We start from the raw sequence: 113,039 nt of genomic DNA, 5'->3' as shown, positions 1-113,039 counted from the left end.
CGACCAGGGCGAGGCCGCGGCGGCGGATTCGGACGCCTTCGGCCACTAGGGGATCGGGGGTCCGGCCCCCCCGGGTCGCGTCCGGCCCCCGGGGTCGGGTGTGTCGGCGCAGAGCGCCCCCCGATGCAACTATCGCGCACGGGTACGACATTCGCGCGGCTCGGCCGCCACCCGGGGTCGGGTGTGTTGCGGTGCTGGGCCCCCGATATCAAGGGTGGCTGAGGGGTACGACATTTCGTGCCGCTCACACGAAGCGAAAGCGCGGGCCGCGATCCGTTCGGATCGCGGCCCGCGCTTTCGCTTGCGTCCCTTAGGCGTCGAGGAGCGTCAGGTCCATGCCCCTGACCCGGTCGGGGTTGGTGACGCCTTCCATGGCGATGATCTTGTCGCCTTCGACGGTGAACACGAGCACGCGCGTCGGAAGGTTCGGAAGCGACGAGATGACGCCGATCTTGCCGTCGGCGAGCACGAGCTGGGCGCTGCTGGCCATGGCCGCGAAGGTCATCGCGCCGCCCGCGATCTGGGCCGCGCCGCGGATGATCTGGCCGACCTCCGCCGCATCCGTGCGCAGCGTGATCTCGGGGTCGAGCACCGACACCAGCGCCTCGAAGTCGCCACCGCGCGCCGCCGCGAGGAACGCCTCGACGACCGTGCGCTGCTTCGATACCTCTTTGCGCTGCGGCACGTCGGTCCCCCGCACGCGCGCCCGGGCGCGGCTCGCGAGCTTGCGCGCGGCGGTCGGGGTCCGGTCGACGATCTGGCCGATGTCGTCGAAGGGCACGCCGAACATGTCGTGCAGGACGAACGCGAGCCGCTCGGCGGGTTCAAGCGTCTCCAGGACCACCAGCAGCGCGAGGCTCACCGAGTCGGCGATGACCGCCGCCGACTCCGGGTCGGCCTCGACATCGGCCGGCCCCGGCAGCGCGGTCGGCTCAATCTCGACCGTGCCGTCAAAAGATGTAGGCATGGGCTGTTCGGCCCGCGATTTGCGCCGCCGCAGCTGGTCGAGGCAGACCCGGCCGACGACCGTGGTCAGCCAACCGCTGAGGTTGTCGATGCGCTCGGTGTCGCTGGCGGCCAAGCGGAACCAGGCCTCCTGGACCGCGTCCTCGGCTTCGCCGGAGGAGCCGAGCATCCGGAACGCGACGGCCTCCAGCCGGGGCCGGTCGGTCTCGAATCGCTGTGCCAGCCACTGGTCGTCGTTCATGCTCGCTCCTCCTTCGACGGGGTTGTCGACTCTATGACGCGTGCGCGGGGCGAAATGTGACCGTCCCGCCGCCCGCGACATCGCTGCCGTGATCCACGCCACTCTCCGACCGCTGCCGGTCACATGTCCGGGCCGGGTTCCGTCATGCCGGTGTATCGAACGAATCCTGAAGGAGCCCGCCGTGGAACCCCGCATCGACTTCTACTCCAACCCCAACATCGCCAAGTTCGCGAAGTACATCAACTCCGCGGGCCGGGCCCTCGAGAACACCGGCCTCCCGGCCGAGATCCCGAACCTGGTCCTGCTGCGCGCCAGCCAGATCAACGGATGCGGCGTGTGCACCGACATGCACGCCAAGGACGCCGCCCACGCCGGTGAGACCACCGTCCGCCTCACCATGGTCGCCGCCTGGCGCGACTCCGTGGTCTTCACCGAGGCCGAGCGCGCGGCCCTCGCCCTCACCGAGGCGGGCACGCGCCTCGCCGACAGCGCGGGCGTCCCCGACGACGTGTGGGACGACGCCCGCAAGCACTTCGACGACGACCAGCTCACCGGCCTGATCGGCCTCATCGCGCTCATCAACGCCTACAACCGGATGAACGCCATCCCGCGCATCCCCGGCGGCAACTACACCCCCGGCGCCTGGGGCTAAAGCAAAGGAACGCAAGGAAACCCGAAGGGGCGCGGCCATAAGGCCGCGCCCCTGAGCCGGGTTCCAAGTCGATCCGCCGCCAGCGCTAGAAGTCCACGGGGTCGCGGATGATCGGGCAGGTCATGCAGTGCCCGCCGCCCCGGCCGCGCCCGAGTTCGGCGCCGACGATCGGGATGACCTCGATCCCGGCGTCGCGCAGGAGCGTGTTCGTCTGCGTGTTCCGGTCGTACGTCATGACCACGCCCGGCTCCAGCGCGACCGCGTTGTTCCCCGAGTCCCACTGCTGCCGTTCGGAGGCGTACACGTCGCCGCCCGTGGCGATGACCCGCAGCCGCCGCAGCCCCAGCGCCTCGGCCACGACCTCGGTGAACGCCGCCGAGCCGTGGTCCTCCAGCTCCAGGCCCGGCGCTTTGTCGCTGGGCCGCAGCGAGAACGTGTGCACGGCGTCCATGATCTTCGGGTACAGCGTCACCACGTCCCGGTCGGCGAACGTGAACACCGTGTCCAGGTGCATGGCCGCGCGCAGCTTCGGCATGCCCGCCACGACCACCCGCTCGGCCGCGCCCTGGTCGAACAGGGCCTTCGCGACCTGCGTGATGGCCTGCCGCGACGTGCGCTCGCTCATCCCCATGAGGACCACGCCGTTCCCGACGGGCATGATGTCGCCGCCTTCGAACGTCGCCTGCCCCCACGACTCGTCGGGGTCGCCCCACCACACTCTCGATCCCTTGAACTCGGGATGGAACGTGTAGATCGCCTTCATCAGCAGCGTCTCGTCGTGGCGCGCGGGCCAGTACAGCGGGTTGAGCGTGAGCCCGCCGTACAGCCAGCACGTGGTGTCCCTGGTGTACAAGGTGTTCGGCAGCGGCGGCATGAGGTATTCGCGCGCGCCCGTCGACTCCCGCGCCAGCGCGACGTACGCGGGCCGCAGGTCGTTCGGGAGGTCGTGTGTGGACATGCCGCCGATGAGGTGCTCGGCGAGTTCGGCCGGGCCGAGCGCTTCCAGGAACTCCCGGGTCGGCTCCATGAGCCCGATGCCGACCTCGTTCGGGGTGATCTTCCGGTCGAGGAGCCAGCCGCGGGCCTCCTTGTCCGCCATGGTCTGCGAGAGGAGGTCGTGCAGTTCGACGACCTCGACGCCGCGGTCGCGCATGTGCTCGACGAACTCGGCGTGGTCGCGCTGCGCGTTCTCGACCCACATGACGTCGTCGAACAGCAGTCCGTCGGCGTTCGTGGGCGTCAGGCGCCGGTGCGCGAGCCCGGGCGCGCACACCAGGACCTTCCGGAGCCTGCCGACTTCGGAATGGACGCCGTAGGACTGGACATCGGACATGACTGCACCCCTTTACCTCTGCGTTCTCAAATGTCGATCCATCCCAGTGCGAGCGCGACGACGCCCGCGACGGCGCCCGCGACCGAGACCGCCAGCAGGACGGCCTCGCCGGGGCTGAACACGCGGCGGCCCTGCTCGCGGCGGGCCATGACGAACAGGATCGTCGCGGGGGCGTAGACGATGAACGACATGAGCAGGAACTCCAGACCGGCCGCGAACAGCAGGAACGCCGTGTAGACGACGGCGAGGGCGGCGACGGTCATCTCCTTCGAGGTGCCGCGTTCGCCCCTGCCGTCGCGTCCGAACGCGACTTTGACCGCGAAGAGGGCCGCGAGGAGGAACGGGATGAGGGTGAGGGCGCTGGTGAGGTCGAGCGCGAAGTTGAACGCGTCGTCGGAGAAGTAGGTGATGGCGAGGACGATCTGGCTGAGCGCGGTGCTCAGGACCAGGGCCGGGACGGGGACGTCGGCTTTCGTGGCGCGGGCGAGGAACTTCGGCATGTCCTTGTCCTGCGCGGCCACGTACAGCACTTCGGCGGCCATGAGCGTCCAGGCGAGGTACGCGCCGAGGACGGAGATGATGAGGCCGACCGAGACGAACACCATGCCCCAGGTACCGACGGCGGCCTCCAGGACTCCGGCCATGGACGGCTGCCGCAGCTCTGCGATCTGGTCCATCGGCAGGATCCCGTAGGACACGATCGTGACCGACGCGAAGACCGCGAACACGGAGAGGAAACCGGTGACGGTCGCGCGCCCGACATCCTCGCGGCGCTTGGCGTGCCGCGAGTACACGGAGGCGCCCTCGACGCCGAGGAACACGAACACCGTCGCGAGCATCGTGCCCCTGACCTGGCTGAACAAGGACCCGGCGTAGTCGGCGCCCGCGAAGTTCTCGGCGAACACCGACGGCTTGAAGAAGAACAGCGCGAGGATGACGAACACGATGATGGGCACGAGCTTGGCGACCGTGACGATCCGGTTGATCGCGGCCGCTTCCTTCACGCCCTGCTTGATGAGCAGGAAGAACCCCCACAGGCCCGCCGAGGAGAGCACGATCGCCAGGACCGTGTCGCCCTCGCCGAGCGCGGGGATGAGCGCGCCCGCTGTCGACATGATGAGCACCCAGTACGTCACGTTGCCGACGCAGGCGCTCGCCCAGTAGCCGAACGCGGAGAAGAAGCCGGGGTACTCGCCGAACCCGGCCTTCGCGTACGCGTAGACACCGGCGTCGAGGTCGGGGCGGCGGATCGCGAGGTTCTGGAACACGAACGCGAGCATGAGCATGCCCGTGCCCGCGACGGCCCACGAGATGAGCGCGCCCGCGACGCCGGTCTCCTGCGCGAACCGGGCCGGGAGGGAGAACACGCCCGCGCCGACCATGGAGCCGACGACCATGGAGGTCAGCGTCCAGAACGCGAGTTTCGCGGTGCGCGGGGTCTCGATAGCGTTCGCGGATTGGGCCATGGAGTCCTCGCAGGTCGGGCCGTCGAGGCCCGTGAGGGCACTGGAGTCCTGAATATATCGCCGCAAAGCGGACGCAGACTCGGATTCTCGGAAGCGGCCCGTGAGGCGGGCGGGTCGGGTTCGCGGAAGCCGCCACAGGAGTCGGGCGGGAGGCGGGCGGCGCGGGAGGCGGGCGGCGCGGGAGGCGGGCGGCGCGGTGTGTCGCCCGCCTCCCGCTGGTCGCGGTCAGCCCTCAGTCCTCGATTCGCGAATCGCCCCTTGGCCGCTGGCCGATGGCCGCTGGCCGCTGGCCGCTGGCCGCTGGCCGCTAACCGAGTGTCGCTTGGTGGCAGGCCCGGTCAGCGACGTGGATCGCGACCTTCACGTCGAGGAGCTGGTTGACGCAGTGCGGGTGGCCGTCCCAGGGCACGCCCGCCTCGCACGCGGCCTGGACCCTCGGCCCGACCGGATAGCCGTTCGCTTTGACGTGGTCCGTGCAGGCCAGCACGTCGGCCTGAGCGGGCGCGGAGAGCGCCAGCACGGCTCCCGCCGCGAGCGCGAGCGCCGCGAGGCCTTGCGCGATCCTGTGTTTCCGAGTCGCCATACCGCTCGTTTCCCTTCTTCCAGCTTCGTTGCCGCAGGTGAGCGTATGGAGTTTCGGGTCCGGGCCGCGGATCATCGCGCCGATCGGGTGGATCGGCTTCCCGACAGTCAGTCCGCGACCGGGCCTTCGCGGAACAAGCCCCGCCGGGGAAGGTCCGCACGCGGCCCGTGCCCCCGGCGAGCCTGAGTCCCCGGATGTGGTCTGCCTCCACCCGTGCGATCATCGGCGTACGCGCACGTGACCTCGGAGGATGCCGTGAAGACCCCAGGCGAAGACCAGAACCGGCGGCTCCTGCGCGCCCGCGACGCCATGGACCGCGACTTCGCCAGGCCGCTCGACGTGCCCGCGCTCGCGCGCGTCGCCCTTATGTCGCCCGCGCACTTCAGCCGCCAGTTCAGGGCCACGTTCGGCGAGACCCCGCACCGCTACCTGCAGCGGCGCAGGATCGAACGCGCCTGCGCGATGCTCCGCGACTCCGACGCGACGGTCACCGAGATCGGGCTGGCGGTCGGCTTCGACTCGCTCGGCACGTTCTCCCGCACGTTCAGCGCGCTCATCGGCCGCTCCCCCACCGTGTACCGGGCGCAGGCGGTCCCCTTGCAGGCCCCGGTCTGCTTCGTCAAGAGCTGGACGCGACCGGCCGGCGCCGCCGGTTCCCGCGACTGAGCATTTTCGGATAAGCCCGGCGGGCCCGCGGGCCCATAGGCTGGTCGCATGTTCACAGGAATCAGCATTCACACCGTGTTCGTCCTCGACCAGGAAGAGGCGATCGACTTCTATGTAGGCAAGCTCGGCTTCGAGATCGTCGAGGACGCCGACCTCGGGTTCATGCGCTGGCTGACCGTGTCGACGCCCGGTCATCCCGAGCGGCGCATCCACCTCGAGGTGCCCGGCCCGCCCTCGCAGAGCGACGAGACGGCCGCCGCGGTGCGTGACCTGCTCACGAAGGGCGCGCTCGGCGCGACCATCCTCACGACGGACGACTGCCGCGGCACTTACAAGCGGCTCAAGGACCTCGGCGTCGAGTTCACGGAGGAACCGGTCGAGCAGCCGTACGGGATCGACTGCGCCCTGCGCGACCCGTTCGGCAACCACATCCGCATCACCCAGCCCGTCGAAGCCGCCTGAATCCGGCACTGACCTCGTGAAACGCCCGGTCCCGGCCGGGCGTTTCGCGTTTCCCGGGAGGGTTCGGCGGGCGTGCGGGAGGGTATTCCAGGAGTCCGGACCGGCTCCGAGGAGGGGACATGGACGAGCAGATGGAGCAGCGTCAGGAGCGCATCGTCGTCGGCGTCGACGGCTCCGCGCCCTCGATCAAGGCCCTCGAATGGGCCGTCGAGCAGGCGCGGCGCACGGGCGCGAAGGTCGAGGCCGTGCAGGCGTGGGAAGTGCCGACGATGTACGGCAGCGGCATGATGGTCCTGCCCGGCGGCGAGGAGTTCGACAAGTCCGCCAAGCAGTCGCTCGAAGCCGCGGTCAACGGGGTTCTCGGCGCGAGCCGGGACGTGGAGGTCGAGCACCACACCGTGGGCGGCCACCCGGCCAAGTCGCTCATCGACATGGCCGAGGGCGCCGACCTGCTGGTGGTGGGCAGTCGCGGGCACGGCGGTTTCGTGGGGACGCTGATCGGCTCGGTGAGCCACTACTGCGTCAGCCACGCGAGCTGCCCGGTCGTCATCGTCCGCGCGTCGGACTGAACGTCACTCGCCTGATGTGGTTGGCGTGTAACGGAACTCGCGGGCCCGCGAGTCGCCGCCCGCCGCGCCGACGCCGATCATCCTGCCGGTGAACCCGGTCGCGACCTCGGTGGAGAGGTAGCGGCCGTCGAGCCTGCCCAGTTCCGTGAAAGCGTCACCGGTCTTGACGGAGAGCACGATGTCGTCGGGGCCGTAGCCGGTCATGTCCTCGGCCTGCGGTTCGACCGCTTCGAGGCGCAGCACGACCGGGCCTTCCGGCGCGGGGGCCGAACCCAGCTCGGCGGTGACGCCGCCGATGCGCGCCTGCGCCCGGACCACGCCGTTCTCGCAGGTCAGACCGTACCAGTGGCGCTTGTCGAGCCAGAGGACGAAGCGTCCGGTGTCGTCGAACTCGGCTTCGGCGCTCCAGCGGAGGTCCTTGGCGCGCACGCAGAGCAGGCCGGGGGAGCCGTCGCCCGGGTCGCGCAGGTCAAGGCCCTTGCCTGTGGCTGCGGCGATCGCGTCGGGTTCGCTCGAAGGCGCGACCCAGCGCAGATCCAAAGTCTCCGAAGCGAAGTCGTCGACGAAGGTGGAGTCGTCGGGGACGAATTCGTACCGGTGCTCGTCGAAGACGGGCCAGCCGTCGACCCAGTCGATCCCGGCCAGGAACGTCTCGCGGCCGAGCACGTGGAAGTGCGGGGTGAACCCGCCGGGGCGGACGCCCAGGTAGACGGCGGCCCATGAGCCGTCGGCGGTTTCGATCAGATCGGCGTGGCCGGTGTTCTGGACCGGCAGGTACATCGAGCGGTGCGTGAAGACCGGGTTCGCGGGGCAGGCCTCGTAGGGTCCTTCGGGGCGGTCGGCGCGGGCGATGGTGACGGAGTGGCCGCGTTCGGTGCCGCCTTCGGCGAGCATCAGGTACCAGCGGTCGCCAATGCGGTAGAGGTGCGGCGCTTCGGGGGCGTGGAGGCCGATGCCCTGCCAGACCAGGTAGGGCGGTTCCTTGAAGCGGCCGGTGGCGAGGTCGAGGCGGCCCTGGAAGATGCCGTCGCCTTCGCCGCTGAAGACGGTGCCCTTCCAGGTGAGGTAGCACTCGCCGTCCTCGTCCCAGCAGAGGTCGGGGTCGATGCCGACGGCTTCGGGGACGAAGACGGGGTCGCTCCAGTCGCCGGCGGGGTCGTCGGCGGAGACGATGAGCTGGCCGCGCGAGTCGTAGACGTTGGTGGTGACGTAGTAGAAGCGGCCGTCGTGGTGGCGGAGGGTGGGGCCGTAGATGCCGCCGGAGGCGGTGCCGCCGCCGGGGACGAACTGTGAGCGGCGGTCGAGGATGTTGCCGATCTGCTTCCAGTGCACGAGGTCGCGGCTGTGGAAGATCGGCGCGCCCGGGAAGTACTCGAAGCTCGAGTGGGCGAGGTAGTAGTCCTCGCCCACGCGGCAGATCGACGGGTCCGGGTGGAACCCGGAGACGATCGGGTACTCGGCCCCGGACACGGTTTTGCGGCTCACAGCGCTCCCTCGATCGGCACGGAAGCCCAAGACTAAGTTGTGTCTCCCAACTTTGTCAACCGACATTCACACCCCAGCGTGCTGCGCCCCCCACGACCTTGCATACCGGCCCGAACGCTCAAGCAGCTCTTCGTGAGTGCCCTGCTCGGCGATCCGGCCGTGCTCCATCACCACGATGAGGTCCGCGCTGCGGATCGTGCTCAGCCGGTGCGCGACCACCAGCGTGGTCCGCCCGCGCATCAGCGTCTCCAGCGCGCCCTGGATGTGCCGCTCCGACTCCGAGTCCAGAGCGCTCGTCGCCTCGTCCAGGAACAGGATCCGCGGATCGCGGATGAGCGCCCGCGCGATCGAGAGCCGCTGGCGCTGCCCGCCCGAAAGCCGCGCGCCCCGCTCCCCGACCACGGTGTCCCAGCCGTCCGACAGCGCCTCCACGAAATCGAGCGCGTTCGCGTCGCGCAGCGCCTGCCGCACCTGCTCGTCGCTGATCGACCCGAGCCCGTACGTGATGTTCGCGCGCACCGACCCCTCGAACAGCACCGAATCCTGCGGCACCACCGACACATGCCGCCGCACCGACCGCATGTCCAGCTCCTCCATGTCGGCCCCGTCGAGCAGCACCGCCCCACCAGCGGGCCTGATCAGCCCCAGCACGGTGTTCATCAGCGTCGACTTCCCCGACCCCGAAGGCCCCACGAGCGCAACGGTCTTCCCCGCCTCGATCGCGAGATCCACCGAGTCCAGCGCGGGCGCGCCGCCGTCGGGGTACCGCACCGTCACCTCGCGCAGCTCGATCCGGCCCTCCACTGATTCCACAGTGGGCTTTCCTTCGTTCCACTCGACGTCCGGGTCCTCGAGCACCTCGGCGATCGAACGCACCGACTCGGTCCCCCGCGCCGTGATCGGCACCAGGTTGAGCACCGACCCGACAGAACCGGTCAGCATCGAGAAGTACGTGCCCAGCACCACGACCTGCCCGGCCGTGATCGGCGCCCAGTCCATCACCGCCACGGTCGCGGCCAGCAGCAGGCACCCGACGCTCAACAGCTGCATGGTCACCCAGCTCGCCGCGCCGAACCGCCCGTTCACCACGTCGAGCCGCAGCCCCCGGTGCCGCACTTCCTCGGCCACCTGCGAGACCCGTTCGGCCGCAACGTGCTCCAGCCCGTGCGCGCGCGTGATCGGCATGAGCGCCGCCATCTCGCCCACCCGCGAGGAGAACACCTCCATCTCCTTGCGGAACTCCTGGTTGCGCTCCTGCGTCCGCCGCCGCGTGAACCACCACACGCCGAATCCGCACGGCAGTGACAACGCGAACACCGGCAGGAACTGCGGCACCGTGAACGCGGTCATCGTGACCGCCCCGGCGAACACGAACACGGCCGAGAGCAGCGGACCGCCCGACTGCGCGAACATCATCTCGATGTTCTCGACGTCGCGCACGACCTTGCTCTGGATGATCGAGGCGTTCGACCGCGAGTGGAACCCGATGGACAGCAACTGGAGCCGCGCCGCGAGCGCGTTCCGGAAGTCCGCCCCGAGCGAGCGCACCGCGCCCATGTAGAGCCGCGTGAACCACACGTGCGTGAACGCGTTCTGGACGACGAGCACGGCCGCGCCGATGGCCAGCCATCCGAGGGTCGAGACGGGCCCGCCGCGCACCACGGCGTCGACGGCCGCGCCCGTGATCACGGGCATCAGCCACATGGGGCTGTCTTTGAGAATGAAGAGCAGCGTGGCGGCGACGAGCCTGCCACGGTGGGGTTTGAGGGATCGGGCGACCGACTTGAGCGGGTGTCGTCCGTCGAGGGTGGGAGTCTCCATGCGGCAGGGCCCCGTGTTCGATTGGAGGGTTCTGGTTGGGCGGCAACGGCACTCCGGTGTGCCGTCTCCGCAGGTCGCCCCGCGTCGCGCCGTCCGCGCGAGACACCGCTCTCGACCATAACTCCGCTGCGGGGAAACCGCCTCCGCTTTTAGTGGTATGCCACAAAGCCGCCGCCACGGCGAGTGGCGGCGGCTTTCCCCCGTTCTACCAGGTCACCGGCAGTTCGTACACGCCGTAGACCGACGCGTCGTGCTTGAACGGCACGTCCGCGATGTCGCCCGCGAGCGCGAGCGTCGGGATCCGCTTGTACAGCGTCCCGTACACGACCTGCAGTTCCATCCGCGCGAGCGGCTGCCCGAGGCACTGGTGCACCCCGAACCCGAACGCGACGTGGTTGCGCCCCTCACGTGTGAGGTCGAGCCGGTCGGGATCGGCGAACACGCGCGGGTCGCGGTTCCCGATGTCGTTGGCCATGATCAGGCCCTCTCCGGCCCGCACCACCTGACCGCCGATCTCGATGTCCTCCAAAGCAACGCGCCGCCGACCGCTGTGGGTGATGTGCAGGAACCGAAGCAGCTCTTCGGAAGCGCTCGCGATGAGCTTCGGGTCGTCGGTCTCCTGGAGCAGTTTGAGCTGGTCCGGGTGTTCGAGGAGCGCGAGCGTGCCGAGCGCGATCATGTTCGCGGTTGTCTCGTGCCCAGCGATGAGCAGGAGCATCCCGATCTGCGCGGCGTCGACGACGCTGATCTCGCCGCCTTCGATGCGAGGCACGAGCCCCGACAGGAGGTCGTCCCCGGGCGCTTGCATCTTCTCGCCCATGAGCTTCGCGAGGTACCCGACGAGCGCGCCCATCGCGCCCCGCCGGTCGGCCTCGCTCGTGAAGCGGTTGATGATGAGCTTGCTCTGCTCCTGGAAGAACTCGTGGTCGCCGTATGGCACGCCCAGCAGCTCGGAGATCACGAGCGACGGGACGGGCAGCGCGAACGCCTCCACGAGGTCGACGGGTTTCGGCCCGGCCAGCATCTCGTCGAGCAGGTCGTCGACGATCCGCTGGACGGCCGGGCTCATCGCCTCGATGCGCTTGACCATGAACGGCGCGGTCACCATGCGCCGCAGGCGGGCGTGCTCGGGGTCGTCCATGAGGATGAACCCGATGCTCGGGCCCTTGTCCTCCTCGGCGGGCGGCTCGGCGGTCTCGTATTTCATCCCGGTCGGGTAGCCGGGCCGGTTGGCGTCGGAGGAGACGCGCGGGTCGGAGAGCGCCTTCTTCTGGTCGGCGTACCCGGTGACCAGCCAGGGCGTGGCCCCGTCGGCGAGCTGCACTCGCGTGATCGGCGTTTCCGCCTGCAGCGCTTGGAGCTGCGGCGGCGGGTCGAACGGGCATTTCGCGGCCCGGTCCATCGGGTAGGCGGGAAGTTCGGTATCGGTCATTTCGCTTGCCTCTCTTGGGTGTTGCGGGCAAGGACGGGCGGAATCCGGGGGCACCTGGAGCGCGCGAGCCCTACAGGAGTTCGGCGCGGCGCAGGCGCGTCTGCTTCGGCATGTTCCAGCCGATCACCGCGCTCACGCGTCCGTTCTCGCTGCAGCGCGCCACGAACCGCCCGTCGGCCGGGTCGCCTTCGACCACCTCGGTCTCGGCGTGGAGGCTCGGCAGGCCGTAGACCTGGATCTTCACGTTGAACTGGTCGGTCCAGAAGTACGGCACCGGCGCGTACGGGACGCCCTCGCCGAGGATGTTCGCCGCGACGACCCCGGCCTGCTCGGTCGCGTTCGTGCGGTTCTCGAGCCGCAGTGAGCGTCCGAGCCCGACGTGGTCCCACCGGGCCACGTCGCCCACGGCCCAGATGCCTTCGGCCGCAAGGCACTGCGCGTCGCAGACGACGCCGTTCTCGATGCGCAGACCGGACCCGGCAAGCCATTCGGTCACCGGCACCGACCCGATCGAGACGACCACGGCGTCAGCGGGAAGCACCTCGCCGGTCTCGAGCCGGACGCCGCTCACGCGCCCGTCCGCCTCGACCAGGCTGTCGACGCCCACGCCGGGACGCAGGTCGACGCCCTGCTCGATGTGCAGTGCCGCAAGCGCTTTGGCCATGTCGCCGCCGAGCTGCATCTCCATGGGAGCGGCCTGCGGACCGACGAGCGTCACGCTGCCGCCGCGATCGGGGAGGCACAGCTTCGTCGCGGTCGCCGCGATCTCGGCCCCGAGCACCCCGTCGCCGACGACGACGAGCCGAGACGAGGCGGAAAGCTCGGCGCGCAGCAGCGCCGCGTCCTCCAAGGTGCGCAGCAGGTGCACGCCCGCGAGCCCGGTGCTCCCGGGAAAGGCCCGAGGCCGGATCCCCGTGGCGATGACGATGGCGTCGGCGCTGAGGTCACGCCCGCGCTCGGTCTTGACCAGGCGCTTCGCCGCGTCGAGTCCAACTGCCGCCTCACCGAGCGCCAGCTCGATGTCGAGATCCGAGAGCATGGATTCGGGGCGCAGCCGCGCCCGCTCCGGCTCCCAGTCGCCGCTGAGGACCTGCTTCGAGAGCGGCGGACGGTCGTACGGCAGGTGCGGCTCGGCTCCGAGGAGGGTCACGCGCCCCTCGAAGCCCTTGCGGCGCAGCGCTTCGGCGGTGGCGAGGCCAGCGGCCGAAGCGCCGACCACGAGCACGCTGCTCACTGCGCCTCGCTCAGTTCGATCGCGAGCGCCGGGCAGATGCTGGCGGCCTCGCGGACCGCCTCGAACTGGTCCTCACCGGGCGTCTCGTCGAGCAGGACCACGATCCCGTCCTCGTCGCGCTGGTCGAAGACGTCCGGCGCGGCCATGACGCAAGAGCCCGCGCCGCAGCATTTGTCCTCGTAAACCGTGACCTTCATGGTGTTTCTCCTTGCTCATTCCCGTGCTGTTTCCTGGGTGTTGTGCGGGGCCTGGAGCAGGCCGACGATCGCGTCGACCAGCGCGCCCCCGGCTTCGCGCCAGGAGGAGCCGTACACGGGCTCCCCCTTGGCCATCGACGCCTCTCGTGAGGCGGGGGTGAGCACCATGAGCATCTGCATCATCCGGAACCGTTCGGCCGCAACGTCTTCTGGCAGCTCCGGCATGTACCGGCTGAGCCCTTCGACCGTGCGGTCCAGCGACTCGGCCCGCAGGGCCTCGTCCTCGACGATGGACCGCAGCTGCGGGTCGAACTGGACCTGCGCGGCGAACCGCGCGAACCAGGACGGCTCCCCGAGCGTGTCGTAGTGCTCGAAGACCGGGACGACCAGGCATTCGACCCAGTCCCGCAGGTCTTTCGAGCCCTTGATCGACTCGTACATGCGTTCCCGCAGCGGTTCCATCCGCTCCACGTGCCTGCGCACGATCTCGCGGATCAGGTCGGCCTTCCCGCCGAAGTGGTAGCCGACGGCGGCGTTGTTGCCCTGACCGGCGGCTTCACTGATCTGACGGTTCGAGACGGCCTGCACGCCCTGCTCGGCGAACAGCCGCTCGGCGGTGGTGATGATGGCGTCGCGGGTGGCCGCGACGCGGTCGGTGCGCTTGGTGCTCGATGCGTTCATGTCACCATCTAACCGGGACTGCGACCAATCCGCCGACGAGCAGGCCTTCGACCTTCTTCAGGTCTCCTTCCGGCACGGCGAGCTCCAGCGTGGGGAGCTTCCGCAGCAGCACTTCGAGCGTGACCTGCAGTTCGGTGCGCGCAAGCGCCTGCCCGAGGCAGGAGTGCAGCCCGGCCCCGAACGCCAAGTGCGGGTTGGGGGTCCGCGACAGGTCCATCTGGTCGGCGCCCTCGAACGCGCTCTCGTCGCGGTTGGCGGCGGCCATCGAACACACGACCGTGGTTCCGGGCGCGATCGTCTCACCTGCGATCGCGATCTCCTGGTCGATGTAGCGGATCATGCCGAACCCGGCGTTGACGTCGAGGCGCAGCGACTCCTCGACGGCGGACCGGATCAGCTTCGGGTCGGCCAGCAGGGCCTCCCAGCGGCTGCGGTCGGCGAGCAGCATCGCCACCATCTTGCCGATCATGTTCGCGGTGGTCTCGTGCCCGGCGACCAGGAGGCCCTGGCCCGTGGCGATGAGCGTCGCATCGGACATTGTGGACTCGGGGTCGTTCGCGAGCTCCGACAGCAGGTCTTCGCCGGGGTTGGCGCGCTTGGCAGCCACGTGCCCGGCGAGGTACATGTAGAACTCGGTCTGCGCGGCGCGGATCTCCTCGCCGTCGTAGCGGGTCATGTTGAGCAGGGTGTCGGACCAGTACGAGAACTTGTCGCGGTCCTCCTCCGGGACGCCGAGGATCTCGCAGATCACCCACACCGGGAGCGGGAACCCCAAGTCCCCCTTGATGTCTGCGGGAGCGCCCTTGGCGATCATCTCGTCGATGAGGCGTTCGGCGACCTCGGCGATGCGCGGACGCAGCCGCGCCATCTGCTTCGCGGTGAACCACTTGTTGAGCTGGCGGCGCCACGCGAGGTGGCCTTCGCCTTCCTGCGGGATGGCCATGGCCATCTCGGAGTTGTTGAGCGGGTCGTGCTCGCCTTCGGTGACGCTCGCGGCGTCCTGCCCGGTGCCGCGCGTGAAGCGCGTGTCGGCGAGCAGTTCCTTGACGTCTTCGTAGCGGGTGAGCAGGCGGGCCGCGTCTCCGCTGGGGAAGGTCACGTGGGCGACGGGGCACTTGCCCCGCAGCTCGGACCATTCGGCCGGCGGCTCAAGGACGCCGTCGTTGGGAATCGGGTATTTCAGCACCTCTGTGCTCTCGTGAACCATTGCGCTGCCTCCTCGGCTTCGGCGACGATTTCGCCCTAATTGAAGCGCGGAAACCTCTCTAAGTCAAGCGTTTGACTTAAAATTTATGAAGAGTCAGTCCGCGCCAGCCCGTTCGGTTTCGTTCGGAAATCACCGCCCTCGCCCGATTTGGACCAAGCTCTTGTTGCCCGGCGGCACGCCGGGCGGCGCTTCAACAAGGAGGACATGCAGTGAACCCGTTTGCCCGCAGGCTCGCAGGACTCGCCGGGACCGCGCTGATGGTCGTCGCCGCCGTCGGCTTCACCACGACGCAGGCCAGCGCCCAGGAGGCCACGCCGTCTGAAGCGATCGGCATCCAGAGCAGCTGCGACCACGCGTGGTCCAACAAGTCCGGCATCACCGGGGCGACCAACGCGAACGGCGTGAACATCCGCTCGGGCCCGCACCACTACAGCCCTTCCTGCACGATCGTCGGACAGGCGCAGGCGTCCCAGGCGCTTCGATACGACTGTTGGACTTGGGGAACCGACGGCTACTGGACCCACGTCTACAACTACTCGACCGGGGTCCAGGGCTGGATCAAGGACGACTACCTGACCAACACCTCGAACGTCCTCTTCTGCTAGTCGGACAGTGACGTACGAAACCCCCTGGTTCGACTACCAGGGGGTTTCGCTTTGCAAGGCAATGGATTCGGGAAAAGGGGGATTTCGCGTCTAGACGCTGTGGTTGACAATTCGCACGATTGTCCCTCATCATGCAAGGACCGCAATTCGCGGTTCAGCTAGTGCGACAAGGGCTTACGTTGTCACCCGAATGGGTTACGTCGGAGCCCGCTCAGAACGCGACAACTCCATAGTGCAGAATTTCCAGCAGTCGCCCGGTGGCTCCTCCGCTACCAACGTCGAGTCCACCGGGCGACCTAACCACGAAGGAAGTACCTATCGTGTCGTTGACGACGATACGCCATTCCGGCGTACCTGAAAACACCCATTCGGCCGCATCGACGGCCGCGACCGCTGCCTGGCGGGTCGGCGAGAAACCGCACGACCCGCTCGACCCGGGTCCGTACGGCACGCCCGGCTGGCAGCCCGACCCGCGCAGAGGCCGCAGGCGCAGAGGCGAACTGCCGGATCCGCTTCCCGAGGCTCCGGCCGACTTCTCGCCGCTGCGCGAAGCCGCCTACCGCGATTTCCTGCGCGATTCGGAGGAGCTCCACCTCGCGCACCTCGAACCGCCGCAGCCGAACCGCGTGCTCGTCTACCTGACCTGGTACCTGCGGGTCGTGATCGCGGTCCTGTACTGGCGGGTGATCCCGTTCCCGGAACGTCCGTCGCGGTGTCGGCAGGCGAGAGCGGTTTGCGAAGCGCGCCAAGCAACCAGGTACGTCGGCCGCGCGGCGGTCGTCCCGCCCCCGATTCCGGTCGAGTGGCGCACAGTGTCCCGCCCGGCGGCCGCTCGACCTGCGGTGCGACCAGGCGATCGGGCCCGCACCCGCCCGCAACTGCGTCCGCATGCGGTGATGGCCCCGCGCAACCGGGCCCTGAGCCGCCGCCGCGCGGAGACCCGCGCCATCTTCCACCAGGTCTACGGCTTCACCTGCGACCAGAACTTCCGCAACGTTTACTGGCCCAAGGGAAGCGCGGGAGGGTACACCGCCACGTACCCGTCCAACCCCCGCCGGGGCGCGATCCGGCGCCGCAACAACCGCCGACCACGCAACCTCGCCCTCGCGCGTTCCTTCCCGCCCTCGACCCCGGTGGTCCCAGTCGGCATGACCAGTCGTCCGGCCCCGGTCGGGCCGACCGTCCGCCTGCTGCCGGTCCCCGCACCGGAGCTCCCCAACGAAGCGTTCGCGCGCCAGCTGCGGGACTCCGCGATTCGGAGTGCGATCAGAGCGTCGAACCGCAGGTCCGCAGCCGCCGCATCGCCGCCTTCGCGTAGCGGGACCGGCTACGCGCCGTCGCGTCCGCGCGGCGGGACCAGCTATGCGACCCCGCACCCGCAGGGAGACCGCCGATGAGCCGGATCCGTAACGCGCCCTTGGAAGTCCGACGGGCCTACCAACGCGCGCTCGCTGCGCTCCCCGTCCAGTCCAGCGTCGTCTTCCCGCCGGACCTCGACTCGCTCACCACGGTGGGCGCGGCCGTCGTCGACGGTCGGACGCTCGCCTTCGGCATCCTCCGCAACCACCCGCGAATCTGGATCACCAGCGACGCCCCGGAGGGTCCGACGCTGCTCGGGCATCTGAGCGGGATCGTCAACGAAGTCCCTGATCTGTGGATCTGCGACCACGAGTCCTGGCCGTGGATCCTGAGCGGCGACATCGCCGCCCAGATCGAGGAGGCCGCCGTGCGCGTCTGGCAGGAATGCCTCCGCGACTGCAACGGCTGACCGACCCGCCCACCAGCGCGTTCACCAGTGCCGTCACCAGTGCGTTCACGGCCGCGACCCCCGGGTATCCGAGCCCGGGGGTCGATGCTTGCCCCGATCGTGCGCTGTCGCGTGCCTCACGTCTCGGTCCCAGGCTTGACATGTATACCCCCGGGGGGTAAAAATACGAGCTATGCAGATACCCTAAGGGGGTATCATCGGACCGGGAGGATCCTCATGAACACCGGAACACGGCTCGGCCTCTACGGCGGCGGACTCGCGGTGCTGTTCGCCGCTGCGTTCGGCACGGCCGCGCTCGTCGCCCCCGACGACGCGGCCGACGACTGGAACGACCAGGCAGGCGACCACGACGGCGGCGGCCACGGAGACGATTCGAGCGGCGGTCACAGCGAGGCCCAGCCCGTTCGCGGGCTCGCGATCGAGCAGGACGGCTACCTGCTCAGCGAGGTCGCCGCGCCTGCCGAGGTCGGCGCTTCCGGAGACCTGGCGTTCCAGATCACCGGGGCCGACGGGCAGCCGCTCACCGACTACACCGTCTCGCATGAGAAGGAACTGCACCTCATCGTCGTGCGGGCGGACGGCACCCACTTCCGCCACGTCCACCCCGAGCTTGGAGCAGACGGCACTTGGTCGATCCCTTGGAGCTGGGACGCGGCCGGTTCGTACCGCGTGTACGCCGACTTCGTCCCTGAAGGCGGCGAGGACCTGACGCTGACCCGCACCGTCGAGGTCGCGGGCGACTACGGGCCCGAGATCGCGACCGAACCCAGCCTGGTCTCGGAGGTCGACGGGTTCACCGTGACCCTCGAAGGCGACCTGAGCGCGGGCGCTTCGGCCGAGGTCACGGCGTCGGTCTCGCGCGACGGCGAGCCGGTGACCGAGCTTGAGCCGTATCTCGGCGCGTTCGGTCACCTTGTGGCCCTTCGCGAAGGCGACCTCGCGTACCTCCACGTGCACCCTGAGGGCGAGGAGCCGAAGGCGGGCGACTTGAGCGGTCCTGAGGTCGCGTTCGCGACCGAGGTGCCCACTGCGGGCCGGTACTTCCTGTACTTCGACTTCCAGGTCGCGGGGCAGGTGCACAGCGCGGCCTTCGTGGTCGACGCGACCGAGGGCACTAGCGAGGAAGCCGCCGAACGCGGCACCGAGCACGAAACCGAGACCACCCCGGACGCCGAAACCTCCACGGAACCCGGCGCTGCGTCCGAATCCGAAGACCACGGCCACTAGGCCCCCGCTGCGAGAGAGAGGAATGACCAAGATGACCACGTCGCTGCCGGCCGGTCCGGTCGACCGCATCGAACTCGAAATCGGCGGGATGACCTGCGCTTCCTGCGCCAACCGCATCGAGAAGAAGCTCAACAAGGTCGAGGGCGTCACCGCCACCGTCAACTACGCGACCGAGAAGGCGCGGATCGAGGCCCCCGAGGGCACCGACCCGGCTTCGCTGATCGCGGTCGTCGAGGCGACCGGGTACACGGCGGTCCTTCCGGCTCCGCCTGAGCCTGAGGTGGTCGAGGACGAGGAGAAGCCGGATCCGGAGCTGACGAGCCTGCGTCAGCGGCTCATCGGGTCGGTGGTGCTGTCGGTTCCGGTCATCGCGATGTCGATGATCCCGGCGCTGCAGTTCGAATACTGGCAGTGGGCTTCGCTGGCGCTCGCCGCGCCGGTCGTGCTGTGGGCGGCCTGGCCGTTCCACAAGGCGGCCTGGGTGAACCTGCGCCATGGTGCCGCCACTATGGACACTCTGGTTTCGGTGGGCACGCTGGCGGCGTTCGTGTGGTCGTTGTACGCCCTGTTCCTGGGCACGGCCGGGACGCCGGGGATGACGCACCCGTTCACGCTGAGCGTCGCGCCGACCGACGGGGCGGGCAACATCTACCTCGAGGTCGCGGCCGGTGTCACGATGTTCATCCTGGCCGGGCGGTACTTCGAGAAGCGGTCGAAGCGGCAGGCGGGCGCGGCGCTGCGGGCGCTGCTGCACATGGGCGCCAAGGACGTCGCGGTGCTGCGCGGCGGAGTCGAGACCCGGATTCCGGTGGCGCAGTTGGCTGTCGGCGACGAGTTCGTGGTCCGGCCGGGCGAGAAGATCGCCACTGACGGCGTGATCGTCTCCGGCACTTCGGCTGTGGACGCCTCGATGCTCACGGGCGAGTCCGTGCCGGTCGAGGTCGGCGCGGGAGACGCCGTCACCGGCGCGACCGTGAACGCTGGAGGCCGACTCGTCGTGCGCGCCACGGCGATCGGCAGTGACACGCAGCTCGCGCAGATGGCGAAGCTGGTCGAGGACGCGCAGTCGGGGAAGGCCGAGGTGCAGCGCCTGGCTGACCGCGTCTCGGGTATCTTCGTCCCGATCGTGATCGCGATTTCGGTTGCGACCCTTGGGTTCTGGCTCGGTGCCGGTTACCCGGCGACGGCTGCTTTCACTGCGGCCGTGGCGGTGCTCATCATCGCTTGCCCTTGCGCTCTCGGCCTGGCGACGCCTACCGCGCTGCTGGTCGGGACCGGGCGGGGCGCGCAGATGGGCGTCCTCATCAAGGGGCCTGAGGTGCTGGAATCGACCCGGCGCGTCGACACCATCGTGCTCGACAAGACCGGGACCGTGACCACGGGCAAGATGACCCTCGTTGAGGCCGTCCCGGCGGACGGGATCGGGCGCGGCGAGCTGCTGCGGATCTCGGGCGCGCTGGAGCACGCTTCGGAACACCCTGTGGCGCAGGCGATCGCGAAGGCCGCGGCGGCTGAGGGCGCACTGCCCGAGGTCGAGGACTTCAAGAACATCGAGGGCAAGGGCGTCCAGGGGATCGTGGAAGGCCACCTCGCGGTGGTCGGCCGGGAGTCGCTGCTCGCCGACTGGTCGCTGGAGCTGAGTCCTGAACTGGCCGAAGCGAAGGCGTCGGCTGAGGACGAGGGCAAGACCGCTGTCGCGGTCGGCTGGGACGGCGAGGCGCGCGGTGTGCTCATCGTGGCGGACACGGTGAAGCCGACGAGCGCCGAGGCGATCGAGCAGTTCAAGGCCCTGGGGCTGACGCCAGTGCTGCTGACCGGCGACAACCGGGTGGTGGCCGAGCGGATCGCGGCGGAGGTCGGGATCGGCGAGGTCATCGCCGAGGTCATGCCGGAGGACAAGGTCGCGCAGGTCGCGCGGCTGCAGTCCGAGGGCAGGGTCGTGGCGATGGTCGGCGACGGCGTGAACGACGCGGCGGCGCTTGCGAAGGCGGATCTCGGGCTGGCGATGGGCACGGGCACGGATGTCGCGATCGAGGCCGCCGACCTGACACTGGTGCGCGGCGACCTGCGGTCGGCTGCGGACGCGATCCGGTTGTCGCGCAAGACGCTCGGCACGATCAAGGGGAACCTGTTCTGGGCTTTCGCTTACAACGTGGCGGCGATTCCGCTGGCGGCGCTCGGGCTGCTGAACCCGATGCTCGCGGGGGCAGCGATGGCGTTCTCGAGCGTGTTCGTGGTGGGGAACAGTTTGCGGTTGCGGTCTTTCAAGAGCGGCGCCCGCGACAGCTGACCCGCACTCCCCACCCACTAACCCCCCACCCACCACTAGAGGGGAAAAAACTGTAGGCCCGAGCATCCCGCCCGGGTCCGACAAAAAACGGCGAAGAACGGCCCCGGCGGCCCGCATGTCACCCGAAAGCGTGAACAGCGGGCCGCCGGGGCCGTCCCGAAACAAGGCGGATCGCGGGCGCGCGCTGCAAAGGGCCGAGACCCGGGGCGGGCCGAGGACTCGGTGTCGCATCGCGGCAGAGGCCGAGGCGGGGTTGCGGAGTCGGCCCCGGCGGGCCCGCCGGGGCCGTGCCGAAGCGGGGCCTCATTACGAAGCCAGGGCCTCGTCCAGGCTCGAAGCCTTCAGGCCGAAGGTGTCGCGGATCGCGGAGTCGTCGACGGTGAACGGCTCGTCGACCATGTACGCCATCTCCGGGAACTCGCCGAACATCGGCGCGAGCACCGCAAGGAGCGCGAAGTCCCGCTCGGTCACCTGCGACAGGCGCGGCGCAGGCGCACCATGCAACTCAGCGAGCCTGGCCGCCGCCTCGCGCACCGTCGTCGTGATGACCGGGGCGTTCCAGGCGCGGCCGTATGACCGTTCGTTGCGGGCGAGGGCGATGAGCGCGTCGGCGACATCACCGATGTACGAGAGCGAGTGCGGCGCATCCGGGTCGCCGTCCACCAGAGCCAGCTCCCCGGCCACGACCTTGGGCGCGGTGAGCCAGGCGAAAGCGGCGACCGCGCCCGCCCCGAGGAACTGCCCGGCCCGGAGCTCGGTCGCGCGCACGCGCCCGGCGTCGTGCGCCGCCTTTGCCTCGTGCCACATCGCGGCGCGCACCCTCCCCTTCCGGGTGGTCGGCTCGAACGCGGTCGACTCGCTGATGGGCCCCGAAGTGTCGCTGTAGCCGTAAAGATTGTTGAGCAGGACGTAGTCCGCCCCGCTGCACTCGGCCGCAGTGAGGATCGACGAATACAACTGCGGCATGGTCTCCGGCCACAGGTGGTACGGCGTCATCGCGGTGCCGAACACGGTTGCGGCGCCTTCGGCGGCGGCCGTGAGCGCGTCAGTGTCATTGGCGTCCAACGCGATCCGCTCGACTGCGGGATGCTCGGGGCCTTTGCCGGAGGGGCTGACGATGCGGACGGTGTCGCCCGCTTCCGCGAGCTTGAGGGCCGTGAGCGAGCCGACCGGTCCGGACCCGACGATCAAGTGCTGCGACATGGTGATGCTCCAAAGGTGTTGTGCCAGTGCGAGGTTTCTTGGTCGGGCCCGACCGCTGGCTCTACTCTGCCCCGGTCGGAGCGGGTAGCCTAGTGGCCTGAATGCCAGTCTTCCCAAGGATTCCGCCATGCATCGTGTCGCCGTTCTCGCCGTCCCTCCGGTCAAGGCCTTCGACCTGGCGATGCCGTTCACGTTCCTCGGTTCGGCGATGGTCGACGGGAAGCCCGGCTACGAGGTCCAGCTGTGCGCGGCCGAGCCGGGCACCGCGCCTTCCATGGGCGAGTTCGAGGTCGTGATCAGGCACGGGATCGAAGCGATCGAGCGGGCGGACACGGTGATCGTGCCGTCGAGCGGACGCAGGCACGACGCGGACGAGGCCACGTTGGAGGTCCTGCGCCGGGCGTTCAGGGCGGGCAAGCGGATCGCTTCGATCTGCACGGGCGCGTTCATCCTCGCGCAGGCCGGGCTGCTCGACGGGCGTCCGGCCACGACGCATTGGGGTCTCGCCGCGGAGCTTCGTGAGGCGCATCCGTCGATCGCGGTCGACCCTGACGTGCTGTTCGTGGACGACGGGCAGCTCCTCACCGGGGCGGGTTCGGCCGCCGGGATCGACCTCTGCCTGCACCTCATCCGCCGCGACTACGGTGCGGCCGTGGCGAACGCGACCGCCCGCGCGGCCGTCGTGACCCCCGTGCGGCAGGGCGGCCAGGCGCAGTTCGTCGACACGCCGCTGCCAGAGGCGACCGGGCCCGCGCTGGAGGAGGCGCGCGTCTGGGCGCTGCAGCACCTCGACCGTCCGATCGCGTTGCAGGACTTGGCAAGGGAGGCGAACGTGAGCGTGCGGACCCTGGCCCGCCGGTTCACCGCCGAGACCGGCCTGACACCGTTCCAGTGGCTGCTGCAGCAACGCCTGCACCGAGCCCGGGAGCTCCTGGAGACCACCGATCTCGCGGTCGACCAGGTGGCGCGGCGCAGCGGGTTCGGGACAGCGGAGTCGTTGCGGCAGCACCTGACCCGCCACGTGGGGCTGAGCCCGAGCGCCTACCGGAACTCGTTCACGCGAGGTCGCGTCTGAGCGCGGCCGGGAGGTCGTCGAGGGTGGTGACGACGCGGATGCCGGGTTCGGTCACGGTGCCCGTGGCGGCGCGGTCGAGCCAGTAGCCGTGGAGTCCGGCCGCCTGCGCGCCAAGGGCGTCGACGGTGTACTTGTCGCCGACATAGGCCACCTCGTCGGGCGTGAGACCGAGCGCGTCGCAGCCCGCCAGGAAGATGCTGGCGATGGGTTTGGCCGCGCCGTGCGGGTCGGAGCAGACGATCGCGTCCCCGAAGTAGGGAAGGAGCCCGAAGGAGTCGAGCTTGCGGCGCTGGTGACTGATCGAGGAGTTGGAGACGATCCCGAGCCGGTAGTCGGGGGCGAGCTTGCGCAGGGCGGGCTCGGCGTCGGGGAAGGCCCGGCGGTGGGTGTCGCGGTGGGCCTTGTAGCGGGCGTACCAGGCCTGCTGGTCGTCCGGTTCCGGCTCGCCGATGTGGGCGAAGAACCGGCGGGTGCGCTCGCGCTGCTGCCCGGCGAAAGTGAGCTCGCCGGCGAGGAAGCGCGCGTACTCGATGTCCATGATCTCGCGCCAGAGCGTGAGTGCCGCTGCGGGCGTGGGGAAATGGTGAAGGAGCCCTTCGTCGCGCATGTGCGCGACGACACCGATCTCGTCGGAGCCGGAGTAGTCGATGAGAGTGTCGTCGATGTCGAACAGGACGCCGCGGATCATCAGGCTTCCTCCCCAGGGGCCTTCGTCGACTCGACCACCCAGGCCCGGTAGTCCGGGTTGGCGTGGTCGATGAGGGTGGCGAGGACGCACGGCACGTCGTACGGGTGCTCCGCGCGGACGACCCGGATGATCTCCGGGACCAGCGACTGACGCGTGTGCAGCATGACCCGGGCCTCCGGCTCGTCGTGCACCCGGCCCTCCCAACGGTAGACCGAGCGGATCGCCTCGATGTGCTGGCCGCACGCGACCAGCCGCTCCTCGACGAGCCGCCGCGTGAACTCGCGGAGCCAGCCCGCGTCGGGACCGGTGATCGATACTTCGCAGATCGCGTCCACAGACCGCATCCTCTCACGTTCGCCCTGCATGTCGTACCTCGGCGATACGGTGGTCCCATGAACGATCCGGCGCCCGCACTGCCGCTCTTCGGCGAGGACCCGCCCAGGCCTCTCGCCGACCGGCTGCGTCCGCGCACGCTCGCCGAGGTCGTCGGCCAGGACCACCTGCTGGCCTCGGACGCGCCGCTCGGGCGCATGGTCGCTCGCGGCAAGCCCGTGTCCACGATCCTGTGGGGCCCGCCCGGATGCGGCAAGACCACGATCGCGAGGCTCCTCGCCGAGGAGACCGACCTCGCGTTCGAGCCCCTGTCGGCCGTGTTCTCCGGCGTCGCCGACCTGCGGAAGGTCTTCGCGGCCGCGCAGCAGCGCCGCGAGATCGGCCAGGGCACCATGCTGTTCGTCGACGAGATCCACCGCTTCAACCGCGCCCAGCAGGACTCGTTCCTGCCGTACGTGGAGGACGGCACGATCACGCTCGTCGGCGCGACCACCGAGAACCCGAGCTTCGAACTCAACGGGGCGCTGCTCTCCCGCTGCCAGGTGTTCGTCCTCCACCGGCTCGACACGGCCGCGCTGGAGACGCTGCTCGCCCGCGCCGAGAAGGAGGTGCGGCCCGTCCCGCTCGACGAGCAGGCGCGCGGGTCGCTCGTCGCCATGGCCGACGGCGACGGGCGGTACCTCCTGAACATGGTCGAGCAGCTGCAGGAGCTGCCCGAAGGGACGCCGCCACTGGATACGGCGGCACTCGCGGAGACCATCCAGAAGCGCGCGCCGCTGTACGACAAGACCCAGGAGTCCCACTACAACCTCATCTCGGCCCTGCACAAGTCGATGCGCGGCTCGGACCCCGACGCGGCCCTGTACTGGCTCGCGCGGATGCTCGACGGCGGCGAGGACCCGCTGTTCATCGCGCGGCGGATCACGCGGTTCGCCAACGAGGACATAGGGATCGCCGACCCGCAGGCCGTGCAGCAGGCGCTGGCCGCGTGGGACGTGTACGAGCGGCTGGGTTCGCCGGAAGGGGAGCTGGCGATCGCGCAGGCGGTCGTCTACCTCGCGACCGCGCCGAAGTCGATCGCGGTCTACCGCGGGTTCGGGGAGGCGCAGCGCGCCGCGAAGCAGACCGGGTCGCTCGCGCCGCCGCACCACATCCTCAACGCGCCGACGCGGCTGATGAAGGACATCGGGTACGGCAAGGGCTACCAGTACGACCCCGACGCGGCGGACGGGTTCTCGGGCGCTGACTACTTCCCCGAGGGGATGGAGCGCGAGCGCTTCTACCGCCCGACGCGCAACGGTTTCGAGGCGCGGGTGAGCGAGCGGCTCGAGCATTGGGAGGAGTTGCGCGCTAAGCGGCGTTCGCAGGAGGGCGAGGGCTAGCGCGGCTCGGCGCCCGAAGAAACGCGCGGGCTAGCGCGGACCGGCGCTCGAACGTGAGTGAGGTCGAGGGCGAGGACTAATGCGGACCGGCGCTCGCACGATCGCGAGCGCCGAGCTGCGCGCGAAGCGGCAGGGCTGCGTCCCATTGCGGTACTTCGCTTCAGGACTCGCCCTGCCCGGCCGCGCGGTCGGAGCGGAGCGGAGAACGCCTCGGTCAGAGCGACGCGGAGAACGCCTCGGTCAGACCGACGCGGGGAACGCCTCGGTCAGAGCGAGGCGAGAAGCTCCTCGTCAGACCGACGCGAGGAACGCCTTCACCCGCTCCGTGAGCAGCGCGGCCGCCTCCGGGTCGTAGGCGTCGAGCGACGAGTCCGCGAAGAGGTGCTGGTCGCCGGGGTAGAGGAACAGCTCGGCCTCGTCGGCGGCGGCGAGCTCACGTGCGGCGGGAAGGTCCTCGTCGAAGAACTCGTCGCCCTCCTTGCCGTGGATCTGCACCGGAACCCCTTGGGGCCAAGCGGTTCCGAACTCCGCGACCGGGAGGCAGGAGTACAGGAACAATGCTCCGCGGGCTCCCGGCCGGGTCTGCGCGAGGCGTTGGGCGATCGTGACGCCGAAGGAGCAGCCGGCGTAGACGAGTCCGGGGCCGAGCCCGTCCGCGACGGCGGCGCCGCGCTTGCGGACCTCGTCGAACCCGGTGTCGCGAGCGAAGGCGAACCCGGCTTCGATGCTGTCGAACGTGCGGCCCTCGAACAGGTCGGGGGTGTGCACGGTGTGGCCCTCGCGCCGCAGGTCGTCGGCGAAGGAGCGGACGCCGTCGGTCAGTCCTTGGATGTGGTGGTACAGCAGGATCTCGGCCACGTCAGCGACTGCCCTCTCCGATTGATCGGCATTTCTGGATCATTCCACGATGCTAGTCTGTTCTGTCATGACGGACAACCCCCCGGGTTACGAGCTCGCCGACCGGATGGCCCTGACCGACCCGGCGCAGGTGAAGGCCGTGGGCCACCCCGTCCGCACCGCCATCCTCCAACTCCTCCACGAGCGGGCCGCGACCGTCACCGAGCTCGCGGCCGCGATCGGGCGGCCCAAGAGCACGGTCGCGCACCACGTGGACGTGCTGTACCGCAACGGCCTGCTCCAAGTGGTGCGCACCAGGAAGGTGCGGGCGATCGAGGAGCGCTTCTACGGCCGGACCGCGCGCATGTTCTACGTCGCGGCCGAGGCCGCGGCGGACGCGGCCGCGTCAGGGGACTTCAACGACTTCGAAGTGGCCGCACGCGAATCGGCGGCGGCGTTCGGGGAGGGGAAGCTCTGGGGCTTCATCCGGCACGCGCGCCTCTCCGAAGAGCAGGCCTCCGCGTTCTGGGAGCGCATGGCCGCGCTGGTCGACGAGTTCGACCGGCTGCCGAGGTCCGGTTCGACGACGTACGGGTTCGCGATCGGCGTCTACCCGACCGACCAGCCCGCCCTGCCCGAGGAGGGCCCGCCCGCGCCGGAGCGCGCCGCGACCGGGCGCGGCGGGCGCTGACACGGCACGTTACGTCTCTTCGCCCAGGTGGATCGCCTTCTCGTGCATCATGTGGGCGTGCTCGGGGTGGCGTTCGAGCCATCCGGCGATGAACGGGTCGACGGGCTCGATCCGCTTCCCGGCCTCGCGCGCGGCCGCGAGCGCGTAGCGCGCCAGCGCGGCCCCGATGCCCTTGTTCTGCAGCTCTTCGGGCACTTCGGTGATGGCCAGCATGATGGTGTCGTCGTGGTGCCGGTATTCGGTGTAGCCGACCAGCTCGCCGTCGACGTAGGCCTCGTAGCGGCTCTTCTCGGGCGCGTCGGTGACCTGGACGACGAGGCGCTCCTTCACGGCCATGGATCCTCCCTTTGGCGGGCGGGCGCCCGCGAGGGCGCCCGCTTCGAGTGGGAGGAGTACCCCGCCGGGGCGGGGTTCTCACCTGGTCAGTTGATCACGAACGTCCGGATCGAGCTGGCGGGCAGCTGCGCGCCGAACTGGCCGTTCGTCATCGTGGGGGAGGCGGAGGCCGCGAGGGTCTGGCTGGCGGTGGTCACCCAGGTGGCGACGGTGGCGTTGCCGCCGCCCACGACGGTGAACGGGAAGTACACGGCTGAGGTGTTCTTGTTGATGGCGACGATGACGATGCGCGATCCGCTCTTGAAGGCCGTGATGTAGACGTTGGCCTGGGGGTTCGCGGTGGCGGTGATCCGCTGGTAGCCAGGGCGGACCCATTTGGAGAAGTGGGCCATGTTGGCGCCGCGCTTGGAGATCTGGCCGTCCTCGCGCATGGGGCCGTAGCTGCGGCGGATGTACCACCAGACGTAGGTCTGGAAGCGGCCGTAGACGAGTGCGCGGTGGATGTGCTCGCCGGTGTCGAGGGCGCCGGGCCACAGGTCGGCGGAGTCGGAGCTGTTGGGGTGGTATACCTCGGTCATCCACAGGCCCTTGCCGCCGCCCTTCTGCTGGAAGAGCGGGTAGGGGAAGTCGGCGTTCTGGGTGCCGTAGAGGTGGGCGCCGATGATGTCGACGTTGGCGAGGGCGGTGGGGTCGTTGAGGATCGGGTCGGACATGTTCTTGCGGTACTGGAACGACTCGGGGGCGATGACGCGGGTGCCGATGGCTCCGGCGTTGTTGCGGCAGAAGTTGAGCATCTCGGTCGGGGTCCAGGCGGTCCAGTCGTGCGCGTAGTCGGGTTCGTTCTGGACGGAGATGCCGTAGAGGTCGACGCCGTTGTTCGCCATGAACTGGTCGAAGTCGTTGAGGTGCTGGACGTAGTCGTCGTACATGTCGTAGCGCAGGCGCTTGCCGCCGGAGAAGGTCTCGGTCATGGACGCGGGCGGGTTCCACGGGGAGGCGAAGACCTTCGCGCCGAGTGCTTGGGCGCGTTGGGCGGTGGCGACTTCGCGGCTCCAGTTGGCGCGGTCCTCGTGGACGGGGATGCGGAGGATGGAGAAGCCGAGTTGGCCGTTGCCGTTGCCGAACGCGGTGTCGCGCTGGGCGGCGGTGAGGTCGGCGATCCAGACGCTGTGGTTCATGCCGCCGAAGCCGTCGATGGTCTGCTGGACGGTGTTCGGTTCGACGGTGATGGTGGTCTGGGCGGCGGCGGGGGTGGCGGCGGCGAGTACCGGGAGGGCCGCGCCCGCGGTGATGAGGGACCTGCGTTTCAGTCGGGCGGTGGCGGTCCGGGGTTCGTCCGGGTGGGGCTGCATTGCTCCTCCTAGGTACGGGAGTTTCCGAAACTTTCATGCGATACCGTTTGCCAAAATCAGGATAAATTTGAGTAGAAGTCATGTCAATCCCTGTTCAAGAGCTAATTTTCATAGATGTACTTCGATGATGAGTTCCGGAAGTTTCAGCCGCGTCGGCGGCGTTTGCTAATGTCGGGCGCGACGAAAGGGGCGGCAGTGGAACGCATCGGGTTCATCGGCGTGGGAGAGATCAGCGGCGCGATGGTCGAAGGGTTGAGCGGGGGCGTCGCGACGCCGCCGCAGATCAGCCTCTCGCCGCGCGGCGCGGCCACCGGCGCCGCGCTCGCCGCGAAGTACCCGAACGTCCGCGTCCGGGCGAGCAACCAGGAGGTCGTCGACCACGCCGACCTCGTCGTCATCGCCGTCCGCCACGCCGACCGGCACGAGGCCCTCGCCGGAATCGAGATCGCCCCCGAGAAGACGATCGTCAACGTCATCCCCGGCGTCGCCGCCGCGGAGCTGCGCGACCTCCTCGGCACCGAAGCGGACATCGTGGCCGCCATCCCCCTCCCCACGGTGCGTGAGCGGGCATCCGTCACCGTCGTGTACCCCGAGCACCCCGTGGCCGAGGCGTTCTTCGACCGGCTCGGCGGGGCCCAGCCCGTCGCCGACCAGACCGCCTACAACGTCGCCTCCGCGCTCTCCAGCACCGTGAGCACCTACCTCGCCTACCTTGGGGCCCTTGCCGACTGGGCCGCGCGCAACGGCGTCCCGCAAGAGGCCGCCGACCGGTACGTGCGCAGCCTCTTTCAAGGCGTCAACAACTCCCTCGGCGACGAGTCCAAGCCGCTCCAGGCCATCGCCTCCGAGCACGAGACGCCCGGCGGCAGCAACGAGCGCGTCCGCACCACATGGCTCGACGCCGCCAACGTCGCAAGGCTCGACGCGGCCCTCGACGGGCTCCTCGCCCACCTCGAGAAACCCCAGTGACCAGGGGCCTGACACCCGACAGGGGCCGTGTCAGGCAAAAGCAAGCCCGGTGACAGCGCGTCGGGGGATCGTTATGGCATCAAGCCAGCGAGCCACGAAAGAGGCACCGACATGCAGACCTTCAGCACCCCCGCGCCGATCACCGCCGTCGTCGACATCGTCCTCGGGGACATCCGCTTCACCGCCGCCGACCGCACCGACACCACCGTCGAGGTCCACCCGATCGACCCCGGCCGCAAGCTCGACGTCGACGCCGCCGCCCAGGTCAACGTCGAACTCGAACACGGCCGCCTGCGCGTCTGGCAGCCGAAGCTGCGCACCGCGTTCGCCCGCAAGTTCGGGGCCGTGCGGATCAACGTGCAGCTCCCGACCGGGTCGGACGTGCAGGGCGACACCGCCGAAGGCGAGTACGTCGTCCAGGGCGCGGTCGGCAACTGCCGCCTCAAGAACGCCATCGGCGACATCAAGGTCGCCCACGCCGCCGAAGTCCGCGTCAAGACCACCGCCGGGCGCGTCGTCGTCGACCAGGTCGACGGCAAGGCCGACGTCTACGGCAGCGGCGACATCCGCGTCGGCCGCGTCGGCGGCGAGGCCGCGGTCAAGAACATCGGCGGCGACACCCGCATCGGCGAAGTCACCGGCGACCTGCGCGTCAACTCCTCCCAGGGCCCCATCACCGTGGACTACGCGCACGCCGCCGTCGACGCCAAGACCACCGTCGGCGACGTCCGCGTCGCCCGCATCGGCACCGGGCCCGTCGAACTCCACGCCGCCGCGGGCAAGCTCGAAGTCGGCGTCCCCGAAGGCACCGCCGTCGAACTCGACGCCAAATCCGCCACCGGCCGCGTCCACAACCACGTGAACGTCCCGGGCGTGCCCGAGCGCACCGCGAAGGTCCGCGCCCGCACCTCCGGCGGCCACATCACCGTCAAAACCGCTTCCGCCGCATAGGGACCCGAACCTGTAGGGTCGACTCACCCGCAGCAGGAGGTTTCCATGCAAACCGCACGACCGCGCTTCATCGCCTTCGCCGGCCTGCCCGGCACGGGGAAGTCCACCATGGCCGAGGCGCTCGCGAACGACCTGCGGGCGCCGGTGTTCGCGGGCGACTGGCTCATGGGCGCGCTCAAACCGCACCGCGTGCTCGACGGCCTCGACTGGGAGGCCTACGACGCGCTCTACAACGGCCTGATCGAATCCCTGGTCACCCGGCAGCTGCTGCTGGGCCAGTCCGCGATCTCCGACAACGTCATCGACGACGCGACCGCCGAGCGCTGGGCCCGGCTCGCCGCCGAGCACGACGCCGACTTCCACGTCGTCGAATGCGTCTGCGGCGACACCGACCTGCACCGGCGGCGCGTCGAGGGACGCAAGCGGAACATCCCCAACTGGCACGAGATCGACTGGGCGCACGTCGAACGCATGCGCGCCGAGTTCCCGCCGCTCACGGTCGACCGGCTCACCGTCGACGCCGTCGAACCGGTCGAAGCCAACCTCGGCGCGATCCTCCGGTACCTGTCACCGGCCCCGGCCGCGTACTGAACCGGCGGGACTTCACGAAGCGAGGACGGCCTCCGCCAGCGCGTTCCAGTCCGCTTCCCGGCCCGCGTCCTTCGCCTCGGCGAACTTCGCTGCACCGAGCCGGTCCTGGGCGTCCTCGGCGAGCCGCACCGCCTCCCACAGGGTCAGGTCGACCGACCCGCGCACCACCTCGGCCGCCGCGAGCAGCTTGACGGCGTCCTCGTCCTTCCCCTGGCGCACAGCGAGATCGGCGATGCCGATCAGCGCCTCCGCGATCATCGGCGGGTACGACATCCCCACCGCTGTCGCCAGCGCCTCCGACCGCAGCGTGCGGGCCTCGTCCAAGTCGTCGACGAGGTAGCCGCTCATGTCCTTCTGCGAGAACGCGATGCCGTTCCCGTCCGCGCCCAGGTCGGTCCGCACGGTCGCCAGCAGCGCCCGCGCCTCGTCCCGGTCGCCGCGCCAGCGCGCCAGGTGCGCCTTCGCGAACGTCAGCTCCGCGACGATCGCGGGCCAGGCGATCCCGGCCGCGAACCGCTCGGCCAGCTGCAGCGCCGCCGCACTGGCGCGCTCGTCGCCGCTCAGCCAGTACAGCTGCGCCTGCCGCGCGCGCACGCTCACGACCTCCTCGGTGGAGCCGAGCTCGGCGAGTGCCGTGGCCGTCTCGTCGAACAGCTTGCAGGCCTTGACGAACTCGCCGCGCGCCGCCAGGCGCTGCGCCACGAAGTTGAGCACGGACGAGACGCCCCAGCGGTCGCCGATCTGGCGGAACTCGGCGAGCGACTGCTCCATGTCGCTGTCCACATCGGTCTCGTCGCTGCCGATCATGAGCCGCAGCCGCCCGCGCGCCAGGCGCGCCTGCGCGCGCACCCACGCGTCCTCGTCCTCCACGAGCGGGTCGAACGCGGAGAGGAAGTCGGCCGGGGCCTCGAGCATCCGGGCGAGCGGCTTGATGAACCCGATGATCTGGTGGCGCACGCCGCTGCGCTCGGCGGCCGCGTTGGCCGACTGGATCCACTCCTGCGCCTGGTACTGGTCGCCGCCGTACCCGGAGGTCAGGAACATCGCGATCATGGTGCCGCTCAGGGCCCGGACGTCGTCGGGCACGTCGCCTTCGAGGGACCCGGCGGCGACCGCGAGCTCGGTGCCCTCGGCGCGGTGGCCGCTGAGGAACCAGAACCAGCTGATGGCGGCGACCAGGCGCATCGCCTCGGGCGCCCAGCCGTCGTTGATCGCGCCGCGCAGCGCCGCGATGATGTTGTCGTACTCGGTCTCCAGGGCCTTGAGCCAGACCAGCTGCTCGGGGCCGCGCAGGTGCGGGTCGGCGGTCTCGGCGAGCTCGGTGACGTAGGCGAGGTGGTCGCGGCGGGCGGCGACCGGGTCGCCGTCCTCGGCCAGGCGCTGGGCGGCGTACTCGCGGATGGTGTTGAGCATCCGGTAGCGGGGCTCGCCTTCGCCGTCGGTGCGCAGCAGCGATTTCTCGGTGAGGGTGGTGAGGAGGTCCAGCGCGTACTCGCCGTCGGGGCAGACCCGTTCGGCCGCTTCGATGCTGACGCCGCCGGTGAACACGGAGAGGCGGCGCAGGAGTTCGCGCTCGGCCTCGCTGAGGAGGTCCCAGCTCCAGTCGACGACGGCGCGGAGGGTGCGGTGGTGGGCCATCGCGGTGCGCGAGCCGCCGGTGAGCAGCTGGAACCGGTCGTCGATGCGGTCGGCGAGCTGGTCGACGGACATGGTGCGCAGGCGCGCGGCCGCGAGTTCGATCGCGAGCGGCATGCCGTCCAGGGCCCGGCAGATGCGGGCCATGGTGGCGAGGGTCTCGTCGTCGCCGCCGATGTTGCGGCGCACCGCTTCTGCGCGGTCGCGCAGGAGCTTCACGGCCGGGGACGCGGCCGCCTCCTGCGGGGTGGCGTCCTCCGCCGGGAGCGCCAGTGGCTCGACCTGCCAGAGCGCTTCGCCGGTGATGCCGAGGGGTTCGCGGCTCGTGGCGATGATGCGCAGGGAGCGGCACTCGCCGAGGAGCCGGTCGGTGAACTGCGAGACCTCCTCGATGACGTGCTCGCAGTTGTCGAGGACGAGGAGCATGACGCGGTCGCGGATCGCGGCCGTGAGCCGGTCCGTCGCGTCGCCGCCCGCCGCGCCCTGCTGGTCGCGCAGGCCGATCGCGGTCAGGACCGCTTGCGCCAGTTCGTCACCCGATTGCAGGGCCGCGAGCTCGACGAGCCACGCGCCGTCCGGGAGGTCGCCGAGCATCGTGCGCGCGGTCTCGACCGCGAGGCGGGTCTTGCCCGCGCCGCCGGGGCCGTTCAGGGTGACGAGGCGGTGCCGGGACGCCAGGTCGGCGACGGCCGCCACGTCGTCCTCCTTGCCGACGAACGCGGTCAGCTCGGAGCGGAGGTTCGTGCGGCGGTTCTCGGTGCGGCCGCCGATCTCGCCGCGCAGCAGGGCGATGTTCAGCGCCGACAGCTCAGCGGACGGGTCCACGCCGAGCTCGTCGCCGAGGCGCTCCGCGAGCTGCTGGTAGACCGTGAGCGCTTCGGCGCTGCGGCCCGCCTCGGCGAGCGCGCGCATCAGGGCTGCGACGAAGCCCTCCCGCATCGGGTACCTCGCGACGAGGTCGTGGAGCTCGGTGACGAGGTCGGCGCCGCGTCCGAGCCGGATCTCCGCGTCCACCCGGTCGCCGAGGACTTGCACGTACCGCTCGTTCAGACCAACGACGACCGCGTCGAACGCCTTGCTGCCCAAGAGGGAGATGCCCTCCATGGCGGTGCCGCGCCACAGGTTCAGGGCCTCGCGCAGCAGGTCCGCCTTCTCGGCGTCGTCGGCGTTGCGGGCTCGGCCGACCAGGGCCTCGAAGCGGCTCACGTCCACCGCGTCGGGCTCGACGGCGAGCACGTACCCGCCCGCCTTCGACTCGACCACGCCCTTCGGCAGGCCCTTGCGCAGGCGGGATACCAAGACCTGCAAGGCGTTGGCCTCGTCCGAGGGCGGTTCCTCGCCCCACACCCAGTCGACCAGCCTCGTCTTCTGGACGATCCGCCCAGGCTCGAGGGCCAATGCCGCGAGCAGCGCCCGCGACCGCGCTCCGGGAACGTTCACGGGGGCCCCGTCGACCTGGACCTCAAATGCGCCGAGCAATCCGATTCTCACCGGCCCATCTTGCCGCATCCGCGCACCAGGTATCAACGCCGCAGCGGCCCGCGAGAAAATCGGTCACGGCGCGAATCCTTCGCGCCGCAGCGCGCCTCTCTTATGCGACCGGTCGAACGGGCCGGCGGATACGGAGGTCGTCATGGTCATCGGCATCGCAGCCGGGGTTCTGGTGCTGCTCATGGGCGTGTGCAGCGTCGTCGTACTGCGCAGGAGGGTGCGTTCGCGTGGCTGAAGGCTGGCCCGACGGGGCCCTGATCACCGCCGCCCGGGAGGGCGACGCGCGGGCGATCACCGCGCTCGTCTCGGGCTCGCACCCGCACGTGCGCCGGTTCGCCCACTCCCTCTGCACCACACCGCAGGACGCGGAGGACGCGGCGCAGGAGGCGCTCATCATCCTGTACCGCAAGATCGGGATGCTGCGCGCCACCGGCGCGCTCGCGGCGTGGATGTTCCGGATCGTGCGCAACGAATGCATCAGGCGCGCGAAGCTGGCACTGCGCCACCGCGACACGGTCCCGGAACGGACCGGGCCCTCCGCCGAAGAGGAAGCGTTGCAGCTCTTGGAGGCCGGGATCGTCGCCGACGTGATCGCCTCGCTCCCTTCGGACCAGCGGCGGGTGCTCATCATGCGCGACGTGCAGGGCTACAGCGGCCGCATGACCGCCGACGCGCTCGGCATCAGCACGGCCGCGATGAAGTCGCGGCTGCACCGCGCCAGGGAGGCCCTGCAGCGCGGGCTGCACTCGGAGGGGGACGGCCGTGAACGGTAACGGGAGCTTCGCCAGCAAGTCGGTGCCGCGCCATGTCGCGCGCGGCGTGATCGGGTTCGGCCTCATCGTCGGCGCGTTCGCGCTCCTGCCCCTGGTCGGGCTGTGGAGCCTGGCACTCGCGCCGGTCGGGCTGCTCGCGCTGCGCGGCTGCCCGGTGTGCTGGATCCTCGGCCTCATCGAGACCGTCTCGCGCGGCCGCTTGCAGCGCGAATGCGTGGACGGCGTCTGCCAGCTGCGCACCTAGGCGGGGCCTGTGCGGACAGGTGGCGGCGGCCTTCGTGTCGCCGCCGCCCGTCGCCGCTCGTCACTGCCAGCCCTCACTGCCCGGCGAAGGTCCGCCGGTACGCGCTCGGCGAAACGCCAAGCAGCGCTTGGAAATGCAGCCGCATCGCCGACGCCGAGCCGAACCCGGCGTCGGCCGCGACCTGGTCCACCGTGCGGTCGGTGCGCTCCAGCAGATGCCGGGCGCGCTCGACGCGCTGATGCAGGAGCCACCGCTGCGGCGAGGTGCCGACCTCCTCGCGGAAGCGGCGCGTGAACGTGCGGACGCTCATCTGCTCGCACCCGGCCAGCTCCCGCAGCGTCAGCGGCTCGTGGAGGCGTTCGAGCGCCCACTCGCGGGCCGTCCCGGTCGAACTCGTGCGCGGCTCGGGGACGGGCCGCTCGATGTACTGGGCCTGCCCGCCGTCCCTGAACGGCGGCACGACCGCCCGCCGCGCCACCGCGTTCGCCACGGCCGCACCGAAATCGAGGCGGGTCAGGTGCAGGCACAGGTCGAAGCCCGAGGCGACGCCCGCCGAGGTGAACACGTTCCCGTCCTCGGTATAGAGCACATCCGGTTCGAGCCTCACCTGCGGGAAGAGCCGCCGGAAGCGTTCGGCCGCATCCCAATGCGTCGTCGCCCGCCGCCCGTCGAGCATCCCGGCCGCCGCGATCGCGAAGGCGCCCGTGCAGATCGACGCGACCCGCGCGTCAGGCCGGATGAGCGCCAAGGCCTCGGCGAGCGGGCCGGGCAGGCTGCCGGTCTCGTGCCCGTCGCGGTGCTCGTGCTGCGAAGGGACCACGACCGTGTCGGCCTCGGCCAGCGCCTCGGGCCCGTGCGGCACGTTGACGGTGACGTCGGTGTCGGTCCGGACCACTCCGGGTTCCACCGCGCAGGTCGCCACCTCGTACAGCCGCTCGCCCGATGCGTCTCTGGCGGTACCGAACACGCGGTGCGGGATGCCGAGCTCCACAGGCAGGTGGCCGTGGCGGACCAGCACGGCGACGCGGTGCCGCCCTTGTTCGCGGAAGACGCTCATGGCCCGATCCTCGCACATATTGGCCTGCGAGCCAATTGCCGCCGATCCGCCGCGGCCCCATGCTTGAACCCATGTCCGTCACCGCCCAACAGGCCCCCGAAAAAGCCGCCCCGCGACGCGTCCACCGCGCGTGGTGGGTCGCCGCCGTCGCGTTCGTCGCCCTCGTCGGCGCGGCCGCCTTCCGCGCCACCCCGAGCGTGTTCATCGAGCCGCTCCACGACGAGTTCGGCTGGTCCCACGGCACGATCTCGGCCGCGATCTCGCTGAACATCCTGCTGTACGGCCTGTTCTCGCCGTTCGCCTCCGCGCTGCAGGAGCGGTACGGGATCCGCCGGGTCGTCTCGGTCGCGCTCGCGCTCATCGCCGCCGGGAGCGGCCTCACCGTGTTCATGACCGCGTCCTGGCAGCTGGTGCTGTGCTGGGGCTTCATCGTCGGGATCGGCACCGGGTCGATGGCGATGGCGTTCGTCGCCACGATCACCAACCGCTGGTTCATCGCCCGGCGCGGCCTCGTCTCGGGCATCCTCACCGCGGGCGGCGCGGCCGGGCAGCTGGTGTTCCTGCCGCTCGTAGGCCTCCTCGTCGAAGGGCCTGGCTGGAGGGCCGCCTCGATCCTCGTGGCCCTCACGGCCCTCGCCATGGTCCCGTTGGTGCTCTTCGTGATCCGCGACCGCCCCGAGGACGCGGGCCTGAAGCCGTTCGGGGCGGGGGAGGACTACACGACGCCGGAGCCGCCCACGGCCGGCGCGGTGCGCCGCACCCTCGGCCTGCTCGCGAAGGCGTCCCGCACCCGCGCGTTCTGGCTCCTCGCCGGGACGTTCGCGATCTGCGGGGCCTCGACGAACGGCCTCGTCGGCGCGCATTTCGTGCCCGCCGCCCACGACCACGGGATGCCGCTGACCGCCGCCGCGTCGCTCCTGGCCGTCATCGGCATCGTCGACCTGGTCGGCACGATCTTCTCCGGCTGGCTCACCGACCGGTTCAACCCGCGGCACCTGCTGTTCGTCTACTACGCGCTGCGCGGCGTCTCGCTCCTGGCGCTGCCGTACCTGTTCGCGGACAGCGTGCACCCGCCGATGCTGTTCTTCATCATCTTCTACGGCCTCGACTGGGTCGCCACGGTGCCGCCCACGATCGCGCTGTGCCGCGAGCACTTCGGCGACGACGGCGCGGTCGTCTTCGGCTGGGTCCTCGCCTCCCACCAGGTCGGCGCGGCCCTCATCGCCTCAGCGGCGGGCCTCACCCGCGACCTCACCGGCGCGTACGACCTCGCCTGGTTCACCTCAGGGGCCCTGTGCGCCCTCGCCGCGGCGATGTCCCTGGCGATCAAGCGCCCGGCCTGAGCGCACGAGAAAGGCGGCCGTCGAAATCGACGGCCGCCTTCGGGCTGTGGAGCCTAGGAGAATCGAACTCCTAACCCCCTGCTTGCAAAGCAGGTGCTCTGCCAATTGAGCTAAGGCCCCTCGGTCAGTCGCGCGTACGAGACTGGACCTCTACAAGTATCACCGCTGGGCTCACCGCAACAGCGAGGATACCCGGAGCGCAGTGAGCTGGCTAACGCGATTCGCTAGCGGACGTCCTCGGCGGACGTGGTGGCCTCGTGCCACAGGGTGCGGTCGTCGTTGATCGACTTGACCTTCTTGGCCACTACGAACGCGACCGTGGCCACCCCGGCGACGATCAGAATCTTCTTCCACATGGACCCAGGCCCCTTATATCAGAGATTGCCGCGTACAGCAACGCCGTGTTCGGCATTGCACGATGCGCCTCAGCATAGCGAACCGCGACCCGCCCGGCCGCCGGGCGTACCTGTCAGTAGAGCACGCCCGGGGTCTCCGCCTCGGGATTGAAGAACGTCTTCGCGGCCCGGTGGGCCCGGTCGTCGCGCTCGACGTCCCCGGGGCGGGAGCCGTAGCCGAGGAGCACGCCCTGCCACTCCATCTTCAAGTACTCGCCGCTGAGGCGCAGCGTCCCGGCGAGCGGGTCGGCCACGCCCGGGGCGTCGTCGGCGTACGCGGTGACGGCCCACAGGCGCCGCCCGGCCATGCGGGCCTTGAAGTCCAGGCCGGGCACGCGCAGCCAGCCCGACCAGTAGTCGAGGTAGTTCTTCACCGAGCCGCTCACCGAGTACCAGTACAGGGGCGAGGCGATCACGATGTCCGTGGCGGCGAGGGTCGCGTCCTGGAGGACCTGCTCGGCGCCCTCGGCGAACGGCGTCGTGCCGTCCCCGGTGTGGCGGCGGTCCGTGAAGGGCGGCAGGCCCAGCTCGCCCAGGTGGATCCAGCGCTGCGCGGCCCCCGGTTCGAGGTGCTCGGCGGCGGCGCGCGCGAGGGCCTCGGTGTTGCCGCCGGTGCGGGCGCTGCCGAGGAGGAACAGGAACGAGCGTGGCGCGTCGGGCATGGTCGTGCTGCTTTCTGGAGGGAGCGGGTCCAGAAGGTGCAAGGCGCGGAGGCGGCCGGGCTATTCCGGGGGCGGCGCAGACCACAGGGCATGAAAAAACCCGCCGGTTCACGGCGGGTTGTTGGTGGGCGTACCAAGACTCGAACTTGGGACCTTCGAGTTATCAGCTCGACGCTCTAACCACCTGAGCTATACGCCCTTAATAGCTGCGGCCTTATCGGCAGCGCTGAGAAAGATTACCTCATGCCCCGCCGATTCCGCGAACAGGCCCCCTGCCCTTAGGGACGGCCGTCACTGGGAACGCGGATGCCCGCGGCCGGGAAGGCCGCGGGCATCCGTTTCAGCAGCGCTTAGTCGCGTTCGGCGAGCGTCACTTCCACGCCGCCCACGAGGTCGGCGCACACGTTGTAGATGAACGAGCCGAGCGTCGCCAGCGCCGTGAACAGCACCATGTTCACCACGCCGAGCAGGGCCGCGGCTCCGATGACGCCCTTCGCGGTGATCCGGAAGGCCTCCGTGCCGCCGGCGGCGGTGTCGGCGTTCGTGCCCATGAGCATCTGCAGCATGTCGTTGACGGTGTCGAACACGCCCATCGCGTCGAGCGCGATGTACAGGACCGTGGTCGCCACGACCATGACGATGAACAGCACGATCGAGACGGCGAACGAGAACTTCATCACCGACCACGGGTCGATCCGCTTGAGCCGCAGGCGGGCCCGGCGCGGTCCGCGAGCGGCCGCCTGGCTCACCGCGGCGCGCGCGGCGCGGACCGCGTCGGCGACGCGGGCCGAGGAGGCCACGCCCGCGGCCTGGTTGGCCGCGGTATTGCCCGTGGGCGAGGACGGCACCGAAGCCGGAGTGACCGGCGGCGGCGTCATGCCCGGCGGGCGGCGCAGCGTCAGCGTCTGGTCCTGGGCGGGAGCGGGCGGGGACGAGACCGAGGACGCGGAGTCGTCGGTTGTCGCCTGCCCGGCCGGCTCGGACGCCGCGGAGTCGAACTCCGGGACGTCGTCTTCGCGCTCGGTCTCCGCAGCGGTGGCCTTCGCGTCGGTCATCTACTCGTCCTGCCCCTCATCGGGTTCCGGTTCCTCGGCGCTCTGGGTGATCGCGAGCAGCGAGACTTCTTCGGGCAGGTCGATCAGCTTGACGCCCATAGTGTTGCGGTCCGAAGTCTGACGGACCGGCTGCACCGGAGTCCTGATGACGCCTCCCTCCGAGGTGATCGCGAACAGCTCGTCGTCCGGCGTCACCGACAGCGCCCCAACCAAGTCGCCGCGCCGTTCCGTGATCTTCGCGGTCAGGACGCCCTTGCCGCCGCGGCCCTGCTGCGGATACGCGTCGACCGGAGTCCGCTTCGCGTAGCCGCGGCTGGTGGCCACGAGGATGTCCATATTATCGCGCAGAACGATCATGGTGAGCAGTTCGTCGTCCCCGACGAACCGCATGCCGATCACGCCGCTGGTCGCGCGGCCCATGGGCCGCAGCGCCTCGTCGGTCGCCTGGAAGCGGATCGACTGCGCCTTGCGCGAGACCAGCAGCAGGTCGTCCTCCTGCTGGATGAGCGCCGCGCCCACGAGCTCGTCGCCGTCGCGCAGGTTGATGCCGATGAGGCCGCCCGTGCGCGGGGAGTCGAAGTCGGTGAGCTTGGACTTCTTGACCAGGCCGTTGCGGGTCGCGAGGACCAGGTACGGCGTGACCTCGTAGTGGGCCAGCTGGATGACCTGCGCGATGTGCTCGTCCGGGCCGAAGGCCAGGATGTTCGCCACGTGCTGGCCGCGCGCGGTGCGCGAGGCCTCGGGCAGCTCGTACGCCTTCGCGCGGTACACGCGGCCCTTGTTCGTGAAGAACAGGATCCAGTCGTGCGTGGTGCACACGAAGAAGTGGCTGACGATGTCGTCCTGCTTGAGCTGCGCGCCCTGGACGCCCTTGCCGCCGCGCTTCTGCGAGCGGAACGCGTCGGTCTTGGTGCGCTTGACGTAACCGCCGCGGGTGATCGTGACCACGATGTCCTCGCGGGCGATCAGGTCCTCCATGGACACCTCGCCGGCGTCCGGCATGATCACCGTGCGCCGCTCGTCGCCCCAGCGGGCCACGACCGCGCCGAGCTCCTCGCGGAGGATCAGGCGCTGCCGCTCGGGCTTGGCCAGGATGTCGGCCAGGTCGGCGATCTTCGCCTCGATCTCGGCCAGCTCGTCGATGATCCGCTGCCGCTCCAACGCCGCGAGGCGGCGCAGCTGCATGTCGAGGATCGCGACGGCCTGGATCTCGTCGACGTCGAGCAGGGTCATCAGGCCCTGCTTCGACTCCTCGGCCGAGGGCGAGCGCCGGATGAGCGCGATCGTCTCGTCGAGCAGGTCGAGGGCCTTGGCCAGACCGCGCAGGATGTGGGCGCGCTCCTCGGCCTTGCGCATCCGGTACTGGGTGCGGCGCACGATCACTTCGATCTGGTGCGCCACGTAGTAGCGGACCATCTGCGCGATGTTCAGCGTGCGCGGGACGCCGTCGACCAGCGCGAGCATGTTCGCGCCGAACGTGTCCTGCAGCTGCGTGTGCTTGTACAGGTTGTTGAGCACGACCTTCGGCACCGCGTCGCGCTTGAGCACGACCACGATGCGCATGCCGGTGCGGCCCGAGGACTCGTCGCGGATGTCGGCGATGCCGCCGAGCTTGCCCTCCTTGACGAGGTCGGCGATGCGCTCGGCCAGGTTGTCGGGGTTGACCTGGTACGGCAGCTCGGTGACGACGAGGCAGGGGCGGCCCTTGGAGTCCTCTTCGACCTCGATGACGGCGCGCATGCGGATCGAGCCGCGGCCCGTGCGGTACGCGTCCTCGATCGCGGCGCGGCCGAGGATCGTGGCGCCCGTGGGGAAGTCGGGCCCGGTGATGATCCCGAGGATCGCCTCCAGGGCCTCCTCCTCGGTGGCCTCCGGGTTGTCCAGGCACCAGTCGACGGCCGCGGCGACCTCGCGCAGGTTGTGCGGCGGGATCTTCGTGGCCATGCCGACCGCGATGCCCTCGGAGCCGTTCACCAGCAGGTTCGGGATGCGCGAGGGCAGGATCGTGGGCTCGGTGGTCTTGCCGTCGTAGTTCGGCTCGAAGTCGACCGACTCCTCGTCGATGTCGCGCAGCATCTCCATCGCGAGCGGCTCGAGGCGCGACTCGGTGTACCGGTGCGCGGCCGCCGGGTCGTTGCCGGGGGAGCCGAAGTTCCCCTGGCCGTCGATGAGCGGGTACCGCAGGCTCCAGGGCTGCGCCATGCGTACGAGCGAGTCGTAGATCGCGGAGTCGCCGTGCGGGTGGAACTGGCCCATCACGTCGCCGATGACGCGCGAGCACTTGACGTACCCGCGGTCGGGGCGGTAGCCGCCGTCGTACATCGCGTACAGGATCTTGCGGTGGACCGGCTTGAGGCCGTCGCGCACGTCGGGCAGCGCGCGCCCGACGATGACGCTCATGGCGTAGTCGAGGTAGGAGCGCGACATCTCCACCTCGATGCCGACCGGCTCGATGCGGCCGTGGCCCTCCGGGATCTCAAGCTGGTCTTGGTTGTTCTCAGGCACCAGTGCTTCCTTGCTTGTCAGTCGGAACGTGGTCGGCGGGCCGCTTAAATGTCCAGGAACCGGACGTCCTTGGCGTTCTCCTGGATGAAGCGGCGGCGGCTCTCCACGTCCTCACCCATCAGGACGCTGAAGAGCTCGTCGGCGGTTGCCGCATCGTCGAGCTGAACCTGGAGGAGATTGCGCTGCGCGGGGTCCATGGTCGTCTCCCACAGCTCGGTGTAGTTCATCTCACCGAGACCCTTGTAGCGCTGGACGCCGTCAGAGCGGCGCGGGTCGGCCTTGCCCGAGGCGACGCCCGCCTCGATGATCCGGTCGCGCTCGGCGTCGGAGTAGGCGTAGTCGACCAGGTCGCCCTTCTTGTTCCACTTGATCTTGTAGAGCGGCGGCTGGCTCATGTACACGTGCCCCAGCTCCACGAGCGGGCGCATGAAGCGGAACAGGAGCGTCAGCAGCAGCGTGTTGATGTGGTGGCCGTCGACGTCGGCGTCCGACATCAGGATGACCTTGTGGTAGCGGAGCTTCTCGGCTTCGAACTCCTCGTGGATGCCGGTGCCCAGGGCCGTGATCATGCCCTGGACCTCGTTGTTCTTGAGGATCTTGTCGAGGCGGGCCTTCTCCACGTTCAGGATCTTGCCGCGGATGGGCATGATCGCCTGGGTGCGCGGGTTGCGGCCCTGCTTCGCGGAGCCGCCGGCCGAGTCGCCCTCGACCACGAAGATCTCGCACTCCTCCGGGTTCGTGGACTGGCAGTCGGCCAGCTTGCCCGGCATCGACGAGGACTCGAGGAGGCTCTTGCGGCGGGCCAGCTTGCGGGCCTGCTGCGCGGCCTTGCGGGCGTTCGCCGCGCTCGAGGCCTTCTGGATGATGATCCGCGCCTCTTTGGGGTGGCGGTCGAGCCAGTCGGGGAGGTGCTCGTTGCACACCTTCTGCACGAAGCTCTTCACCTCGGTGTTGCCGAGCTTCGCCTTGGTCTGGCCCTCGAACTGCGGCTCGCGCAGCTTCACCGAGATGATCGCGGCCAGGCCCTCGCGGATGTCCTCGCCCGAGAGGCGGTCCTTCTCGGACTTGATGATCTTCTTCTCGAGGCCGTACTTGTTGATCGTGTTCGTGAGCGCCGAGCGGAAGCCCTCTTCGTGGGTGCCGCCGTCGTGCGTGTTGATGCCGTTCGCGAACGTGTAGACCGACTCGCCGTACGACTCGTTCCACTGCATCGCGATCTCGAGGGTCTGCTCGGCCTCTTCGGCGTTGAACGCGACCACCGACTGGTGGACCGGCGACTTCGCGGCGTTGAGGTGGCGCACGAAGTCGGCGATGCCCTCGTCGTACTTGAACACGACGTGGCGGACGTTGCCGTCGGCGTCGTAGTGGTCGGGGCGCTCGTCCCGCAGCGTGATCGACAGGCCGCCGTTGAGGAACGCCATCTCCTGGAGGCGGCGGTAGACGGTGTTGTAGTCGAACTCGAGGGTCTCGAAGATGTCGCCGTCGGGCCAGAAGGTGAGGATCGTGCCGGTGGTGTCGGCCGTCTCGCCCTTCTCCAGCGGGCCCGGCTGGGCGTGCTTGTAGTCCTGGCGCCACACGTAGCCGTCGCGGCGGATCTCGATCGAGACGCGGTTCGAGAGCGCGTTCACCACCGAGACGCCGACGCCGTGCAGACCGCCGGAGACCGCGTAGGTCTGGGAGTCGAACTTGCCGCCCGCGTGGAGGACCGTGAGGGCCACCTCGACACCGGGCTTCTTCAGCTTGGGGTGGAGGTCGACCGGGAAGCCGCGGCCGTTGTCCTGGACGCGGACCCCGCCGTCGTCGGTGAGGGTCACGACGATGTCGGTGCAGAACCCCGCCAGGGCCTCGTCGACCGAGTTGTCGACGACTTCCCAGATGAGGTGGTGCAGGCCGCGCTCGCCGGTCGAGCCGATGTACATGCCCGGGCGCTTCCTGACGGCCTCGAGGCCTTCGAGGACTTGTAGCGAGCCAGCGCTGTACTCGTCCTGCTGCTTCGCCGCCACCGGCAACTCCTTCTGTCGTCGTTCACGGTCAGTAGTGAAAAGTTAGTCCATGGCTGTGACACTTTTCAGCCATCTGGCCTCGGACCTGCCTGAATGTCTGGTCCAAAGGGGCCCGTAGGCGGGCCGACCATGGCGACGGCCGGACGCTGCGAGCGCCGGCCGGACCGCATCGGTCAAGTCTACTTGGCCCGGGCTTCTGTAACCGCTTCCGTGCGCCTCGTTGTCGTCACAGTCGCATCGAGGGGCGGGGACATGAACCCCCCTACGGACTTAGGGGTGTGCGGCTTCAGAACGTGTCACGGGAGCCATTAAACCGTACGCGGCGCGGCCCGAAGGAACGAGTCGGCTGTTGCGGGCCCACGATCTTCAGGCGCTTCACGACGCTCGGGCCGAGCGCGGCGGCGAGCTTACTGTGGATCTGGCGCGAGAACAACCGCAGCTGCGTCGCCCACGCCGTCGACTCGGCGACGACCACGAGCTCGCCGTGCTCCAGGCTCTTGGGCGCGCAGTGGCTCGCGATCTCGGGGCCGACGATGGCCTCCCAGCGGCCGAACACCGAGGCGTCGGCGACCTTCCGGGTCCAGCCGTTCTTGCGCACGACCTGCGGGAGGAGGCTGCCGAGCGTCTCGGGGTCGCGCTTGTCGGGCCCGGGACCGGACCACTCCTTGCGGAAGCGCGGGTCGTCGGACTTGCCGCGCCGACGCGGGCGGGGCCGGTAGTCGAAACCGTTAGAGGACACGTTTGACCTCGCCTTCCCACACGTCGTAGCGCGCGCCCGTGAGCCGTTCGGGGACGTCCCCGGCGACGGCGCACGTGATGAGCGTCTGCGGGGCGGCCTCGGCGTACTCGGCCAGGCGCTCGCGCCGCGTGGCGTCGAGCTCGGCGAACACGTCGTCGAGGATGAGGATCGGGGCGGTGCCGTCCGAACGCAGGAGTTCGAAGGCGCCCAAGCGGAGCGAGAGGGCGACCGACCAGGTCTCGCCGTGCGAGGCGTAGCCCTTGACCGGGAGCGAGCCGAGCTGGAGGTCGAGGTCGTCGCGGTGGGGGCCGACGAGGGTGGTGCCCCGCTCGACCTCCTTGGATCGGGCGGCGGCGAGCGCGGCGCCGATGCGGGCGGTGAGGACGTCCTGGTCGGCGGTGAGGTCGTCGCCGAGTTCGGACTCGTAGGCGAGGTGCACTTCGGCGCGACCGTCGGCGATCTTGGAGTGTGCCTTGGAGATCGGCTCGGTGAGGTCCTCCAGGAGGGCGAGCCGCCCGGCCGTGAGCTCGGCGCCGTGGCGCGCGAGGTGCGCGTCCCACGCGTCGAGGGTGGCCATCTCGGCGCCGCCGGGGCCGCGGCCGCCGGTCTTCTTCGCGAGGTACGCCGTGCGCAGGAGGGTGTTGCGCTGCTTGAGGACCCGCTCGTAGTCGGCGCGGACCCCGGCGTAGCGCGGGAAGCGCGCGCACAGCAGCTCGTCGAGGTAGCGGCGGCGGGCGGACGGCTCGCCGCGCACGAGCGACAGGTCCTCGGGGGCGAACGCGATGGCCTTGAGCGCCCCGATGATCTCGCGGGGGCGGGAGAGGGCGGTCTTGTTCAGGCGGGCCTTGTTCGACTTGCCGGGGACGATCGCCAGCTCGGCGAGGAGGCGGCGGGAGTCGTGGAGGATCTCGGCGCGGACGACGGCCTGCTCGCAGCCCTGGCGGACCAGGGGGGCGTCGGAGGAGACGCGGTGGGAGCGGAGGTTGGCCAGGTAGACCAGGGACTCGACGAGGTTCGTCTTGCCGTGTCCGTTGGGGCCCACCAGGATCGAGATGCCCTCGTCGAACAGCACTTGGGCGTGCGCGTAGGACCTGAAGTCCGTCAATTGCAGCTGTCGTACACGCACGCCTCTATGATGCCCGCTGGCCGGGGCCGGACTGCACGGAGTGCCGAGACTGCGTCCCGGCACTCACCGCAGATCGTCTACTCGGACTTGACGGCGTGGCCGCCGAACTGATTCCGCAGGGCCGCGACGGCCTTCATCGCGGGGGAGTCCTCCTGGCGGGAGGTGAAGCGCGCGAACAGCGACTCGGTGATCGCCGGGAGCGGGACGCGCAGGCGGATGCCCTCGTCCACGGTCCAGCGGCCCTCGCCGGAGTCCTCGACGTAGCCCTTGACCTTGTCGAGCTCGGGGTCGGCGGTGAGCGCGCGGTCCATGAGGTCGAGCAGCCAGGAGCGGATCACGGTGCCCGAGCGCCAGGACTTGAAGACCTCCGGCACGTTGTCGACGTACTCGGAGGCCTCGAGCAGCTCGTAGCCCTCGGCGTAGGCCTGCATCATCGCGTACTCGATGCCGTTGTGCACCATCTTGGCGTAGTGGCCGGCGCCGACGCCGCCCGCGTGCACGAAGCCGAACTCGCCTTCGGGCTTGAGCGCGTCGAAGATCGGCATGAGCCGCTGCACGTCCGCCTCGGCGCCACCGACCATGAGCGCGTAGCCCTCGGTGATGCCCCAGACGCCGCCGGAGACGCCCGCGTCGACGTAGCCGATGCCGCGCTCGGCCAGGAGCGCGGCGTTCACGGCGTCGTCGGTGAAGCGGGAGTTGCCGCCGTCGACGACGATGTCGCCTTCGGACAGGAGCTCGGCCAGTTCCTTCACGGTGGAGGTGGTGGGGTCCCCGGCGGGGACCATGACCCAGACGGCCCGCGGGCCCTCGAGGGCGGCCACGAGGTCGGCGAGCGAGCCGACGTCGGCGACGTCGGGGTTGCGGTCGTAGCCGACGACCTGGTGTCCAGCCTTTTCGAGCCGCAACTTCATGTTGCCGCCCATCTTGCCGAGCCCGATCATGCCGAGTTGCATGTCGCGCCCCCTTTCAGGTGTTCCGCGGTTGAGCGAAGTACGCGCCAGGGTCAGTCACGTCGTTGTGCGGTCAGGCGTCCCAACGCAATGGTTGCAGCATGTACAGGTACACGTCGTGGTTTGTGTCAGATTCCTCATCTTCGGGCGCGGGCTGCCCGGTCATCACGACCGGCTTGCCGAGCTCGTTCATCTTGAACGCCGTGTACGGGGCGTCCACTGCGGACAGACCGTCGAGGAGGTAGGTCGGGTTGAAAGCGATCTTGCCCGGCTCGCCCTCCAGCGTGCAGTCCATGGCCTCGGAGGCCTTCGCGTCCTCGGCGCCGCCCGCCTCGACCACGAGGCCGTCCTCGTCGAAGGAAAGGCGGATCGGCGAGTTGCGGTCGCCGACGAGGGCGACGCGGCGCGCGACCTCGATCAGCTCGGAGGTCTTGACCCGCAGGGTGGTCGCGTACGAGGTCGCCAGAAGGCTGCGCAGCGGCGGCAGCTGGCCGTCGAGGACGCGCGAGGTGGTCTGGCGGCCGCCCGCGATGAAACCGATCATGCCGGGGGCGCCTTCGGTGCCGGTGGGCACGGCGATCGTCACGGGGCCGGAGAAGGTCCCGAAGGTGCGGGCGGTGTCCGCGAGGGCCTTGGCGGGCACGAGGACGGTGACGGCCACGTCAGAGGCCCCGGGCTCCCACGAGGAGTCGCGGATGGCCATGCGGTAGCGGTCGGTGGCGAGCATGCCGATGCCGCCGCCGGTCATCTCGACCTGGACGCCGGTCATCGTCGGCAGGGTCTCGTCCTTGCCCGCGGCGACGGCGGTCTGCGCGACGGCCTTCGCGAACTCGTCCGCGTCGATGGTGCCGATGGCCTCGGGCATCTGCGGGAGGCTCGGGTAGTCCTCGAGCGGCATGGTCGGCAGGGTGAAGCGCGCCGAGCCGCACGTGAGCTCCGCGTGGGGGCCGTCGACGACGAAGTCGACGGGCTTGTGCGGGAGGGCCTTGACGATCTCGGCGAGCAGCTTGCCGGAGACCAGGGCGGTGCCGGCGGACTCGCCGGTGACCTCCACGGTGACGCGGGTGGAGATCTCGTAGTCGAAACCGGAGATGGTCAGCTGGCCCTCGTCCACGGAGAGGCGGGCGCCCGCGAGGACCGGCACCGACGGGCGGGCCGGGAGGCTCTTCGCGGTCCAAGAGACCGCGTCGGCGAAGGTGTCTCGGTCAACTTGGAACTTCATGGTTCGCTCCTTCTTGCTGAAGCTCGGTTGTTCACAGCGCTATTACTAATGAACTCTCTATAGATATAATTGTCGTCGTCGTAGTCGGTGCTGTGGAAACTGTGGAAAACCCGCCTTTTCGCAGGTCCTCCCGGTTGCGGGGCTGTGGACGGACTGTGCATAACCTGTGGATGAATCAGGAGCTTATCCACAGGCACCGACAATCGCCGAGTTTTCCACATCTCATCCACAGGTCTGTCCACAGCTTATCCACAGGTTATGCACAGGGTTACCCACAGGAAAATCGCGAATCAGAATCGCACTCCCGCGTGTTTTCCACACTCTGTCCACAGGCTTTCCACAGAAATTCGCGGTTATGCACAGCTTTTCCACAGAGTTATCCACAGGCCCGCTCATTCGTCGGTGTGTTTCAAACGGTTCGTCAATTCGGCGATCTGCGTGTAGAGCGCCCGGCGCTCCGCCATCTGCTTGCGGATCTTCTTGTTCGCATGCATGACTGTGGTGTGGTCGCGGCCCCCGAACGCCTGGCCGATGCGCGGCAGCGACAGGTCCGTCAGCTCCCGGCACAGGTACATCGCGACCTGGCGGGCGTTCACGAGCGCCCGCGAGCGCGAGTTGCCCTTGAGGTCGGCCGCCTGCACGCCGAAGTAGTCGGCCGTGGCCTGCATGACCTGGTCGACCGTGACCTCGGTGGACTTGCCGCTCTCGGGGATGATGTCGTGCAGGACCTCCTCGGCCAGGCCGAGGTCCACCGGCTTGCGGTTCAGGCTCGCGTACGCGGTGACGCGGATGAGCGCGCCCTCGAGCTCGCGGATCGAGTGGTGGATCTGGGTCGCGATGAACTCCACCGCGTCCGTGGGGATGTTCAGGTCGTCCTGCACGGCCTTCTTGCGCAGGATCGCGATGCGGGTCTCCAGGTCCGGCGGCTGGATGTCCGCGAGCAGGCCCCACTCGAAGCGGGTGCGCAGGCGGTCCTCCAGGGTCTGGAGCTGCTTCGGCGAGCGGTCGGAGGAGATCACCAGCTGCTTGTTCGCGTTGTGCAGCGCGTTGAAGGTGTGGAAGAACTCCTCCTGCGTGCGCTCGCGGTCCATGAGGAACTGGATGTCGTCGATGAGGAGGATGTCGACGTCCCGGTAGCGGCGCTGGAAGGCCTGCTGGCGCCGGTCCGAGAGCGAGTTGATGAAGTCGTTCGTGAACTCTTCAGTGGTCACGTACCTGACGGACTGGGCCGTGCCCAGGTCGTGCGCGTAGTGGCCGACCGCGTGGAGCAGGTGCGTCTTGCCCAGCCCGGAGCCGCCGTAGAGGAACAGCGGGTTGTAGGCCTTCGCGGGCGCCTCGGCCACGGCGAACGCCGCCGCGTGCGCGAAGCGGTTGGAGGAGCCGATGACGAAGGTGTCGAAGTTGTAGCGCGGGTTGAGCCGTCCCACCCCGTCGACGGCCTTCACCGGGGCGGTGGTGCTGTGCGCCTTCGTGATCCCGCCCCGGCGGCCCGGGTCCGGGTCGTCCGAGGGCGGGGGAGCGACCGGCGGCATCGCGCCGTGCTCCTTGTTGCCCTGGCGGGCGGCCGACTCGGAGAGGACACGCTCGAGCTCGTCCCCGGGCGGCTCGGGCGGGTGCTCGTCCCAGCGGCTGTCGGTCTCGGACGGACGCGCGGGCTGGTGCGGGATCGCGGCGGGGCGCTCGGGCTCGGGGGCCTCGGCGGGCTGGGGCGCGCGCGGGGCCTCGGCGTCGCCGGGACGGAAGGCGGCGCCCTCCCCCGGAGGGAAAGGAGCGGAGTCGAAGAGGCTCGGCGGGTTCTGCGCCGAGAGCGGCCTGCGCGGCGCGGGCGGCTCGATCGGCTCCTCCACATGGCGCTCGACCGGCCTTTCGACCGGCGGCTGGTCGAAGGACGGCCGCTCGAAGACGATCGTGGCGTCAGGTGCAGCGGAACCGTTCACCGGCGCCTCGACGGCGGGAGGCGGTTCTTCGCTGGCGGGCGCGGACTCGGCCTGCTTCTCCTGCAGGGTGACCGCGATCTGCGTCGGCTGGCCCAGATGCCGGGAGAGGGCCTCGCTGATCGGGACGCGGAGCTTCGACTCGAAGGCCGAACGCGCGAACTTGTCGGGGGCGGCGACGATGAACGTGCCGGGCATCGACAGCACCGGCTGCGACAGCCGCATCCACGCCGACTGCTGGCGGGTGAGCGCCGACGCGTCAGCCAGCTCGGCGGACACCGCCGACCAGACTGCCGACAGATCTTGGTCGGTCACCTTCGCCATCCCTCGCTTCTTCTGTCCATGAACGGGCCGTTTCGCGAAGTTCGGAGACCGCACCAGGTAGGCTCCGATACAGGCGATCCGCACCGCCGCACCCGGTTATCCCCAGTGCGCTCCAGCAAGTTTTCCACAGGTTATCCACAGGCCTTCAGCTGGCCTGTGCACATGCGCGCCTTGTGACAATGTTTCCTGAATCACGGTCATGACCAGCGTTTTTATGTGAGTCGGCCGACGAAGCCGTTCGGGTGATTCTGAAGTCGTCGGCGAGTCGCGCAAAGTTATCCACAGGCAGCTCGCGAGGGCCGCGACGCCCCTGCACAGGCCCGGGTCGCGCCGGTGCGGACGTTCGCGGAAGGACATTCGGAGCCCGCCGGAGCGGGCACCCCGGCGTGGCGACGGTCCGGACGCGGCGAGTAACATGAGCGAGTTGCCCTCTCGAACGAGAGGGGCGTGCCACACCCGCCGTCCGCGGCGCGGGCGCTGCGTGAATGCCCTGCTAGGCTGTTCTCCGCGTCCCCGTAGCCCCGAAACCGGGGCTGGGCCCGAGGCCTGGCGCAGCAGCAACTTATTCGTAATGGGAGACCACGTCGTGAGCAAGCGCACCTACCAGCCGAACAACCGCCGTCGCAAGCGCACCCACGGCTTCCGGCTGCGCATGCGGACCCGTGCCGGCCGCGCCATCATCAACGCGCGCCGCAACAAGGGTCGCAAGCAGCTGACCGTCTGAGCGCTTGCCTCCCGGTCCCTTGCAGGCTTTAGGGGCCTCGACGAGGACGTGATCCAAGTGCTTCCAGCCGACGCGCGCATTCGCAGCAGCCGGGACTTCGGTTCGGCGCTCAAGCGAGGCCGCCGCGCCGCCCGCGGCGGCGTCGTCGTGCACTGGGCACCTGCGATCGCTCAGCCCGAAGACCCAGCGGCCCAGCCGCCGACACCGCCCGCCGCCGATGCGAACCGCACGGCGCGGGCGGGTTTCGTCGTATCCAAGGCCGTCGGCAACGCCGTCGCGCGCAACAAGGTGAAGCGCCGCCTACGCCACGCCGTCGCCGCCGAGCTCCCGCACTGGCCGCCCGGGACCGAGGTCGTCGTCCGCGCCACCCCGCGCGCCGCCGAACGCGACTTCACCCAGCTGCAGCGGGACCTCACCGAGGCCGTGCAGGCCGCCCGAACGGGCAAGAACGGCCGCGACCGCCGGAGCACGCCATGACGCACGCCGCGGCCGAGCCGACCCCCGTCGCGGTCCCGGCCGAAACCCCTTCCGGCGGTGGTGAAGGCCTCGCGGTGCGAGTGGTCGCCGCCCCGGTGATCGCGTACCGTCGGTGGATAAGCCCCGCGCTTCCCGCCCGCTGCCGCTTCTACCCCAGTTGCAGCGCATATACCCTTGAGGCGCTGTCCCGGCACGGAGCCGTACGTGGCATATGGTTGAGCCTGCGACGGCTGGGACGGTGCCACCCCTTTCATCCTGGGGGTCATGACCCCGTACCCCCACGGATCGACCGTGATTTGCATTCGAAGACTGAGCAGACTGGAGTCCGCAAGTGATGGAGTGGGCCTACGACGGCGTGTCCTGGGTACTGCTGCGATGGCATGACCTGTGGGTGAACGTCTTCGGCAGCGAGAACGGCTTCCTCGACACCGACTGGGCCTGGGTCCTGGCCATCATCGGCGTCGTGCTCACGCTGCGCATCATCCTCTTCCCGCTCTTCGTGAAGCAGATCCAGTCGCAGCGCGCGATGCAGAAGCTCGCCCCGGAGATCAAGGCGCTCCAGGAGCGCTACAAGGGTGACCGCGAGACGCTCCAGAAAGAGATGATGGAGCTGTACCGCAAGGAGAAGGCCAACCCGCTCATGGGCTGCCTTCCCATCCTCATCCAGATGCCGGTCTTCCTGGCGCTGTTCCACGTGCTGCGCCGCCCCGACCCGACCCAGCAGAAGTTCACCGACTCCTACGGCTGGAGCGGCATCGACGCGGGCCCGCTGTCGGACTGGAACTCCTACGTCCACGCGAAGCTCTTCGGCGCCCCGTTCTGGAGCACCTTCCTCACCCCGGGCTCCGAGCTCGAGAAGGTCGGCTCCTCGGCACTCGACGTCAAGCTCGTGGCGGGCATCCTCGGCGCGACGATGATCCTCACGACCTTCCTGACCACGCGTCAGATGATCCTGAAGACCGGCTGGAACGAGGACCCGAACCAGCGGATGATCCAGAAGGTGATGCTCTACGGCATCCCCGTCATCATGATCTTCTCCGCCGGCGCCTTCCCGATCGGCGTGGTCATCTACTGGACCGTGAACAACCTGTTCTCGCTCGCACAGCAGCAGTACGTGCTGCACAAGTACCCGCCGCCCGCGCAGAACGCCGCGACGAAGCCGCCGAAGCCCGGCTCGAAGGCCCACGAGAAGATGCTCGAGGAGCAGCGCGAGGCCGAGCAGCGCCGCAAGGAGCTCGCCCCGAAGCCGGGCGCGAAGCCGAAGAGCAGCGGCCAGAAGAAGCCCGCGAACGTCAGCGACGCGAACGGCTCGGACGCGCCGAAGGCCGAGGCCAAGGGCGGCCCCGGCTCGGGCAAGAACCTCTCACGGGCGGAACGCATCGCACGGGCCAAGAAGGTCAGCGGCGCGCAGCAGGCCTCCAAGAAGAAAAAAGGCTAGGGGGACGGTCCGCGGCTGCGCAGGCGCCGTCGGATCAGCCACAATGGTGCAAACTAGGCTTATAACTAGCGATAGGACGAGTTGGCAATTATGGGAGCAACGGTGCGGGAGGACGAGGTGGCCTCCGAAGACGACCTGTTTGAGCAGAGCGAAGTGGCGGCCGACTACATGGAAGGCCTGCTCGACATCCTCGACCTCGACGGGGACATCGACGAACTGGTGGTCGGCGACCGTCCTCAGGTCGAGATCGTCGGTGAAGACCTCGGCGGCCTCGTCGGCCCCAAGGGCCAGACCCTCGAGGCGCTGCAGGAGCTCTGCCGTCTCGCGGTGTACCGCAAGACCGGCGACCACTCGCGCCTGATGCTCGACATCGGGGGCTACCGCGCCGGGCGTCGCAAGAAGCTCGCGGAACTGGCGGAGAAGACCGCGCAGAAGGTCATCGACTCCGGTGAAGTGGTCAAGCTCGACCCGATGAGCGCCTTCGAGCGCAAGTGCGTCCACGACGTCATCAACGCCACCGACGGCGTCCAGAGCGAGTCGGAGGGCGCCGAGCCGCGCCGCCGGGTCGTCGTGAAGCCGGAGTAGGACAAGACGAATGACTGAGGAGCCGAACGGCTCCGAACCCGCTGAGGCCAATGTTTCACGTGAAACATTGGCCTCTGTGTTCGGAGCGCAAGAGGACCGGATGGCACTGGCCGAGGCCTACGTGGGCCTGCTGTCGACCATCGGGATCGAGCGCGGCCTCATCGGCCCGCGCGAGGTGCCGCGGCTGTGGGGGCGGCACGTCCTCTCGAGCGCCGTGGTCGAGGAGCTGATCCCCGAGAAGGGCGACGTGATCGACGTGGGCTCCGGGGGCGGGCTGCCCGGCATCCCGCTCGCTATCGCGCGGCCGGACCTGTGGGTGACCCTCGTGGAGCCGATGCAGCGGCGCGTGGACTTCCTGCAGGAGGTGATCGAGGCGCTCGGCATCGAGAACGTCGAGGTGCTGCGCGCCCGCGCCAACGAGGTCGACCCGAAGGGCCGCGCGGACGTCGTGGTGTCGCGGGCGGTCGCGCCGCTCGCGAAGCTCGTCGGCTGGTGCCTGCCGCTGGCTCGGGTCGGCGGTGCGATGCTGGCGATCAAGGGCCAGGGCGCTTCGCTGGAGGTCACCGAGAGCGGCGGGCTCATCAAGCGCTCCGGGGGCGGCAAGGCCGAGATCCTCAGCTGCGGCGAGTCCAAGCTCTCTGAGGCGGACGACTTCACCATTGCCGCAACGGTAGTGAAGATCGAGCGGATCCGCTAAGGCAGCCCCGCAACGGTCCTCGCTTCACATAACCTCGAATACTGTTGTACTGCAACGGATGCCGCGATGAGACGATCATCGCGGCATCTTGCGTTGTGGTTTCTACGCTTTGCGCTCGGCGTGCTGCGCAGCGTTCGGATAGTGTATGGCTCGTAAGCTTCTCCGAGCAGGGTCATGTTTCACGTGAAACATCCGGCCCGTAGTCTGTGGCGGTGAACGTGCGCGACCCCCTTCCTTCTGAAGATCGTGAACACCAGAACTCCCTTGGCGGCGATACCCCGGCCGAACGGCGCATCAGAAACCTCCTCGATGCGGCCGTGAGCGAGGAGGCGCCCCCGACCCGGCGTCACCGCTATCGAGAAACTTCACCGGCGCCGGGTGGCGCACCCCGGAGCTTCGAGCCAGGTGGGTCAGAATCGGTGACGATGGAGTCCGGTGCGGACGGCGGCACGCCGACGCAGCGAACTGACAACGGGGGAGAGCGGGACGGGATGGGCAGATCCACATCGCCACGTGGCCGGACGGGACGGCATCTGGCACCGGAGGAGTCGGCCAAGAACGGTCGCGTCAAGACCGAGACGCCGGTGCCGCACCAGCCCGATCCGTCTGACGACGATCTGCCGCTCGCGCGCGAGGCGCAGCGGGCCGTGCGGGTGCTCAACCCTTCCGGCAACGTCACGATGCCCCGCCCGCCGCGCCGCCGTGTCATCGCGATCGCGAACCAGAAGGGCGGCGTCGGCAAGACCACCAGCACCGTGAACCTCGCGGTCGCCTTGGCGCTGCACGGAAACCGCGTGATGGTCATCGACCTCGACCCGCAGGGGAACGCCTCCACCGGACTCGGCGTCGAGCACGGCGCGGGCACGCCGAGCGTGTACGAAGGCGTCGTCGAAGGCCAGTCGCTCGACGAGATCGCGGTGCCGGTCGACGGCATCCCGTCGCTCTACTGCGTCCCGGCCACGATCGACCTCGCGGGCGCGGAGGTCGAACTCGTCAACGTGGTCGCCCGCGAAGGGCGCCTTGAGAAGGCCATCGCCTCCTTCAGCGGGGAGCTTGACTACATCTTCATCGACTGCCCGCCGTCCCTCGGCCTGCTCACGGTGAACGCGCTCGTGGCCGCCGAGGAGGTGCTCATCCCGATCCAGTGCGAGTACTACGCGCTCGAAGGCCTCGGGCAGCTCCTACGGAACATCGAGCTGATCAAGGCGCACCTGAACGCGCGCCTGCGCGTCTCGACGATCCTGCTCACCATGTACGACAAGCGGACCAAGCTGGCCGACCAGGTCGAGCAGGAGGTGCGCGGGCACTTCAGCGAGATCGTGCTCGACGCGGTCGTGCCGCGTTCCGTGCGCGTCTCCGAGGCTCCCGGGTACGGGCAGTCGATCATGACGTACGACCCCGGTTCGCGGGGCGCGACGAGCTATTTCGAAGCGGCTGAGGAGATCGCGCGCCGCGGCGCGAAGCTCTCCCGGCGCGGCAAGAACCAGAAGGGCGGGAACTAGTCGATGGCTGCGGCGAAACGCGGAGGGCTCGGTCGCGGACTCGGGGCGCTCATCCCGACCGGTCTGGCCGAGACCACGACGACCGAGGAGGAGTCGGAACCGGCCCCTGCTCCGGTCGCGGCGCCCCGGCAGGCGGCCCCGAAACGGCGTAGTGAAAACCAGGGCGATGTTTCACGTGAAACATCGACCCCGGCGGAAGCCGATGTTTCACGTGAAACATCGGAAGGCCCGGACCTCGTGCCCGTGCCCGGCGCGAGCTTCCAGATGATCCCGATCGCGGACATCGGCACGAATCCGAAGCAGCCCCGCCAGTTCTTCGACGACGAGCACCTCGCCGAACTCCAGACCTCTCTCACCGAGGTCGGGATGCTCCAGCCGATCGCCGTCCGCGAGCGGACTCCCGAGGAGCCGCGCGAGGACGGCGCCCGCTTCGAACTCGTCATGGGCGAGCGGCGTCTGCGCGCGGCGACGGCGCTCGGGTGGGAGTCGGTCCCGGCGATCGTGCGGCGCACGGCGGACGAGGAACTGCTCCGCGAGGCGCTGCTGGAGAACATCCACCGCGTGCAGCTGAACCCGCTCGAAGAGGGCGCGGCGTATCAGCAACTCCTCGAAGAGTTCAACGTGACGCAGGAGGAGCTGGCGAAGAAGATCGGCCGCAGCCGCTCGACGATCGCCAACATGATCCGGCTCCTCGGCCTCCCGCCGACGGTCCAGACGAAGGTCGCCGCCGGGGTGCTCACGGCCGGGCACGCGCGGGCGCTGCTCGGTCTCGACAGCGCGGACTCGCAGGAGCACATCGCGGAGCGGATCATCAGCGAGGGCCTGTCGGTGCGGAGCACCGAGGAGCTCGTGACCGCGAACCGTCTGGAGGAGAAGCCGGAACTCGACGAGCCGCGCAGTTCCTCGACGCGGGCCGCGAAGGACCGCATCAAGGCCCCCGGTCTGGAGGAGCTGAAGGAGCGCCTCTCGGACCACTTCGAGACGCAGGTGTCGATCGCCTGGGGCCGCAAGAAGGGCAAGATCACGATCGAGTTCGGCTCGCTCGCCGACCTCGACCGCATCGTCGAGCAGATCGGTGTGGAGTAGGTCCGAAGGACAGCGAAAAGCCGGGGCGATGTTTCACGTGAAACATCGCCCCGGCTGCTTTCGTTCGATCGCTCCCCTTATGAGAGCTCCCGCCACATGATGATGTCGTCCCTGTAGTCGTCGTCGGCCATGCGCACCGCGCGCGGCAGACGGCCGACCTCACTGAATCCATGCCGCCGGTAGAACGCGTCGGCGCCGGTGCCGGAGCGGACCTTGAGGGTCAGCGCGCCGAGCTTGAGCTGTTCGCGTGCGACTTCGTCGACTGCCGCCAAGAGCTTGCCGCCGAGACCGCCGCCTTGCCTGGCGGGGTCGACCTGGACGTGGCGGATGGTCCGCCAGCCCTGGCGCGGCGGGCTGTCGTTTGATGTGAGAACACACCAAGCGACAATGGCGGCTCCTTCCTTTAGAGCGACCAGCGTGTCAGTCCGGTCGATCACTCGCGCGAGAATGGAAACGGTGTGAGGGCGAACCTCTTCGATGTTGACCGGCGGGACGAACCCGACGGAACCGCCGGCGTTCGTCACTCTCACCCAGAGATGGCTGAGTTCGTCAACGAGCGCGGCAGTCACCGGCGGATCCACGAGCACGGCGATAGCGCCGCCCGAAACGGGCGACGCCTCCGGCGTGGAGCTATCAGTAACTGTTGCTTGCACGCCTTCCAGCTTGCCCTACCGACCCGCCCTGCCGACAGTCTCTTCCCGCCATATGGGCGCACGTCACTATCGACCGGGAATTCACGTTCTGCCGGTGATTGCCCTGTTCGCGATGTAGCTGTCAGTCCACTATCGGGTGTCCAGCCGCGACACGCCGTGTAACCCCGTGGAAATCTGCCAAAAGGTCGATTCCGGCTGTTTCCAGTCTCGCATTCATGCGGTATTTTTCGATGGTGGCATCTGCGAGTACCCCCGGCCCGAATCCCAAGCCCGACCTGACGAGCCAGAGCCGACAACACCCGACTCCGCTTTCCAACGGCGTGCGCCCGACCCTGCCCCCGTTCGTCGACTGGCCCGCGTTCCCCTTCGAAGGCGACCTGCGCATCAAGCCGCTGCAGGAACCGGTGGACGCCGAGCCGCCCCGCCGCGGCGACCGCCAGGAGCAGTGCGCCGCCTGCCACACGCCCGACTCCGCCTACCTCTGGTCCAACGAACGGTGGCGGCTCAAGAGCCCTCCTGCGCCCAGCGGGCTGCCCGTGGTGGTGATCCTGGAGCCGCGCGCGCACCTCGATCTGGGGGACCTGTCGACGATGCACGCGGCCGAACTCGGCGTGCTGACCGTGCGCCTCGAACGGGCGATCCGGTCGCTCGAGTCGGTCGCGCAGGTCCACGTGAACCGCTGGGGCGACGGGACCGCGCATCTGCAGCAGTGGTTCCTGGCCCGCCCGCACGGCTACCTCCAACTGCGAGGGCCGTTCATGACGATGTGGGATGAGATCCTGCCGCCGGTCGAAGAGCACGAGTGGCAGATGAACCTGGAGTACATCGCCGCTTGGCTCGCCGACGACTGACCGGTCGGACGCCCGGGGCTCCTGAAGGCTCGAACGACGCGAGGGTGTCGATGTTTCACGTGAAACATCGACACCCTCGCGTCGTTCAGTCAGGCGACCTAGGAGCGGGCGATCGCCTGGCGGACCATGGTCGCCAGCGTCTCGCCGAAGTCGAGCCCGGCGGCCTTGATGCCCATGGGCAGCAAGGAGGTCTCGGTGGTGCCGGGCGCGACGTTCGCGCCCAGGACCTGCACGCCGCCCGCGTCGTCGACGATCATGTCGATGCGGGACATGTCGCCGAGCCCGAGCGTGCGGTGCACCTCGACGGCCAGCTCGGCCACGCGCGCGGTCACGTCCTCGCCGATCGCCGCGGGGACGGTCCAGCGGGTCGCCCCCGGGTTGTAGCGGGCCGCGTAGTCGTAGTCGCCGTGCAGCGGCACGATCTCCACCGGCGGCAGCGCCGTGGGGCCGTCGCCGAGGTCGATCACGCCGACCGCGATGCTCCGGCCGTCGATGAAGGTCTCGATGAGGGCCTCGTCGCCGTAAGAGAAGCAGCCCATCATCGCGGACGGGAAGTCGTCCTCCTTGTGCACCGCGTGCACGCCCATGCCCGAGCCGCCCGAGTTGGGCTTGACCATCAGCGGCAGGCCCATCTTCGCGGCGATCCGGTCGAGGAGCTTGCGCGCCCCGAAGTCCGAGAACGCCTGGCGCGGCATCGAGATCCAGTCGGGAGTCGGGATCCCGGCCGAGCGCATGAGGTCCTTCGCGGTGATCTTGTTCCAGGCGCGGCGCGCGCCGATGGAGCCGGTGCCCACGAACGGGATGTCCGAGAGCTCCAGCACCGCCTGGAGGGAGCCGCCCTCTCCGGCCGCGCCGTGCACCAGCGGCAGCACGACGTCCGGCGGGAATTCCTGCAGGACCGGCAGCAGTTCGCCGTCCAGGTCGCGCACCTCGCACGCGATGCCCTGGCGCTGCAGGGCGTCGGCGGCGCGGCGGCCCGACTTCATCGAGATCTCGTGCTCGTAGGACATGCCCCCGGCGAGGATCAGGACGCGGAGGTCGGCTGCGGCGGGTTCGGTCATGCCCCTCCTCCGGCGAAGGTGTCGCGCAGGTCGATGTCGCCCGCGACGACGCCCGCGAGGCGGCGCACGCCTTCGCGGATGGTCTCGGAGGTCTGGGTCGAGAAGTTCAAGCGCATCTCCCTGCGGCCGTTCCCGTCGGCGTAGAAACCGGTGCCCGGAACATACGCCACGCGCTCCTGGAGCGCGCGCGGGAGCATCGCCTTCGAGTCGAGCCCTTCGGGGAGCGTGGCCCAGATGAACAGGCCGCCGCCCGGCACCGTCCACGTCATGCCCTCGGGCATGTAGTCGCCGAGCGCGCCCAGCAGCGCGTCGCGGCGGTCGCGGTAGAGCGTGTTGAAGACCTTCACCTGCTGGCGCCACTCCATCTCGGTGAGGAAGCGGAGCGTGGCCTCCTGGGTGAGCCCGGAGGGGCACAGGATCGACGCCTCGATGGCCAGGAGCAGCTTGTCGCGGACGGCGGGCGGCGCGAGGACCCAGCCGAGGCGCAGGCCCGCGGCGAAGATCTTGGAGACCGTGCCGAGGTAGATGACGCCGCGTTCGGCGCGGGCGCGCAGCGGCTTCGGCGGGGCGCCCTCGAAGTTGATCATCGAGTACGGGTCGTCCTCGATGACGAGGAGGCCGTGCCGCTCGCAGATCGCGAGGATCTCCTCGCGGCGCTCCTCGGTGAGGGTGACGCCGGCCGGGTTCTGGTACGTCGGGATCGTGTACAGGAACTTCGCCTGGCGCCCTTCGCGCTCGAGCGCGGCGAGGCCCTCCTCGAGGCCGGCGGGGATGAGCCCGTCGTCGTCCATCGGCAGGTGGCGGACGTCGGCCTGCGCGGCCTGGAACGCGCCGAGCGCGCCGACGTAGGTGGGGCCCTCGGCGAGCACGATGTCGCCCGGGTCGAGGAAGGTGCGGGCGAGCAGGTCGAGGCCCTGCTGCGCGCCGGTGGTGAGGACGAGGTCGTCGGCCGAGGCGCGGATGCCCGAGAGCTCCAGGACCCCGCAGAGCGCTTCGCGGAGCGCGACGCTGCCCTGGCCGGGGCAGTAGCCGAGCGCTTCGGCGCCGACCTGGGAGAGGAGGCGGGTGAACATCTCGCCGAGCTCGTCCATGGGGAGCGCGGCGGTGTACGGGTTCCCTCCGGCGAGGGAGACGACCTCCGGGCGCGATGCGACCGAGAACAGTGCGCGGATCTCCGACTGTGCCATCCCGTGAACCCGGGATGCGTAGCGACCGGTGTAATCGTCGAGTGTTGTACCGGACACGCGGAGACCTCCTCTGGTGGTCCTCGTCGCCCGCGATCCGTGGTCGCGGGTCGGTGCGGCGGTGTCGTCCAGCTGGGCTGGAGCGGCGCGGCTCGCGCGGGATCTCGTACTGACACGTCTGGGCCTCACGGGCGGTTGACCCGCCGGGCCGAAAGTGTTCTGCCCAGGTTACCGGCCCTGACGTGCGATCGGACCACTCTACTAGCACAAGGAGCGAAGGCCGCGCGTGTTTTCCGTCATGTGGACGCGTGGCCCCAGTAGTCTGGACGGGTGCATCGGCGCATGGTGAACCTCACACTCGACTCCCTGGAAGACCTTCCGGGGCGTTGCCGCGCCTGCGTGTTCTGGGAACTCTCACCCCTGTGCGCGGAGGCCGCCCGCGACGTGGGCGAACCCGCCCTCGAGAAGGAGGCGTGGCTCTCGCACACGCTGCTCGAATGGGGAGGGTGCGGCCGGATCGCCTACGAGGGCGAGGAAGTGGCCGGGTACGTCACCTACGCGTCGCCGAAGTTCGTGCCGCGCTCGATGGAGTTCCCCTCGGGGCCGGTCTCGCCCGACGCGGCGCTGCTCATGACGGCCTACGTGAACCCGACGTACGCGGGCACGGGCCTGGGCCGCCAGCTGGTGCAGACCGTCGCGGCCGACGTGGCGCGGCGGGGGATCTACGCGATCGAGACGTTCGGCGACGCGAAGGGCGAGGCGCGCGCGTGCCTGGTCCCGGCCGACTTCTACCGCTCGGTGGGGTTCAAGACGGTGCGGCACGACCCGCGCTATCCGCGCCTGCGCCTGGAGCTGCGCTCGGCGCTCGACCGAAGCGTCGAGGCGGAGGAGTCGTCGGTGTTCAACGATTCGGTGGAGTGGTTCAAGCTCGACGACGTCGAACTGGAGCAGTTCTTCGGCGAGACGACCACGGGCGGGCGCTCCCGCATCGACCGGCCCGGGACGCAGCGCGGCGGCGACGTCTTCGACTGACGTTCGGAGTCAGCGGCCAAAGGTGAAACGGGATATTCCCGAAATGTCCGCCTGGGTGGCCCCCCATTTTCCAGGTTATCGGCTGGGTACGACAGCGGTCGGGGGCGGAACCGTACGGTTCCGCCCCCGACCGACAGAGTCGTTCGTGTTCCTACTGGCCCAGGAACTTGCGGATCGCGGCCTTGGGCTGGGCGCCGATGAGCTGCTGGGCGGGCTTGCCGTCCTTGAACAGGATCATCGTGGGGACGCTCATGACCTGGTACTCGCGGGTGATCTCCGGGTTCGCGTCCGTGTCCAGCTTGCGGATCACGAAGTCGTCGGTCTCGGCGGCCAGCTCCTCGAGGACCGGGGCGACCTTCTTGCAAGGCCCGCACCATTCGGCCCAGAAGTCGACGAGCACCGGCTTGTCGGACTCCAGCACCTCGGCCTGGAACTCGGCCTGGCCGTTAACTGCTTTGATGGCGCCCATGGGCATCCTCCTGTGTGTCTAAACGAGCGGGTACTAGTCGTGGAGCGAGGCGATGTAGCGCTCGGCGTCGAGCGCGGCCGAGCAGCCGGTGCCGGCGGCCGTGACCGCCTGCTGGTAGGTGTGGTCGACGAGGTCGCCCGCGGCGAACACGCCGTCGAGGTTCGTGCGGGTCGAGGGGGCGGCCACCTTCACGTAGCCGGACTCGTCGAGCTCGACCTGGCCCTTGAACAGCTCCGAGCGCGGGTCGTGGCCGATCGCGATGAACAGGCCCGTCGCGGGCAGCTCGCGCTCCTCGCCGGTGACCGTGTCGACCAGCTCGACCGAGGAGACCTTGCCGTCGGTGCCCTTGATCTCCTTGACCGCGGTGTTCCACGCGACCTCGATCTTCGGGTTCGCGAGGGCGCGCTCGGCCATCACCTTGGAGGCGCGGAACTCGTCGCGGCGGTGCACGATGGTGACCTTCGAGGCGAACTTGGTGAGGAACGTGGCCTCCTCCATCGCCGTGTCGCCGCCGCCGACCACCGCGATGTGCTGGTCGCGGAAGAAGAAGCCGTCGCACGTGGCGCACGCCGAGACGCCGCGTCCCATCAGCTCGTTCTCGCCGGGCACGTTGAGCGGGCGGAACGCCGAGCCGGTCGCGAGGATCACGGCCTTGGCCTGGTACTCGTCGTCGCCGACCCAGACCTTCTTGACCTCGCCGGTCAGGTCGACGCGGGTGACGTCGTCCGAGACGAGCTCGGCGCCGAAGCGCTCGGCCTGCTTGCGCCACTGGTCCATGAGCTCGGGGCCCATGATGCCCTCGGGGAAGCCCGGGTAGTTCTCGACCTCGGTGGTCTGCATGAGCGCACCGCCGAACTGGAAGCCCTCGAACACGAGCGGCTTCAGGTCGGCGCGGGCGGTGTACAGCGCGGCGGTGTAGCCGGCGGGGCCCGAGCCGATGATGATGACGTCGCGGATTTCGCTCACCGGGTTCGCTCCTGTGATGGTTCGGCGCTCCAGGGACGGCTCCCTGAACTGACTGCTTCAACGCCATCTTATTGACCCGAAATTCCGCCCCCGGGTGCTGTGGCGGGCTTGTGACAGGCGAATATCCCGATCGTGGGCAAGCTCACCCGTCCGCCCGGCGCGAACGGGCCCGGATCAGGGCTGTTCGACGAGCGGTTCGATGACCCCGTCGGCGCACGCGGGGGTCAGCGCGACGGCGATGTCGCCGGTCTCGCCGACCATGAGCGCCATGATCGCGGGCTGCGAGTCGTAGTGCGCGAAGTCGACCGCGACGAGCAGGCCCTCGTACCGTTCGGCGATGGCCTCCTCGCAGTTGCGCCAGAAGTCGCCGCCCGCGGCCAGCTCGGCCAGTTCGGGCGGGACCTCGCCGGAGGTGCTGTTCGCGCCGAGCTCGCGCAGGACCGCGACGAGGTCGGTGCCCGCGCCGTAGTCGGTGCCGGTGGCGAACGTCTCGATGCCGGCGAGCCCGCTGACCTCGTCCTCGCCCGACTCGTTCTGCGTCTCCCCGCCGGGAGGCGAGGCCTCGACACTGCCGGGCGCGGCCTCCTCGCCGCCTCGGTCGGTCTCGCCGTCGGCGAGGACCTCGGAGGACGCGCCGGAGTCCGATCCGGCGTTCGGGCTCGTCAGCTGGATCGCGGTGGCGACGCCGCCGACGGTGACCAGGACGGCCGCGGCCGCGCTCGCGATCGCGTACCGGACCCGCTTGGGGCGCAGGCGTTCCGCCCACCGCTCGGTCCAGGTCTCGGCCGGGGCCTGCGCGGACGCGCGCTCGCTCCCGTGCAGGGTGCCGACCGGCGGCAGCGCGTCGAGGACGCGGTCGAGCCGGTCGCCGACCTCCTCGGGAAGGTCGCCGTAGCCATGGGAGGCCTGCCAGAGCGCACGGCTGACCTCGGCTTCGTCCGGACGCTGCGGGCTCATCGGCCCCCCTCCTCTCCACGGGTCTGGAACGTCGCTCCAGGTTCGACGCCCTGCTGGCGCGGCGGGTTCCCCGCCTCGGACGCGCCGGGCGGCGTGTCGTCGCCCACGCCGATGACGCTGTGGTCGAGCGCCGGATCGAACTCCGGCAGGCGCGCGGCCAGGCGCTTGCGCGCCCGCGACGCCCGCGACTTCACCGTCCCGGGCCGCACCTTGAGGATCGCCGCGACCTCCTCGACCGGGTAGCCGAGCATGTCGACGTAGACGAGCACCGCCCGCTGGTCGAACGGCAGCTCCCCGAGCGCCCGGTGCACGCTCAACCGGAGCGCGGCCTGCTGCGGATCGGCCGCGGCGTCCGACATCGGCAGCGACAGGGCGTCGTCGTCGGCGAGCGGCACCGTCGGGCGCCGCCCCGAAGCCCGGATGCGGTCCAGGCACGCGTTCACGACGATCCGGTGCAGCCAGGTCGTCACCGCCGAGCCGCCCCGGAACCCGGCCGCGCCCTGATAGGCCTTGATCATCGCGTCCTGCACCGCCTCGGCGGCGTCCTCCGGGTCGCCGAGCGTGCGCACCGCGACCGCCCACAGGCGGCCCCGGTGGCGGCGGAACAGCTCCCCGAAGGCCTCCCGCTCGCCGCCCACGTGGCGGCGCAGCAGCTCGGCGTCGGCCACGGCCGACAGGTCGTCTGCGCCGCCGGGGCCGGAAGGGCCCCGGCCGTGCGGGAGAGGGGCGGACACGGCTCGCGCTACCGGGCGAAGACGTTGATGTCGCTGATGGTGAGCTTGTAGCCGTCGGAGACCGGCGGCAGCTCGGTCACCCACACGACGATGAAGCGGGTCGCCTCGCCGTCGGTCTTCAGCTCGATGTTCGTGTCGGCGTCCTCGACCGGCTCGGCCAGGACGTCGAAGCCGTCCACGATGGCCTGGTCGCCGTCGCTGGAGTCGCCCGGGTCCTCGTCGCCGCCGAGCAGGCCCACGGTGGCGCCCGCGCTGGTCATCTGGACCCGCACGGACGCGACCTCGCGGGCCTCGCCCAGGTCGATGAGGACGCCCATGCCCGGCTTCAGGTTCCCGAAGCTCGGGTCGTTGTAGTACGTGTTCGTGGTCCAGCCGGTCGAGGCGTTGTCGTCGATGACGTTCTCGACGCCCTCGCCCTGGTCGCGGTCCCCGTCCGGCGGGTCGACCACGCGGATCGAGTCGGCGGTGAGCGCGACCTCGGTCGGCGCGGCGGTGTCGGTGGTGCCCTCTTCGGACCCGGTCGCGTCCGACCCGGTGTCCTCGCCGGTGACCTGTCCCTCGGCCCCGGCGGGGTCGTCCTCGCCGCCGAAGACGACGGCGCTGGTGACCACGCCCGCGAAGATGACGGCGGCGATGACGGCCGCGACCACCGCGAGGCGCTTCATCCCTGCCGGAGGCGCGTCGGCGGAGGTGCCGATGCGACGGCCCAGGCTGATCGAGCCGAGGACGCTCGTGGACGTCGGGGCCGCGGCGGCCGCAGGTTCGTCGCCGCCGGTCTCGGCGAGGCGGCGCAGGTCCACCGCGAGCTCCGCGGCGGACGGCGGCGTCTGCGAGTGGTCGAGCAGGTCCGCGGTGAGCTTGGCGAGCGCGGCGGGCAGGCCCGGGACGACCTTGTCCGCGTCGAGGACGCGGCCCCACTCGTCGGTCGCGGCGTCGGCGAGCCCGGTGTTCTCGGCGGGCACGACGCGCGGCCACGTCCCGGTCAGGCACGCGTAGAGGGTCGCGCCGAGCGCGCGCACGTCCTCGACCTGCGTGTTCCCTGGCTCATTGCGCGGCTCGGTGACCATGACCCGGTCGTCCTCGGAGAGGAGGATCGTGCCCGGGTGCAGGTCTGCGTGGGTTACGCCGCCTTCGTGGAGGGCGGCGACCGCGTCGGCGACGGAGGCGACCAGTTCGAGCGCGTGCGCCGGGTCGAGGTGGTGGCGTTCGAGCACGCCGCGCAGAGAGGAGCCGTTGACCCATTCGCGCACCACGTACGCGAAGCGTCCTTCGTCGACGGCGTCGTACACGTCGACCATGGAGTCGACGTGCGCGCGGGACGCGGCGACGGCGGCGGTCATGGTGGGGGCGGCGTCCTCGCCGCCGGGGGAGCGGAGCACGACCGCTACGGAGCGGTGCAGCAGGACGTCGACGCCCCGCCACAGCTGGCGGTACCCGTTCGCGCCTCCGACGTGCTCTTCGAGGCGGTACCGTTCGGCGAGCAGGTCGCCCACGGACGGCACTTCGGCGGTGGTCATGATGCGGGGTCCTCCCCTCTCAATGCGACCCCGCGAGGGGGTCCCGGCCGGGGCCTTCGTGGGCCGGTTCGGTCATGGTGCGGTCCAAGTGGCTCTGCGGGATCCGGCCAGAGTGCACGTATGGATCGTACTTGCCTCATCGTCGCAGCTTTGCGCGCACCGTTGCCTGGAGCGACGCCGTCTCAGTGACGCGGAATACCAGGCAGGCCGCGAAGTACACGCCCAGGAGCACGATCCCGAGCACCACAGTGGCCCCGAATTGCCCGAGTTTGGCCATGCCGCCTTCGGACGGTAGTTCGGGCCACAGCAGCCACCCGCCGTACGCGACCCCGCCCGCGATCACGGCCGCCGCACCCGTGCGGACCAGGCCGTTCAGCGTCTTGCGCATCCCGAGCAGACCGATCCGCTTGCGCAGCAAGGTCATCGACAGGAGCAGGCTCACCAGGTACGAGACGCCGTTCGAGGCGAACAGCCCGACCACGACCCACTGGGCGGGCAGGAACGCGAACGCCAGGAGGTACCCGCCGATGCGGATCGCGATCACCGGGAGGCTGAACATCGCCACGGCCTTGGTGTCCGTCTGCGCGTAGAACGCGTAGATCTGCAGCTGGCTGATCGAGAACGGCAGCAGCACGACGCCGGCCATGAGCAGCACCTGCCCCGTCGCGATCGCCTCCGCGGGCTGATACGCGCCCCACTGGAAGATGGCGAGGGCGATCGGCTCGTGCAGCGCGACGAACGCCGCGGCGATCGGCACGAGCAGGAAGGACGCGAGCCGGATCCCGTTCGAGAGGTGGTCGGCGAGCTCGGGCCAGCGCCGGTCGTCGGCGGCGCGGGTCATGCGCGGCATGAGCGCGGTGATGACGGAGACCGCGACGATCCCGTGCGCCATCATCATCATCAGGTAGGCGTTGTTGTACACGGTGACACCGGGCACGAACACGTCCGAGTCGACCGCGCTCGCGGCGTTGGCGACCTTGATGACGGCCATGACCGCGACCTGGTTGGCGGCGACGAACAGGAGCGTCCAGGCGGCCATACGGCGGATCTCGCGCAGCGGCAGCGCCTTGAAGTCGAACCGCAGCCGCCAGTGGAACCCGGCCTTGCGCAGCGCCGGGGCCAGGCACACGACCTGGATGACGACGCCCGCGGTCGTCCCCAGGCCCAGGAGCATGATCATGCCGTTCGTCACCTGTGAGGCGCTGACGAAGATGTCGCCGTCGGCGTTCGGGACGGCGTCGCGCGTGTAGATCACGTAGAAGAGCGCGCCGACGGCGATGACGACGAGGTTGTTGATGATCGGCACCCACATGGGGGCGCCGAAGTGCTCGCGGGAGTTGAGGACGCCGGAGAGGACCGCGAAGAGGCCGTACAGGAGCAGGGCCGGGAGCATGTAGTAGGAGAACTCGGTGACGAGGTCGTACTGCTCGGGGCTGGACATGAACCGGGCGATGATCGGCGCGCAGAGGGTGACGACGACCGCGGCCGCGCCGAGGACGAGGGTCGCGAGGGTGAGGAGGCGCTGGGCGAAGGCGTCGCCGCCGTCCGGGTCGTTCTTGTGGGCCTTGACGAACAGGGGCATGATGATGCTCGCGAAGACGCCGCCGAGGACGAGTTCGTAGATCATCTGCGGGAAGTACTGCGCGGTCGTGTACGAGTTGCCGAGGAGTCCGGCTCCGATCGCGGCGGAGATGACGACGGTGCGGCCGAAGCCGGTGACGCGGGAGACGAGGGAGCCCGCGCCCATGAGGAGGCTGGAGCGGACGACGTTCTTGCCCTGCGGCTGGGGGGCCGGGGCGGGGGCGGGCGCGCCGAGGGGGGCGTAGCCGTTGCCGGTCTGGGGGCCGGGCGGGGGGTACGCGTTCGGAGGAGGGGTTCCGTAGGGTCCTCGGCCGGGCCCGGACGGTGAATGCCCGGGGCCCGGTCTCGCGTGGGGGTCGGCCATTCTCGCACTCTCCGCTAAGCTTGCCCGGCGATGTCTGACAACAGTAGCGGTAAGGAAATCACGGTCCCGCCCATAGCCGATGAACTGGGTCGGGTGTTCGCCGACGCCGGTCATGAGCTGCACCTGGTCGGGGGCCCGGTCCGGGACGCGGTGCTGCGCCGGAGCGTGAGCGACCTCGATTTCACGACGGACGCGCGTCCGGAGTCGACGGAGGCGATCCTGCGGGAGCACTGCTCGACGGTGTGGACGACGGGCGCGGACTTCGGGACGATCGGGGGGCTGTTCCGGGGGGAGCAGGTCGAGGTGACGACGTTCCGCGCGGACGCGTACGACCGGGTGAGCCGCAATCCGATCGTCCGGTACGGGGACAACCTCGTCGACGACCTGGAGCGCCGCGACTTCACGGTGAACGCGATGGCGGTGTCGCTGCCCGGCCACGAGTTCACCGACCCGTTCGGGGGGCTGGCCGACATCGCTCGGCAGACGATCCGCACCCCGGCGTCCCCGGAGTCGTCGTTCGCCGACGACCCGCTGCGGATGCTGCGGGCGGCGCGGTTCGCCGCGCAGCTGGGGTTCGCGATCGAGCCGGACACGCTGGACGCGATGCGCCGCATGGCTCCTGAGCTGGCGCGGATCACCGCCGAGCGGATCCGCGACGAGTTCGTGAAGCTCCTCATGGCTCCCGATCCCGTTGTGGGCCTGCGGATCCTGGTCGACACGGGCTTGGCGGAGCAGTTCCTGCCGGAGCTGCCCGCGCTGCGCATGGAGATCGACGAGCACGCCCAGCACAAGGACGTGTACGAGCATTCGCTGCAGGTGCTGCGCAACGCGATCGAGCTGGAGCAGGACGGCCCGGACCTGCTGCTGCGGCTCGCGGCCCTGCTCCACGACATCGGCAAGCCGGAGACGAAGGACGTGGTCGCCGGGGGCGGCGTCACGTTCCACCACCACGACGTGGCCGGTGCGCGCTTGGCGCGCAGGCGGATGCGCGAGCTCCGGTTCCCGAAGTCGGACGTGCAGGCCGTCTCGCTCCTCATCTCCCTGCACCTGCGCTTCTACGGCTACGGAGACGCGGGGTGGACCGATTCGGCGGTGCGCCGGTACGTGACGGACGCGGGCCCGCAGCTGGACCGGCTGCACCTGCTGGTGCGCTCGGACTGCACGACCCGCAACCGGCGCAAGGCCGAGCGGCTGCGCCGCGACTACGACGCGTTCGAGGAGCGGATCGCCCGCATCCGCGCCGAGGAGGACCTGCGCGCGGTGCGCCCGGACCTCGACGGCAACGCGATCATGGAGCTCCTGGGCCTCCCGCCCGGCCCGCAGGTGGGCCGGGCGTGGGCGTACCTCAAGGAGCTGCGGCTGGAGCGGGGCCCGATGCCTCGCGAGGAAGCGGAGTCGCAGCTGCGCGCCTGGGCCGCGAGGGAAGGCCTCGCACCGAGTCCAGACGCGGAATGAGGACCTCCTGGATCACGAAGGCGCACATGACGGCCACCATGATCCAGCGTGACGCCGCGGCCGAGAGGAACACCCACTCGGGGAAGCCCCGGTCGCCCTCTTCGGCCGAGACCTGCAGCATCTTGCCGTAGAACGAGATGAAGTAGAACACTTCGGCGGCCTGCCACAGCAGGAACGCGCCCCACTTGGGGCGGGCGAGGACCGCGAGCGGGATCAGCCACAGCACGTACTGCTGCGACCAGACCTTGCCGAACAGCAGGAACGCGGCGACGACGAGGAAGCACAGCTGCGCGAGGCGCGGCATGAGGTCGTCGGCGGTCGCGATCCCGCGCAGCCCCGGCGCGCCGGGCCTGCGGCCCGCGAACATCCCGAGCGCGGCGATGCCGAGGCAGGACGCGGCGAACAGGACCAGGTACAGGTCGTTGACGTACTCGGAGTCCCAGAGCTTCTCCCAGCCGGTGACGCCGCGCAGGACGTACCAGCCGGTGCCCCAGTCGACGGGCCGTTCGGAGTTGAGCTCGAAGAACCGCATCCACGACTCGCGCCAGAAGTAGGCGACGGGCGCATTGATGACGGCCCACACGACGGCGGCGGTCGCGGTGGCCTGCAAGGCGGGCAGGAGTTTGCGCTGGCGCAGGGCGAGGACGAGGAGCGGGCCGATGAACAGGAGCGCGTAGAACTTCGCGGCGACGGCGAGGCCGAGGAACAGCCCGGCCATGATCGGGCGGCTGCGCTGCCAGTACAGGAAGAACGGCATCGACAGGGCGATGGCGAACAGGTCCCAGTTGACGGTGGCGGTGACGAGCACGACGGGCGCGGCGGCGAGGAGCATCGCGTCCCAGGGCCTGGAGGGCCGGGAGTAGACGAGCGCCGGGTCCGGGTTGGGGCCGGGGAGGTCGGTGCGGCGGTTGTCCTCGCGGATCCGGTGGAGGATCGCGATGGCGAACGCGCCGCAGATGAAGAGCACGATGGCGTTGAGGTGGTAGAAGATCGGGCCGCCGTCGACGCCGAGCACGTTGCCCGCGCGGTAGGCGATCTGCCCGAGGATCCCCATGAACCAACCGGTCAGTACCGGGTATTCGACCGGGTGGTCGCGGTAGGGGACGGCGCCTTCGTTGAGGCGTTCGGCGCCCCACAGCGCGCGGATGTCGGTGTAGCAGGCGTTCGTGTACTGGGACCAGTCGGTCCATCCGCCTGCGGCGCAGGGGTACTTCTGCAGCCAGCTGATCGCGAACGCGACGAGGCCGGTGAAGAGGACGACCCGCAGGGGCGTCCAGTAGCGGCGCTTGGGCGGGTCGACGGCGTGGTCCCCGAAGGGACCGCCGATGATGCCGGAGGCGAAGCGCGCCAGGCGGTCGGTGAGGGTGGGGGCGACCGGGGGGTCGCCGACGGGTCGAGCGCGCTCGGGGTGCGGCGGCGAGTCGATCGGGTCAGACGAAGACGGCGGCATGGGCCCTATTGTGGCCCATGCCGCCGTCCTGGCGCTATCGGTGGTCAGCCGCGTTCAACGCGGCCTAGTCGCCGCCACCCCCGCCGCCGCCGGGGTTTTCGGGCTCGGTCGACGGCGACGACTCTTCGGTCGGCGAAGGGCTGTTGCAGTCTGGTTCCCAGATCGAGCATTCCGGATCCGAGGAGGTGTCCTCAGTCGGATCGGGGCTCTGTGACGTGTCGTCGTCGCTGCCGTCGTCCTCGGCCTCGCACTTGTCGTCGACCCAGGTGCCGCCGCCCTCTTCGCAGGCCTTCTTGTCCTCTTCCTCCTGCGAAGCGCCGCAGCGCGGATCGTCGCCGTTCTTCGCGCAGAACGCGCCGTCGGGATTGAACCCGGCGTTGTCGAGGTCCCAGGTGTTGGCCGAGCCGGTCGTCACCTTGCCGTCCCACTCGACCGGCTCCCAGCCGTCCTGGCCGTCCTTGGCCTCGAGGAGGCGGTTCATCGCCGTGTACCAGACCGGATAGGCGGTGTTGGAGCCGAAGACGCCGTCGAAACTGCCTCCGGGGGCCGCGATCGGAGCGGACTCCGAGGTCACGTTGCCGACCCACGCGGCGATGGACAGCTGCTTGATCGCGCCGACGTACCAGGCGTGGGCGTTCCAGCCGGACTGGTACTTGTTGCCGTCCTTGTCCTCGCCGGTGGCCTCCCAGGTACCGGTCTTGCCGAAGTAGTCCCGGGAGAGCTGCTCGGTGTCAGACTCACCGGCGATCTCGGAGCCGACCCACTGCAGGTCGCGGGCGACGTCCTCCTTGATGGCCTGGCCCTCGTTGAGGTCGCGCTTGGGCTCGAGCTCGTTGCCGGCGCCGTCGTAGACCTTCGCGATGTAGTGGGTCTCGTGGTAGTAGCCGTTGTTCGCGATGGTGGCGTACATGGCCGCCATGTCGCGGACGCTGGTCGGGTACTGCCCGAACGACAGGTGGTAGTAGAACGGGTCGGTCTCGCCGTTCGCGCCGATCGCGCAGGAGGTCGGCGTCTCGGCGGTGTCCTCGATGAAGGCGCCGTCGAGGTTGATCACGGGCTCGCAGTTCTCGTCGACCTGGACGAGCGCCCAGTCGTCCCAGTTGCCCGACTCGTTGGTGACCGGCTCGCCCGCCGCGTCGACGGCCTTGCCGTGCACGATGTACTGCCCGTCGGCGGTCAGCTCGTAGTTGACGATGACGTCGTGGTAGTCGCCGTTGTCGTCGGGGAGGGACCGCGTCTGGCTCATCTGGGTGAGCCCCATCTTGTTGGCGTACTGCAGGATCTGGTCCGCGCCGTACTCCTCCGCGATGGCGTACATCGGGGTGTTCTTGGACTTGCGGACCGAGTCGGTCAGCGTCAGTTCGAGCTTGGTGTCGGACTGGATGCCGTTGCGCAGCGTGCAGTCGGGGTAGTCGCCGCCGCCGATGCACGCGTTCTCGAGCTGGAGGCTGTCGAAGGCGCGCGGCGAGCCGGCGTTGAACCACGACTCGATCGAGTCGCCGTTCTCCATGGCCGTGGCCGCGGTGATGAGCTTCATCGTCGAGGACGGCGGGTGCGGGGACTCGGCGCCGGCCTTGTCGACGCCGAAGCCGTCGTCGCCGCCGTAGTAGCCGACGACCGCGCCGGTCGCGGGGTCGATGGCGACCATGGCCGTCATCATGTACTTCTCGTACTCTTCAAGCGCGGCTTCAGTGTTGTCGTTCTTGAAGTACGAGTAGCCGTTGTCGTCCTCGGCGGGGGCGGCCTCGGCCTCGGTCGCGACGACGTTGCCGTCGGCGTCGACCCATTCGCCGTCGCCGTTCTTCGCGCGCTCGATGTCGCCGCGCGAGCCGGTGGAGACGAGGGCGTTCTGGATCTCCTCGTCGATGGTGAGCACGACCTTGTAGCCGCCGCCCTTGTCCTCGCCCTCCATCGTGCCGCCGAGCATGTCCCTGGTGATGCCGTAGCGGTCCTCGAGCTCGTCGAAGATGTAGCCGTCCTGCTCGTTGGTGATGAAGCCCAGGGGAGTGTCGCCGCCCCACGAGCCGCTCGCCTTGAAGTCCTTGATCGGCTCGGGGTAGGCGTACTTGTCGCGCTCGGACTGCGACAGCTGGTCGGTCTCGACGAGGGCGTCCATGGTGTACTCCCAGCGTCCCTTCGCGGCGCCTTCGTCGTAGTAGTCCGTGAAGTACGGGTCGTAGTAGCCGTTGGGGGACTTGACCTGCATGACGATGAACGCCGCCTGGTCGTAGGTCAGGTCCTTGAGCGGGACGTCGAAGTAGTTCTTCGCCGCCGCCTCGATGCCGTAGGCGCCGCGGCCGAAGTAGGCCACGTTGAGGTAGGCGGTGATGATCTGCTTCTTGGTGTAGTCGTTCTCCATCTTGATCGCGACGGCCGCTTCGCGGGCCTTGCGGTCATAGGAGATCTCGTCGCGCGCGTCGAGGTAGATGCCCGCGTACTGCTGGGTGATCGTCGAGGCGCCCTGCGTCTCGCCGCCGGTGAGGTTGTTGACGAGCGCCCCGGCGGTGCGGACGTAGTCGACGCCGCCGTGCTCCCAGAACTTGCGGTCCTCCAGCGCCACCAGGGCGTCGGTGACCGTTTCCGGGATCTCGTTCTCGTTGGCCTGCAGGCGGAGCGTCTCGCCGAACGCGCCCACCTGGGTCTCCTCGTCGGCGAGGTAGAAGGAGGAGGACTCGCCGTCGCGCGCGAGGCCGGTCAGCGACGGGGCCTCCTGGAAGTAGACGGCGCCGACGATCGTGACGGCTGAGATGCCGACGATCCCGAGGGCGATCATCGCCGCGAGCATCTTGCGGCCCAGGCGCTTGCGTTTCTTCTTGCCGCCTTCGGCCTCGAGGTCGCTCTTGTTCCCCGGGCCCTTGCGCGCGCGGCGGGAGCCCGCGACGCTGGCGCGGCCGGTGCGCTCGCCCGGTTCCGCGGGGCGGACCGACGCGGCGCCGACAGAGGCGGAACCGACGGAGGCGGAGCCGACCGAGGCCGAGCCCACGGAGGCGGAGCCGACGGACGCGCGGCCGCTGCGGCCCTGGCCGCCGACCGAGGCGCTGCCGACCGACGCGGAGCCGACCGAGGCCGAGCCGGTGGGACGGGCGCCGCCCACGGACGCGGAGCCGCGTCCGGGCGGGACGGAGCCGCGCCCGACGGACGCGCTGCCGGAGGCGGGCGTGCCGTACGGCTGCTGGCGAGGCCTGGGGGCCTGGCCCTGCGGGCCGCCTTGCTGTTGGCCGCCCCAGCCGTAGTCGCCCTGGCGGTCCCCGGATCCGGCGTTGCCGTAGGCGCGGCCGTCCGGTCGCCCGCCGCGGCCCTGGGGCCTGCCGTCCTCGGGGGGCGGGGCGGGACGATAACCGTAGTCGCTCATGCTCAACCATCCACATGCTGTGTAACCCGGGCATCTTTCCGGGTTTTGCCGGTCGGCCCGGTCACCTGGCGCCCCGAGGGGGCGCGCCCGGCGGACCGGCGGTCGCAAAGGTCTACTCCCGGCATGGGGGGTGGCCGGTCGTCTCGCAGTTTCGCACATCGAAATTGAGAGAACTCTGCTAGATCGCTTGGTGGGCCAGCCTATCGGATGACCGCCCCTCTGAACAGGGCGCGGACGCGTGCCTTGACGTGATTTGCGCCTGCCGCTATGGTTGACGCTGATGTATCGAGCCGATACATCACAGCGTTAGATCGCCGTGTGAGAGGAGGGGCACGATGCTTGAGCTCGCCATTCTGGGGCTCCTGCACGAGACCCCCATGCACGGCTACGAGCTGCGCAAACGCCTGCTGGCCCTGCTTGGGGCCATCCGGGCCGCGTTCAGCTACGGCTCGCTCTACCCCACCCTCAAGCGCATGCGTCAGCGTGGACTCATCGCCGAGGAGACCCCACGAGAGGGTGCGGCAGAGACCCCGCTGCTCACCGGGCGCCGGGCCCGCAAGGTCTACCGGCTCACACCCGAAGGCAAGGAGCACTTCGCTCAGCTCATGGCCGACGCAGGCCCCGAATCGGCCGACGAGGCCCTGTTCGGGGTGCACTTCGCGTTCTTCTCGCGCACCGACCCGGCCACGCGACTGCGGATCCTCGAGGCCCGCCGCCGCCGCGTCGAGGAGCGCCGCGAGCGCATCCGCGAGGCCCTCGCCCGCACCGCCGAGCGGCTCGACGCCTACGGGCTCGAACTGCAGCGGCACGGGCTGGAGACCGCCGAGCGGGAGGTGCGCTGGCTCAACGAGCTCATCGCCTCCGAGGAGAGCCGCCGCCCCGAGCAGCGCAACGACTTCGGCGAGCCCTTCGCCGAACCGGGACGGCGCCGTGCCGTCTCGGATCAGGGAACACCCGATCCGGCTGCGAGCGCCGGAGACCCAAATAAACAAGGCAAAGGAGGCATGCGCGATGGGTAAGCTGCGCGTAGCCATTGTCGGCGTAGGCAACTGCGCCAACTCGCTGGTCCAAGGCGTCGAGTACTACCGCGACGCCAAGCCCGAGGACCGGGTGCCCGGCCTCATGCACGTCCAGTTCGGCGACTACCACGTGAACGACATCGAGTTCGTCGCCGCGTTCGACGTCGACGCCAAGAAGGTCGGCCAGGACCTGGCCAGCGCGATCTTCGCCTCGGAGAACAACACCATCAAGTTCGCCGACGTGCCTCCCACCGGTGTCCCGGTCCTGCGCGGCCCGACCCACGACGGCCTGGGCGAGTACTACACCGAGATGGTCACCGAGTCCTCCGACGAGCCCGTCGACGTGGTCGCCGCGCTCAAGGCGGCCAAGACCGACGTGGTCGTGTGCTACCTGCCGGTCGGTTCCGAGAAGGCGGCGAAGTTCTACGCGCAGGCCGCGATCGACGCGGGCGCCGCGTTCGTGAACGCCCTCCCCGTGTTCATCGCCTCCGACCCCGAATGGGCCAAGAAGTTCACCGACGCGGGCATCCCGATCGTCGGCGACGACATCAAGTCGCAGGTCGGCGCCACCATCGTGCACCGCGTGCTGGCGAAGCTGTTCGAAGACCGCGGCGTGCGCCTCGACCGCACGTACCAGCTGAACTTCGGCGGCAACATGGACTTCATGAACATGCTCGAGCGTTCGCGCCTCAAGAGCAAGAAGATCTCCAAGACGCAGGCCGTGACCTCGCAGATCCCGCACGAGATGCAGGGCGCGGACGTGCACATCGGCCCGTCGGACCACGTCCCGTGGCTGACCGACCGCAAGTGGGCGTACATCCGCCTCGAGGGCACCACCTTCGGCGACGTGCCGCTGAACGCTGAGCTCAAGCTCGAGGTGTGGGACTCGCCGAACTCCGCGGGCGTCATCATCGACGCGGTCCGCGCGGCGAAGATCGCCCTCGACCGCGGCGTGGGCGGCCCGGTCGAATCGGCCTCCAGCTACTTCATGAAGTCGCCGGCCAAGCAGTTCTCCGACGAAGAGGCTCGCATCTCGGTCGAGAACTTCATCGCGGGCGAGTAGGCCGCGACCACCGCATAGGGGGACTCCGATAACAAAATCGGGGTCCCCCTTGGCATTCACCGGAGTTATCCTCGGACAATGCGCACCGACGGGCACGTTCGGAACCTCGTGAGCAACCGCCGATTCCGGCACCTGCTCGCGGTGCGGCTCACGTCCCAGGCCGCCGACGGCATGTTCCAGGCGTCCCTCGCGCTCTCCGTCTTCTTCAACCCCGCGCTCGGCGAAGCGAGCGACCCGTTCCGGTACGCGGCGGCCGTGGCGATCCTCCTCGGCCCGTACTCCCTGCTCGGGCCGTACGTCGGCACCGTCCTCGACCGGTTCAGCCGCCGCAACCTCATCGGCGGCGCGAACCTGCTGCGCGCCGCGCTCATGATCGTCATCTGCCTGACCCTGCCCGGCGGCTTCAACTGGTCGTGGGTGCTGTGCGCGATGGTCGTCCTCGCCGCGAACCGCTTCGTGCTCGCCGGGCTCGGCGCGGCCCACCCGCAGGTCGTCCCCGCCAAGGACCTCGTCACCGCGAACTCGCTGGCGTCGACCCTCGGCGCGCTCGCGTACGGCCTCGGGCTCGCGACCACCGGCATCGCCCGGCTCATGGACTCGAACGTCTCGTACTCGATGCTCGCGTTCGCGGCCGGATGCGGCTACCTCGTCTCCGCGGTGATCGTCGGCAGCTCCTTCCGCCGCGCCGACCTCGGTCCGCCCGTCGACGAGCACGCCCCGGCCGGGCTGTGGCGCGGCATCGCCCAGACGAGCTCGGGCATGTGGGAGGGGTTCAAGCACCTCGGGCAGCGCCGCGGCCCGGCCCTGGCCATGGCGGTGCAAGGGCTGCACCGGTTCCTGTACGGGGTCGTGTTCATCATCGCGATCGTCCTGTTCATGGGCTTCTTCTGGGACGTCGAGTCCGACCAGTCCACGATCATCTCGTGGCTGCTGGTCCTCGCCGTGCTCGGCAACGTCGGCGTGCTCGCCGCCGCCGTCGCGACCCCGCGCGCCACCCGCGTGTGGGGGCCGAAGAACTGGATCGTCGTGCTCATGGCGCTGTGCGCGGTCGTCGTCGCCGCGCTCTCGGGCACCATGATGCCGGTCATGTTCGCCGTCGCCGTCCTCCTGGTGAACATCGCCTCCCAGGGCCTGAAGATCACCGTGGACACGAGCATCCAGCGAGGCGTCGAGGACGCCTACCGCGGCCGCGTCTTCAGCGTCAACGACACCGTCTACAACGTCGGGTACCTCGCCGGGCTCTTCGCCGCCGCGTTCGTCGTCCCGTCGAACGGCTACGCCCCCGGCACGCTCCTCGCGGTGGCCCTCTCCTACGGTTTGATCTGCGTCGGATACGCCTGGCTCGCCCGAGACGAGGCCCCGTACGATGCACAGACATGGAGCCCCGCCGCGACCGAGCCGAGACCGAGCACGACCCAGTAGCGTCGAACCCGTTCCGCGGGACGGCCCCCTGGCAGCGCGAGGGCACCGGCAGCTGGAAGCGCGGACTCGCCGGACTCGGCGCCGTCGCCCTCACCGCCGGATCCGTCGCCGCGGTCACCTGGCTCGCCTTCCGCGACGACGACAGCGGCACCGGCGCGACAGGCGAGGTCATCGCCGAGCAGTGCACCGTCACCGAAGCCGACGACGCCGGGCAGGGCGCCGACCCGATGGAGCCCGGCGCTCCCGTCGAACGCTCCCTCGCCACCGTCCAGACCAACTACGGCGAGATCGTCGTGCTCCTCTGGGGCGACCTCGCCCCCTGCGGCGTCGAAGCGTTCACGCACCTCTCCCAGACGCAGTTCTACGCCTCGCACGAATGCGACCGGCTCACCACGCAGGCGGTCGACCCGACCGCGATCCTCCGCTGCGGCAGCCCCGGCCTCGACCCCGAGTCCGACGACACGTACGGCCCAGGGTGGCGCTTCCAGGCGGAGACCGGCATGGCCGGCGAGGACGTCGCCGACGTCCTCGCGCTCATCACCGACGACAAGGGCCGCGCTGGCAGCTCCTTCGCGCTCATCCGCGGCGAGGCCGTCCCCACCGCGGGCGTCAGCGTCATCGGCGGCATCGTCGACGGCTACGAAGTGCTCGACCAGATCGCGGCCCTCACCGAGACCGTGGAATACGACGGCGTCCCGCCCGTGCCCGTCGAGATCTGGGGCGTCACCGTGGGCGGCATCGACGGACTCGCGCCCGAACCGACCTTCGAGACGCCTACGCTCCCAACCGGAACTGCGACCCCGTCCGGTACCGCCACCCCGTCGGGAACCGCCACACCCAGCGGCCTGCCCACCGGGACCGGCACCGCCACTCCCACGGGAACGGCGACGCCCACCGGCGCCGCCACCTCGACCGCGGGACGCTAGTCCTCGGACTTCTCCGAGCCGTTGCGCTTGGCGTACTTGTCCACGTACTCCTGGCCCGTCAGGCGACGGATCGCGTCCATCACCTCGTCCGTGACGGCCCGGATCACCACCCGGTCGTTCTCCATGCCCTTGTACCGCGTGAAGTCCAGCGGCTTGCCCACGCGCACGCCCACCGGCGCCACACGCGGCCGCGACTCGCCGATCGGCAGCACCTTCTCCGTGCCGATGAGACCCACCGGGATCACCGGCGCCCCCGACGTGAGCGCCAACCGCGCCACACCAGGCTTGCCCCGGTACAGCCGCCCGTCAGGCGAACGCGTCCCCTCCGGGAAGATCGCGAACACCCGCCCCTCGGCGAGCACCTCCAGCGACGGCTCCAGGGACGCGGCGCTCTTGCGCCCGCCCGAGCGGTCCACGGCCACCTGGCCGAGCGCCTTCACCGTCGACGAGATCAGCTTCCCCTTGATGCCGGCACCGGTGAAGTACTCGATCTTCGCCATCGTCGCGATGTGCCGCTTGGTCGTCAGACCCAGGAAGTAGTGGTCGGCCACGGAGAGGTGGTTGGAGGCCAGGATGACCGGACCGTCCTCCGGGATGTTCTCTTTCCCGTCGATCCAAGGCCTGTAGATGAGCTTGATGGTCGGCGCGGCCGTCCATTGCAACGTCTTGTACAGCACCGTGTTCAGCTCTCCAGTGGTCTCACCCCGGCTGCGGGAAAAGTCGGGTGGGACCAATTATGGCTCGCGAAACGCACCTGGCGAAACCCTCGAACCACTCTGGCCCCCGCCGCGGTCGCGGCCGGCCCCGCCGGGAAGGCGGGTCCGAGTCTAAGGCATGTGACAGCCCTACAGGTACTGACCGGGATGGTGGTCGCGATCGTCACCGCGCGCCGCCCGCTCCGCCATCACGGCCCGGAGCTGCGGCGGAAGGTCCTCGCCCGCCGGAAGCGCCTTCAACTCGCCCGAACGCATCTGGTCCAGCTGCAGGCGCGCCGCCATCTGCTGCGCCACCAGCGCCGCCTGGATGCCGTGGAACAGCCCCTCCAGCCAGCCCACCAGCTGCGCCTGCGCGATCCGCAGCTCAGCCTCGGTCGGGATCTCGTCGGCGCTGAACGGCAGCGACAGGCGCTCCAGCTCGTCGCGCAGCTCCGGGGCCAGGCCCGACTCGAGCTCGGCGATGGAGCGGGCGTGGATGTCGCGCAGGCGCTGGCGGCCCTTGTCGTCGAGGTCGGCGGCGCGGACCTCTTCGAGGAGCTGCTTGATCATGGAGCCGACGCGCATGACCTTCGCCGGTTCGGGGACGAGCTTGGTCGGGTCGGTCTCGTAGCTGTCGCCTTCGTCGACCTCGGCCTCGGCGGTGATCGGGTTGCCCTCGGCGTCGACGATGAACGGCTGGTCGTCGGCGTCGCGCTCGCCCTGCTCCGGCTTGCTGTTCGCTTCAGTCATGGTCGGTGTGGCCCCACTCGTCTCGGTTCCGTTTCCTCTTCCCGAGCCTAACGCGCAAGGATCGCGGGGTGTTCCCGCTCGCGACCGGCCCGGGGTAAGCGAAAGGCCCGGAGATCGAAACCTCCGGGCCTGTGCTGTGCGCGAGGGGGGACTTGAACCCCCACGTCCTTACGGACACTGGCACCTGAAGCCAGCGCGTCTGCCATTCCGCCACTCGCGCCAGCGAGTGGCGGAATCAAAAGTAGAGTCGCCACTCGCGTGAGATGTCGGCGAAGCCGACAGCGACGATCTTACCGTGCCGGTACCTGGTGGTTCAACGGGGTATTGCCCGCGTTGAGTTGCACGCCACTCACAGGAGCGGGCGCAGGCGTCCGACTTGCTGGTCGCCGCCGTGGACCTCGGGCCAGACGAGGTTGTCGACCTCGGGCTTGGCGTCCTCGGGGACCTCGAACCCGGCGAGCTTGACGAGCGCGCGCAGGGCGACCGGCGTCGAAGCCCGGCCCGCGCCGTCGTCGATCTTGACGGCGACCGCGCCGACGCCGGGAGCGGCGACGACGTGGACGCCTTCGGCCCCGCCCTTGGCGAGGACGCCGGGCAGGGCGGTCATCATGCGGTGGTCGGGTCCGCGCGTGCCGTCGATGAGCTTCGGGTTGGCGCGCATGGCGTCCGCGACGCGGCGCTCGTTGCTGCCTTCGGGGGCCTCGACGAGGCGGGCGAAGGCGCGGGCGAGCCCGGCGAGGGTGACGGCCAGGACGGGCGCGCCGCAGCCGTCGACGCCGATCGCCTCGACGGTGTCGCCGGTGAGCTCTTCCACGGTACTGATGACGAGCTGCTGGAAGGGGTGCTCGGGGTCGCGGTAGGTCGCGAGGTCCCAGCCGTTCGCGGCGCAGGCCGCGAGCATCCCGGCGTGCTTGCCGGAGCAGTTCATGTAGACGCGGCGCGGTTCGCCGCCCGCGGCGACGACCGCGTTGCGGGCGTCCGGGTCGCTCGGGAGGTCGGCCGGGCACCGCAGGTGCTCCTCGCCGAGTCCGGCGCTGCCGAGGACGGAGGCGACCTGGGCGAGGTGGAACGGCTCGCCGCGGTGGCTCGCGGAGGCGATGGCGAGGTCGGCCTCGGTGCCGGGCGCCCATCCGGCGCGGAGCATCGCGAGGGCCTGCATGGGCTTGTTGGAGGAGCGGGGGAAGACCGGGGAACCGGTGTCGCCGATCGAGGCGAGGAGGTTCCCGGACGGGTCGGTCACGGCGACGCTGCCCCGGTGGAGGCTCTCGGCGAATCCGGACCGGACGATCTCGGCGACGGGTTCGCCGCCACGGTAGGAAGCACTCATACTGCGAGGCTAGTCGCGCGGCTAGAGGCTCGCGGCCTGATCTCCCACGATGAGACGCACGTCAGGGTCGGCGGTGGCCGACCGCTTGACCAGGGCGAGGGCGATCTGGCCCAGCTCGTAGTGCTGCACGGCCGTGCCGATCGCGCCGACCTGCTTGTCTCCCAGCATGATCGGGGTGCCATTCGCAGGCGGCTGCTCGCTGCTGCCGTCGAGGTGGAGCATGACGAGGCGGCGCGGCGGTTGTCCCAAGTGGTGGACCTTCGCGACGGTCTCCTGGCCCCGGTAGCAGCCCTTGTTGAAGTGCACGGCGTACTGGAGCCAGTGGCCGACCTCGTGCGGGACGGTCTTCTCGTCGGTGTCGGTCCCGAACGCGGGCACCTGCGCTGCGACGCGGACGGCGTCCCAGGCCCAGGTCCCGGCCGGGACGGCGTCGCCGCCGAGGACGAAGGACTCGACGTCCTCGCGGCGCACGCACAAGTCGAAGGTGGGGACGCCGAGGGCGTCGGTGCGGCGGATCCAGCCGTCGGTCGCGTCGAGCGCGTCGCCGGGGTAGACCGCGGTGGGGGTGAGCGGAATCTCACGCTGCACGAACTTCGCGGCGGGGACGGGCTGCACCACGGGCGCGGTCTCGTCGGCGTCCTTGAACGTGTAGGTGAACAGGGCCCACCCGCCGTTCTCGTCGCGGATGTCGACCTCGGTGCGGAACTTCATGAGCTGCAGGTACTTCAGCAGCGCCTCGCCGTGTCCGGGCTCGGTGTCGAGCCAGGTGGTCGTGCCGTCGTCGAAGACGTTCATGTGGTGCTCGACGCGGCCGGTGGGGGAGAGGACCAGGGCCTCGGTGCCCTCGTGCGGCTTGAGGCCGGTGAGGTGCTGCGTGGTGAGCGAGTGCAGCCATTCGAGGCGGGCTTCGCCTGTCACGGTGATGATGTCGCGGTCGGAGCGGTCGAACAGCGCGCCGGTCGCCATCGCCTTCTTCTGCTCGGGGAGCGGCCCGCCGTAGTGCCAGGCCTTGCGGCCGTCCTCGGTGGGGACGGCGCCGGGCAGGGACAGGAGCGGCGAGGTGGGAGTGTCGGTCATGCGTCCTTCTCCAGGCATTCGGCGCAGGTCCCGAACACGGCGACGTGGCCGATGTCCATGACGAACCCGCAGGTGTCGGCGACTTCCGCGCGCGCGTTCGCGAACAGGGAAGGCTCGACCTCGGTGATCCGGCCGCAGCGGTGGCACACCAGGTGCGCGTGGCCGCGGTCGCCCGACAGATGGTACGTCGGAGCGCCGTGGGAGAGGTGGGTGTGGGAGACGAGCTGGAGCTCTTCGAGCAGGTCGAGGGTGCGGTAGACCGTGGTGATGTTCACACCTTCGACCTGGCCGCGGATGCGCTCGTGGATCTGCTCGGGGGTGGCGTGTCCGAGCGAGCGGACGGCCTCCAGGACGAGCTGGCGCTGCGCGGTCATGCGCAGGCCCTTGGCGCGCAGCACCGCGGCGAGTTCGGTCTCGGCCTCGGCTTCGGTGGGCATAGGTGCATGGTACTGCGCGTGCGCAGCGACACCTCGCACCCGCCGAGGAGCACAATGAGCGCATGGCACTAGTGACCGCAGTACTGCACCGAGGCGTCGTCGACTCCGACGCGCCGCTCCTGTGCGCCGACGACCTCGGGGTCCTCCGGGGCGACGGCGTCTTCGAGACCATCAACGTCCGCGCCGGGCAGGCCTTCCTGCTCTCGGAGCACCTCGACCGGATGGCGAACTCCGCGCGCCGCATGGAGTTCGAGCTGCCCGCGAAGGAGGACATGGCCGAGCTCGCCGAGCAGGCCCTCGTCGCATGGCGCGAACGGGCCGAGGGCGAGGGCGCGCTGCGCCTCGTCGCGACCCGCGGCCGCGAGCACGGCGGGCCGCCCACCGTCTACGCCACCGTCGACCCCGTCCCGCGCGAGCGGATCCTGCCGCGGCGCGACGGCCTGAAGATCGCCACGGCGACCCTGGGGGTGAATGCCGACGCGCGGGGCGAAGCCCCGTGGCTTCTAGGCGGCGTCAAAGCGCTCTCGTACGCGTCGATGATGGCCGTGACCCGCTGGGCGAAGACCCAGGACGCCGACGACGCCCTGTGGGTCTCGGCCGACGGATTCGCGCTGGAGGGCCCGACCTCCTCGCTCCTGTGGCTGGAGGGCGACACGCTCTGCACCACGCCGACCTCCGCGGGCATCCTGCCGGGCACGACGAGCGCGTACCTGCTGGAGCAGGCTCCGAAGGCGGGTCTGAAGACCGTCGAGAAGCTGATCTCGGTGGGGGACTTGAAGAACGCCGAGGCGGCGTGGCTGAGCTCCTCCGTGCGCGGTGTGGCCTTCATCACTCAGATTGACGGCGAGCCTGTCGCCCAGCGCCCCGACATCACCGCTGAGCTGGACAAACTCGCCGGGTTCGAGGTCCCCGAGTAACGGTTTGACATCGTTTCCCAGGTTCTTCTCAGGCTCAGCACAGGCCACGCCCAGAGACGGTCCTCATAGTAATGAGTGTTCCGGTCACGCCGACAAGCCAAACGGATTGACATGGGCAGTCTTCCGGGAGGCACGGAACAATCCGGGGGCACAAAACCAGTAAGGGCAATCGGGCACAGCCCTACTGGTGCCAATGAAAAGTGGAGCTCCTCCACTTTATCGGGGCCGCAGCGAATGGGCAAGCGCTGCGGCCCCATTAACGTGTAACAGGAACGACACGAAACCGTATCGGGCGCATCGAAATTGCGTCTCCGCGACTCAACTTCCCCAGTGTCGCAGGCCGTTCAACCTGCGAGGACTTTGCCGGGGTTGAGGATCCCGAGCGGGTCGAGCGCGCTTTTGATCCGCCGCTGCACGGCGAGATTCACCGGGTCGACTTCCTTTGCGAGCCAATCGCGTTTCAGCATTCCCACGCCGTGCTCGCCGGTGATGGTGCCGCCCATGGCGAGTGCCATCTCCAGGATCTCGTCGAACGCGGCCCGGCCCGCTTCGAGCGAGGCCGGGTCCTCGGGGTGGACGATGATGTTCGGGTGCAGGTTCCCGTCGCCCGCATGGGCGATGACGCCGATGACCACGCCGTGCTTCGCGGCCGCGGCCTGCACGCCGTCGAGCGCCTCGGCCAGGCGGGAGCGCGGCACCGCGATGTCGTCGACCAGGACCGTGCCCAGCTTCTCCATGGCGTGATAGGCGGAGCGCCGCGATTCGAGCAGCGCGTCGGCCTCCTCGGCGTCGGTGGCCCGGTAGACCTCGGTGGCCCCGGAGGCCTCGCACAGCGCCTCGATCGCGGTGAGCTCCTCGGCGGGGTTCGCGTCGGCCGCGACGAGCAGCATCGCCGCGGCCTCGGTCGGCAGTCCCATGGGGCGCAGGGCTTCCAGGGCTTTCAGGTGCACGTTGTCGATGAGCTCGAGCAGGCTCGGCTGCGCCCCGGCGGCGATGATCGCGGTGACGGCGCGCCCGGCGTCGGCGGTGGTCGCGAAGACCGCCGCGAGCGTGAGCCGCCCGGCCGGGACCGGCGAGAGCTTCACGGTGGCCTCGGTGATGATCCCAAGGGTCCCTTCGGAACCGCAGAAGAGCCGCACCAGGTCGTACCCGGCGACGCCCTTCGCAGTCTCGCGCCCGCAGCGCATGACCTCGCCGGAGGCGAGCACGACTTCCAGGCCCAGCACGTACTCCGGGGTCGTCCCGTACTTGACGCAGCACATGCCGCCGGCGGCGGTGGCGATGTTCCCGCCGATCGTGGAGATCTGCCACGAACCCGGGTCGGGGCTGTAGCGCAGGCCGTGTTCGCCTGCGGCGCTCGTGATCGCGGCGTTCAGGACACCGGGCTGGACCACCGCGAGGCGGTTGACGGGGTCGATCGAGAGGATGCGGTCCATCCCGGAGACGTCGAGGAGGATCGCGCCGTCGACGGCGGTGGCCGCCCCGGCGAGCCCGGTGCGGGCCCCTTGGGGGACAACGGGAGCGCCGAACTCGGCGGCGACCTGCATCGCGGCGCTGACCTCCTCGGTCGACCGGGCCCGCACGAGCGCTGCGGCCCGGCCGGGCGGCACGAGCGCGGCGTGGTCCACCGAATGCGCGGCCAGGACGTCGGGATCGGTCACGGGCGACAGCCCGGCCCCGGTCAACGCGGAGATCAGATCGCTCATCCCGCGAGCGTAAGGCCCGCAATCGGCCATCCACAAACCCCCACCCACCACTAGAGGGGAAAGAAGGACCCGGCGCAACCATCCCGCCCGGGTACGACAAGACACGCCCGAGAACTGGGCTAGCGGGTCGGCATGTCACCCGAAAGAGTCGAGGCGAGGTCCAGGAGCGCCAGCCCGAACGGGCGGCGGCCGAGGCGTGCCGATCCGAAGGAGTGGCGGCCTACGCGTACGGGTCGGTGTCGATGACCCCGCGGATGATCTTCGCGAGCTCCTCGACCCGCTCGATGCCCTCGGCGTCGGAAGCGGAGCCGCCGGTGAGGATCGCGATCTCGATGGGCTGCTCGGACTCGCCGTCGATGACGCCGATCGAGTTCACCACCCACTCGCCGCCCATGACGTCGCGCGTGTCCCAGCCGTTCTTCATCCACACGGTCTCGCCCTCGGCGGCGGCCGCCGAGACGCCCCACTGCTGCTCCTCCGACAGGTCGCCCATGAGCGAGCGCGCGTACTCGACCTGCTCGGCGTCCAGCACGCCCTCGTAGAGCGCGAGCTCCAGCACCCGCAGCTGGTCCACCGCGGTCGTCTGGGTCTTCCCCCACTGCTCGGTCTCGTTCGGGTTCGTGTGCTCGAGCCCGTAGTCGATGTGCGCCTGCCGGATCGCGTCGTGCCCGTCGTCGAACGTGCCGCCGTACAGCATGTCGTTCGTGGCGTCGTTGCTCGAGTCCTTGATCATCGACTCGGCGCGGTCGAGCAGCCAGTCCGGGACCTCGTCGAGCGTCCCGTACGCCTCCAGCACCATCGTCAGGATCTCGACCTTCACGATCGACGCCGTGTCGTGCTGCACGTCGCCCTCGTACGCGAGCTGGAACTCCGTGTCGTCCACCGCGACCGAGGCGTAGAAGTTCTCGTCCTCCAGGCCCGCGACGTACTCGCCGATCTCCGCGTCCAGTTCGGCCTGCAGCCGCGCCTGCGCCGCGAGGCGCTTCTCCTCGTCCGAGGGCTCCATCGACGAGTCCTCGCCGGCGGACTCCTGCGAGCCGGGCAGGGTCGCGTCGGCCGAGCCGCCGCCCCCGCCGTCGTCCCCGGACAGGTCGACGATGTAGATCGCGGCCGCGATGAGCACGGCGACGGCCGGGACGGCGAGGAAGGGCCAGAGCCGTCGCGAAGGGGCGTGCTTGGTCTGGGAGGTCACAACAGGAACCTTGCTTCAGAGCGGGGGGCGCTTACGAAATGCTGCGGCCCACGCTAAAGCAGTCGTCGAAGCGACCACAAGCAGGGTTGATTGAGAGTTCAGTAACGGTTGCACAACGCCGCCTGGACCACCCCGGTGATACTGCTCTCTCCATGGTCCCTCGCACACCCGGACCCGGCAACGGCGAAGCGCCCGCCGAGGCGGGCGCTGCGCTGGAAAGTCTGGAAAACGGCAGGCCGTGAGGCACTGGGACCGGCGTTCGGAGTGGGACCTGGGGAGGAAATGACCATCAACGAGCGCCCGCGTCTCAGTGCCTCACGGAGACTCCACCGCACCGCGCCTCGGCCTGGAGGCCCGCGGAACACGGGCCTGGTCGGGGCCGGTGAGGCACCGGGCCGCACGCTGCCGGTCGCGCCGGTTCCGCACCCGGCCGCCCGGGACCCACGACGCCTGCGCGCCGAAGGCCTTCGGGGAGCCGTGCACGGGAGCGGTCGCGGCGGCCTGCGGCGCCGGGCTCGGGACGGGGACCGGCGTCATGCCGTCGCCCGCTGCTTGAGAAGGGTGCGCGTGACCGCGGCGGCCACGCCCACGAGGCAGATGATCGCGACCAGCGCGAGCAGGCCGTTCGCGCCGTCGGCGACGGCCTTCGGGTCGACCGCGACGACCTCGTCGTCGACCGGGGCGTCGCCGCCCGCGTCCGGGTCGTACGACGACGGCGGCGGACCGAACGCGTTGACCTCTTCATCGGCGGCGGGCTCCTCCGCCGCCGGGACCGGCTCCTCGGCGACCTCGCCCTGCTGGGCCTCGCCGGAGTCCTCCGACTCGCCGGAGTCGTCCTGGGTGTCGCCCTGCGGCTCGTCCGCGCCGTCGTCGGCCGCGGGAAGCTCGACGTCCTCGCCCGACTCGCCCTCGCCGGACTGCGAGCCGTCGGCCTGCGCCTCGACCACGCGGACCTGCGCCGACTCGTACTCGGCGAACAGGCCGTGGCAGTTCGGGACCATCGCGACCTCGGCCGAGCGGTTCATCTCGAACACCTGGCTCGAGCCCGAACCGATCTCGTACACCTCGTCGCCCACGTGCAGCTTCGCGTCAGTGCCCAGCTCGTTGCTGTACCGCACCTGCGAGCCCTGCTCCACTGTCAGCTCCGACGCGTCAGGGAAGGAGGTCGCCGAGACCAGGCCCAGGGTGCCGCAGTCGCCGCTGAACACGACCTCGCTGCTGCTGCCCGACTCGGGCTCGTCGGCCGTCGCGATGCTCACCCCGGCCGCACCGCCGACCGCGAGCATCCCCGCCGCCGAGATCGCCGCCAGGCGCGACTTCCGCCGGTGCGCGCGCCGGTCCATGGCCTCCTGGATCGCGGGCGCGACCCGGCCGTCGTTCACCGGGTACGGCAGCGGAGGACGCGTCTGGGCCCGGGACTGCTTGCCGGGCTTCGTGGTGTGACTTCCCATGCCTGCGTCTCTCCAACTGCGTCTTCGACCGGATGACGACCTGATCGTTAGCGGGAATCAGGTCTCAACAGCGTTCAACGAGCGGGCTCGGGAAAGGTGACGGCCCGGAGCCGGCCGATTCCGCGATCCGTCCTCATGCGCCGGTATCCGCCGCCGCGACCGTCCGTAGGATGTGCGGGACGACACCGAGCGAGGACCGCGAGAACCCCATGGCCAAACCTGCGCCCGACACCGAAGCCGCCGAGGCACCCGAACCCCGCGCCGACGAGGGCGACGGCCCCCGGACCGGCACCGGCGACGCCAGCTTCCAAGAGCACGAGGAGCGCTGGCAGCGCTTCGCCGGAGGCGAGCACCCGCCCGAGACGGTGCGCCCCGGCCGCTGGCGGGCCCTCGGCCGCGCCCTGCGCCGCGCCGCCCGCAGCGAATGGACCCTCGCCGGACTCGCCAGCGTCCTCCTCGCCCTCGCCATGACCTGGCCGCTCGCGAAGCACCTGTCAGACCGCATCCCCCACGACACCGGCGACCCGCTCCTGCTCACCTACATCCTCGGCTGGGTCGGCCACGCCCTCCGCGAGAACCCCGCCGGGATCTGGGACACCAACAGCTTCTGGCCCCTCGACGACGCCTACCTCTTCACCGACACCCTCATGGGCTACGCGCCCGCCGCGCTCCTCGCCACCAGCCCCGCCAGCGCGCTCGTCGTCTACAACGTCCTCTACATCCTCACGTTCGCCCTCGCGTTCCTCGGCGCCTACGCGCTCCTGCGCCAGCTCGGCGCCCGCGTCGCCGGATCCGCCGTCGGCGCCGCCGCGTTCGCCTACGCGCCCTGGAAACTCGGCCAGGCCGGGCACCTCCAGGTGCTCTCAGCTGGCGGCATCGCGCTCGCGCTCGCGATGCTCGCGCGCGGCCACGGCTACTCGCTGCGCGGCGGCTTCAAACCGGAACGGCAGCGGCCCGGCTGGATCCTCGCCGGATGGCTCACCGCCCTGTGGCAGTTCGCGATCGGCGCCGGGCTCGGCATCCCGTTCGTCTACCTGCTGCTCGGCGTCGGCGTCGTCGTCGGCCTGCACTGGCTCGTGAAGCGCCCCCGGTTGCAGTGGAAGACCCTGGCGGCCAACGGCATCGGCGGCTCCGTGTTCAGCCTCGGGGTGCTGTGGATCGCCGACAAGCACGCGGTCGTCGCCGAGGCCTACCCCGAGTCGATCCGCGACGTCGAGTACATCTCCTGGTTCGCCCCGACCTGGCAGAGCTTCATCATCGCGCCGGAGGAGTCGCGGGTGTGGGGCGTCGCGCACGAGGCGGCGCGCGCCGACCTCACGTGGGCGCCCGAGCAGGCGCTGCTCGTCGGCTTCACGCTCATCGCGCTCGCTGTGGCGGGCCTGGTGTGGTCGTGCTGGACGGGCTGGCAGCGGTTCTGGCTGGCCCTGGGCGGCGCGGTCGTGTTCGCGGTCGCCATGGGCCCCAACTTCCTCGACGACGGCGCGTGGGCGTGGGCGCTGCTGTACGAGTACGCGCCCGGCTGGGACGCGATCCGCACGCCCGGCCGCCTGGCGATCTACCTGACGCTGATCATGGCGGTGCTCGCGGCGGGGACGCTCACGCGGATCGCCGACGAAGCGGACGAGATGGCGCACCGCGCCCGTCTCGACAAGCGCCTGAAGGTCAAGGCCCCCAGGCGGGTCCACGCGCTGCTGTTCCTCCCGGCGGTCCTCGTCCTGTGGGAGGGGCTGACCGTCGCGCCGTATGTCGAGGTGCCCGAAGCGCCCGTCGACATGTCCGCGCTGGAGGGGCCGGTGCTGTTCCTGCCTGCGGGCGGGGGCGACACGAAGGTGCAGTACTGGAGCATCGACGGCTTCCCCGAGGTCGCCAACGGCGTCGCCGCGTTCACGCCGGACGAGCAGGCGGGCCTGCGGTCGATGTCGATGGGCTTCCCGAGCGACGACGCGGTCGCGTCCCTGCGCGAGGCCGGGATCGAGACCGTCGTGGTCGTCCCCGGTTCGCTGCCCGGCAGCGACTGGGACGGCCTGGACACCGAGGCCGAACCGTTCGGCGTCGAGGTCGAGCGCACCGAGACCGCCTTGGTGTACGACCTGAACCCGTAGCGACCGAGGACCGGTGAAGCGCCGAGGCCCGTCTTTCGTCGGCTACTCGAGTCCGCCGAGGCGGAGGGCGTCCTCGATCTCGCCGAGTTTCGCGGGCGGCAGGACGCCCGCGTGCTCGGTCAGGTCGTCCCTGTCCAGGGTGACCAGCCAGTTGCAGGGGATGAGGCCCGGGCGCGGCAGCGCGACCCGCACGACGCCTTCGAGGGGCAGTCCTTCGGCGGCGCCTACGGTCACCTCGACGGCCGCGCCGTTGAGATCGGTGCCCGCGGGGGCGACGACCTGTACCGCCGAGAAACCGGACGCTTCGTCCCCCGACAGCAGCACGACCGCCTGCCGCCCTTCGAAATCCGCCCACCAGACTTCGCCGCGTCCTGGTGAGGGACGGCCTGCCTCCGCGACCGCGGCCTGCTCCGCGTGAACGGGCTCCGTCACGCGGGACCCATCGGGGTCAGGAACGTCAGGGATCCGACCGCGTCCAGGCGCGGCGGGGAGTGCAGCGGCGAGGCCGTCACGTCGAACGTGCGGTGCACGCCGCGGTGGTCGATGCGCATGAGGCTCCGCTCGAGGGCGTCGGTCTGGAGCGTCTGCACGGGCGCGAGCCGGGCCAGTTCGGCGTCGGTGAGCGGGTGCGCCCCGGCCGTGAAGTCGAGGAAGCGGATCCCCGAGTCGAGGAAGCGCGGCATCGCCGTCTCGATGTCGGGGCCGAAGCCGAGCACGTGCCGGGCGGCGCGCGAGACGGCGACGATCCGGGTGTCGGCCGCCAGGAGCATGCAGGGGTCGGCTGAGGACGTCACGGCGGCGCGCCACGGGGCCAGCGCCGGATCCAGCCTCCGGCCATCGGGTCCGGGCGCGGTGGCCCGCAACGGGATGACGAGTTCGAGTTGCGTCAAATCGGGCGTCCCGGGGGTAGTCGTAACGCTCAGTCTGTCCACGTTAACAGAGATAAGTTGATCTTCGTCCCCCGCGCGTCTACCCTCAGATCATGAGTGCTGAAGACGCGCCTGCTTTCGGTGTCGATTCCGAGGTGGGGCGCCTGCGCAGCGTCGTGCTCCACCGCCCCGGGGGCGAGCTGCGCCGCTTGACCCCGCGCAACAACGGGGCGCTGCTGTTCGACGGGATCCCCTGGGTCGAGCGCGCCCAGGACGAGCACGACCGGTTCGCAGCGACCCTGCGCGGCCAGGGCGTCGAGGTCCTGTACATCGGCGAGCTGCTCGCCGAGTGCCTGGAGCTGCCGGAGGCCCGCGCGGCCGTGGGCGTCTCGGTGACCGCCGACCCGCGCCTGGGGCAGACGCTGGGACGCGAGCTCGCGGCGTTCCTGGCCGACCTCGAGCCCGAGCGGCTGGCGGCGGTCCTGGTGGAGGGCTTGACGAAGGAGGAGTTCGGCTCTTCGCTGTCGTTGCGGCACAAGATGATGCGCCCCACCGAGTTCGTCATCGACCCGCTGCCGAACATGATGTTCACGCGCGACTCCGCGGTGTGGGTCGGCGACGCGGTCGCCGTGACCAGCCTGGCGATGCCCGCGCGGCGGCGCGAGACGACCCTGACGGGCCTGATCTACCACCACCACCCGCGTTTCACCGGTGTGCCGAAGCTGTACGACCCGTCGCTGGAGCACCTGGAGGGCGGGGACGTGCTGGCGCTGGCGCCGGGCGTCCTGGCCGTCGGCGTCGGCGAGCGCACGACGCCTGCGGGCGCTGAGCGCTTGGCGCGCAAGGCGTTCGCGCGGGGCCGGATCCACACCGTGCTGGTCGTCCCGATCGCGCAGCGGCGGGCGACGATGCACCTGGACACGGTGTGCACGATGGTCGACCGCGACCGCATGGTCATGTACGCCCCGGCCGAGCAGCGCCTGGAGGCGTTCACGCTCACCAGCGCCGACGGCGGCGAAAGTCTCGACATCAAGGGCCCCAGGCGGTTCCTGGACGCGGCCGCCGAGGCGATCGGCGTGGACCGGATCGAGATCATCCACACCGGCGCCCGCGACGTGGTCACGGCCGAACGCGAGCAGTGGGACGACGGCAACAACACCCTCGCCCTCGCGCCCGGCGTCGCGGTCGCTTACGAGCGCAACACGGTCACCAACGCCCGCCTCGAACGCGCCGACATCAAGGTCATGACGATCTCCGGCTCCGAACTCGGCTCGGGCCGGGGCGGCCCGCGGTGCATGTCCTGCCCGATCTCCCGCGATGCCCTCTGAACGGGCCGACCGGAGTTCCTTTCACGGTTGGCTACCGGCGGCGCGACTGGGATGACTCGTGGGACCCGGACTGGGTTCCCGCACCTACGAACCCCGAGCACGGTGTTTTCGGGACCTGGGAGGACATACCCGAGAGCGAGTTCGTGTACCACCGGTTCCGAGTCGACGTCGACTTGGTCATCGGCGGCCGCGATTTCTCGGCTGCGCTGAATCCGGTGCTGGACTTCGCCCTTGCCTGGCAGTACCTTCCCTCGGCGTTGGAACGTGACGGAGTCGTGGAGACGTCGATGAGCGTTCAGGGGCTTACCTACCGCGTCGAGAAGGTCGGCAGCGGTGTCGTCGTGTCCTCGAACAGTCATCCCCCGCGATGCGCCAAGGACGACTTCGATCCTCACCGGGTCTGGCTTGCAAGCCCCGATTTCGAGGACCTCGTCGAACAGATCGTCAGCGGCGCGTTCGCGCTCCTGTACGAGGCACATCCAAAGCTCAGCGGCAACAACTACCTCAACGGTCTGCGCGAGCGCATCGGGCGCTGAGAAGCCGGAACCGGACTTGTCACCAGCCGCCGGTCAACGGTGCCAGCGCCCGCGGGCGGGCGGCGAGGACAGCAGCACCGCCCACAGCAGCGGCGCGGCGACGACTGCGACGATGACGACTCCCGTTCCAGCCGAGCCGAACACGTGCCAAGCCAGAGCGGCTAGGACCGTGCCCGCCAGCGCGGTCGCGAGCGACACGCCGATCGCGGCGAGACGCGCGACGCGGCGGCGCGTGAGGAGTCCGAGGAGGGCCACAGCCTGGAGCACTGTCCAGTTCCATCCGACGACGGCGGCGTTCTGCAGGTAGTTGAGCTGTTCCGGGTCGAGACCGGCGACCGAGAGTGGTTCGCTTGGCAGCCAGGGGATCGCGGTGAGCGGTGGGACGGCGACGAAGGCGGTCCACATGGTCGCGAGGGGAATCGCGGCCGCAAGTGGCGTCTGCGGCTGGGGGTCGGGCCGTTCGCCCTCGTAGGTGCCGAGCGGCTCGGCGAACCAGTCGCGGGCGGTCCGGCCGAAGAGCAGGCTCGCCGCCCAGCAGAGCTTCACGGCGGCGTAGACCGGGACAGCGAAGATCCAGAGGTCCTCCGAGTCCACGATGTCGAACCCGTACCAGCTCGACCACAGCAGCAGCGCGGCGGCGACCACTGGCGTGAAGGCTAGGGCTACGGCACGGCCGCCGTTACGGCGCTTGATGATCTGCGTGAAACCGACCGTCGCGATCGCACACAGTCCGGCCGCGCTCCAGGTGAGGCCGGGGGCTATCGCGGCGGCAGCCTGCGCGCTGATGAAGGTGGAAGCGAAGGGCTCTGGAATGGTCGCGACGAGGAACAGCAGGGGAGCGGTGAGCCCGAGTGTCCAGGCTGCGGAGAGAACCGGTGACGGCAGGCCGCTCGTGAAATTCCGGTAGCCCTCGTCGCCGAGGTGTTCGAATTCCGGGCGCGGACGCTGCTTCTGAAGCTGAGCTTGGGAAATGGGAGTGCGAGGCACGGCCGATTCGCTCCATAGGTCGAGGGGTTCGGCCAATCTATCGGACCAAGCGGTGTCTGTGGGTTCGTGAATGCACTGGTGCAGTAGGGAACCGAGGGCATCTAGACACTTCTTGCACTGAAGCGTGTCGTGCGTTGAATTCGCACAAGAGTTGTGTCAGGGTTTTGAAACGCGGTTCGTGCTCACCTGAGCGCGACGCGCAAATTGAATAGGAAACGCGGGCCGCCGTACGGCTCTTGGCAGAAAGTTCGGCGGCCCGCACCCATAAACCAGGAAGGAAACCTCCCATGGTCAGCGTCAGCCTACGCCAAAACGGCGGCGGCGTACCAGAGCGAAACTCGTACGGGCGCGAAAACGTCCAGGCTCCGATCACCTTCACTCCAGGCCGGACCTCCGAGGACTGGGTCGAGACCCGCACCCGCGAAGCAGGCCACGACCGGTGGCCGCACCCCGAGAACCCTGGCTTGATCCCCGATGCGGGCGGCTACTTCGACTGGGCCGGAAGGCTGCTCTTCCTCCCGGACGGCTCCCCGAACCCCGAGGTCGCGGGCGCCTACAGGTACCAGACCAGGCCCGACCTGTGCGACCCGCACGCGCCTGACTCCGAGCCGGTCTCGCCGCGCTACGAGCCGATGTGGCTGCGCCACAGGCCCGGTGACACGTGGATGATCGGCGGCAAGCCGTTCGACCCCGACGACCCGGGCCCGTACGGCAACCCGCGCTGGCGCCCGGACCGCCGCACCGGGCGTCATCGGCGGGGGGAGCGGCCGGACCCGATCGCGCCATGGGACTGGCACGACGGCGACCCCGAGCCGCCGGACTTCGCCGCGACCGGTGTCCGCTGGGACGCCCACGGCGACTGGACCCCCGACCGCATCGCGGCCTCAGGCAACCCCCGAGATGGTGCGGGCGCCATCCCTGAACGCCCCGCCTACCGACCTGAGCGGCCCGCCGCCGAGCGCAGGGCTCGCCCACCCGCGTTCGACCTCGAAGACTCGGTCCCGGACCTCTCCTTTCGCAGTCCCGACCCGGGATGGATCAGCGGCAGCTGCGCGACACCCGCCGCGCCGGGTGCCGCTGCACCTCCGAGGAACCGGGGCGATGACGACTCGGCCGAGCAGGATTCGCCGCCGCGAACGCCTCGGGAGGTCGTCTGGCGGCCGGCGCCGCCCGCTTCACGCCGTCCCCGGTTCTGGAGCGATGATCCCCCGGAACCGGACTCCGGCCCCGAGCCTTTCCGCTTCACGGGTCTCCGCGAACGGGCCTGGTCGGAGTTCCTGACCGACTCACAGCCCCTCTACGACGACCACCTCAAACCGACCGCTCCCGACCTGCGGGACCGCGTGTCCTGGTTCCTGCGCTGCCTGCTCTGGGTGCTCACCATCGGCGTCGTCGCTTCGCCGCGACCGCTGGAACCGGCAAGAGCCCCAAGCCGACCCGCACCCGGCCAGCCGACACGCGTCACCGCACGCTGCGCAGTACCGAGCCCGACCATCGCGCCGGTCTTGACCCGGACGCCCCCCGAAGCGATCCGGTTCGAGCCGCCCGCGCCGCGTCTCCCGCGACTGTCCCTCCACTCCAGCGGAACGGCGGTGGCCTGATGGAATTCACCGGCCTCATCGCCCATGCCGTCATCGGCGACCGCCACTTGAACTTCGACGCGGTCTTCAGCCAGCACCGCCTCAGGGTCACCTTCTCCGGCACCGAGCCGACCGTCCTCGGTTCGGTCGTCTACCTCGATTCGCACGAGCCGGGCCTGCGCATCTCCGAACCGCTCCACGTCGACTGGGCCGTCCAGCGCCACGAGGCGATCATCAACGAAGCCAAGCGAATCTGGTCCTCGGCGATCCGGGAGTGCGACGGGTGAGTCTGCCCGCGCTGCGCGGGCCCGCTGTGTTCGGGTTCGCGCAGCGCTATTCAGAAACATTGTTTAATTATCAATCGCCCGAAAGGGATCCAATTAGCAGCGACTGGGATCGCCCACGGGCGCAACAGAGAAGACCGATTTGCTGTTGCGCTGGCATATGCGGTTATCGGTAAGATGGTTCCTCAGCCCGGAATCGACGCACCGGATTCCTCGGGCGACTTCGCCTGGAGTTCTGGAGGTGGCCCGGGTATGACTGAAATGCTCCTCGCCGTGATCGTCAATCTCGGCTCGACCGGTCTCGCCTTCATGCTCGGCTTGTCCTTCCGCCGCATTTCCCTCGGGTTCAGAACCCGCGCACTGCGGTCTTTCTGGAAGCCGATAACGAACGACGGCGTGCGCGTGGCAATCGGCAGCTTCTTCGTGAATGACTACTACCGGGACGATCCGGCAGGCCATGAGGGGATCGTGAGCCTCGTCGAACTCGCGGGCTATGCGGGGCTCGGGGACCTCGACGCCTATATCCAGCTCAAGGAGCAGCTTCGCAGGGCAGGAGTCCGCAAAGTCGAGCTTGGCCCCGGGCACCAGGTCAGCGACGAGCAACGGCGGGAGAACCTGATCCTTCTCGGAGGGCCCCACTCCAATCCCCTGAGCGCCATGGTGCTGCGGCAGCTGCCGAACACCTTCAGCTTCGGGGCCGCGGACGGACCCGGCGACTTCGGCAAGGACGCGAAGATCTACGACAACATTCTTGACTCCTCGATGGACTGCAAGAAGGGGCCTTCGGGAGAACTCGAAACCGATCAGGGAATCATGATCAGGTGCGCGAATCCGTTCGCTGCCAAGAAGTCTGTCCTCATCATCGCAGGGTCGTGGGGATTCGGCACCGCTGCTGGCACGCGACTGATCGAAGACCGCATCTTCCTGAAGAATGCGGTCGTCAATTCGGGCGTCGCATTCGAAGCCGTGTTCACTTGCAAGATCACCGATGGGTCGATCAGTAACATCGAACTCGGAAAGGTGCGGCGGCTCGCGCAGTCGCCCGTTGCGGCTCGGCTCTAGCCGGCGTGCCATTGCGACTGGAACGGCGAAGGGCCGGACGCTTCGTGCGTCCGGCCCTTCACTTTGTCGCTTAGATGTTGGCGGCGATGTCCTTGCGGTAGTAGCCGCCTTCGAGCTTGACGCCCTCGGCGAGCGAGTAGGCCTCCTGGCGGGCCTGGGCGACCGAGGCGCCCGTGCCGACGCAGTTGAGGACGCGGCCGCCGGTGGCGATGAGCTGCCCGGAGGCGTCGAGCGCGGTCCCGGCGTGGAACACGCCGGCCTCGTCGGCGCCGTACAGCGGCCGCCCGGTGACGGTGTCGCCCGGGTAGCCCTCGTTGGAGACGACGACGCACACGGCCGCGCCTTCGCGCCACCACAGGTTGCCGTAGTCCTCGAGCTTGCCGGTCGCCGCCGCGTGCAGCAGCTTGCCGAGCGGGGATTCGAGGAGCGCCAGGACGGCCTGGATCTCCGGGTCGCCGAAGCGGGCGTTGAACTCGACGACCTTGAGGCCCTTCGAGGTCAGGGCGAGGCCGCAGTAGAGGGTGCCGACGAACGGGATGCCGCGCCCGGCGAGCTCGGCCAGGGTCGGCTCGGCGACGCGCTCCATGATCTCGGCGACGAGGTCGTCGGGGGCCCAGGGGAGGGGCGTGTACGCGCCCATGCCGCCGGTGTTGGGGCCGGTGCCGCCGTCGCCGATGCGCTTGAAGTCCTGCGCGGGCAGCAGCGCCTTCGCGTGCTTGCCGTCGCTGACGACGAACAGGGAGACCTCGGGGCCGTCGAGGTACTCCTCGATGACGACGCGCTCGCACTCGAGCGCGTGGGCGAGGGCCTGGTCGCGGTCGCTGGTGACCACGACGCCCTTGCCGGCGGCGAGGCCGTCGTCCTTGACGACGTAGGGCGCGCCGAACTCGTCGAGCGCGGCCTCGGCCTCTTCCTTGGTCTTGCAGACGCGCGCGGCGGCGGTCGGGACGCCCGCGGCGGCCATGACCTCCTTCGCAAACGCCTTCGAGCCCTCGATGAGGGCGGCTTCGCCGCTGGGCCCGTACACCGGGATGCCCTTGGCGCGCACGGCGTCGGCGACGCCCGCGACGAGCGGGGCCTCGGGGCCGACGATGACGAGGTCGGCCGCGGAGGTCACCGCCAGGGAGGCCACGGCGGCCGGGTCGGTCTGGTTCACCGGCACGCAGTCGCCGAGGGCGGCCATGCCGGGGTTGCCCGGGGCGCAGATGAGCTTGGTGACGGATTCGTCCTCGGCCAGCGACGCCGCGAGGGCGTGCTCGCGGCCGCCGGAGCCGATCAGGAGTACTCGCACACCGCCAGTTTACGTGGCGGATACGTGCAGGTTAACCGCCACGCCGAGTGGTTCCCGCAACTCGGGACCGCCCTCGGGGTGGAAATGAGGACGCGATGTCATGATTGGCGCGTGACTGCGAATGTGCTCGCCGAGCGTTATGCCTCCGCCCCGATGCGCGACATCTGGGACCCCGTCGGCAAGATCAAGGCCGAACGGCGGCTGTGGCTGGCCGTCCTCCAGGCCCAGCACGACCTCGGCGTCACCGTCCCCGACGGCGTCCTCGCCGACTACGAGCGCGTCCTCGACCAGGTCGACCTCGCCTCGATCGCCGACCGCGAGCGCGTCACCAAGCACGACGTGAAGGCCCGCATCGAGGAGTTCTCCGATCTCGCCGGGCACCAGCACATCCACAAGGGCATGACCAGCCGCGACCTCACCGAGAACGTCGAGCAGATGCAGGTCCGCCAGTCCCTCGAGCTGGTCCGGGACCGCCTCGTGGCCGCGCTCGTGCGCCTCGCCGCGCGCGCCGCCCAGCACCGCGACCTCGTCATGGCCGGGCGCAGCCACAACGTGCCCGCCCAGGCCACGACCCTCGGGAAGCGCTTCGCGACCTGGGCCGAGGAGCTCCTCGCCGCCCTCGACCGCATCGAGGACCTGCTCAAGCGGTACCCGCTGCGCGGCATCAAGGGCCCCGTCGGCACCGCGCAGGACATGCTCGACCTCTTCGACGGCGACACCGCGAAGCTCGCCGAGCTCGAGGCCCGCGTCGCCGGGCACCTCGGGTTCGAGCGCGTCATGGACTCCGTCGGCCAGGTCTACCCGCGCTCGCTCGACTACGAGGTCGGCTCCGCGCTCGTCCAGGCCGTCGCCGGGCCCTCCTCCGCCGCGCTCACGATCCGCCTCATGGCCGGGGCCGAGCTCGCCACCGAGGGCTTCATGCCCGGCCAGGTCGGATCGTCCGCCATGCCGCACAAGATGAACACCCGCTCGTCCGAGCGCGTCAACGGCCTCGCCGTGGTCGTGCGCGGGTACGCCGCGATGCTCGGCGAGCTCGCCGGGGACCAGTGGAACGAGGGGGACGTCTCCTGCTCGGTGGTCCGCCGCGTCGCCCTGCCCGACCTCTTCTACGCCGTCGACGGATTGTTTGAGACCTTCCTCACCATCCTCGACAACTTCGGGGCCTACCCGGCCGTCATCGGCGCCGAACTCGACCGGTACCTGCCGTTCCTGACCTCGACGAAGGTCCTCATGGCCGCGGTCAAGCAGGGCGGCGGCCGCGAGGACGCCCACGAGGCCATCAAGGAGCACGCCGTCGCCGTGGCCCACGCCATGCGCGAGAGCGGCCAGCGCGAGAACGACCTGTTCGACCGCCTCGCGGCCGACCCGCGCCTGCCCCTCGACCGGGCCGGGCTCGACGCCCTTGTAGCGAATCCGGGTGAATTCATCGGCGCCGCAGGGGATCAGGTCGACCGTGTCGCCGAAAGGGTGGCTGCTGCGGCGAAATCGCACCCTGAGGCCGCGTCCTACCGTCCGGGAAACATCCTATGAATGCCTGTGACCTGGCACCGTCCCCGTAGCTCGGCACTGGCCCTGGTCAGGGCCGGTGAATATGCTTGCCCTGTTGTCCCGTCCATGTGACCGACAGGAGTGCGCCCGTGGCCCGTGTAGTGGTCGACGTGATGCTGAAGTCCGAAATCCTCGACCCCCAGGGCGAGGCCGTCCTCGGGGCGCTGCCGCGCCTCGGCGTGAACGACGTGGCGTCGGTGCGGATCGGCAAGCGCGTCGAGATCGAGTTCGACGAGAACGCCCAGAACGTCGAGGAGCAGTCGCGCGTGATCGCCGACCAGCTCCTGGCCAACCCGGTCATCGAGAACTTCTCGGTGTCCATCGAGGGCGCATGAGCGCGCGCGTCGGGGTCGTGACCTTCCCCGGGTCGCTCGACGACAAGGACGCCGCCCGCGCGGTGCGCCTGGCCGGGGGCGAGCCCGTGGGCCTGTGGCACGACGACGCAGGCCTCGCCAGCGTCGACGCCGTGTTCCTGCCCGGCGGGTTCTCCTACGGGGACGCGCTGCGCTGCGGCGCCATCGCCCGCTTCTCGCAGGTGATGGACACCGTCAAGGCCGCCGCGGCCCAGGGGATGCCCGTCCTCGGGGTCTGCAACGGCTTCCAGGTGCTGTGCGAGTCGCACCTGCTGCCGGGCGCGCTCGTGCGCAACGCCCACCTGCGCTACCGCAACCGCCCCGCGCGGCTGCGCGTCGAGACCTCCCGCACCGCGTGGACGCGTCTCTACCAGCCGGGCAGCGAAGTGGTCTTCCCCGCCAAGCACGGCGAGGGCCGGTACGTCGCCGACGACGCCGTCCTCGACCAGTTGGAGGCGGACGGCCGCGTGGTCTTCCGGTACCTCGACAACCCGAACGGCTCGATGCGCGACATCGCCGGGGTGACCAACGAGGCCGGGAACGTCGTGGGCCTCATGCCCCACCCCGAGCACGCCGTCGACGAGCTGACCGGCCCGTCCGCGGACGGGCTCGGCATCGTCGCCTCGGTCCTGGCCCACCTCACCGGGGCCGCCGACACCAGTGGAGTCAGCCGATGAGCCGTATCAACGTCGCGGTCGACACGGTCGGCGTCGCCGACGCGACCCCGGACGAGAAGCAGCCGTGGGCCGAACTGGGCCTGAAAGAGGACGAGTACCAGCGGATCCGCGAGATCCTGGGCCGCCGTCCCACCCAGTCCGAGCTCGCCATGTACTCGATCATGTGGTCCGAGCACTGCTCGTACAAGTCGAGCAAGGTGCACCTGCGCCAGTTCGGCCAGAAGAACCCGAAGACCCCGCGCCTGCTGGCCGGGATCGGGGAGAACGCCGGCGTCGTCGCCATCGACGAGAACATCGCCGTCACGTTCAAGGTCGAATCCCACAACCACCCGTCCTATGTGGAACCCAAGCAGGGCGCGGCCACCGGCGTCGGCGGCATCATCCGCGACATCATCGCCATGGGCGCCCGCCCCGTCGCGGTCATGGACTCGCTCCGCTTCGGCGCCATCGACCACCCCGACACCGCCCGGGTCCTCCCGGGCGTGGTCGACGGCATCGGCCACTACGGCAACTGCGTGGGCCTGCCCAACATCGGCGGCGAGACCTACTTCGACCCGTGCTACCAGGGCAACCCGCTCGTCAACGCCCTCAGCGTCGGCGTCCTGCCCCGCACCCGCCTGCAGTCCATGCAGGCCAGCGGCGTCGGCAACACCGTGATCCTCATGGGCGCCAAGACCGGCCGCGACGGCATCGGCGGCGTCTCCGTCCTCGCCTCCGCGACCTTCTCCGAGACCGGCGAAGGCGACGCCCGCCCGAGCGTCCAGGTCGGCGACCCGTTCACTGAGAAGCTCCTCATCGAGGTCTGCCTGGAACTGTTCGACGCCGGACTCGTCGTCGGCGTCCAGGACCTCGGCGGCGCCGGGCTCACCTGCGCGCTCAGCGAGACCGCCGCCGCCGGCGACGGCGGCATGCACGTCGACCTCGAACTCGTCCCGCTGCGCGCCCAGGGCATGGAACCGCAGGACATCCTCGCCTCGGAGTCGCAGGAGCGCATGCTCCTCATCGTCGACCCCGCCAAGGCCGAGGAAGTCCTCGCGCGCTCCCGCCGCTGGGGCCTGCTCGCCACCGAGATCGGCACCGTCACCGACACCGGCCGCCTCGTCGTCGACTTCCACGGCCAGACCGTCGTCGACGTCCCGCCCAAGTCGCTCGCCGACGAAGGCCCGGTCTACAACCGGCCCATCGCCGAACCGAACGACCTCGGCCTCATCGCCGTCGACCGCGCCGAGACGCTCCCGCGTCCGACCACCGACGAGGAGATCCGCCAGACCGTCCTCGACATGGCCGCCAGCCCCAACCTGTGCGACAAGTCCTGGATCACCGAGCAGTACGACTCCTCGGTGTTCGGCAACACCGTCCTCGGCACGCCGCACGACGCGGGGCTCATCCGCCTCGACGAGCAGACCGGCGTCGGCATCGCCATCTCGCTCGACGGCAACGGCCGCTTCGCGCGGCTCGACCCGTACGTCGGCGCGCAGCTCTCGCTCGCCGAGGCCTACCGGAACGTCGCCGTCACCGGCGCCACCCCGATCGCCATCTCCGACTGCCTCAACTTCGGCTCGCCCGAGGACCCGCACGTCATGTGGCAGTTCGAGCGGGCCGTCACCGGCATCGCCGACGGCTGCCAGAAGCTCGGCATCCCCGTCACCGGCGGCAACGTCTCCTTCTACAACCAGACCGGCCGCGACGCCATCCACCCGACGCCCGTCATCGGCGTGCTCGGCGTGATCGACGACGTCCACCGCCGCATCCCGCTCGGACTCGGCAAGACCGGCGACACCATCGCGCTCATCGGCGAGACCCGCGAAGAGCTCTCCGGCTCCGAATGGGCCGCCGTCAAGCACGGCCACCTCGGCGGCGTCCCGCCGGTTGTCGACCTCGACCACGAGATGAAGCTCGCCGAGCTCCTCTCCCGCCTGGCCGAGACCGAGCAGCTCGCCGCCGCCCACGACCTCTCCGAAGGCGGCCTCGCGCAGGCCCTCGTCGAGGCCATCTGCCACACCGGGCTCGGCGCGCAGATCCTCCTGCCCGAAGGGGCCGACCCGTTCACGTACCTGTTCTCGGAATCCTCCGGACGGGTCCTCGTGGTCATCCCGCGCGGCCAGGAGCTCGCCGTCCGCACCGCATGCGAGCAGCGGAACCTGCCGATCACGCCCCTCGGCGTGACCGACGCCAACACCGACGGCCTCCACCTGCGGGACCACTTCGACATCGGCCTCGCCGAACTCGAAGCGTCCTGGAAGGGCCGCATCGGCGCCGTCCTCGGCGAATAGGGTCAACGGAACCGCCCCGGAGCTTCGGCTCCGGGGCGGTTCCGCATAAGTAATAAGGTGCGCTACTCCTCGAACGGCTCGCCGGTCGGCGCCGCGAGCGGCAGCAGCGCGCTGAGGTCGGCGCGCTGGCCCGAAGCCGCGACCTTGCCGGTCGACACCGCCTCGTCCCAGCCCATGCGGCCGGTGCCCAGGAGCAGGAACACGAGCGGTTGACATTCGACGACGTTCGGTGGCGTCCCGCGCCGGTGCCTGGGGCCCTCCACGCACTGCACCGCGCCGTACGGCGGGACCCGCACCTCCACGGTGTGACCAGGGGCTTTCTCGGCGAGTGCCTGCAGCAGTTCGCGAACGGCGACTTTGAGCGTCTCCCGGTCGGGAGCCTCATCGTTGTCGATCGCGGCCATGGCATCGACCACAGCGTCCACGAGCGGACCTCCCAACCACGTTAGACTGCCCGTTACGGCACGTCGCCGAACGGGCGTGCTTTTACGACTGAGCGCCCGGGCCACCGGGTGCGACATGAAAGCCGCAGTGCCTGCACCCCGGTCCCGTGACCGAAATGAGACCAGGCATAGTGGCGACGACGGCCCGCTTCCGTGGGTTCGTCGTGCCTGCCCGTGGCAGATCGCCGCGAGTGGCGCTGGATGGCACATGCCCAGGAGGGGATGTAGATGACCGTAGCGGCCGAACCGAGCGGGACCCAGACTAACGTCCCGCGGTCCCGGCGCGGAAGACGGGGTGGCCTGCGCACTCGCCTGGCCGGCCTCGCCGCGGCGGGCGGTGTGCTCCTCGGCATCCTGGCGTTCCCGCAGGCGGCGCTCGCGCAGGACGTCAGCGGCTGGTTCAACGGGGCGTTCAACCCGAACCCCGTGACGATCGGCGGCCAGGCCTCCGTCGTCACGTTCACCGTCATGAACAGCAACCCGGTGCAGCCCAAGGACATCACGGTCCGGACGGACATCGAGGGGCTCGGCGACTACATCGCCGCGACCGACAACGACGGCGGCGCGGGCCTGTGCACCCGCGAGGACTCCGACAAGGTCAAGTGCAGCCAGGTCGAGCCCAACGGGCAGCGGACCATCTCCTTCACCGTCACGACCGTGACCGAGTCCGACCTGCCGAGCGGCGAGCAGGCGTCGGGAACGTTCACGGTCAGCTTCGAGGGCCAGAGCCAGTCGAGCGGCATCAACGTCACCGGCAACGCCACCGTCGCCAACGTCTCCTCCATCAGCGGCGAGGTCACCTCCAACGGCGAACCGGTCGCCGACGCGGACCTCGAACTCACCGACGGCGAGGGCGGGACCCACGACACCACGACCGACAGCAGCGGCAAGTACGAGTTCACCGGCGACTCGAGCAACCCGATCGCGCCCGGCGACATGACGCTGAAGATCAGCGCCGAGGGTTACGAGGACAAAGAAGAGACGCTCACCGTCCGCGAGGGCAGCGAGACGTACAACATGAACATCACCCTCACGCAGGTGCAGGAGGAGACGACTGCCGAAGCCACGACCGCCGCGCCCACCACGGCCGCGGAGTCGAGCGCGCCACCGGAGAAGAAGGATGACGGCGGTATGTCCGGCACCCTCATCTTCCTCATCGTGATCGGCGCGCTCCTGGTCGTCGGCGGCATCGTCGGCATCTTCTTCCTGCTGCGCGGCGGCAAGGACAAGGACGACGACGGCGACGAGAGCTTCTCGCCCGACGCCCCGCCGGACCACACGCCCACGGCCGCCCAGGTCGGGACGCCCGGCGTGTACCAGGCCGGGCCCGCGCCCGGCTCCGACGCGCCGACGATGATCCACCCCGGCGGCCTCGTCGACGGCGGTCCCGCCGCCCCGACCCAGTTCGGACCCGCCTACGGCGGCAACGACTCCACGCAGGTCATGCCCCAGGGCGGATTCGGCGCCCCGCCCGCGATGCCGGGCGGCCAGGTCGGCCCCGACGGCACCACGATCCTCCCCGTCGTCAAGCAGCCGGGCGGTCCCGGCGCCTCCGACGCCACGCAGATCATGCCGCAGGCGAACCTCGGCTCGCCGCCTCCGGCCGCGCCGCCGAGCCCCTACGGCGACTTGGGTTCCACGCGCCCGCACGCGGCCCCGTCGGCCCCGCCCAGCCCTTACTCGGACCCGGCCGCGACCCGGCCGCACCCCGGGCCGTCCCCGGCCGGATCGCCGAGCCCTTACGGCGACCTCGGATCGACGCGCCCGCACCCGTCCCCGACGCCGCCGCCCTCGACCGGCTCGATGTTCGACCCGCAGGGCGCCTCGCCGCAGTACGGCGCGCCGAGCGCGCCGCGCGACCAGGGCTACGGGGCGCAGAGCGACCAGAGCTTCGGTGCCCCCAGCGGACCGCGCGACCAGGGCTTCGGCTCGCCGAGCGCGCCGCAGTACGGCCCCGGCTCGCAGAGCTACGGGTCCCAGGGCGGCCAGCAGGGCTACGGCTCGCACAGCGCGCCCAGCGCCCCGCCGAGCGCTCCCCGCAGCGCGCCGCCGAGCAGCGACCCGTATTCGAGCCAGTCGATGCGTCGCGACCCGTACGCGCCGCAGGAGCAGCCCGCGCCGCCCGCCGGCGACTACGGGGCGACCCGCGCGATGCCGCAGTACGGCGACCAGCCGCAGCCGCCCGCCGCGCCCTACGGCAGCGAGCAGGGCCAGGGCGGCGACGACCAGGACGGCAAGCGCAGCGAACGCCGTAACTGGGGCGAGTGGGACGACCGCCCCCGCTCCTGGTAACGGGAAACACTGAACGAAAGGAACGCCGCCGCGGGCTCTGCCCGGGGCGGCGTTCCGTTTTCGAGGGGGTCGATGTCGGCGGCCGGGGGCCGGGGTCCGGGGGCGGGGAGCCGGGTGCTGTACGCCCGCCGGGCGGGCGTGGGGCGTGCTGGTACTTCGGCGGCTGGACGTACTCCGGCGGCACGCCCGCCGGGCGGGCGTAGGGCGTGCCCGTTCCCACCCGCATCCGCCTTCCTGCCAACCGAAGAAATGCGATGACTGTCCCACACGGGTCCGACATCGTCGGTCGATGCGAGTCAGACTCTGGTGCGCCTCGCGCCTCGCGCCTCGCGCCTCGCGCCTCGCGCCTCGCGCCTCGCGCCTCGCGCCTCGCGCCTCGGACTGGCGTTCACCTGGAGTCGTGATGACGTTCACGTGCGGGTGAATCCAACCTCAGTCGGCCGGTATGCGGTGAGTTTCACCTCTTCAACGAGGGGTCCGGCCCACACCCGCCGTTGTTGGACGGTGGCGACTTCCCGCAGGTCCGATAGACTGTGACTGGCGGTTCCGCCAGATGGCGAAGCTTGCACGCCATCGGTGTATTCCAGGTGGCGCAGCTGGCAAGCCATCGAATCAGCCCAGCAAACTGAGGAGTTGCAGTGGCCCGAGGTGACGGTCGACTCACCACGGAACTCGATCCCGACAGTCCCGGCCCCCGCGACGCCTGCGGCGTCGTCGGCATCTGGGCCCCCGGGGAAGAGGTCTCGAAACTCACTTACTTCGGGCTCTACGCGCTGCAGCACCGCGGCCAGGAAGCCGCGGGCATCGCCGTCTCGGACGGCGCGCGCACCGTCGTCTACAAGGACCTCGGCCTCGTCGCGCAGGTCTTCGACGAGTCCACCCTCGCGCCCCTCCAGGGCCACCTGGCCATCGGCCACGCCCGCTACTCCACCACCGGCGCCCCCACCTGGGAGAACTCCCAGCCGACCATCCGGTCGACCTCCACGGGCACCGCGATCGCCCTGGCGCACAACGGCAACCTCGTGAACACCGCCGACCTCATGAAAGAGGTCGACCGCCTCGGCATCGACATGGGCACCACCACCTCGGACACGCACCTCATCACCGCGCTCCTCGCGGCGCACCCGGACGAGTCCGTCGCCGCGGCCGCCGAGCGCGTGCTCCCGCAGCTGCGCGGCGCGTTCTGCCTGGTCTTCATGGACGAGAACACGCTGTACGCCGCCCGCGACCCGCAGGGCGTGCACCCGCTCGTCCTCGGCCGCCTCGCCTCCGGCTGGGCCGTCGCCTCCGAGACCGCCGCGCTCGACACCATCGGCGCCCACTTCGTGCGCGAGGTCGAGCCCGGCGAGCTGCTCACCATCGACGAGCACGGCCTGCGCTCGACCCGGTTCGCCAACCCCGAGCCCAAAGGCTGCCTGTTCGAGTACGTCTACCTCGCCCGCCCCGACACGAAGCTGGCCGGACGCAACGTCTACGCCACCCGCGTCGAGGTCGGCCGCACGCTCGCCCGCGAGTACCCGGTCGAAGCGGACCTGGTCATCGGCGTCCCCGAGTCGGGCATCCCGGCCGCCATCGGCTTCGCCGAGGAGTCCGGGATCCCCTACGGCCAGGGGTTCACGAAGAACCAGTACGTGGGCCGCACCTTCATCCAGCCTTCGCAGTCGCTGCGGCAGCTGGGCATCCGCCTGAAGCTCAACCCGCTCGTCGACCAGATCAAGGGCAAGCGCCTGGTCATCGTCGACGACACGATCGTGCGCGGCAACACCCAGAGGGCCCTCGTCCGGATGCTCCGCGAAGCGGGCGCGGTCGAGGTCCACATCCGCATCTCCGCGCCGCCGGTGAAGTGGCCGTGCTTCTACGGCATCGACTTCGCCACCCGCGCCGAGCTCATCGCCGGATCGCTCGACACCGACGGCATCCGCGCCCAGATCGGCGCGGACTCCCTCGGCTACGTCTCGATGGACGGCCTGGTCCGCGCCACCGAGCAGCCCGCGTCCCGGCTCTGCATGGCCTGCTTCGACGGCCACTACCCCATCGAACTGCCCGCTTCCGACCTCATCGGCAAGCACCTCATGGAAACGCCGCAGGCAGCGAAGCCCGGCGTCCAGCGATCGACCGAAGCGAGCACGCAAGTGCGGGAAGGGACCACAGCGTGAGCAGCGGCACCACCACTCCGAGGACCATCTCCTACCAGTCCGCGGGCGTCGACATCGACGCCGGCGACAGGGCGGTCGACGCCCTGAAGCCCCTGATCAAGAAGACCGTCCGGCCCGAGGTGGTCGGTGGGATCGGCGGGTTCGCCGGGCTGTTCGCGCTCGACACCGAGAAGTACAAGAAGCCGCTGCTGGCCTCCTCCACCGACGGCGTGGGCACCAAGCTCGTGATCGCCCAGAAGATGGACATCCACGACACGGTCGGCATCGACCTCGTCGCGATGGTCGTCGACGACCTCGTCGTCTGCGGCGCGGAGCCGCTGTTCCTCCTCGACTACATCGCCACCGGCCAGGTCGTGCCCGAGAAGATCGCCGACATCGGCGCGGGCATCGCCGACGGCTGCCGCTACGCGGGCTGCGCCCTCATCGGCGGCGAGATCGCCGAGCACCCGGGCGTCATGAAGCCCGACGACTACGACATCTCCGCCACCGGCGTGGGCGTCGTCGAAGCCGACCAGCTGCTCGGCCCCGAGCGCGTGAAGCCCGGCGACGTCGCGATCGCCATGCGCGCTTCCGGCGTCCACTCCAACGGCTTCTCGCTCGTCCGCGAGGCGCTGTTCAGCGTCGGCAAGATGGAACTCGACACGGTCGTGCCCGAGTTCGGCAACCAGCGGACCCTCGGCGAGGAGCTGCTGACCCCGACCCACATCTACGCGAAGGACTGCCTCGAGCTCGCCAAGGAGTGCGACGTGCACGCCTTCGCGCACATCACCGGCGGCGGGCTCGCGGGCAACCTCATCCGCTCCGTCCCCGAGGGCCTCCAGATCGACGTGGACCGCCGCACCTGGGCCCCGAACCCCGTGTTCGACGTCGTCCAGCGCATCGGCGGCATCGGCGCCGAGGAGATGGAGCGCACCTTCAACATGGGCGTCGGCATGGTCGCCATCGTCGCCCCCGACCAGGTGGACCGCTCGCTGGCGGTGCTCACCGCCCGCCACGTCGAGGCCTGGACCATCGGCGAGGTGACCGAAGGCGACGGCGGCGTCACACTGTCGGGCGACTATCTGACGGCTGGCTAGGGATCTCCGGGTCCCCTTCGAACTCCGCCTCTTCACGACGTGGATCGTCCTCCGCCGCTTCGGCGGCTTCGAGCGCGTCCCGGTGCTGTTTCGCCTTCGTACTGAGCCACAGCCAGATCAGGCCGAGCGTGGGCAGCACCGCGGCGGAGATGAGCGCCGGGACCAGGTGCAGGGTCGGCGTGAGCATGACGCCGAGGATGAGCAGCACCGAGATCAGGATCGTGCGGCGCGTCGCGGGGTCGAAGACGCTCAGCGGGCCGAGCGGGATGGTGTGCCACGGCACGCGCTTGGCGCTGCGGATGATGATGAGGCCCAGCAGGAACCCGGCGGGCTCGTCGGAGAACCAGTGCTGGCCCAGGAAGACCTGCGAGCTGAACACGATCGCGGGCGGGGCGAGCAGCAGCGTCCAGCGCGCCCACGCGGGGATGACGTGGCCGATCAGCATCACGATGAGGCCGAACAGCAGGATCGAGTTCACCGCGTGCCCGGAGGGGAACGCGGTGGCGTCGGTGATGTTCGGGCCGCCGCCCTCGGGGTGGTAGGTGAACAGGAGGGGCCCGTCCGGGGAGACCTGCTGCAGCGCGTGCGGGTGTTGCGAGAGCGGGCGGCCCAGCAGGTGCTTCATGCCGAGGATGCTCGCCAGGGTGATGAACGAGATGACGTACATCAGCAGCGGCCTGATCGACCGCGACCGCAGTGCGCACCAGATGGCGATCAGGAGCGTCACCGTAGCGACCGTGCGGGCTTGGCCGAACTCGGCACCGACCTTCGCGAGGTTGCGCAGCCACTCCACGTCGTTCGCCTTGGCGGCCCACATCCGGATGTCCCAGTCGAGCTGCACGAGCCACGACGGGTAGCTCACGAAGAACGCGAGCGCGAGGAACCCCAGGAACATGAAGAGGTCGGGCCACCAGCTCTTCGGGCGCTTGCCCCACGGCTCCCAGTCGAACCAGCCCACGGGGATGTAGCGGCGCAGCGGTGTGATGACTTGTCCGACGAAGGCGTCGTCACGGACGGTCACACCTCGGTCCGTGATCCCCGCGCTCCTGCGAGCTGTCGCAGGCCGGTTCGATTCAGAAGGCATAGATGGATGTTCGCCTGCGAAAGTGAATTTTGATGCCGCCACACCCGAACTGGACCGAATTTGTTATCAGGTCGGTATATATGGTGTGGTTTGGGACGCAGCCTGATTGAGCTGCACCGATACTCCGCGATACCGGTCACGTTCCATCGAGACGGCGTCGTGACCGGCATCGCCTGCGGCTCAAGCGAGAACCGGTCGCGTGTCGGAGGCGCCGATCACAGGGTAATCGGTGTAGCCTTCCGCCCCTCCGCCGTAGAGCGGCAGGTCCGTGCGCAGTGGAGTGAGCGGTGCGCCCAGGCGCAGCCGCTCGGGAAGGTCGGGGTTGGCGATGAACGGACGGCCGATCGCGACCAGGTCCGCGCCCGCGTCGAGGATTCGGGCCGCCGCGGCCAGGCTGGCCTCGGATGAGAACGGATCCGATTCGGGCGCATCGGGATTCGACGGGTTCGCGATGAGCGTGCCGGACCAGCGCCGCCGCAGCTCCTTGAACAGCGGTGTAGGGGAGGCGTAGGCGAGGTGGAGGTAGGCGAGGCCGAACGGGGCGAGCGCGTCCAGCAGCGCCGGGAACAGCTCGTCGGCGTCGTCCATGGCGATCCCGTTGTGGGGGTTGCCGGGAGAGATGCGAAGGCCGGTGCGTTCGGGGCCGATCTCGGCGGCCACGGCTTCGACGACCTCGACGACGAACCTGATGCGGTTCGCGATGGAGCCGCCGTAAGCGTCGGTGCGGTGGTTGGTGCTGGTGGCGAGGAACTGGTTGAGCAGGTAGCCGTTGGCGGCGTGGACCTCGACGCCGTCGGCTCCGGCGCGGATCGCGTTGCGCGCGGCCGCGATGAAGTCGTCCTTCGTGGCCTGGATGTCGGCGATGGTCATCTCGCGGGCGACGACGGGTTCGCCGTGGCCGCTCGGGACGTGGATGTAGCCGGGCAGCGCGGTCGCGGAGGGCGCCAAGGGGATCAGGCCGCTGGTCTCGGGGTGGCCGATGCGTCCCCCGTGCTCGATCTGGAGGAAGACGCGCCCGCCCGCGGCGTGGACCGCGTCGGTCACCAGCCGCCATCCGTCCACTTGGGATTCGGTGAAGATGCCGGGGATGTCGGGGTAGGTGTAGCCGACCTGGTTGGGGGAGCTGGCCTCGGCGACGATGAGGCCCGCGGAGGCGCGCTGGGCGTAGTACTCGGCCATGAGCGGCGTGGGGACGCCGCCCGCGGCCGCGCGGTTGCGGCTCATCGGGGGCATGACCAGGCGGTTCGGCAGCTCGTGTGCGCCGAGGCGGGCGGGCTGGAGGAGTCGTGCGGCGGTGGCGGCGGCCTCGCTGGAGGCGGATTCGTTCGTCATGGCGGTACCGTAGAACCTGACACCAATGTCAGGTTCAAGGGATTGTGAGGCACGCCATGCGCATCGGTGAACTCGCCCGTCGGACGGGCGTGAGCGTCAGGTCGCTGCGGTACTACGAGGAGCAGGGACTGCTCGCGTCCGAGCGTACTGCGGGTGGCCACCGCGAGTACGCCGAGCGCGCGGTCGACCGGGTGATCCGGATCCAGGTGCTCTACGCGGCCGGGCTGAGCAGCCGCGTCATCGACGGGATCCTGCCTTGCATCCACGACGCCGACGGCGGCCCGAACGAGTCCACCACCGAGACCCTCGCTGCCGAGCTGCGCACCGAACGCGAACGCATCGACCGCAAGATCGAGGACCTCCTGCGCAGCCGCGACATCCTCGACGAGGTCATCGCCACAGCGGCCCTTCCGGCTTAAGCCAAGGGGCCCTTGAGGACTGCGAGGGCGGCGTCGCGGTCGCCGGTCCAGTGGAAGACGTTGTCGGCCGGAGTCCGCCTGCCGCGCAACAGGAGCAGGAGGTCGCCTGCGGTGCCCTCGATGTCCGCCACCGGCTCGCCGGGGCCGAAGACCCACCAGTCGCCCGTGTCCGTCGCCTCCAAGCGGATGCACACGTCCGGCGGCCAGGCCTTGCCGCGCCCGATCTGCCTGGGCGCCAGCACGTCGAAGACCTCCGAGATGCCCTCGCACGCCAGCTCCGGATCGAGCGGGGCCGTCTTCCCGGTGCCCGGCTCGCCGCTGCCGCCCGCCCCGATGGCACGCTCGGCGTCCCACCGGTGCAGCATCATCGACACCGCGCGCGAGCGCTGCCAGTACCCCGCCGTCGGCGGCGTGTAGTAGCCCCATGCGGGCGCTTCGGGATCGATGTCGAGCGCCATGAGCAGCACCTCGCCGGTGCC

Annotated in this window: 105 protein-coding genes and 3 tRNA genes (2 of these 108 cut by a window edge); 49 read left to right on the top strand and 59 right to left on the bottom strand. The window is 69.9% G+C overall.

Annotated elements, in window-relative coordinates; genetic code table 11:
• Positions 1–49, top strand: partial view of an aldo/keto reductase gene (locus ACGGCP_RS00800; RefSeq protein WP_392959155.1) — the 3' end only. 788 nt of this gene lie to the left of the window's left edge; the window shows 49 of its 837 coding nt (coding positions 789–837); its start codon lies beyond the left edge, outside the window; its stop codon occupies positions 47–49.
• Positions 50–310: 261 nt separating this feature from the next.
• Here the strand turns inward: ACGGCP_RS00800 and ACGGCP_RS00795 are convergent, their stop codons facing one another.
• On the bottom strand, positions 311–1,207 hold the full coding sequence (locus ACGGCP_RS00795; RefSeq protein WP_392959152.1) for a sigma-70 family RNA polymerase sigma factor: 897 nt from the start codon (positions 1,205–1,207) through the stop codon (positions 311–313).
• 181 nt (positions 1,208–1,388) lie between these two features.
• Here ACGGCP_RS00795 and ACGGCP_RS00790 point away from each other — a divergent pair, with 181 nt between their 5' ends.
• A complete protein-coding gene (locus ACGGCP_RS00790; RefSeq protein ID WP_392959149.1) occupies positions 1,389–1,859 on the top strand; it encodes a carboxymuconolactone decarboxylase family protein in 471 nt (156 codons plus the stop codon).
• Positions 1,860–1,944: 85 nt separating this feature from the next.
• Here ACGGCP_RS00790 and ACGGCP_RS00785 read toward each other — a convergent pair whose 3' ends face one another.
• From ACGGCP_RS00785 to ACGGCP_RS00775, 3 genes are all read right to left on the bottom strand, one after another.
• The gene (locus tag ACGGCP_RS00785; protein WP_392959147.1) at positions 1,945–3,192 is read right to left on the bottom strand and encodes an arginine deiminase; all 1,248 of its coding nucleotides are present in this window, start codon (positions 3,190–3,192) and stop codon (positions 1,945–1,947) included.
• Positions 3,193–3,218: 26 nt separating this feature from the next.
• Positions 3,219–4,658, bottom strand: coding sequence for a basic amino acid/polyamine antiporter (locus ACGGCP_RS00780; protein WP_392959144.1), 1,440 nt, complete (start codon positions 4,656–4,658; stop codon positions 3,219–3,221).
• A gap of 307 nt (positions 4,659–4,965) precedes the next feature.
• Positions 4,966–5,241: a hypothetical protein gene (locus ACGGCP_RS00775; protein WP_392959141.1), complete on the bottom strand. Its 276-nt coding sequence runs from the start codon at positions 5,239–5,241 to the stop codon at positions 4,966–4,968.
• A gap of 309 nt (positions 5,242–5,550) precedes the next feature.
• On the opposite strand from ACGGCP_RS00775, the gene ACGGCP_RS00770 reads away from it, so the two are divergent.
• From ACGGCP_RS00770 to ACGGCP_RS00760, 3 genes are all read left to right on the top strand, one after another.
• Positions 5,551–5,907 carry a helix-turn-helix transcriptional regulator gene (locus tag ACGGCP_RS00770; RefSeq protein WP_392960402.1) on the top strand — a complete coding sequence of 119 codons (357 nt, stop codon included), beginning with the start codon at positions 5,551–5,553 and terminating at the stop codon, positions 5,905–5,907.
• 48 nt (positions 5,908–5,955) lie between these two features.
• Positions 5,956–6,369, top strand: a complete 414-nt coding sequence (locus ACGGCP_RS00765; protein WP_392959139.1) for a VOC family protein — start codon at positions 5,956–5,958, stop codon at positions 6,367–6,369.
• A gap of 119 nt (positions 6,370–6,488) precedes the next feature.
• Positions 6,489–6,938 carry a universal stress protein gene (locus tag ACGGCP_RS00760; RefSeq protein WP_392959136.1) on the top strand — a complete coding sequence of 150 codons (450 nt, stop codon included), beginning with the start codon at positions 6,489–6,491 and terminating at the stop codon, positions 6,936–6,938.
• A gap of 3 nt (positions 6,939–6,941) precedes the next feature.
• On the opposite strand, the gene ACGGCP_RS00755 is transcribed toward ACGGCP_RS00760, so the two are convergent.
• From ACGGCP_RS00755 to ACGGCP_RS00725, 7 genes are all read right to left on the bottom strand, one after another.
• Positions 6,942–8,423 carry a family 43 glycosylhydrolase gene (locus ACGGCP_RS00755; protein ID WP_392959133.1) on the bottom strand — a complete coding sequence of 494 codons (1,482 nt, stop codon included), beginning with the start codon at positions 8,421–8,423 and terminating at the stop codon, positions 6,942–6,944.
• 66 nt (positions 8,424–8,489) lie between these two features.
• A complete protein-coding gene (locus ACGGCP_RS00750) occupies positions 8,490–10,244 on the bottom strand; it encodes an ABC transporter ATP-binding protein (RefSeq protein WP_392959131.1) in 1,755 nt (584 codons plus the stop codon).
• 205 nt (positions 10,245–10,449) lie between these two features.
• The gene (locus tag ACGGCP_RS00745; protein ID WP_392959128.1) at positions 10,450–11,676 is read right to left on the bottom strand and encodes a cytochrome P450; all 1,227 of its coding nucleotides are present in this window, start codon (positions 11,674–11,676) and stop codon (positions 10,450–10,452) included.
• A gap of 70 nt (positions 11,677–11,746) precedes the next feature.
• The gene (locus ACGGCP_RS00740; RefSeq protein WP_392959125.1) at positions 11,747–12,910 is read right to left on the bottom strand and encodes an NAD(P)/FAD-dependent oxidoreductase; all 1,164 of its coding nucleotides are present in this window, start codon (positions 12,908–12,910) and stop codon (positions 11,747–11,749) included.
• Positions 12,907–13,107, bottom strand: a complete 201-nt coding sequence (locus tag ACGGCP_RS00735; RefSeq protein WP_392959122.1) for a ferredoxin — start codon at positions 13,105–13,107, stop codon at positions 12,907–12,909. Before ACGGCP_RS00735 ends, ACGGCP_RS00740 begins: the two co-directional genes overlap by 4 nt.
• Positions 13,108–13,122: 15 nt before the next feature.
• Entirely contained in the window at positions 13,123–13,788 is a 666-nt protein-coding gene (locus ACGGCP_RS00730; protein WP_392959119.1) for a TetR/AcrR family transcriptional regulator, read from the bottom strand.
• 1 nt (position 13,789) lies between these two features.
• Positions 13,790–14,995, bottom strand: coding sequence for a cytochrome P450 (locus tag ACGGCP_RS00725; RefSeq protein ID WP_392959116.1), 1,206 nt, complete (start codon positions 14,993–14,995; stop codon positions 13,790–13,792).
• Positions 14,996–15,204: 209 nt separating this feature from the next.
• Here ACGGCP_RS00725 and ACGGCP_RS00720 point away from each other — a divergent pair, with 209 nt between their 5' ends.
• The 5 genes from ACGGCP_RS00720 (at position 15,205) to ACGGCP_RS00700 (ending at position 20,885) form a co-directional block, all read left to right on the top strand.
• The gene (locus ACGGCP_RS00720; protein WP_392959113.1) at positions 15,205–15,600 is read left to right on the top strand and encodes a hypothetical protein; all 396 of its coding nucleotides are present in this window, start codon (positions 15,205–15,207) and stop codon (positions 15,598–15,600) included.
• Positions 15,601–15,920: 320 nt separating this feature from the next.
• A complete protein-coding gene (locus tag ACGGCP_RS00715) occupies positions 15,921–16,997 on the top strand; it encodes a hypothetical protein (protein WP_392959110.1) in 1,077 nt (358 codons plus the stop codon).
• A complete protein-coding gene (locus ACGGCP_RS00710; RefSeq protein WP_392959108.1) occupies positions 16,994–17,368 on the top strand; it encodes a hypothetical protein in 375 nt (124 codons plus the stop codon). Before ACGGCP_RS00715 ends, ACGGCP_RS00710 begins: the two co-directional genes overlap by 4 nt.
• Before the next feature lie 216 nt (positions 17,369–17,584).
• Complete coding sequence (locus ACGGCP_RS00705; RefSeq protein WP_392959106.1) at positions 17,585–18,595, top strand: heavy-metal-associated domain-containing protein; 1,011 nt, start codon at positions 17,585–17,587, stop codon at positions 18,593–18,595.
• Positions 18,596–18,626: 31 nt separating this feature from the next.
• Positions 18,627–20,885: a heavy metal translocating P-type ATPase gene (locus ACGGCP_RS00700; protein WP_392959103.1), complete on the top strand. Its 2,259-nt coding sequence runs from the start codon at positions 18,627–18,629 to the stop codon at positions 20,883–20,885.
• Between the two features lie 306 nt (positions 20,886–21,191).
• Here the strand turns inward: ACGGCP_RS00700 and ACGGCP_RS00695 are convergent, their stop codons facing one another.
• Positions 21,192–22,088, bottom strand: coding sequence for an NAD-dependent epimerase/dehydratase family protein (locus ACGGCP_RS00695; RefSeq protein WP_392959101.1), 897 nt, complete (start codon positions 22,086–22,088; stop codon positions 21,192–21,194).
• A gap of 127 nt (positions 22,089–22,215) precedes the next feature.
• Here ACGGCP_RS00695 and ACGGCP_RS00690 point away from each other — a divergent pair, with 127 nt between their 5' ends.
• Positions 22,216–23,163: a GlxA family transcriptional regulator gene (locus ACGGCP_RS00690; RefSeq protein ID WP_392959098.1), complete on the top strand. Its 948-nt coding sequence runs from the start codon at positions 22,216–22,218 to the stop codon at positions 23,161–23,163.
• Here ACGGCP_RS00690 and ACGGCP_RS00685 read toward each other — a convergent pair.
• Positions 23,144–23,851, bottom strand: coding sequence for an HAD family hydrolase (locus ACGGCP_RS00685; protein ID WP_392959095.1), 708 nt, complete (start codon positions 23,849–23,851; stop codon positions 23,144–23,146). The two genes, ACGGCP_RS00690 and ACGGCP_RS00685, sit on opposite strands and share 20 nt — an antisense overlap.
• Positions 23,851–24,195, bottom strand: coding sequence for a divalent-cation tolerance protein CutA (cutA, locus tag ACGGCP_RS00680; RefSeq protein ID WP_392959092.1), 345 nt, complete (start codon positions 24,193–24,195; stop codon positions 23,851–23,853). Before cutA ends, ACGGCP_RS00685 begins: the two co-directional genes overlap by 1 nt.
• A 48-nt stretch (positions 24,196–24,243) precedes the next feature.
• Here cutA and ACGGCP_RS00675 point away from each other — a divergent pair, with 48 nt between their 5' ends.
• A complete protein-coding gene (locus ACGGCP_RS00675; protein WP_392959089.1) occupies positions 24,244–25,566 on the top strand; it encodes a replication-associated recombination protein A in 1,323 nt (440 codons plus the stop codon).
• A 291-nt stretch (positions 25,567–25,857) separates the two neighbouring features.
• On the opposite strand, the gene ACGGCP_RS00670 is transcribed toward ACGGCP_RS00675, so the two are convergent.
• Positions 25,858–26,424, bottom strand: a complete 567-nt coding sequence (locus ACGGCP_RS00670; RefSeq protein WP_392959085.1) for a dienelactone hydrolase family protein — start codon at positions 26,422–26,424, stop codon at positions 25,858–25,860.
• Between the two features lie 67 nt (positions 26,425–26,491).
• Between ACGGCP_RS00670 and ACGGCP_RS00665 the strand changes: the two genes are divergently transcribed.
• Positions 26,492–27,094: an ArsR/SmtB family transcription factor gene (locus ACGGCP_RS00665; protein ID WP_392959082.1), complete on the top strand. Its 603-nt coding sequence runs from the start codon at positions 26,492–26,494 to the stop codon at positions 27,092–27,094.
• A gap of 9 nt (positions 27,095–27,103) precedes the next feature.
• Here the strand turns inward: ACGGCP_RS00665 and ACGGCP_RS00660 are convergent, their stop codons facing one another.
• Both ACGGCP_RS00660 and ACGGCP_RS00655 read right to left on the bottom strand, forming a co-directional pair.
• Entirely contained in the window at positions 27,104–27,430 is a 327-nt protein-coding gene (locus ACGGCP_RS00660) for a GNAT family N-acetyltransferase (RefSeq protein WP_392959080.1), read from the bottom strand.
• An 86-nt stretch (positions 27,431–27,516) separates the two neighbouring features.
• Positions 27,517–28,782: a glucuronoxylanase gene (locus ACGGCP_RS00655; RefSeq protein WP_392959078.1), complete on the bottom strand. Its 1,266-nt coding sequence runs from the start codon at positions 28,780–28,782 to the stop codon at positions 27,517–27,519.
• Between the two features lie 195 nt (positions 28,783–28,977).
• Between ACGGCP_RS00655 and ACGGCP_RS00650 the strand changes: the two genes are divergently transcribed.
• From ACGGCP_RS00650 to ACGGCP_RS00640, 3 genes are all read left to right on the top strand, one after another.
• A complete protein-coding gene (locus ACGGCP_RS00650) occupies positions 28,978–29,751 on the top strand; it encodes an NAD(P)-binding domain-containing protein (protein ID WP_392959075.1) in 774 nt (257 codons plus the stop codon).
• Positions 29,752–29,862: 111 nt separating this feature from the next.
• Complete coding sequence (locus tag ACGGCP_RS00645) at positions 29,863–30,702, top strand: DUF4097 domain-containing protein (RefSeq protein WP_392959073.1); 840 nt, start codon at positions 29,863–29,865, stop codon at positions 30,700–30,702.
• A 45-nt stretch (positions 30,703–30,747) separates the two neighbouring features.
• On the top strand, positions 30,748–31,293 hold the full coding sequence (locus ACGGCP_RS00640) for an AAA family ATPase (RefSeq protein WP_392959070.1): 546 nt from the start codon (positions 30,748–30,750) through the stop codon (positions 31,291–31,293).
• A gap of 12 nt (positions 31,294–31,305) precedes the next feature.
• Here the strand turns inward: ACGGCP_RS00640 and ACGGCP_RS00635 are convergent, their stop codons facing one another.
• Positions 31,306–34,419: a BTAD domain-containing putative transcriptional regulator gene (locus ACGGCP_RS00635; RefSeq protein WP_392959067.1), complete on the bottom strand. Its 3,114-nt coding sequence runs from the start codon at positions 34,417–34,419 to the stop codon at positions 31,306–31,308.
• A 227-nt stretch (positions 34,420–34,646) separates the two neighbouring features.
• Here ACGGCP_RS00635 and ACGGCP_RS00630 point away from each other — a divergent pair, with 227 nt between their 5' ends.
• Complete coding sequence (locus ACGGCP_RS00630) at positions 34,647–35,192, top strand: RNA polymerase sigma factor (protein WP_392959065.1); 546 nt, start codon at positions 34,647–34,649, stop codon at positions 35,190–35,192.
• Positions 35,182–35,436 (top strand): hypothetical protein, encoded by a 255-nt coding sequence (locus tag ACGGCP_RS00625; RefSeq protein ID WP_392959062.1) that lies wholly within the window; start codon positions 35,182–35,184, stop codon positions 35,434–35,436. The genes ACGGCP_RS00630 and ACGGCP_RS00625 overlap by 11 nt, the downstream gene beginning before the upstream one ends.
• A gap of 73 nt (positions 35,437–35,509) precedes the next feature.
• Here ACGGCP_RS00625 and ACGGCP_RS00620 read toward each other — a convergent pair whose 3' ends face one another.
• Entirely contained in the window at positions 35,510–36,493 is a 984-nt protein-coding gene (locus tag ACGGCP_RS00620; protein WP_392959059.1) for a GlxA family transcriptional regulator, read from the bottom strand.
• A 71-nt stretch (positions 36,494–36,564) separates the two neighbouring features.
• On the opposite strand from ACGGCP_RS00620, the gene ACGGCP_RS00615 reads away from it, so the two are divergent.
• Positions 36,565–37,836, top strand: coding sequence for an MFS transporter (locus tag ACGGCP_RS00615; RefSeq protein WP_392959057.1), 1,272 nt, complete (start codon positions 36,565–36,567; stop codon positions 37,834–37,836).
• A 47-nt stretch (positions 37,837–37,883) separates the two neighbouring features.
• Here the strand turns inward: ACGGCP_RS00615 and ACGGCP_RS00610 are convergent.
• The 12 genes from ACGGCP_RS00610 to dnaA form a co-directional block, all read right to left on the bottom strand.
• Positions 37,884–37,956: transfer RNA gene (locus ACGGCP_RS00610), tRNA-Ala, on the bottom strand.
• A gap of 104 nt (positions 37,957–38,060) precedes the next feature.
• Positions 38,061–38,192, bottom strand: a complete 132-nt coding sequence (locus tag ACGGCP_RS00605) for a DLW-39 family protein (protein WP_218125197.1) — start codon at positions 38,190–38,192, stop codon at positions 38,061–38,063.
• Positions 38,193–38,305: 113 nt separating this feature from the next.
• Complete coding sequence (locus ACGGCP_RS00600; protein WP_392959053.1) at positions 38,306–38,893, bottom strand: flavodoxin family protein; 588 nt, start codon at positions 38,891–38,893, stop codon at positions 38,306–38,308.
• A 122-nt stretch (positions 38,894–39,015) separates the two neighbouring features.
• Positions 39,016–39,092, bottom strand: a tRNA-Ile gene (locus ACGGCP_RS00595).
• Positions 39,093–39,243: 151 nt separating this feature from the next.
• Positions 39,244–39,948 carry a DUF3566 domain-containing protein gene (locus ACGGCP_RS00590; protein WP_392959050.1) on the bottom strand — a complete coding sequence of 235 codons (705 nt, stop codon included), beginning with the start codon at positions 39,946–39,948 and terminating at the stop codon, positions 39,244–39,246.
• Positions 39,949–42,453 carry a DNA gyrase subunit A gene (gene gyrA / locus ACGGCP_RS00585; RefSeq protein ID WP_392959048.1) on the bottom strand — a complete coding sequence of 835 codons (2,505 nt, stop codon included), beginning with the start codon at positions 42,451–42,453 and terminating at the stop codon, positions 39,949–39,951.
• Positions 42,454–42,497: 44 nt separating this feature from the next.
• A complete protein-coding gene (gene gyrB / locus ACGGCP_RS00580; RefSeq protein ID WP_392959045.1) occupies positions 42,498–44,456 on the bottom strand; it encodes a DNA topoisomerase (ATP-hydrolyzing) subunit B in 1,959 nt (652 codons plus the stop codon).
• Between the two features lie 286 nt (positions 44,457–44,742).
• The gene (locus ACGGCP_RS00575; protein ID WP_392959041.1) at positions 44,743–45,195 is read right to left on the bottom strand and encodes a DciA family protein; all 453 of its coding nucleotides are present in this window, start codon (positions 45,193–45,195) and stop codon (positions 44,743–44,745) included.
• Entirely contained in the window at positions 45,185–46,321 is a 1,137-nt protein-coding gene (recF, locus tag ACGGCP_RS00570; protein ID WP_392959038.1) for a DNA replication/repair protein RecF, read from the bottom strand. Before recF ends, ACGGCP_RS00575 begins: the two co-directional genes overlap by 11 nt.
• A 77-nt stretch (positions 46,322–46,398) precedes the next feature.
• The gene (gnd, locus tag ACGGCP_RS00565; RefSeq protein ID WP_392959036.1) at positions 46,399–47,274 is read right to left on the bottom strand and encodes a phosphogluconate dehydrogenase (NAD(+)-dependent, decarboxylating); all 876 of its coding nucleotides are present in this window, start codon (positions 47,272–47,274) and stop codon (positions 46,399–46,401) included.
• Between the two features lie 70 nt (positions 47,275–47,344).
• The gene (dnaN, locus tag ACGGCP_RS00560) at positions 47,345–48,493 is read right to left on the bottom strand and encodes a DNA polymerase III subunit beta (RefSeq protein WP_392959032.1); all 1,149 of its coding nucleotides are present in this window, start codon (positions 48,491–48,493) and stop codon (positions 47,345–47,347) included.
• Between the two features lie 392 nt (positions 48,494–48,885).
• Entirely contained in the window at positions 48,886–50,751 is a 1,866-nt protein-coding gene (gene dnaA / locus ACGGCP_RS00555; RefSeq protein ID WP_392959029.1) for a chromosomal replication initiator protein DnaA, read from the bottom strand.
• Positions 50,752–51,337: 586 nt separating this feature from the next.
• Between dnaA and rpmH the strand changes: the two genes are divergently transcribed.
• The 8 genes from rpmH (at position 51,338) to ACGGCP_RS00515 (ending at position 57,260) form a co-directional block, all read left to right on the top strand.
• On the top strand, positions 51,338–51,475 hold the full coding sequence (gene rpmH, locus ACGGCP_RS00550) for a 50S ribosomal protein L34 (protein ID WP_106362847.1): 138 nt from the start codon (positions 51,338–51,340) through the stop codon (positions 51,473–51,475).
• A 57-nt stretch (positions 51,476–51,532) separates the two neighbouring features.
• The gene (gene rnpA / locus ACGGCP_RS00545) at positions 51,533–51,952 is read left to right on the top strand and encodes a ribonuclease P protein component (protein WP_392959025.1); all 420 of its coding nucleotides are present in this window, start codon (positions 51,533–51,535) and stop codon (positions 51,950–51,952) included.
• A gap of 80 nt (positions 51,953–52,032) precedes the next feature.
• A complete protein-coding gene (gene yidD, locus ACGGCP_RS00540) occupies positions 52,033–52,287 on the top strand; it encodes a membrane protein insertion efficiency factor YidD (protein ID WP_392960399.1) in 255 nt (84 codons plus the stop codon).
• Positions 52,284–53,390, top strand: a complete 1,107-nt coding sequence (yidC, locus tag ACGGCP_RS00535) for a membrane protein insertase YidC (RefSeq protein WP_392959023.1) — start codon at positions 52,284–52,286, stop codon at positions 53,388–53,390. Before yidD ends, yidC begins: the two co-directional genes overlap by 4 nt.
• A gap of 90 nt (positions 53,391–53,480) precedes the next feature.
• Positions 53,481–53,975, top strand: coding sequence for a R3H domain-containing nucleic acid-binding protein (locus ACGGCP_RS00530; protein WP_208497734.1), 495 nt, complete (start codon positions 53,481–53,483; stop codon positions 53,973–53,975).
• A 76-nt stretch (positions 53,976–54,051) separates the two neighbouring features.
• Positions 54,052–54,672, top strand: coding sequence for a 16S rRNA (guanine(527)-N(7))-methyltransferase RsmG (gene rsmG, locus ACGGCP_RS00525; RefSeq protein WP_392959019.1), 621 nt, complete (start codon positions 54,052–54,054; stop codon positions 54,670–54,672).
• Positions 54,673–55,256: 584 nt separating this feature from the next.
• The gene (locus ACGGCP_RS00520; RefSeq protein WP_392959016.1) at positions 55,257–56,174 is read left to right on the top strand and encodes a ParA family protein; all 918 of its coding nucleotides are present in this window, start codon (positions 55,257–55,259) and stop codon (positions 56,172–56,174) included.
• A gap of 237 nt (positions 56,175–56,411) precedes the next feature.
• The gene (locus tag ACGGCP_RS00515) at positions 56,412–57,260 is read left to right on the top strand and encodes a ParB/RepB/Spo0J family partition protein (RefSeq protein ID WP_392959013.1); all 849 of its coding nucleotides are present in this window, start codon (positions 56,412–56,414) and stop codon (positions 57,258–57,260) included.
• A 77-nt stretch (positions 57,261–57,337) separates the two neighbouring features.
• On the opposite strand, the gene ACGGCP_RS00510 is transcribed toward ACGGCP_RS00515, so the two are convergent.
• Positions 57,338–57,913, bottom strand: a complete 576-nt coding sequence (locus ACGGCP_RS00510; RefSeq protein ID WP_392959012.1) for a GNAT family N-acetyltransferase — start codon at positions 57,911–57,913, stop codon at positions 57,338–57,340.
• 233 nt (positions 57,914–58,146) lie between these two features.
• On the opposite strand from ACGGCP_RS00510, the gene ACGGCP_RS00505 reads away from it, so the two are divergent.
• Positions 58,147–58,764 (top strand): hypothetical protein, encoded by a 618-nt coding sequence (locus tag ACGGCP_RS00505; RefSeq protein ID WP_392959009.1) that lies wholly within the window; start codon positions 58,147–58,149, stop codon positions 58,762–58,764.
• A gap of 98 nt (positions 58,765–58,862) precedes the next feature.
• Here ACGGCP_RS00505 and ACGGCP_RS00500 read toward each other — a convergent pair whose 3' ends face one another.
• Entirely contained in the window at positions 58,863–59,825 is a 963-nt protein-coding gene (locus ACGGCP_RS00500; protein WP_392959006.1) for a D-alanine--D-alanine ligase, read from the bottom strand.
• Entirely contained in the window at positions 59,822–61,069 is a 1,248-nt protein-coding gene (locus tag ACGGCP_RS00495; protein ID WP_392959003.1) for a PLP-dependent aminotransferase family protein, read from the bottom strand. The genes ACGGCP_RS00500 and ACGGCP_RS00495 overlap by 4 nt, the downstream gene beginning before the upstream one ends.
• A gap of 270 nt (positions 61,070–61,339) precedes the next feature.
• Between ACGGCP_RS00495 and ACGGCP_RS00490 the strand changes: the two genes are divergently transcribed.
• Positions 61,340–62,041: a GNAT family N-acetyltransferase gene (locus ACGGCP_RS00490; RefSeq protein ID WP_392959000.1), complete on the top strand. Its 702-nt coding sequence runs from the start codon at positions 61,340–61,342 to the stop codon at positions 62,039–62,041.
• A gap of 151 nt (positions 62,042–62,192) precedes the next feature.
• On the opposite strand, the gene trxA is transcribed toward ACGGCP_RS00490, so the two are convergent.
• From trxA to murJ, 6 genes are all read right to left on the bottom strand, one after another.
• Entirely contained in the window at positions 62,193–62,510 is a 318-nt protein-coding gene (gene trxA / locus ACGGCP_RS00485) for a thioredoxin (RefSeq protein WP_205324616.1), read from the bottom strand.
• 33 nt (positions 62,511–62,543) lie between these two features.
• The gene (trxB, locus tag ACGGCP_RS00480; protein ID WP_392958996.1) at positions 62,544–63,476 is read right to left on the bottom strand and encodes a thioredoxin-disulfide reductase; all 933 of its coding nucleotides are present in this window, start codon (positions 63,474–63,476) and stop codon (positions 62,544–62,546) included.
• A gap of 174 nt (positions 63,477–63,650) precedes the next feature.
• Positions 63,651–64,433, bottom strand: coding sequence for a hypothetical protein (locus tag ACGGCP_RS00475; RefSeq protein WP_392958994.1), 783 nt, complete (start codon positions 64,431–64,433; stop codon positions 63,651–63,653).
• Positions 64,430–65,167 (bottom strand): RNA polymerase sigma factor SigM, encoded by a 738-nt coding sequence (sigM, locus tag ACGGCP_RS00470; RefSeq protein WP_392958991.1) that lies wholly within the window; start codon positions 65,165–65,167, stop codon positions 64,430–64,432. Before sigM ends, ACGGCP_RS00475 begins: the two co-directional genes overlap by 4 nt.
• A gap of 8 nt (positions 65,168–65,175) precedes the next feature.
• Entirely contained in the window at positions 65,176–66,684 is a 1,509-nt protein-coding gene (locus tag ACGGCP_RS00465) for a protein kinase family protein (RefSeq protein WP_392958988.1), read from the bottom strand.
• Positions 66,685–66,820: 136 nt separating this feature from the next.
• On the bottom strand, positions 66,821–68,629 hold the full coding sequence (murJ, locus tag ACGGCP_RS00460; RefSeq protein ID WP_392958985.1) for a murein biosynthesis integral membrane protein MurJ: 1,809 nt from the start codon (positions 68,627–68,629) through the stop codon (positions 66,821–66,823).
• Between the two features lie 30 nt (positions 68,630–68,659).
• On the opposite strand from murJ, the gene ACGGCP_RS00455 reads away from it, so the two are divergent.
• Positions 68,660–70,084 (top strand): CCA tRNA nucleotidyltransferase, encoded by a 1,425-nt coding sequence (locus tag ACGGCP_RS00455; protein WP_392958983.1) that lies wholly within the window; start codon positions 68,660–68,662, stop codon positions 70,082–70,084.
• Here ACGGCP_RS00455 and ACGGCP_RS00450 read toward each other — a convergent pair.
• Positions 69,975–71,534, bottom strand: a complete 1,560-nt coding sequence (locus ACGGCP_RS00450; RefSeq protein ID WP_392958980.1) for a glycosyltransferase family 87 protein — start codon at positions 71,532–71,534, stop codon at positions 69,975–69,977. The two genes, ACGGCP_RS00455 and ACGGCP_RS00450, sit on opposite strands and share 110 nt — an antisense overlap.
• Positions 71,535–71,598: 64 nt before the next feature.
• Complete coding sequence (locus tag ACGGCP_RS00445; RefSeq protein ID WP_392958977.1) at positions 71,599–74,886, bottom strand: transglycosylase domain-containing protein; 3,288 nt, start codon at positions 74,884–74,886, stop codon at positions 71,599–71,601.
• 335 nt (positions 74,887–75,221) lie between these two features.
• Here ACGGCP_RS00445 and ACGGCP_RS00440 point away from each other — a divergent pair, with 335 nt between their 5' ends.
• The 4 genes from ACGGCP_RS00440 to ACGGCP_RS00425 all read left to right on the top strand — a co-directional run bounded on the left by ACGGCP_RS00440 (position 75,222) and on the right by ACGGCP_RS00425 (position 79,316).
• Positions 75,222–75,905: a PadR family transcriptional regulator gene (locus ACGGCP_RS00440; protein WP_392958975.1), complete on the top strand. Its 684-nt coding sequence runs from the start codon at positions 75,222–75,224 to the stop codon at positions 75,903–75,905.
• Positions 75,898–76,968, top strand: a complete 1,071-nt coding sequence (locus tag ACGGCP_RS00435) for an inositol-3-phosphate synthase (RefSeq protein ID WP_392958972.1) — start codon at positions 75,898–75,900, stop codon at positions 76,966–76,968. Before ACGGCP_RS00440 ends, ACGGCP_RS00435 begins: the two co-directional genes overlap by 8 nt.
• 108 nt (positions 76,969–77,076) lie before the next feature.
• Positions 77,077–78,390: an MFS transporter gene (locus tag ACGGCP_RS00430; RefSeq protein ID WP_392958970.1), complete on the top strand. Its 1,314-nt coding sequence runs from the start codon at positions 77,077–77,079 to the stop codon at positions 78,388–78,390.
• Positions 78,345–79,316, top strand: coding sequence for a peptidylprolyl isomerase (locus tag ACGGCP_RS00425; RefSeq protein WP_392958968.1), 972 nt, complete (start codon positions 78,345–78,347; stop codon positions 79,314–79,316). The genes ACGGCP_RS00430 and ACGGCP_RS00425 overlap by 46 nt, the downstream gene beginning before the upstream one ends.
• On the opposite strand, the gene ACGGCP_RS00420 is transcribed toward ACGGCP_RS00425, so the two are convergent.
• The 6 genes from ACGGCP_RS00420 to ACGGCP_RS00395 form a co-directional block, all read right to left on the bottom strand.
• Complete coding sequence (locus ACGGCP_RS00420) at positions 79,313–79,993, bottom strand: lysophospholipid acyltransferase family protein (RefSeq protein ID WP_392958965.1); 681 nt, start codon at positions 79,991–79,993, stop codon at positions 79,313–79,315. The genes ACGGCP_RS00425 and ACGGCP_RS00420 overlap by 4 nt on opposite strands.
• Positions 79,994–80,161: 168 nt before the next feature.
• Positions 80,162–80,761 (bottom strand): bacterial proteasome activator family protein, encoded by a 600-nt coding sequence (locus tag ACGGCP_RS00415; RefSeq protein WP_392958962.1) that lies wholly within the window; start codon positions 80,759–80,761, stop codon positions 80,162–80,164.
• A 137-nt stretch (positions 80,762–80,898) separates the two neighbouring features.
• Positions 80,899–80,981, bottom strand: a tRNA-Leu gene (locus ACGGCP_RS00410).
• Between the two features lie 129 nt (positions 80,982–81,110).
• Positions 81,111–82,088, bottom strand: a complete 978-nt coding sequence (locus ACGGCP_RS00405; protein ID WP_392958960.1) for an asparaginase — start codon at positions 82,086–82,088, stop codon at positions 81,111–81,113.
• A gap of 21 nt (positions 82,089–82,109) precedes the next feature.
• Positions 82,110–83,165, bottom strand: coding sequence for a YgfZ/GcvT domain-containing protein (locus ACGGCP_RS00400; RefSeq protein WP_392958957.1), 1,056 nt, complete (start codon positions 83,163–83,165; stop codon positions 82,110–82,112).
• Positions 83,162–83,602 (bottom strand): Fur family transcriptional regulator, encoded by a 441-nt coding sequence (locus tag ACGGCP_RS00395; protein ID WP_392958956.1) that lies wholly within the window; start codon positions 83,600–83,602, stop codon positions 83,162–83,164. Before ACGGCP_RS00395 ends, ACGGCP_RS00400 begins: the two co-directional genes overlap by 4 nt.
• Before the next feature lie 62 nt (positions 83,603–83,664).
• On the opposite strand from ACGGCP_RS00395, the gene ACGGCP_RS00390 reads away from it, so the two are divergent.
• Positions 83,665–84,519, top strand: coding sequence for an aminotransferase class IV (locus ACGGCP_RS00390; RefSeq protein ID WP_392958953.1), 855 nt, complete (start codon positions 83,665–83,667; stop codon positions 84,517–84,519).
• A 344-nt stretch (positions 84,520–84,863) separates the two neighbouring features.
• Here ACGGCP_RS00390 and ACGGCP_RS00385 read toward each other — a convergent pair whose 3' ends face one another.
• The 3 genes from ACGGCP_RS00385 to ACGGCP_RS00375 all read right to left on the bottom strand — a co-directional run bounded on the left by ACGGCP_RS00385 (position 84,864) and on the right by ACGGCP_RS00375 (position 88,868).
• Complete coding sequence (locus ACGGCP_RS00385; protein WP_392958950.1) at positions 84,864–86,225, bottom strand: FAD-binding oxidoreductase; 1,362 nt, start codon at positions 86,223–86,225, stop codon at positions 84,864–84,866.
• Between the two features lie 220 nt (positions 86,226–86,445).
• On the bottom strand, positions 86,446–87,417 hold the full coding sequence (locus ACGGCP_RS00380; RefSeq protein WP_392958948.1) for a hypothetical protein: 972 nt from the start codon (positions 87,415–87,417) through the stop codon (positions 86,446–86,448).
• Positions 87,418–87,950: 533 nt separating this feature from the next.
• Positions 87,951–88,868 carry a hypothetical protein gene (locus tag ACGGCP_RS00375; RefSeq protein WP_392958945.1) on the bottom strand — a complete coding sequence of 306 codons (918 nt, stop codon included), beginning with the start codon at positions 88,866–88,868 and terminating at the stop codon, positions 87,951–87,953.
• A 209-nt stretch (positions 88,869–89,077) separates the two neighbouring features.
• On the opposite strand from ACGGCP_RS00375, the gene ACGGCP_RS00370 reads away from it, so the two are divergent.
• Complete coding sequence (locus tag ACGGCP_RS00370; protein WP_392958942.1) at positions 89,078–90,970, top strand: hypothetical protein; 1,893 nt, start codon at positions 89,078–89,080, stop codon at positions 90,968–90,970.
• A gap of 42 nt (positions 90,971–91,012) precedes the next feature.
• Here ACGGCP_RS00370 and ACGGCP_RS00365 read toward each other — a convergent pair whose 3' ends face one another.
• Positions 91,013–91,402 (bottom strand): type II toxin-antitoxin system PemK/MazF family toxin, encoded by a 390-nt coding sequence (locus ACGGCP_RS00365; RefSeq protein WP_392958940.1) that lies wholly within the window; start codon positions 91,400–91,402, stop codon positions 91,013–91,015.
• The gene (locus ACGGCP_RS00360) at positions 91,399–91,860 is read right to left on the bottom strand and encodes a hypothetical protein (protein WP_392958937.1); all 462 of its coding nucleotides are present in this window, start codon (positions 91,858–91,860) and stop codon (positions 91,399–91,401) included. The genes ACGGCP_RS00365 and ACGGCP_RS00360 overlap by 4 nt, the downstream gene beginning before the upstream one ends.
• A 92-nt stretch (positions 91,861–91,952) precedes the next feature.
• Between ACGGCP_RS00360 and ACGGCP_RS00355 the strand changes: the two genes are divergently transcribed.
• Positions 91,953–93,167, top strand: coding sequence for an arginine deiminase (locus ACGGCP_RS00355; RefSeq protein WP_392958934.1), 1,215 nt, complete (start codon positions 91,953–91,955; stop codon positions 93,165–93,167).
• A gap of 143 nt (positions 93,168–93,310) precedes the next feature.
• Positions 93,311–93,703: a hypothetical protein gene (locus ACGGCP_RS00350; RefSeq protein ID WP_392958931.1), complete on the top strand. Its 393-nt coding sequence runs from the start codon at positions 93,311–93,313 to the stop codon at positions 93,701–93,703.
• 33 nt (positions 93,704–93,736) lie between these two features.
• Here the strand turns inward: ACGGCP_RS00350 and ACGGCP_RS00345 are convergent, their stop codons facing one another.
• Positions 93,737–94,690: a hypothetical protein gene (locus ACGGCP_RS00345; protein ID WP_392958929.1), complete on the bottom strand. Its 954-nt coding sequence runs from the start codon at positions 94,688–94,690 to the stop codon at positions 93,737–93,739.
• Between the two features lie 287 nt (positions 94,691–94,977).
• Between ACGGCP_RS00345 and ACGGCP_RS00340 the strand changes: the two genes are divergently transcribed.
• The 3 genes from ACGGCP_RS00340 (at position 94,978) to ACGGCP_RS00330 (ending at position 97,616) form a co-directional block, all read left to right on the top strand.
• Positions 94,978–96,291, top strand: coding sequence for a hypothetical protein (locus ACGGCP_RS00340; RefSeq protein ID WP_392958927.1), 1,314 nt, complete (start codon positions 94,978–94,980; stop codon positions 96,289–96,291).
• The gene (locus tag ACGGCP_RS00335) at positions 96,291–96,557 is read left to right on the top strand and encodes a hypothetical protein (protein WP_392958924.1); all 267 of its coding nucleotides are present in this window, start codon (positions 96,291–96,293) and stop codon (positions 96,555–96,557) included. The genes ACGGCP_RS00340 and ACGGCP_RS00335 overlap by 1 nt, the downstream gene beginning before the upstream one ends.
• 249 nt (positions 96,558–96,806) lie before the next feature.
• Positions 96,807–97,616, top strand: a complete 810-nt coding sequence (locus tag ACGGCP_RS00330; protein WP_392958921.1) for a hypothetical protein — start codon at positions 96,807–96,809, stop codon at positions 97,614–97,616.
• Positions 97,617–97,686: 70 nt separating this feature from the next.
• Here the strand turns inward: ACGGCP_RS00330 and purD are convergent, their stop codons facing one another.
• Positions 97,687–98,907, bottom strand: a complete 1,221-nt coding sequence (gene purD, locus ACGGCP_RS00325; protein WP_392958918.1) for a phosphoribosylamine--glycine ligase — start codon at positions 98,905–98,907, stop codon at positions 97,687–97,689.
• Positions 98,908–99,018: 111 nt separating this feature from the next.
• Between purD and purB the strand changes: the two genes are divergently transcribed.
• The 4 genes from purB (at position 99,019) to purL (ending at position 103,758) form a co-directional block, all read left to right on the top strand.
• Entirely contained in the window at positions 99,019–100,437 is a 1,419-nt protein-coding gene (gene purB, locus ACGGCP_RS00320; protein WP_392958915.1) for an adenylosuccinate lyase, read from the top strand.
• A gap of 107 nt (positions 100,438–100,544) precedes the next feature.
• Positions 100,545–100,790: a phosphoribosylformylglycinamidine synthase subunit PurS gene (gene purS, locus ACGGCP_RS00315; RefSeq protein ID WP_392958912.1), complete on the top strand. Its 246-nt coding sequence runs from the start codon at positions 100,545–100,547 to the stop codon at positions 100,788–100,790.
• Positions 100,787–101,485 (top strand): phosphoribosylformylglycinamidine synthase subunit PurQ, encoded by a 699-nt coding sequence (gene purQ, locus ACGGCP_RS00310; protein ID WP_392958909.1) that lies wholly within the window; start codon positions 100,787–100,789, stop codon positions 101,483–101,485. Before purS ends, purQ begins: the two co-directional genes overlap by 4 nt.
• Positions 101,482–103,758 (top strand): phosphoribosylformylglycinamidine synthase subunit PurL, encoded by a 2,277-nt coding sequence (gene purL / locus ACGGCP_RS00305; RefSeq protein ID WP_392958907.1) that lies wholly within the window; start codon positions 101,482–101,484, stop codon positions 103,756–103,758. Before purQ ends, purL begins: the two co-directional genes overlap by 4 nt.
• A gap of 62 nt (positions 103,759–103,820) precedes the next feature.
• Here the strand turns inward: purL and ACGGCP_RS00300 are convergent, their stop codons facing one another.
• On the bottom strand, positions 103,821–104,162 hold the full coding sequence (locus ACGGCP_RS00300) for a sterol carrier family protein (protein ID WP_392960396.1): 342 nt from the start codon (positions 104,160–104,162) through the stop codon (positions 103,821–103,823).
• A gap of 378 nt (positions 104,163–104,540) precedes the next feature.
• On the opposite strand from ACGGCP_RS00300, the gene ACGGCP_RS00295 reads away from it, so the two are divergent.
• The 3 genes from ACGGCP_RS00295 (at position 104,541) to purM (ending at position 109,725) form a co-directional block, all read left to right on the top strand.
• Positions 104,541–106,493, top strand: coding sequence for a carboxypeptidase regulatory-like domain-containing protein (locus ACGGCP_RS00295; protein WP_392958905.1), 1,953 nt, complete (start codon positions 104,541–104,543; stop codon positions 106,491–106,493).
• Positions 106,494–107,131: 638 nt separating this feature from the next.
• Complete coding sequence (purF, locus tag ACGGCP_RS00290) at positions 107,132–108,649, top strand: amidophosphoribosyltransferase (RefSeq protein WP_392958902.1); 1,518 nt, start codon at positions 107,132–107,134, stop codon at positions 108,647–108,649.
• Entirely contained in the window at positions 108,604–109,725 is a 1,122-nt protein-coding gene (purM, locus tag ACGGCP_RS00285) for a phosphoribosylformylglycinamidine cyclo-ligase (RefSeq protein ID WP_392960393.1), read from the top strand. Before purF ends, purM begins: the two co-directional genes overlap by 46 nt.
• Here purM and ACGGCP_RS00280 read toward each other — a convergent pair.
• A complete protein-coding gene (locus ACGGCP_RS00280; RefSeq protein ID WP_392958899.1) occupies positions 109,691–110,746 on the bottom strand; it encodes a phosphatase PAP2 family protein in 1,056 nt (351 codons plus the stop codon). The genes purM and ACGGCP_RS00280 overlap by 35 nt on opposite strands.
• A 243-nt stretch (positions 110,747–110,989) precedes the next feature.
• A complete protein-coding gene (locus ACGGCP_RS00275; protein WP_392958897.1) occupies positions 110,990–112,141 on the bottom strand; it encodes an alkene reductase in 1,152 nt (383 codons plus the stop codon).
• 56 nt (positions 112,142–112,197) lie between these two features.
• Between ACGGCP_RS00275 and ACGGCP_RS00270 the strand changes: the two genes are divergently transcribed.
• Positions 112,198–112,560, top strand: a complete 363-nt coding sequence (locus tag ACGGCP_RS00270; protein ID WP_392958894.1) for a MerR family transcriptional regulator — start codon at positions 112,198–112,200, stop codon at positions 112,558–112,560.
• On the opposite strand, the gene ACGGCP_RS00265 is transcribed toward ACGGCP_RS00270, so the two are convergent.
• Positions 112,557–113,039 carry the 3' portion of a maleylpyruvate isomerase N-terminal domain-containing protein gene (locus ACGGCP_RS00265; RefSeq protein ID WP_392958892.1) on the bottom strand. The gene runs 258 nt beyond the window's last position, so only the last 483 of its 741 coding nucleotides appear in the window; its start codon lies beyond the right edge, outside the window; it ends in the stop codon at positions 112,557–112,559. The two genes, ACGGCP_RS00270 and ACGGCP_RS00265, sit on opposite strands and share 4 nt — an antisense overlap.

This window comes from Glycomyces sp. NPDC048151 (assembly GCF_043202775.1).
GTDB lineage: Bacteria > Actinomycetota > Actinomycetes > Mycobacteriales > Micromonosporaceae > Glycomyces.
This window is presented reverse-complemented; position numbering and strand designations above follow the sequence as displayed.

Excerpts from the sequence above, each read along its gene's own strand:
- ACGGCP_RS00375 (WP_392958945.1), bottom strand. The coding sequence starts at position 88,868 with ATGGGAAGTCACACCACGAAGCCCGGCAAGCAGTCCCGGGCCCAGACG.
- ACGGCP_RS00640 (WP_392959070.1), top strand. The coding sequence starts at position 30,748 with ATGCAAACCGCACGACCGCGCTTCATCGCCTTCGCCGGCCTGCCCGGC.
- ACGGCP_RS00645 (WP_392959073.1), top strand. The coding sequence starts at position 29,863 with ATGCAGACCTTCAGCACCCCCGCGCCGATCACCGCCGTCGTCGACATC.
- ACGGCP_RS00400 (WP_392958957.1), bottom strand. The coding sequence starts at position 83,165 with ATGACCGACACTCCCACCTCGCCGCTCCTGTCCCTGCCCGGCGCCGTC.
- ACGGCP_RS00620 (WP_392959059.1), bottom strand. The coding sequence starts at position 36,493 with ATGAGCGTCTTCCGCGAACAAGGGCGGCACCGCGTCGCCGTGCTGGTC.
- ACGGCP_RS00725 (WP_392959116.1), bottom strand. The coding sequence starts at position 14,995 with ATGGTTCACGAGAGCACAGAGGTGCTGAAATACCCGATTCCCAACGAC.
- ACGGCP_RS00370 (WP_392958942.1), top strand. The coding sequence starts at position 89,078 with ATGGCCAAACCTGCGCCCGACACCGAAGCCGCCGAGGCACCCGAACCC.
- ACGGCP_RS00395 (WP_392958956.1), bottom strand. The coding sequence starts at position 83,602 with ATGCCCACCGAAGCCGAGGCCGAGACCGAACTCGCCGCGGTGCTGCGC.
- ACGGCP_RS00455 (WP_392958983.1), top strand. The coding sequence starts at position 68,660 with ATGTCTGACAACAGTAGCGGTAAGGAAATCACGGTCCCGCCCATAGCC.
- ACGGCP_RS00675 (WP_392959089.1), top strand. The coding sequence starts at position 24,244 with ATGAACGATCCGGCGCCCGCACTGCCGCTCTTCGGCGAGGACCCGCCC.
- ACGGCP_RS00770 (WP_392960402.1), top strand. The coding sequence starts at position 5,551 with ATGGACCGCGACTTCGCCAGGCCGCTCGACGTGCCCGCGCTCGCGCGC.
- dnaA (WP_392959029.1), bottom strand. The coding sequence starts at position 50,751 with ATGGCGAAGGTGACCGACCAAGATCTGTCGGCAGTCTGGTCGGCGGTG.
- ACGGCP_RS00355 (WP_392958934.1), top strand. The coding sequence starts at position 91,953 with ATGAGTGCTGAAGACGCGCCTGCTTTCGGTGTCGATTCCGAGGTGGGG.
- ACGGCP_RS00385 (WP_392958950.1), bottom strand. The coding sequence starts at position 86,225 with ATGAGCGATCTGATCTCCGCGTTGACCGGGGCCGGGCTGTCGCCCGTG.
- ACGGCP_RS00435 (WP_392958972.1), top strand. The coding sequence starts at position 75,898 with ATGGGTAAGCTGCGCGTAGCCATTGTCGGCGTAGGCAACTGCGCCAAC.
- ACGGCP_RS00695 (WP_392959101.1), bottom strand. The coding sequence starts at position 22,088 with ATGTCGCAGCACTTGATCGTCGGGTCCGGACCGGTCGGCTCGCTCACG.
- ACGGCP_RS00655 (WP_392959078.1), bottom strand. The coding sequence starts at position 28,782 with ATGCAGCCCCACCCGGACGAACCCCGGACCGCCACCGCCCGACTGAAA.
- ACGGCP_RS00450 (WP_392958980.1), bottom strand. The coding sequence starts at position 71,534 with ATGCCGCCGTCTTCGTCTGACCCGATCGACTCGCCGCCGCACCCCGAG.
- ACGGCP_RS00340 (WP_392958927.1), top strand. The coding sequence starts at position 94,978 with ATGGTCAGCGTCAGCCTACGCCAAAACGGCGGCGGCGTACCAGAGCGA.
- ACGGCP_RS00440 (WP_392958975.1), top strand. The coding sequence starts at position 75,222 with ATGCTTGAGCTCGCCATTCTGGGGCTCCTGCACGAGACCCCCATGCAC.
- ACGGCP_RS00605 (WP_218125197.1), bottom strand. The coding sequence starts at position 38,192 with ATGTGGAAGAAGATTCTGATCGTCGCCGGGGTGGCCACGGTCGCGTTC.
- ACGGCP_RS00390 (WP_392958953.1), top strand. The coding sequence starts at position 83,665 with ATGGCACTAGTGACCGCAGTACTGCACCGAGGCGTCGTCGACTCCGAC.
- ACGGCP_RS00330 (WP_392958921.1), top strand. The coding sequence starts at position 96,807 with ATGACTGAAATGCTCCTCGCCGTGATCGTCAATCTCGGCTCGACCGGT.
- ACGGCP_RS00660 (WP_392959080.1), bottom strand. The coding sequence starts at position 27,430 with ATGGCCGTGAAGGAGCGCCTCGTCGTCCAGGTCACCGACGCGCCCGAG.
- cutA (WP_392959092.1), bottom strand. The coding sequence starts at position 24,195 with ATGCGGTCTGTGGACGCGATCTGCGAAGTATCGATCACCGGTCCCGAC.
- purQ (WP_392958909.1), top strand. The coding sequence starts at position 100,787 with ATGAGCGCGCGCGTCGGGGTCGTGACCTTCCCCGGGTCGCTCGACGAC.
- gnd (WP_392959036.1), bottom strand. The coding sequence starts at position 47,274 with ATGCAACTCGGCATGATCGGGCTCGGCAAGATGGGCGGCAACATGAAG.
- ACGGCP_RS00700 (WP_392959103.1), top strand. The coding sequence starts at position 18,627 with ATGACCACGTCGCTGCCGGCCGGTCCGGTCGACCGCATCGAACTCGAA.
- ACGGCP_RS00735 (WP_392959122.1), bottom strand. The coding sequence starts at position 13,107 with ATGAAGGTCACGGTTTACGAGGACAAATGCTGCGGCGCGGGCTCTTGC.
- ACGGCP_RS00665 (WP_392959082.1), top strand. The coding sequence starts at position 26,492 with ATGACGGACAACCCCCCGGGTTACGAGCTCGCCGACCGGATGGCCCTG.
- ACGGCP_RS00730 (WP_392959119.1), bottom strand. The coding sequence starts at position 13,788 with ATGAACGCATCGAGCACCAAGCGCACCGACCGCGTCGCGGCCACCCGC.
- ACGGCP_RS00270 (WP_392958894.1), top strand. The coding sequence starts at position 112,198 with ATGCGCATCGGTGAACTCGCCCGTCGGACGGGCGTGAGCGTCAGGTCG.
- ACGGCP_RS00335 (WP_392958924.1), top strand. The coding sequence starts at position 96,291 with ATGGAATTCACCGGCCTCATCGCCCATGCCGTCATCGGCGACCGCCAC.
- ACGGCP_RS00775 (WP_392959141.1), bottom strand. The coding sequence starts at position 5,241 with ATGGCGACTCGGAAACACAGGATCGCGCAAGGCCTCGCGGCGCTCGCG.
- ACGGCP_RS00425 (WP_392958968.1), top strand. The coding sequence starts at position 78,345 with ATGGAGCCCCGCCGCGACCGAGCCGAGACCGAGCACGACCCAGTAGCG.
- ACGGCP_RS00445 (WP_392958977.1), bottom strand. The coding sequence starts at position 74,886 with ATGAGCGACTACGGTTATCGTCCCGCCCCGCCCCCCGAGGACGGCAGG.
- ACGGCP_RS00795 (WP_392959152.1), bottom strand. The coding sequence starts at position 1,207 with ATGAACGACGACCAGTGGCTGGCACAGCGATTCGAGACCGACCGGCCC.
- ACGGCP_RS00760 (WP_392959136.1), top strand. The coding sequence starts at position 6,489 with ATGGACGAGCAGATGGAGCAGCGTCAGGAGCGCATCGTCGTCGGCGTC.
- ACGGCP_RS00750 (WP_392959131.1), bottom strand. The coding sequence starts at position 10,244 with ATGGAGACTCCCACCCTCGACGGACGACACCCGCTCAAGTCGGTCGCC.
- dnaN (WP_392959032.1), bottom strand. The coding sequence starts at position 48,493 with ATGAAGTTCCAAGTTGACCGAGACACCTTCGCCGACGCGGTCTCTTGG.
- purL (WP_392958907.1), top strand. The coding sequence starts at position 101,482 with ATGAGCCGTATCAACGTCGCGGTCGACACGGTCGGCGTCGCCGACGCG.
- ACGGCP_RS00705 (WP_392959106.1), top strand. The coding sequence starts at position 17,585 with ATGAACACCGGAACACGGCTCGGCCTCTACGGCGGCGGACTCGCGGTG.
- ACGGCP_RS00500 (WP_392959006.1), bottom strand. The coding sequence starts at position 59,825 with ATGACCGAACCCGCCGCAGCCGACCTCCGCGTCCTGATCCTCGCCGGG.
- ACGGCP_RS00415 (WP_392958962.1), bottom strand. The coding sequence starts at position 80,761 with ATGACTGAAGCGAACAGCAAGCCGGAGCAGGGCGAGCGCGACGCCGAC.
- ACGGCP_RS00685 (WP_392959095.1), bottom strand. The coding sequence starts at position 23,851 with ATGATCCGCGGCGTCCTGTTCGACATCGACGACACTCTCATCGACTAC.
- ACGGCP_RS00275 (WP_392958897.1), bottom strand. The coding sequence starts at position 112,141 with ATGACGAACGAATCCGCCTCCAGCGAGGCCGCCGCCACCGCCGCACGA.
- ACGGCP_RS00465 (WP_392958988.1), bottom strand. The coding sequence starts at position 66,684 with ATGACCACCGCCGAAGTGCCGTCCGTGGGCGACCTGCTCGCCGAACGG.
- ACGGCP_RS00765 (WP_392959139.1), top strand. The coding sequence starts at position 5,956 with ATGTTCACAGGAATCAGCATTCACACCGTGTTCGTCCTCGACCAGGAA.
- ACGGCP_RS00300 (WP_392960396.1), bottom strand. The coding sequence starts at position 104,162 with ATGGCCGCGATCGACAACGATGAGGCTCCCGACCGGGAGACGCTCAAA.
- ACGGCP_RS00600 (WP_392959053.1), bottom strand. The coding sequence starts at position 38,893 with ATGCCCGACGCGCCACGCTCGTTCCTGTTCCTCCTCGGCAGCGCCCGC.
- ACGGCP_RS00615 (WP_392959057.1), top strand. The coding sequence starts at position 36,565 with ATGTCCGTCACCGCCCAACAGGCCCCCGAAAAAGCCGCCCCGCGACGC.
- ACGGCP_RS00590 (WP_392959050.1), bottom strand. The coding sequence starts at position 39,948 with ATGACCGACGCGAAGGCCACCGCTGCGGAGACCGAGCGCGAAGACGAC.
- ACGGCP_RS00530 (WP_208497734.1), top strand. The coding sequence starts at position 53,481 with ATGGGAGCAACGGTGCGGGAGGACGAGGTGGCCTCCGAAGACGACCTG.
- ACGGCP_RS00475 (WP_392958994.1), bottom strand. The coding sequence starts at position 64,433 with ATGAGCCCGCAGCGTCCGGACGAAGCCGAGGTCAGCCGTGCGCTCTGG.
- ACGGCP_RS00780 (WP_392959144.1), bottom strand. The coding sequence starts at position 4,658 with ATGGCCCAATCCGCGAACGCTATCGAGACCCCGCGCACCGCGAAACTC.
- ACGGCP_RS00405 (WP_392958960.1), bottom strand. The coding sequence starts at position 82,088 with ATGAGTGCTTCCTACCGTGGCGGCGAACCCGTCGCCGAGATCGTCCGG.
- ACGGCP_RS00745 (WP_392959128.1), bottom strand. The coding sequence starts at position 11,676 with ATGACCGATACCGAACTTCCCGCCTACCCGATGGACCGGGCCGCGAAA.
- trxA (WP_205324616.1), bottom strand. The coding sequence starts at position 62,510 with ATGGGCGCCATCAAAGCAGTTAACGGCCAGGCCGAGTTCCAGGCCGAG.
- ACGGCP_RS00785 (WP_392959147.1), bottom strand. The coding sequence starts at position 3,192 with ATGTCCGATGTCCAGTCCTACGGCGTCCATTCCGAAGTCGGCAGGCTC.
- ACGGCP_RS00710 (WP_392959108.1), top strand. The coding sequence starts at position 16,994 with ATGAGCCGGATCCGTAACGCGCCCTTGGAAGTCCGACGGGCCTACCAA.
- ACGGCP_RS00690 (WP_392959098.1), top strand. The coding sequence starts at position 22,216 with ATGCATCGTGTCGCCGTTCTCGCCGTCCCTCCGGTCAAGGCCTTCGAC.
- murJ (WP_392958985.1), bottom strand. The coding sequence starts at position 68,629 with ATGGCCGACCCCCACGCGAGACCGGGCCCCGGGCATTCACCGTCCGGG.